The following is a 115,343-nucleotide window of genomic DNA, read 5'->3' as shown; positions in this document are numbered from 1 at the left end:
CGCCGAAGACGCAGCACTGACCTCAACACCTGAGGCCTACCTGAAGTTGCACTTGCTGTCGCATCGTCTGGTCAAGCCACACGGCCTGAGCCTGGCCGGGATTTTCCCTCTGTTGCCTAACGTCGCCTGGACCAGCCAAGGCGCTGTGGACCTGAGCGAACTGGCTGAGCGTCAGCTGGAATCGCGCCTGAAGGGCGAGTTCCTGGAAGTGTTCTCCATCGACAAATTCCCGAAAATGACCGACTACGTCGTGCCGAGCGGTGTGCGCATCGCTGACAGTGCACGCGTACGCCTGGGCGCTTACATCGGCGAAGGCACCACGGTCATGCACGAAGGTTTCGTCAACTTCAACGGCGGCACCGAAGGCCCGGGCATGATCGAAGGTCGCGTCTCGGCTGGCGTATTCGTCGGCAAGGGTTCCGACCTGGGCGGCGGTTGCTCGACCATGGGCACCTTGTCGGGTGGCGGCAACATCGTCATCAAGGTCGGCGAAGGCTGCCTGATTGGCGCCAACGCAGGTATCGGCATTCCATTGGGTGATCGCAACACGGTGGAATCCGGTCTGTACGTCACTGCCGGGACCAAAGTCGCGCTGCTCGACGAGAAAAACGAATTGGTCAAAGTGGTCAAGGCCCGTGACCTGGCCGGTCAACCAGACCTGCTGTTCCGCCGCAACTCGATCACCGGCGCCGTGGAATGCAAAACCCACAAGTCGGCCGTCGAACTGAACGCAACGCTGCACGCTCACAACTGATTGATCCCGCGTCTGCTTTTAGCGCTGCATACGCAGCGTTAAAAGCGGGCTATCGAGCTGAATAACATGCCTCTGCCCTCCCCCTGGCGCGCTGATTTTCCAGCCATCGCCGCACTGCAACGGCAAGGCCAGACCTATCTGGACAATGCCGCAACGACCCAAAAACCCCAAGCGTTGCTCGACGCGCTTAACCACTACTACGTCAATGGCGCGGCCAATGTGCACCGGGCACAGCATCTGCCGGGCGCTAATGCCACCCAGGCGTTCGAGAACAGCCGCAGCAAGATTGCCCACTGGCTGAATGCGGGCGAGTCTGCACAAATTGTTTTCACCCACGGGGCAACATCCGCCCTGAATCTGTTGGCATATGGTCTGGAGCACGAGTGTGTTGCCGGAGACGAGATTGTCATCAGCGCGCTGGAGCATCACGCCAATCTGTTGCCTTGGCAGCAACTGGCTCACCGTCGCGACCTGAAATTGATCATCTTGCCGCTCGACGCCAACGGCCTGATTGACCTTGAGGCCGCCGCCGCACTGATCGGCCCCCGCACCCGTTTGCTGGCAATCAGCCAGTTATCCAACGTGCTGGGCGCCTGGCAGCCGCTGCCTGCGCTGCTGAGCATGGCCAAGTCCCATGGCGCATTGACGGTGGTGGACGGTGCCCAAGGCGTGGTTCATGGTCGGCATGACGTGCACGCGTTGGGCTGCGACTTCTATGTTTTTTCCAGTCATAAACTGTACGGTCCCGAGGGTCTCGGCGTGCTGTATGGCCGCAATGAAGCGCTGGCGCGGCTGCATCATTGGCAGTTCGGTGGAGAGATGGTACTGACCACCGATTATCACACCGCCAAATTTCGTCCCGCGCCCCTGGGCTTCGAAGCCGGCACACCGCCGATTGCCAGCGTGATTGGCCTGGGCGCGACCCTCGATTACCTGGCGAGCCTCGACCACGCGGCCGTGGTTGCGCATGAAGCGGCATTGCATCGGTTGTTGCTGGACGGCTTGAACAGGCGTGAAGGCATTCGCGTGCTGGGTACTCCGCAATTGGCGCTGGTGAGCTTCGTCGTCGAAGGCGTGCATAACGCCGACCTCGCGCACTTGCTGACCGAACAGGGGATCGCCGTTCGCGCCGGGCATCATTGCGCCATGCCGTTACTGAAAAGCCTCGGCCTGCCAGGCGCAATCCGGGTGTCCCTGGCGCTGTACAACGACTCCGACGATCTCGAGCGCTTTTTCAGCGCGCTGGATCAAGCCTTGGAATTGCTGCGATGAGCCTGCCTGTCGACGCACAAACAGCCCTTGAAACCTTCAACCAATCCCACAGCTGGGAACAACGCGCACGCCTGCTGATGCAATGGGGCGAACGCCTGCCGGCCCTGAGTGAAGATGAAAAAACAGAGGCCCATCGGGTGCATGGCTGTGAAAGCCAGGTCTGGTTGCTCGGCAGCGTGACGGACGGCCACTGGCAGTTTCGCGCGGCCAGTGACGCGCGCTTGATTCGGGGGCTGGTGGCGTTGCTGTTGGCGCGAGTCAACGGCCTGTCGGCTGAAGACCTGCAACAGGTGGATCTGCCGGACTGGTTCAATCAGCTGGGCCTGAGCCGACACCTCTCGCCGTCACGCAGCAACGGCTTGAACGCAGTCCTGCAGCGGATGCGTCAACTGGCCTCTGGCAGCGCCTGAACAGGCTTGGCGCGATCCGACGGACGCCTCACGCCCGCGACAATCTTGTCCACCGCCTTGGTCGCCGCGACCATACCGAAGGTCGCGGTCACCATCATTACCGCGCCGAATCCACCCGCGCAGTCCAGCTTGACCCCGTCGCCGACGAAGCTCTTTTGCAGGCAAATGCTCCCGTCCGGCTTGGGATACCGCAGTTGTTCGGTGGAAAACACACACGGCACGCTGTAGTGGCGAGTCACTGTGCGCGAGAACCCGTAGTCGCGACGCAAGGTCGAGCGAACCTTGGAGGCCAGCGGATCGTTGAAGGTACGGTTGAGGTCGCAGACCTGGATCAGCGTCGGGTCAATCTGTCCGCCTGCGCCACCAGTGGTGATGATCTGGATTTTGCGCCGCTTGCACCAGGAGATCAGCGCGGCCTTGGCGTTGACACTGTCGATGCAGTCGAGCACGCAGTCGATATCAGGCGTGATGTATTGGGCCATGGTCTCGCGGGTCACGAAGTCAGCCACGGCATGCACGGTGCAATCGGGATTGATGGCGCGCAGGCGCTCGGCCATGACCTCGACCTTGGCCCGACCGATGGTGCCTTCCAGCGCATGCAACTGACGGTTGCTGTTGCTGACGCAGACGTCATCCAGATCGAACAGGGAGATTTCACCCACGCCGCAACGGGCAATCGCTTCCGCCGCCCACGAGCCAACACCGCCGATCCCGACGACCGCCACATGGGCTGCGCGCAACCGCTCCAGGCCCTCGATGCCATACAAGCGGGCGACGCCAGCAAACCGCGGATCTTCTGTGCTCATGACCATTACCCCAAAAACCGGCGCGCATTATAGGACGCTATGGGGTTCAGAGTCTCTTTATCCGGATGAGCCGCCGTCGCGGGCAAGCACCCGGCGCGCCCCACGCGGCTCCTTGCAGGAGCGCGCTTGCCCGCGATCAAAGCAACGGGATATGCCTGACACGCGACTGTATATTTCCCACAAGGCCCGGTATTTTGGACGACAAGACAAACTCGCAGCGAACTTAGTTGCGTAACCGTTGACCAATAGCCAATCGGCTGGCTGTACAGCCCTATAAAGCCCAGAGTAGGATGCGCGCCGACCGGCGTTCGTCGGCTAATCCCTCGTTCCACCCTTTGGAACCAAAAGCATTTATGTCATCGCGTAGATTTGGACTCAATTTGGTGGTGGTCGTGGCGATTGCCGCGCTATTCACCGGTTTCTGGGCGTTGATCAATCGCCCGGTTACCGCTCCCGACTGGCCCGAGCAGATCTCCGGCTTTTCTTACTCACCTTTCCGCGCGGGACAAAACCCGCAGAAAGACATCTACCCGTCCGACGATGAAATGCGTCAGGACCTGGAGTTGATGAGTAAGCAGACCGACAGTATTCGGACTTACTCTGTCGACGGCTCGCTGGGGGACATCCCAAAGCTCGCCGAAGAATTCGGCTTACGCGTGACCCTGGGTATCTGGATCAGCCCCGACGAAGCGCGCAACGAGCGCGAGATTGTCCGCGCCATCGAACTGGCCAACTCATCGCGGAGCGTGGTTCGCGTGGTGGTGGGTAACGAAGCCCTGTTCCGCCGCGAAATCACGGTCAAACAGCTAAGCGTCCTGCTGGACCGGGTGCGTGCCGCCGTCAAAGTACCGGTGACCACCTCCGAGCAATGGCACATCTGGGAAAAATACCCGGAGCTGGGCAAGCACGTTGACCTGGTCGCTGCGCACATCCTGCCTTATTGGGAGTTCATTCCAGTCGACAAGGCCGGTCAGTTCGTACTCGATCGTGCCCGCGAACTGAAAAAAATGTTCCCGAAAAAACCGCTGTTGCTGTCGGAGGTTGGCTGGCCGAGCAATGGCCGTATGCGTGGCGGTGCTGAGGCAACTCAGGCGGATCAAGCCATTTACCTGCGTACGCTGGTCAATAAACTCAACCGTCAGGGCTACAACTACTTCGTGATCGAGGCCTTCGATCAGCCGTGGAAAGCCAGTGATGAAGGCTCGGTGGGCGCCTACTGGGGCGTGTATAACGCTGCGCGCCAGCAGAAGTTCAACTTTGAAGGGCCGGTTGTCGCGATTCCGCAGTGGCGGGTTCTGGCGATTGGCTCTGTGGTGCTGGCGCTGCTGTCCCTGGCATTGCTCCTGATTGACGGCTCGGCACTGCGCCAGCGGGGTCGCACGTTCCTGACCTTTACCGCGTTCCTGTGTGGTTCGGTGCTGGTCTGGATCGGTTACGACTACAGTCAGCAATACAGCACCTGGTTCAGTCTGACCGTAGGCTTCTTGCTGGCACTCGGCGCCATGGGCGTGTTCATCGTCCTGTTGACCGAGGCTCACGAACTGGCTGAAGCGGTCTGGACCCACAAGCGACGCCGCGAATTCCTGCCCGTGGACACCGATAATGCGTATCGACCGAAAGTCTCGATACACGTGCCCTGCTACAACGAGCCACCGGAGATGGTCAAACAGACCCTGGATGCTCTGGCCGCTCTCGACTATCCGGACTTCGAAGTTCTGATCATCGACAACAACACCAAAGACCCGGCAGTCTGGGAACCGGTCAAGGCCCATTGTGAAATGCTCGGCCCGCGCTTCAAGTTCTTCCATGTCGCGCCACTGGCCGGTTTCAAGGGTGGTGCACTGAACTACCTGATCCCGCACACGGCGCCGGACGCTGAAGTGATTGCAGTGATCGACTCGGATTACTGCGTCGACCGCAACTGGCTCAAACACATGGTCCCGCACTTCGCCGACCCGAAAATCGCCGTGGTGCAGTCGCCGCAGGATTACCGCGACCAGAACGAAAGCACCTTCAAGAAGCTCTGCTACTCCGAATACAAAGGCTTCTTCTATATCGGCATGGTCACCCGTAACGACCGTGACGCGATCATCCAGCACGGCACCATGACCATGACCCGACGTTCGGTGCTCGAAGAACTGGGCTGGGCGGACTGGTGCATCTGTGAAGACGCCGAGTTGGGGCTGCGCATATTCGAAAAAGGCTATTCCGCCGCCTATTCGCACAACAGCTACGGCAAGGGTTTGATGCCGGACACCTTCATCGACTTCAAAAAGCAGCGTTTCCGTTGGGCATATGGCGCGATTCAAATTATCAAGCGTCACACGTCGAGCCTGCTGCGCGGAAAAGACACCGAGCTGACCCGTGGGCAGCGCTATCACTTCCTCGCGGGCTGGTTGCCGTGGGTTGCCGATGGCATGAACATCTTCTTCACCGTCGGCGCATTACTGTGGTCGGCTGCGATGATCATCGTGCCTAACCGTGTCGATCCGCCGTTGTTGATTTTCGCGATCCCGCCATTGGCCCTGTTCGTGTTCAAGGTCGGCAAGATCATCTTCTTGTACCGCCGTGCAGTGGGGGTCAACCTCACGGACGCATTCTTTGCGGCGCTGGCAGGGCTCGCCTTGTCTCACACCATCGCCAAAGCGGTGCTCTACGGCTTCTTCACCACCAGCATCCCATTCTTCCGCACACCGAAGAATGCAGCCAGTCATGGCTTCCTGGTGGCCCTCTCGGAAGCTCGAGAAGAAGTGTTCATCATGTTGCTGCTTTGGGGCGCGGCCGCCGGTATCTGCCTGGTACAGGGCCTGCCGAGCGCCGATATGCGCTTCTGGGTGACCATGCTCCTGGTGCAATCGCTGCCGTATCTGGCGGCGCTGATCATGGCCTTCCTGTCTTCGCTGCCCAAGCCGGTGGCCGTGGCGGAACCCGCGACTGTTTGACCTGTTACTGCATAACGTTAAACGGCGGCCTTTGGGTCGCCGTTTTGCTTTAAGATAAGCGCCTTTTCCGCACACGACAAAATCTGTAGGAGCTGGCTTGCCAGCGATAGGCCGGGGTCGCGTTCGACCGGAACGACCTTCCAGCGGCGGTAAATTCGCTATTTTGCCAGCGCTTCACACCGGATCGCAGGCAAGCCAGCTCCTACAAAACCGTACCGTGCCCTACCCGGAGTCCTTTCATGACGGCCCCAGCCGACCTTTCGCCCACTCTCCAACTCGCCTGCGACCTGATCCGTCGTCCATCGGTCACGCCGATCGACGCCGACTGCCAAGCGATGATGATGCAACGCCTGGGCGATGCCGGTTTCAAACTGGAACCCATGCGTATCGAGGATGTGGATAACTTCTGGGCCACCCATGGCAACCACGAAGGCCCGGTGCTGTGCTTCGCCGGGCACACTGACGTGGTGCCAACCGGCCCGCTTCAAGCCTGGCAGAACGATCCGTTCGACGCATTGATCGATGAGCACGGCATGCTTTGCGGGCGTGGCGCGGCTGACATGAAAGGCAGTCTGGCGGCAATGCTGGTGGCGGCTGAGCGCTTTGTCGGCGATCACCCCAACCATAAAGGCTCGGTGGCGTTCCTGATCACCAGCGACGAAGAAGGCCCTGCACACCACGGCACCAAGGCGGTGATCGAGCGTCTGGCAGCACGTAAAGAGCGCCTGGACTGGTGCATCGTCGGCGAACCGTCGAGCACCACACTGGTAGGCGATATGGTCAAAAACGGCCGTCGCGGTTCATTGGGTGCCAAACTCACCGTGCGCGGGATTCAGGGCCATGTGGCCTACCCGCACCTGGCGAAGAACCCGATCCATCTGGCCGCACCGGCGTTGGCCGAACTGGCCGCAGAGCACTGGGATCACGGCAACGCCTTCTTCCCGCCGACCAGCTTTCAGATCTCCAACCTCAACTCAGGCACCGGCACGACCAACGTCATCCCCGGCGAGTTGTCGGCGATGTTCAACTTCCGCTTCTCCACCGAGTCCACCGTCGAAGCCCTGCAACAGCGGGTCGCCACCATCCTCGACAAGCATGGGCTGGACTGGCATGTGGAATGGGCCTTGTCCGGCCTGCCGTTCCTCACCGAACCCGGCGCTCTATTGGACGCGGTGTCCGCAAGCATCAAGGCCGTCACCGGCCGCGACACCCAGGCATCGACCAGCGGCGGCACCTCGGACGGGCGGTTTATCGCCACGATGGGCACGCAAGTCGTCGAACTGGGCCCGGTCAATGCCACGATCCATCAGGTCAATGAGCGCGTTCTGGCCAGCGACCTCGATCTCCTGACCGAAATCTACTACCAGACTCTGGTCAAATTGCTCGCATGATGCTGACTTGCCCGATTTGCACAGCAGCGCTCAGCGCGGTTGATAACGGCGTGGTGTGCCCCGCTGGTCACCGCTTCGACCGAGCACGCCAGGGCTATTTGAACCTGCTGCCGGTCCAACACAAAAACAGCCGCGACCCTGGTGATAATCAGGCCATGGTCGAAGCCCGACGCGACTTTCTCAATGCAGGCCATTACGCGCCGGTCGCCAAGCGCCTCGCGGAACTGGCAGCCGAACGCGCGCCCGCACGTTGGCTGGACATCGGTTGTGGCGAGGGTTATTACACCGCGCAAATCGCTGCGGCCCTGCCGGATGCGGATGGCTATGCGCTGGATATTTCTCGCGAAGCGATCAAGCGCGCGTGCCGGCGCGATCCAAAAATCACTTGGTTGATCGCCAGCATGGCCCGCGTGCCACTGCCCGACGATAGCTGCCAGTTCCTTGCCAGCGTGTTCAGCCCGCTGGACTGGCACGAAGCCAGACGCCTGCTGAGCCCCGGCGGCGGCTTGATGCGTGTCGGCCCGACCAGCGAACACCTGATGGAACTGCGTGAGCGACTCTATGACGAAGTGCGTGAATACGTCGATGACAAACACTTGATGCAAGTGCCGGCTGATATGCACTTGCAGCACAGCGAGACCTTGCGCTTTACCCTGAGCCTGGTCGACGCTCAAGCCCGTGCCAACCTGCTGGCCATGACGCCCCACGGCTGGCGCGCCAGTGCCGAACGCCGGGCCAATGTCATTGAGCAGCCAGAGCCGTTCGAAGTGACGGTTTCGATGCGTTACGATTATTTCGTGCTTCAATAATCAGCGAATCTACACACCCTGAATCGACGCTGCCTTGCCTGTGCGGGGCAGCCAAATGAATCCGCGAATGGATTTTCAATCAATCACGAGGCATCCATGCGCCAACCCGATATCGAGATTTACCTGAAAGACGCTGACGTCGACTACGTGGCCATCGCTGCCTGGCTCAGCGCTGCGCTGGGCCCTTGCACCGCCTGGGTCAAGAAAGGTCAGACGTACAAATGCACAGCCGGTGACGTGACCGTGACTTGGTTGCCCAAGGCTGTCGGCAAATGGAACAGCTTGTTTCTGGAAAGCGACAAGACCCCATGGGAGGACGACATCGCCTGCGCCCGCGCTGCCTTCGCCGCACTGAACGTTGAAGTTCGCTGCGCACCGGGCACGTGGATCGAAGAAGAGAGCGACGACGCCGCCGACCGCTGGATTCGCATCAGCAGCGACGGCGAAGAAGAGATCGTCTGGCACACGACCTGAGCCTCGACCAGACTCATCTCTGACAGCATTACACGATCATCTGTAGGAGCGCGCTTGCCCGCGATCGGCTGCGAAGCAGTCGTAAATGGGTTGGCGCCGATGTCGCAGGAAGGCCCTTCGGTCCTTATCGCGGGCAAGCCCGCTCCTACAGTTTGCTGCGCGGCGTCGCAGACGGGGCGACATCTCCTCCAAATTTGTGTGCTACCTGCTTATTTCATAGCCCCACGACGTCCTCTGCCTGCCAGCCTTTCTGACCTTCGACCAAGCCATATTCGACCTGCTGGCCCTCCGCCAGTGAACGGTGCCCTTCCCCGCGGATGGCGCGGTAATGCACGAACACGTCCGCGCCATCTCCACGCTGGATGAAGCCATAGCCCTTGGCATCGTTGAACCACTTCACACTGCCTGTTTCACGTGCTGACATTGGATCGTTGCTCCTGTTTTTTATTATTTGACGGCCGAGTATAGGCCAGCATTAAAAACGGCGAAATCCACATAAACGGCGTCGTTTTTTGCCGATCTTCAGCAGATGCGGCACACTGTCTCCCCCGAGCAACTGCTCGTTTCCCCCTTATTCAGCAGAAGCCGTATGACCCGCTCCCCGTTCCGCCGTCTTGTGTTTGGCACCCTGCGCCGACTGATGTACCTCTGGGTTCGCTCGGAAACCATCAATCAGTCGTCCTTCACCCTCAACCTCGACCGCAGCCGCCCGGTGTTCTACGCCCTGCAATCCCCCTCATTAAGCGACCTCGCGGTGATCGATACCGAGTGCCGCAAAGCCGGGCTGCCGCGACCGATTCTGCCGGTAGCCGTGGGAAACCTGCTCGAGCCCGCTGCGTTCTTCTACCTGACCCCAGAGCCCGACTGGCTGGGCCGCCAGGACAAACGCGGCGCGCCCCCAACCCTGGAGCGGCTGGTCAGTGCCATTAGCCAGAACGCCTCCGAAGATGCGCAGATTATTCCGGTCAGCGTGTTCTGGGGTCAGTCGCCAGACAGTGAGTCGAGCCCCTGGAAGCTATTGTTCGCAGACAGTTGGGCGGTGACCGGGCGCTTGCGCCGGTTGGTCAGCATCCTGATTCTGGGCCGCAAGACCCGCGTGCAATTTTCCGCACCGATCCATCTGCGCGAACTGGTCCAAGAGAACAAGGGCCACGAACGCACCCTGCGGATGACCCAGCGCATTCTGCGGGTGCACTTTCGCAACCTGAAAACTGCCGTCATCGGCCCCGACCTGTCGCACCGCCGCAATCTGGTCAAGGGCCTGCTGGACGAGCCGCTGGTCAAGCAAGCCATCCTCGAAGAGGCCGAGCGCGAGAACATCCCCGAGAGCAAAGCCCAGGCAAACGCCCTGCGCTACGGCAATGAAATCGCTTCGGACTACACCTACTCGGCGATCCGCTTTCTCGAAGTGGTGCTGAGCTGGTTCTGGAACAAGATTTACGACGGTATCAAGGTCAGTCATATCGAAGGCGTGCAGGATGTCGCCCAAGGTCACGAAGTGATTTATGTCCCGTGCCATCGCAGCCATATCGATTACCTGCTGCTGTCCTACCTGCTGTTTCGAAATGGCCTGACACCCCCCCACGTCGCCGCAGGCATTAACCTGAACATGCCGGTGATCGGCAGTCTGCTGCGGCGCGGTGGCGCCTTCTTCATGCGCCGCACGTTCAAGGGCAACCCGCTGTACAGCGCAGTCTTCAATGAATACCTGCATACGCTGTTCACCAAGGGCTTCCCCGTCGAGTACTTCGTCGAAGGTGGCCGCTCGCGCACCGGGCGCATGCTGCAACCCAAAACCGGCATGCTGGCGATCACCCTGCGCAGCTTTTTGCGCAACTCACGGATGCCGATCGTTTTCGTTCCGGTGTACATCGGTTACGAGCGCGTGCTCGAAGGCCGCACCTACTTGGGCGAGCTGCGCGGCGCGGCTAAAAAGAAAGAGTCGATCTTCGATATTTTCAAAGTGATTGGCGCCCTCAAGCAACGCTTCGGCCAGGTGTCGGTCAACTTCGGCGAGCCGATCAAACTGGCTGAGTTCCTCGACCACGAGCAACCGAATTGGCGCGAGCAAACGCTGGGGCCGCAGTACCGCCCCGGCTGGCTGAACGAAACCACCCAGCGCCTCGGCGAACGCGTGGCTCAGGGCCTGAATGAAGCCGCGGCGATCAACCCGGTCAATCTGGTGGCGCTGGCCCTACTGTCCACCAATAAGCTGGCGCTCGACGATCAAGCCATGGCGCGGATTCTCGACCTGTACCTGACCCTGCTGCGTCGGGTGCCTTACTCGCCACACACCACGCTGCCTGAAGGTGACGGCAAGGCCTTGATCGATTACGTGAAGGGCATGAACCTGTTGTCCGAGCAAAAGGATGCGTTAGGCAAAATCCTCTACCTGGATGAGCAGAACGCGGTCTTGATGACCTACTACCGCAACAACGTGTTGCACATCGTGGCCCTGCCCTCGCTGCTGGCGAGTTTCTTCCAGAGTTCATCACGGATGAGCCGTGAACAGATCCTGCGCTATGCCCGGGCGCTGTACCCGTACCTGCAATCGGAGCTGTTCATTCGCTGGCCGCTGAACGAGCTGGACGCAGTGATCGACCAGTGGCTCGAGGCCTTCGTCGAGCAAGGCCTGTTGCGCCTTGAAAATGACGTCTACCTGCGCCCGGCCCCGAGTTCGCGTCACTTCGTCCTGCTGACCCTGCTGTCACGGGTCATTGCCCAGACGCTGCAACGCTTCTATATGGCGATTTCGCTGCTGCTCAACAGTGGCCAGAACAGCATCAGCGCCGAAGAACTGGAAGACTTGTGCACGGTCATGGCTCAGCGGTTGTCGATTTTGCATGGCCTCAACGCACCGGAGTTCTTCGACAAAAGCCTGTTCCGCCACTTTATCCAGACCTTGCTCGACCTCGGCGTCCTGCACAAGGACCCTGCGGGCAAGCTCAGCTACCACGAGCTCCTGGGCGAGCTGGCGGAAGGCGCAGCCAAGCGGGTTTTGCCCGCCGAGATCCGTTTGTCGATCCGCCAAGTGGCCCTGCATCGCAGCGAAGATGTAACAGAGGCTGACCCTGCGGGCTAAATCCTTTAGATTCCTGTCGATGGCGTCAGGCTTCTTCTGACGCCACCGATAAGGAGATTCCGATGAAAAACCTGGCACTCATCCTTCTGACCAGCCTGCTCGGCGCGTGCAGTATCTCGCAGCCGTCCTCTCAAGCCAGCCTTGACGGGGAAGTTTTTTACCTGCAACGCATCACCCTGCCACCCACTGCGATCTTGAATGTCAGCCTTCACGACGTGTCCAAGGCCGATGCTCCTGTGGTTGTGCTGGCCAGACAAAGTGGCCCGATCAAAAGCCAGGTGCCTTTGCCTTTCAGCCTGGAATACGATCCAAAACACGTACAGCCGGGCCATCGTTATTCGGTGAGTGCGCGCATTGAAGTGGAGGGCAAACTCTTGTTCATCACTACCGCGCAGTATGTCGTACAGTTGGACGGTCAAGATCAGAAACCGCTGCGAATTCGCCTGGATTCTGTTCAGTGATCCCCTGGCGCGGGCCTGCAAACCCGTGCCACCCTTTTATCAATCCAATCCCTTTGAAAAGGATGCTGCCATGCTCCGCCCTTCCGTTACCTTCGCTGGCCTGTGCGCGGGCCTGTTGCTGTCGACCAGCGTGTTCGCCCTGTCCCTGAGCGATCTGTCACAGTCGGACGCCACTGGCGGCCTCAAGGATGCGCTGACCCAAGGCGCGCAGATTGCCGTCAAGCAACTGGGCACGCCAGGTGGTTTCAGTAATAACAAGGATGTGCGCATAGAACTGCCGGGCAGTCTCGGCAAAGTCGCGAAGAAGATGAAGCAGTTCGGCATGGGCGCGCAGGTCGATCAATTGGAGACCGCCATGAACCAGGCCGCCGAAGCCGCTGTACCGCAAGCCCAGGCGCTGTTGGTCGATGCCGTGAAGAAGATGAGCGTGGACGATGCCAAGAGCATCCTCAGCGGCGGCAATGATTCAGCCACCCAATACCTGAGCAAGACCAGTCGCGAGCAGATCCGCGTCAAATTCCTGCCCATCGTCAAGCAAGCGACCGATAAAGTCGGTGTCGCACAAAAATACAACGCGTTCGCCGGCCAGGCCGCCAGCCTGGGCGTCGTCGACACCAAAGACGCCAACATCGAAGGTTACGTGACCGAACAGGCCCTCAATGGCCTGTTCGAAATGATCGGCAAACAAGAAGCCGCCATCCGCCAAAACCCGGCAGATGCCGCAACCAGCCTGGCGAAAAAGGTGTTTGGCGCGCTGTAATCAACGCGCCTGCAGCTCTACCTTCTTCACCCTGAACCACGCTGCATACAGCGCGGGCAGGAACAAGAGTGTCAGTGCGGTCGCCACGATCAGGCCACCCATGATCGCGACCGCCATCGGGCCGAAAAACACGCTGCGTGACAGCGGGATCATCGCCAGCACGGCCGCCAGTGCCGTGAGGACGATGGGCCGGAAACGCCGTACGGTGGCTTCGATGATCGCTTGCCATTGATCCAGCCCGGCGGCGATGTCCTGTTCGATCTGGTCCACCAGAATCACCGAGTTGCGCATGATCATCCCCGACAAGGCGATGGTGCCGAGCATCGCGACGAAACCGAACGGTTGGTGGAAGACGATCAGAAACAAGGTCACCCCAATCAAACCCAGCGGTGCGGTGAGAAAGACCATGGCGGTGCGCGAGAAACTGCGTAATTGCAGCATCAGCAAGGTCAGGACCACCACAATAAACAACGGCACACCGGCTTTGACCGAGTTCTGTCCCCGCGCAGAATCTTCGACCGTGCCGCCGACTTCCAGCAAATAGCCGTCCGGCAACTCGGCACGTACGCCGTCCAGTGTCGGCAGGATCTGCTGGACCAGGGTCGACGGTTGTTCCTTGCCATAGTTATCGGCGCGGATGGTCACGTTCGGCAGGCGGTTGCGGTGCCAGATGATGCCCTCTTCAAAGCCGTATTCCAGGGTCGCGATCTGCGACAAGGCGACGCTGGTGCCGTTGCTGGTAGGGATCGCCAAGCTCGGCAGCGAGGCGAGGTCCTTGCGCTCATGAGGGGTGCCCCGCAACAGAATCTCGATCAGCTCGTCGTCTTCGCGGTATTGGCTGACGCTGGAACCGGTCAGCGAGCTTTGCAGGAATCGCGACAGATCGGCAGTGCTCACGCCCAGCGCCCGCGCCCGATTCTGATCCACGTTGAGGTTTACAACCTTGCTCGGCTCTTCCCAGTCCAGATGGACGTTCGCCACGTGTGGATTCTCGCCAACCTTGAGCGCGACTTTACGCGCCAGAGCGCGGACTTCCTCGATGTGTTCGCCTGTCACGCGGAACTGCACCGGGTAGCCCACCGGCGGCCCGTTCTCCAGACGAGTCACCCGGGAGCGCAGGGTCGGAAATTGCTCGTTGAGGCTTTTTATCAGCCAGGTGCGCAGGACTTCCCGGTCTTCGATGGTTTTTGCCAACACCACGAATTGGGCGAAACTGGCGGCGGGCAACTGTTGATCCAGCGGCAGGTAGAACCGCGGCGAACCGGTGCCGACGTAGGCCACGTAGTTATCAATGCCCGGATGATCCTTGAGCATCTGCTCCAACCGATTGACCTGCTCAGCTGTGTTGCTCAACGACGCGCCTTCGGCCAGCTTCAAATCGACCATCAGCTCCAGTCGCCCGGACGCCGGGAAAAACTGCTGCGGCACGAAACGGAACATCACCACCGAGAGCACGAACAGGCCAAGGGTGAGTACCAGCACCGTTTTACGCCGCCGTACACACCAACCCACCATGCGCCGCACGCGCTGATAGAAGGGCGTACCGTAAGGGTCGGGTGCCCCCGCGCCATGTTTGGCCGCATGGATTTTCGCCAGATCCGGCAACAGCCGCTCACCCAGATAGGGCACGAACACCACTGCCGCAACCCAGGACGCCAACAACGCGATGGTCACCACCTGGAAGATCGAACGGGTGTATTCACCGGTGCCTGATTGCGCCGTGGCAATCGGCAAGAAACCTGCCGCCGTGATCAGCGTGCCGGTGAGCATCGGAAAAGCGGTGCTGGTCCAGGCGAAACTGGCAGCCTTGAGCCGGTCGTAACCCTGCTCCATCTTGATCGCCATCATCTCGACCGCGATGATCGCGTCATCCACCAACAAGCCCAACGCCAGCACCAGCGCGCCGAGGGAAATCTTGTGCAAGCCAATCCCCAGGTAGTACATGCAGGCGAAGGTCATCGCCAGTACCAACGGAATCGCCAGGGCGACAACCATCCCGGTGCGCATGCCCAGGGAGAAAAAGCTCACCAGCAGCACGATGCCCAGCGCCTCGGCCAGCACCTGCACGAACTCGCCGACCCCGGTTTTCACCGCCGCTGGCTGGTCCGACACTTTGCTCAGCTGCATGCCCGCCGGGAGGTTTTTCTGCACCCGGGCAAATTCAGTCTCAAGGGCACGCCCCAGTACCAGAATGTCGCCACCGTCTTTCATGGCCACGGCCAGACCGATGGCGTCTTCACCCATGTAACGCATGCGCGGCGCAGGTGGGTCGTTGAAGCCGCGAAAAACCTCGGCCACATCACTGATGCGGAATGTACGATCACCCACGCGAATCGGGAAATTCTTGATCTCGTCCACCGACTGGAAGCGACCGGTTACCCGTAACTGAATGCGCTCACTGGGGGTCTCGAAAAAACCCGCTGCCGATACCGCGTTCTGTTCTTCAAGAACTTGCTGCACCGTCTGCAAGCGCAGCCCAAGGGTCGCCAGCTTCACGTTCGACAGCTCGATCCAGATTTTTTCGTCCTGCAACCCCAGCAGTTCGATCTTGCCCACGTCCTTGACCCGCTGCAGCTGTATTTGCACGCGATCGGCGTAATCCTTGAGCACGGCGTAGTCAAAACCTTTGCCCGTCAGCGCATAGATATTGCCGAACGTAGTGCCGAACTCATCGTTGAAAAACGGCCCCTGTATGCCCTGTGGCAAGGTGTGACGGATGTCGCTGATTTTTTTGCGGACCTGATACCAGAGATCGGGAATCTGCGCCGAGTGCATGGAATCACGCGCCATGAACGTCACTTGGGATTCGCCTGACCGTGAGAACGAGACAATGCGCTCGTATTCACCGGTCTCCATCAGCTTCTTCTCAATGCGGTCGGTCACCTGCAGCGCAACTTCCTCCGCACTCGCGCCGGGCCAGTTGGTGCGGATGACCATCGCCTTGAAAGTAAATGGCGGATCTTCACTCTGGCCAAGCTTGGTGTAGGAAACCGCACCCACAATCGCCAGCAGTAACATCAGAAACAGGACAATCTGGCGGTTGCGCAGTGCCCACTCGGAAAGATTGAAACGCATCCGTGCCTACTCCTTCGCCGCCAGTTTCACTTCTCGATTACCGCGATCCACCGGCCGTATTTGCTCGCCCTCGTGCAGCACATGGACACCGGCTGCCACCACCCAATCCGTGGCGTTGAGGCCTTCGAGGACGGGCACGCTGTCCTGACCGTAGGCAGCGATTCGCACCGGAACACGCTTGAGCGTGTTATCGGCATCGACCCGCCACACGTAGTTGACGCCGTTCTCGGCAGTCAACGCTGACAACGGCACCGACAGGGCGACAGTGTGTTCGGTCTGGATAAATACGCGTGCGCTCTGGCCCAGCTCGGCGGGCACTTTGCCCTCGGCAAAAGCGATGCGGGTGGCGAAAGTACGTGACCGCGGATCGGCAGAAGGCGACAACTCACGGATGCGCCCAGGAAAACGCTGACCGGGTTGCGTCCACAACTCGACAGTGACGGCCTGACCGGTCTTGAAACGCCCGAAATTTTGCTCTGGCAGACTGATCAGGACTTCGCGTTCGCCGTCGGCAGCCAGGGTAAACATGGTCTGCCCCGCCGCCACGACTTGCCCGACTTCGACCAGACGCCGGGCGATCACACCGTCTTGCGGCGCGCGCAGCACCGCGTAGCCGGCCTGATTATCAGCGACATTGAATTCGGCCTTGATCTGCTTGAGCCGTGCCTCACCGGCGCGGAACAGATTCTCGGCATTGTCGAACTGAGACCGGCTGACCAGTTGCCGATCCATCAATGTCTTGTAGCGATCACGCTCAGAGCGGACCAGTTGCAGATTGGCTTCAGCGGCGGTCACCTGAGCGCGGGTCGCTTCCAGTTGCAGGCGCACATCCTGCGGGTCCAGCTCGGCGAGCGGCTGATTGGCCTTGACCCTCGCGCCCTCTTCTACCAGACGCTTGGTCACCTTGCCGGCGATACGAAACGCCAATTCCGGCTCGAACCGGGCGCGGACTTCACCGGGATAACTGTCCATCGACTGCGATGAAGGCTGTGGTTGCACGACCATGGCCGGCCGCACGGTGGGCAGGGCAGGTTCTTCATGACCACAGGCAGCCAGTAAAAACACCAGGCTGATTGGCAGGGTAAAGGACAAGGCATCGCGAAACATGGTGATGGACCTTTGGCAAAGGATGCTTTAATTATTGTACTGAAGCGTATAGTAAGAAATACCAAACTCACCAGTCCACTATTAAAACGACGATGCCTGACAATTCATTAACCCGCCCCTCATTAAGCGCTTCAGGCCCTGGCCGCCCGAAGGACCTGGCAAAACGCCAAGCCATCCTCAACGCCGCGAAAAACCTGTTTGTGTGCAACGGTTACGCCGGTACCAGTATGGATGCCGTGGCCGCAGAAGCCGGGGTTTCCAAGCTGACGGTTTACAACCATTTCACCGATAAAGAGACATTGTTTTCCGCCGCAGTGGTGGCGCGCTGTGAGGAGCAACTGCCCGAGCTGTTTTTCGAGATCCCCCACGGCATGCCTGTAGAGGCATTGCTGTCGAAGATTGGTCGGGGCTTTTACGCGCTGATCAACAGTCCTGACTCGTTGGCGCTGCATCGCTTGATGGTCGCACTGGGCAGCCAGGACCCGAAACTGTCGCAGATTTTTTTCGAGGCCGGTCCCCAACGAATTCTGCTGGAGATGGAGCGTTTTCTGACTCAGATCGACAAAGCCGGCAGCCTGAGCATCGACAAACCAAACCTCGCTGCCGAGCACTTTCTGTGCCTGCTCAAGGGCGCCTGCAATTTTCGCCTGCTGATCGGCTGCGGCGACCTGCCGGACGAACACGACGCCGAAGCGCATGTCCAGGAAGTCGTGAGCTTGTTTATGCGGGCTTATCGGCCTTAGGCGTCTACCCTGCACACCGCCCCAGACAGCGTCAGGCCATTCGCAGGCAAGCCCTCCTATGCAACACCTGCGCTCGGCCTTCTGGAAACGGGGCCTTACCGTAATTCGACAGTCAATCCATACAAAAACCAAAGACGAATCAAGATCCCGGTAGGAGTAACCGGGACGCGTAGTCTTGCTCGCGAAGGCCGCTCATCTGACACACCACCACCAATCACGACACACAAATCGCAACTCAGTTTGCTGCGCGACAGTCCTATCAAAAAATCGATAACCATTTGAAATATAAGATTATTTGTAGGAGCCGACTTGTCTGCGAAGACCATTCAGCGCAGGTCCACCTGCCGCACCTCGATCCAACACCCACTAGCAGATGATCATGGCTGCAGGGTTAGACCCAAACCCGCCGGAAGCCCGTGCCGGGCTTATTCGCAGACAAGTCAGCTCCTACCTGGACTCAGTTTGCTGCGCGATAGCGCGGCGGCAAATACGGGGCAAGGTTGCAAAGGCGATATCAGCCCTTCAGCGCCTTCTTCGGGTAGATGTCGTAACGACTGGATTTGCCATCCAGCGCATAACTCGGTTTCGGTCCATCGATGCACGGAGCCTTGCGGGGCCGTTTGACCACGACTCGGTGAGTGGCGAGCGCCAGTGCAGCTTCCAACAGCGCCGGCGCATCCATGTCATCGCCCACCAACGGGCGGAACAGGCGCATTTCTTTTTTCACCAACGCGGTTTTTTCCCGGTGCGGAAACATTGGATCGAGGTAGATCACTTGCGGTGGTTCGCCTTCCCAGGCGCGGATCAAGTCGATGGAGTTACCGGTCAGCAAACGCATCTGGGCGATGATCTGCCCCACTTCACGATCCCGCAGACCACGGGCCAGGCCATCTTCAAGCAAAGCGGCGATGATCGGCTGACGCTCGATCAGGCTCATGTTGCACCCCAGGCTTGCCAGCACGAACGCGTCCTTGCCTAACCCGGCTGTCGCATCCAGCACTCGAGGGCGAACGCCGGGCTGAATGCCGACCGCTTTGGCGATCATTTGCCCACTGCCACCACCGAACAAGCGTCGGTGGGCCACAGCCCCTTCGACAAAGTCCACTCGCACCGGGCCCGAAGAGTCGGCGCCCAATTGCTGTAGCTGTAAGCCGTCGTCCGTCACTTGCAGGGCGAATTCTGCTTCGGCGTCTTCTAACGGCAGGCCGAGACGTTGTGCCCAGTCCAGCGCCTGCGCGTGTCCGTTGCTTGTCAGGGCTTCAACCCGGATGCGGCTGCCCGCGTGTTGCTCACTCATGTGCCCATACGCTCAACTAATTTGTTAATGATCGGCAACATTGGCCGATAACAGGAATATCCGGCATTTTGCCAGAGCCGGACGGTCAACTGAGCGCTATGTCTGATATTCAACCCTCACCGATAGGCTATTTGTCGCACGCAGGCGACTACAGCCTCCGCAATTCCCGAGCCTTGAGCGGCGTTACCCAGCTCTGGCAGGATGCGTTCGCCCGCGCGATGGCCGAGCAAATCGGCGATAACACCGAGTTATCGACTGAGTTCAGCACCCTTGCAGCAAACGCCAGCGGCGAACCGCTGAGTGGCACTGACACCCTTGGGCAGATCGTCGATCAGCGTGACTGCGCGGTTGACGACGTGCAGCGTACGCCCCCTGAACATCTGCACCTGCCCATTGCCGAGTTTGAACTCGACCTGTTGGACAAGCCGGCCGAGCCATTCACTGTCGCTGACATGATCGCGCAACAGCGGCAGCTTAATTTTGAAAGCGGCTGGGTCCGCCCATTGGTGCTCAACCCTCCGCAGCGTGATGAAAACCCTGGCCCCGGCCCGCAACAGCAACCGCTGCACTTGCCCATCGCCGAGCTCGAATGGGACCTGGCAGACAAGCCCGCCCTGCCCCTCGAGCCAGAGACCATCGCCGCTCAGCAACGTCATCTGGATTACGAAAACGGCTGGGCTCGGCCTATTATTCTGCAAAACCTGCGCATGGCTGCGTAAACACCGCGTCGAACACTATGCACTGAACAGGGTATTCAATTGAGCGAACGGCAGCGCCTCTTGGCCATAAGTGAAGGTGCCATGCTGGCTGATTTCTTGAGCCGCGCGATAAAAACCGCCCAAGGCAGCCCTTGCCAAAGATGAGCCGACGCTGATTCGTTTGACTCCGCAAGCGCTCAAGTCAGCGACCGAGAGCGTCACACCGCTCAGCCCCATTATTACGTTAACCGGCCTTGGCGCGACGGCGCGCACTACAGCGATAACTTCGTCGCGCGTACGCAGCCCCGGCGCGAATAGCACGTCCGCACCCGCCTCGGCGTAGGCTTCAATACGGCGCAAGGTGTCCGCGAAGTCCAGACGGCCGTGCAGCAGGTTCTCGGCGCGGGCGGTCAGCATGAAGGGGAACGGTAAGCTGCGCGCTGCGGCAACGGCAGCTTTGACCCGTTCCACTGACAATTCGAAGGCATAGATCGGGTTGTCGGCATGACCACTGGCATCTTCAATCGAGCCGCCAACGATACCTAATGCAGCGGCTTTCAGAATCGTATCAGCGCAGCCTTCCGGGCTGTCAGAGAAGCAGTTTTCCAAGTCTGCGGCCACTGGCAATGCCGTGGCGTTGACGATTGCGGCGACATTATCCAGGGTCTCCTGTCGGCTGACCGCACCTTCTGCGTCGGCACGCCCCAGTGTGAATGCAAGACCCGCACTGGTCGTGGCTAACGCCTCGAAACCCAGCGAAGCGAGTAACTTGGCCGAGCCGGCGTCCCAGGGGTTAGGGATGACAAAAGCCCCCTCTCGCTCATGCAAGGACTTGAAAAGTTGGGCGCGAAGTAACTGCGAATCCATTTGCACACTCCTTGGAGACTGAAGGTTGATAGTCGCAGCTATCGACCTTACAGCAAGCCCAGTTGCTGCGCGACGGGCTCTCTTTGCAACGTCGCCAACGGTGGTAATCCGGGCAGACGAGCCATCAATTGCTGATGAAAACGTCGAGCAAGGTCTGGCGCCTGGAGGTTGTCGGGGGTGTGCAGGAACACATAAGGCGTGCGCCCTTCTTCAATCCAGCTGGCTACTTTCTCTACCCACGGCACAAGAAACGGGTCGTTGGCCTGAAGCAATGGATGGCCGATAAAGCGCACCTGGGGGAACTGTGTCAGGGCGGCAGGGCGTGGTGGGACTTTGGGCTTCTTCGATTGCGCATGCAGCACGGCAGGATCGCTCGACACACAGCTGAACAGCGCCCGAGGATCGAGGCAGATACGCTCCACACCACGGTCCAGCAGTAATCGATTGAGCATCCGTTCTTCATCGCCCTTGGCAAAAAATGCCAGGTGACGGACCTCGACCGCTAGCGGTCGCTCAACAGCATCGATAAAGCTGACCAACTCAGCGAGACGCGTTGGCCCGAAGCTGGCGGGCAACTGCAGCCACAGGGGGGCGACCCTTTGGCCCAGCGGCGCGAGTAACTGGATGAAATCCTCGGCGGCATGCAGCTGTTGACGCAGATCGCCGCAGTGGCTGATGTCGCGATGAAATTTGGCGGTGAAGCGAAAGGTTTCAGGCAGGCTTTGCGCCCAGCGCTGAACAATGACCGGCGAGGGCCGCGCATAAAACGTGGTATTGCCTTCAACGGCGTTGAACACCTGCGCGTACAGAGCCAGAAAATCGTTGGGGCGAGCACTTTCGGGGTACAGCGACTCACGCCAGGCGTTTTCACTCCAGGACGGGCAACCGAGGTAATACGGGAGTGGGTGAGGATTCAAACGTGAAGATCGAGGCCCAACACTTCCAGATCCCAATCGACAAAGCTGGCCGTGGTGAGATAACTGGCCAGCGCATAGGCGACGCGATTGCTGACGGAGCGGGGGAATATCATGTCTTGCTGGCGAGCCGGGACGTTGCTCGTGGCTGAAGCTTGCGCGCGGGACGACTTGGCAGGCACTTTGGACGGAACTTCGATCTCGCTGTCCACTTCCTCGAAGGAACCCTCAACCGTCGCAGTGCCTTTGCGAGGCTTGCGCTTTATGGGGTAGGAGCGTGATGAGGGTCCGTCTATGCGCATTGATGCGTACTCGGCGTTTGATAATGGCAATCTAGCTGCACGAACGATACTTGGCAAATATCCGAACGATTACTAGACCACATAGTGCTCAAAAGGTTCTAAAGCGCCGATAAAGTGTCGCTTTTGTATCAGCTGCGACGACACAGGGATTCAGAGCGGCCGGGCTTTGGGTGTCGCCACTTTGTCACGCAGGTAAACCGGTTGCGCGTCGTCGGCCACAATAGCTTCACCACGTTGCCAGGCGAAGGTGGCCAGCGTCAGCAAATCCTGCGCATGGGGCAGCATTCCCGCATCCTGCTCTGCCGGCTTGACCGCGATCCGGTCAGCATAGCCCCAGCCAGTCCCTGCGCCAAACCAGTCGCCCGTCGAATCGGCAGGTAAACCGGCGTGCTCCGGCGGCAACACGGCTTCGGCGCCCACCAGACGCATTTCACCCGCTGTTTCACGGTAGCAACCCCAATACACTTCATCCATGCGCGCATCGATGGCGGCGGCGACCTGTCGGGCGCCGTGTTCACGGAAAGCGCGTTGCGCCAGTACCGCCAGGTTCGACACCGGCAACACCGGGCGCTCCAGGGCGAACGCCAACCCCTGAACGACACCAATCGCAATCCGCACACCGGTAAACGCGCCAGGACCACGGCCGAAGGCAATGGCGTCGATAGCGGACAGGGCAATCCCCGCCTCGGCCAGCAGATCCTTGATCATCGGCAACAGGCGCTGGGCATGCAGTCGCGGAATCACCTCGTAGTGACTCCACACTTTGCCATCGTGCAGCAAGGCGACAGAGCAAGCTTCAGTGGCGGTATCCAGGGCCAGCAAGGTGGTCATCGGTGTTTCCGTCATGGTGAAAAAGTGCAGCAGTATAAACAACTACGGCCCGCAAGCGGGCCGTAGTTAATCACCAAAAAGCGCTATCAGCTCAAAGCAGCCAGCACCTTGGCGGTAATGCCTTCAACTGAACCAACGCCCTCGATATGGCTGCACTTGGGCTTGCCATTCGCAGTGCTGAGCTTCTGATAGAAGGCCACCAGCGGTTTGGTTTGAGCGTGGTAGACCTCCAGACGATGACGCACGGTCGCTTCGACGTCGTCCTTGCGCTGAATCAGCGGTTCGCCGGTAACGTCGTCCATGCCTTCAACCTTTGGCGGGTTGTAGATCAGGTGGTAAACGCGGCCGGAACCTTCGTGAACACGGCGGCCGGAAATACGCTTGACGATTTCTTCGTCATCGACTGCGATTTCGACCACGTTGTCGATCTCCACGCCAGCTTCTACCAAGGCTTCTGCCTGGGGAATGGTGCGTGGGAAGCCATCGAACAGGACGCCATTGACGCAGTCAGGCTGAGCAATACGGTCCTTGATCAGGCCGATGATCAGGTCATCGGAAACCAGGCCGCCGCTGTCCATGACGCTCTTGGCTTTCAAGCCCAGCTCGGTACCGGCCTTGACTGCCGCGCGCAGCATGTCGCCAGTGGAAATTTGCGGGATACCAAATTTTTCGGTGATGAATTGTGCCTGAGTACCTTTACCGGCCCCGGGAGCTCCCAGCAGAATCACGCGCATCGATGTGCTCCTCAATTTTTATATGGATATCGTCAGACTCGCCTCATGGGGCCAATCTCAAAAAAGGGATTCAGCCGAAGATTGGCTAAAGGCTGATCAAGATACACAGCAGACTATCCCCACACAAGCTACCAAAAGTCGCAGCAACTCGTGGCGTACCGACACCCAAAAGTACACCCGCCAAAAGTTGCGACTGGGTGCAACCTTATAAGGATGCGTCGCCAAAGGTCACTATCTTGCCACTTTATGACAGGCGCCGCCCACCCCGGGCAGCGCCCGACACCCTCAACCTGTGTTGCGCAATCCGGCAGCGATGCCCGCCACAGACACCAGTAACGCTTGTTCCAACGGACTGTCCAAAGTCGCCTCACGCTTGCGCGAACGGGCCAGGAGTTCGGCCTGGAGCAAATGCAGCGGGTCCAGATACGTGTTGCGCAGACTGATGAACTCGAGCGTTTCAGGGCTATGTGCCAGTAGGCGAGATTGGCCTGTGAGCCCCAGAACCGCGGCGCATGCCTGCGACAATAGGTCGCGCAAGTGCGCACCTAAATGTTGCAGACGGGGCTCCACCAGCCGTTCGTCATACATTCGGGCAATGTCGCTGTCGGCTTTGGCCAAAACCATCTCCAACATGTCGATACGGGTGCGGAAAAAAGGCCACTGCTCACGCATCTGAGCCAACAGGTCGCTCTCGCCACGCTCGAGTGCCTTGCCCAGAGCCGCTTCCCAGCCGAGCCAGGCGGGCAGCATCAGGCGGGTCTGGGTCCAGGCGAAGATCCATGGGATCGCACGCAGGCTCTCCACGCCACCTTCGCGGCGCTTGGCTGGACGACTGCCCAACGGTAAGCGGCCTAATTCCTGCTCAGGGGTTGCCTGGCGGAAATACTCAACAAACTCAGGGTTCTCGCGCACCACCGCGCGGTATGCGCTAACGCCGTCGGCCGACAAGTGATCCATCATCTGCCGCCACGCAGGTTCTGGCATGGGCGGTGGTTGCAAGGTCGCTTCGAGCACCGCCGCCAGGTACAGGTTGAGGTTTTGCTCGGCGATGTCCGGCAAGCCGAACTTGAAGCGAATCATCTCGCCCTGCTCAGTGGTGCGGAAACGCCCGGCCACCGACCCCGGCGGTTGCGACAGAATCGCCGCATGCGCAGGACCACCCCCACGCCCGACGGTACCGCCGCGACCATGGAACAACAGCAATTCGACCTGCTGCTCGCGGCAGATCTCCACCAGGCTTTCCTGCGCCCGGTATTGCGCCCAGGCAGCCGCCGTAGTGCCGGCATCCTTGGCCGAGTCGGAATACCCGATCATCACTTCCTGCGGGCCATGCAGGCGCGAGCGATAGCCCGGCAGGCTGAGCAGGTGCTGGATCGCCGGACCCGCGTTATCCAGGTCGGCCAGGGTTTCGAACAACGGCGCCACACGCATCGACCGTTGCAGCCCGGCCTCTTTGAGCAGCAACTGGACCGCCAACACATCGGAGGCCGAGCCCGCCATCGAGATCACGTAGGAGCCCAATGAGGCTGCCGGTGCCGCCGCCACTTCCCGGCACGTGGCAAGGACCTCGGCGGTATCGGCAGCCGGTTTGAAATGACTCGGCAACAAAGGCCGCCGATTGTTCAGCTCGCGCAAGAGGAAGGCGATGCGGGTTTCTTCATCCCACTCCTCGTAACGACCCAGGCCCAGATAGTCGGTGATTTCAGTCATTGCCGCACTGTGGCGACTGGCGTCCTGGCGCACATCTAGACGCACCAGGAACAGACCGAACGTGACGGCGCGCCGCAGGCAGTCCAGCAATGGACCGTCGGCGATCACGCCCATGCCGCACGCGTGCAGCGACTGAAAGCACAGTTGCAGCGGCTCTAGCAGATCACGGTTGTTCTGCAGGATGTTATCGGGCGCCGGCTGCGTAACGACCAGGGAAGATTGCGCCCAGTTACGGGTCGCTCGCAGGCGATCACGCAGTTGCTTGAGCACGGTTCGGTAGGGTTCGGCGCTATCACCCGCCGCCGCACGTAACTCGGCGCTGGCCTGCTGCATAGAGAGTTCAGAGGCCAGTTGTTCGATGTCACGCAGGTAAAGGTCGGCGGCCATCCAGCGCGCCAGCAGCAAGACTTCGCGGGTGACCGCAGCGGTGACATTCGGGTTGCCGTCGCGATCACCCCCCATCCACGAGGCAAAACGGATCGGGGCGGCCTCCAGCGGCAAGTGCAGCCCGGTCGCGGCATGCAAGGCACGATCTGCCTTGCGCAAGTAATGGGGGATGGCATGCCAGAGCGAGTGCTCGATCACCGCAAAACCCCACTTTGCCTCGTCGATGGGGGTCGGACGCGTGCGGCGAATTTCTTCGGTGTACCAGCCTTCGGCGATCAATCGCTGCAAGCGCACAGTGATCTGTTCGCGCTCGGCGGCATTCAGGTCGCGATGATCAAGCGCCGCCAGCTGTTCGGCGATGGCGTCGTACTTTTGAATCAGCGTCCGTCGTGCGACTTCGGTCGGGTGAGCGGTCAACACCAGCTCGATTTCCAGCTTGCCCAACTGTCGAGCCAAGGCCTCGGGGCTATGCCCGGCTTTTTTCAGACGCTCAAGCAATTCAGGCAGTACGCGGGATTCAAAGGGCTGAGGCTGGGAATCATCGCGCCTGTGGATAAGTTGATATTGCTCGGCAATATTGGCCAGGTTCAAAAACTGGTTGAACGCCCTTGCCACCGGCAAAAGCTCATCCTCACTCAGCTCGTCCAGGCTTGAACTCAGTTGCTCGGTGCCCGCCGCCGAATCACGGCGCCCGGCCTTGGCCGCCTTGCGGATACGCTCGATCTTGTCGAGAAATTCAGACCCGTGTTGCTCACGAATGGTGTTGCCCAACAGCTCACCCAACAGGTGAACGTCCTCACGCAAACGTACATCGATATCAGCCATAAGCCCTTCTCTCCAGCGTTTCTGGACCGGTGCCGCTCAGTCATGACAGAAATCAGACTGAACAAGCGCGCAAAAATCTGATCTAGCAAGAGTGCACAGAGCGGCAAGCTCTGACAAGCGCGCAACCGTATGCTGTTGTTCTGTGGCTAACATTCTACGCAGATAGAGCTAATCTCAAGAATGAGCCACACAACGGCTTACTGCCCCGATTGCACCCGCCACAAGTGGGTTAATAACCCTGAGGTCCATATGAAGATCCGTGAGCTCGCACAACACTGGGAACAGAATGCCAAGGGACGCCTGACCAAAACCGGCTATGCGATTCATTTGGACGTCGAATCTGCCGCTCGCCTGGCTGCTATTTCCGAGATGTACCCCAAACGTCTTCCCGAAGAGTTGCTCGGCGAACTGATTGGCGCTGCACTCGAAGAGCTCGAAACCAGCTTCCCCTATGTGAAAGGCAACCATGTCGTGGCCACCGATGAAGAAGGTGATCCACTCTACGAGGACATTGGTCCTACCCCGCGCTTTCTCGCGCTGTCGCGACGTTATCTGCATGATCTGACCGAACAGGCCGACACGCAAAACAACTGATTACAGCGTCGTTCCCAGCCCTCTCTGACCCTCGCATACCGGCTGCCTTTTGCGGTCGGCTTGCCTGCGCGCGCTCCCATGAGTCTCACGCTAGAGCCTCCGCGGATTGGATCCAAAACATCATCCATTTGAAAACCTGACTGAACTATTCAAAAACCAAATAGGTCACAGCAAATAGCCATCACAGGAAAAGCCCTGGTAGCAGTTGGCATGGACACTGTTATTGCACACGCGTCAGGCAAATGACTGTCATGGAAAATCAAGCGTTCTCAGGAGTTACCCAATGGAGTTGAACACCATGAAGATCAGCACTGCCAACACCTCGTTTAGCAACCTGCGCGGGTTGAAACTTGCTGCGCTGGCCCTCGGCAGCAGCTTGGTACTGGCCGGTTGTGCTGGCAACCCACCGACGGAGCAGTACGCCGTGACTCAATCGGCCGTGAACAGCGCCGTAACCGCTGGCGGCCCCGAGTTTGCCGCCGTGGAAATGAAGTCTGCGCAGGACAAGCTCAAGCAAGCAGAAATGGCCATGCACGACAAAAAATACGACGAAGCCAAACGCTTGGCCGAACAGGCTGAATGGGACGCCCGCGTAGCTGAACGCAAGGCTCAAGCGGCTAAAGCCGAAAGAGCGGTCAAGGATGCCCATCAAGGCGTTGATGAATTACGTGAGGAAGGCATGCGTACCTCGCAATAAGCGCGGCCTCGCCCACTCCCTCGTGCATTCGTAATCACGTGCTTCGCAATTGATTTAAAGGACGAAAAAAATGATGCGTAAACAACTGATGATCCCTGCCCTTCTGGCGCTCAGCGTTGGCCTGGCAGCCTGCTCTTCACAGCCAAACGTGAATCTTGAGCAAGCACGGACCAACTTCTCGGCCCTGCAAGCCAACCCGCAAGCCAGCAAAGTGGCTGCGCTGGAAACCAAGGACGCCAGCGATTGGCTGGATAAGGCTGACAAGGCCTACCAGAGCAAGGAAGACCAGAAGAGGGTCGATCAACTGGCTTACCTGACCAATCAACGGGTCGAAGTCGCCAAGCAGACCATTAACCTGCGCACCGCCGAAGGCGATCTGAAAAACGCTGCCGGACAACGTGCCCAAGCGCGCCTGGATGCGCGTGATGCCCAGATCAAGCAGCTGCAAGCCAGCCTGAACGCGAAGCAAACCGAACGCGGGACCGTGGTGACATTCGGCGATGTGCTGTTCGACTTCAACAAGGCCGATTTGAAATCAAGCGGTCTGGTCGACATCAACAAGCTGGCCCAATTCCTTCAGGAAAATCTGGATCGCAAAGTGATTGTCGAAGGCTACACCGACAGCAGCGGTTCGGAGTCGTATAACCAGTCGCTGTCCGAGCGTCGTGCCAATTCGGTAAGGATGGCTCTGGTGAAAATGGGTGTCAGTCCTGAGCGCATCGTCGCCCAGGGGTATGGCAAGGAATACCCGGTTGCCGATAACACCAGCAACTCGGGGCGCGCACAGAACCGCCGTGTGGAAGTCACCATTTCCAACGACAACCAGCCTGTAGCACCGCGTTCTTCGATGCATTAATCGACTGACGTAACCTAAAAAGCCCTGCCTGCGTTCATTCCGCAGGCGGGGCTTTTTTGTGCCTCACCCGATACCGCGGCAAAGCTTGATCTGTACGGGCCGGTCAGGCAGCGGCGTTACGGCTGCAACTGCTGCGGTGTTTCTTCGCCAGCGCAGCGCACAGCTTGCTTCTTACTGTTGATCAGCACACCGCTGAGGCCTTTCTGCTCGGTGTTGAACAGCACCAGAACGCCGTCAATGCACTGCGCCACTTCGGCGGCAGGCTCCAGAGCGATTTTATAATCCTCCCCCGGAATGGTCTTGAGCATAGTGAACTCGCTGAGCAACAGCGCGTCCTCAGGCTTGGCGAAATGCAGGTAGCCGTAGTACCAGAGGACACCGACGGTGCCCAGAATGGTGCAGATACCGGTGACGATCATGGGAATTGCGTTACGTTCTTCGCTCATTGCGGACTCTCTGAATGTTCAATTTCTGAATTCTGTTGTGCACGCAGCGCACCCGAGTGGCTGGGGTAATTCGGAACTTCGGCTAAACGCCGCAGGCCATTGAAGTGCTGCGGATCCTCCAGGTAGCGCACCATCACCTGACGCCACGTAGGGTCAGAGAATGTCTGCACATGCCCGCCACGCGTCAATTGCAGGACACGCGGAGGGGGCGCAGCTTGATACAGACTGATGCCGTTGGAAAGGGGCACCAGCGAATCATCCAGGCTCTGGAAAATCAGCAGCGGCGTTCCGCTCAGCTGTGGCAGGCCCTTGATCGCGCTGTCCGCGTCAGGAATCAGCCACGACAGCGGCGTTTGCAACGGCCAGGTCAACCATGAGGTGCTGAGGGTATACCGGGCAACATCGCGGTAGCTGGCCGGTGCTCCGTCAAGTATCAGCGCCTTGACCCGAGCGCGCTGTTGCGGATGCTCGGCCAGATAATGCACCGCTATCGCACCCCCAAGACTTTGCCCGAGCACCACCAGAGGCTTGCCTTGCACCTCGGGCGCGCTGTTCAACCAGGCAAACGTTGCGTCGACGTCCTGATAGATCCCCGGCAGGCTAGGCTCGCCCTGCGACATGCCATAACCGCGGTAGTCCAGCAACAACACCTGATAGCCCTCCTCTGGCAGCCACCAACTGCCACCCAGGTGCCAGGCCAGATTGCCGCCATTGCCATGCAAGTGCAGCACCGTGCCCTTGACCGGAACCCCGGCCTTGGCCGGCAGCCACCAGCCATGCAATCGGGTACCGTCGGCCGCCGTCAAGGTCACGTCGCGATAGGCCAGATGGGCTTTATCAGGGGTAAACGGCTGGCCCGGCTCGGGGTAGAACAGCAAGGAACTGCAGCCGGTGAGGGTCAGGAGCAATGTGAGGATGCCCAATAACTTCACGCTTCAATTCCCTTTTGATGTGGGTGACTTGCTCGCCATGAGGCCTACAGGATGTTGGAGTAGTCAGCCTCAATCCGGTCCAGGCTCAAATGGTTGAGGAAGTTGGAGAAGCACATCCATGCGGACAAGGCGTTCATGTCCCGAAACTGTTCAGGCAGGTATTTCGGCGGCTCCACCAACCCTTCATCGACCAACTGGCGCAAGGTGCGCATGTCTTCCAGAGTCGTTTTGCCGCAGAACAACAACGGTATCTGCTCAAGCTTGCCTTTGCGCACGGCCAACTGAATGTAGTTGTAAACCATGATGAAGCCCTTGAGGTAGGACAAGTCTTTGGTAAATGGCAGACCATCGGGCACCGAACCACGGAATACGCGACTGGCGTTGCCGTAGCTTTCGGACATGCCAAAGCCTTGCTCACGATAGAACTCGAAAACCTGCAAGAAATCAGCACCTTCCTCGGCCATATGGATGGCACGAGTGCGGTTAGTCAGCTTGCGCAAGCGGCTGGGGTACGAGGCGAAAGCAATCACTTCCATCAGAATCGCCAGACCTTCCTGAGTCACCGTGGACGACGGCGGCCCCTTGGACAGGAACGTGCAGATCGGCTGATTCTGGCCGTTAAGGGTGGTGCCGACATGCACCAGCCCTTCGTGCACTTCCAGCGCCCGCACGTCTCGCTCGTTGAACATGGCGTCGGTGCGAATCTTGATGTAATCGGCACCGGCCGCCGCGTCGGCGACGATGCCATCGGATTCGAACACACGAATGGTCTCCTCCGCCTCACCAAACACCTTGTTCAACCGGGTTTGCAGCATATTCACCGCGTCTTTGGCGGTGAGCGTTTTCGGTTCGTCCTTGAGGTCCCCGCGCCCGGCGATATTGTTCAGGTAATCGGAAAGCATCAGGCCCAGATCAGCGAGTGTCGGATCGCCCGCATGGAAGGCATCCGACGCAGCGCCATAAAGCTCTTGGGAAATCAGGCCGAAATCCGCGGTGCCACGCGCTTCAAGCATGCGGATGACCATCCGGTACTCCTTGCACATGCGCCGCATGATCTGCCCGACCGGGTTGAACTGACCCAACTGCCGGGTGATGTCACGCTCAATGTTCTGGAACTCCAGCTTCACCGCGTTGGAATCGAATGCCAGCGGCCGGTTATCGTAGTAAGCGCGATCCACGGCGGGCATCTTCTTGCCTTTGGCCTCAAGGAAACCCTTGCGAATGCTGTCGTCCCACTTCACTGCATCAAGAACACGAATCGGTGTCTGAGCCACGACAATGCGGTCTGACAAGGCACGAATAATCTGCTGGTAATCGTCCACCCTGAACTCCTTGTTTGGTTAGGCGTGCCGCCCTACTTGGGCAAGCGCTGATACCGCGCCACTTCGAGAAAAACATCGGAGTTGGCCGGATCGTCGAGATAGGCAAACACCTGATCGAGCGGGCTGGTGATCAGCACACCATCGCCCTTCTCGGTTTCCAGCGTTTCGCCAGCCAGGGTTTTCTGTTCGATCAACTGGTTGACCCGATCGACATCGAGGTTGTAGACCACCAATTCATGGTTTTCGGTCAACTCGAAACCTGCAATGACGAAATTAGCGCCGTATTTCTGCGGCAAACCCGCCGACAGGTACCAGCGACTGCCATGCCGAGACACGGTGAATGGGTACTCGTCGCGGTGCTTGCGATCACCCGCGCGGTAGCTGACGGCCTTGTATTGATGGACGCCCGTGCGCGTGACTTCAAGTTCAAGAGGTTCACCCCAGGCGTTTTTGCTGGTCCATTTGCCGAGCATCGCTTTGGGTGCCGCATCGTTGGCGGGAATCGGATCCTTGAAGGTCACCAGGCAGCCGCTCAATAACACGAACGACAAGGCGATGACCACGCGCCAGGCTTTCATCGGGTTCTCCTGAACATACGCATATTCACTCGCAAACAGGTGTCGTGGTCCCCAACACCAAATGCAGGTGGCGGGTGAGGATACCGAGCATTTCTTCGTCTGCGTGAGGCTGCGGGCCGTGGAGCAGGCCCTGATATTCCATCCGGCTGATTATCCCCGTCAACACCTGTGCATCCTGATGCGGCTGCGAAGACCCCATTACCTGGAAGAACTGACCCGTACCTTGCAGCAAAATCTCCTGATGTGCACTGACCAGCAGGGCCAGTCTCGGGTTGAGCAAGGCCTCATGATGGAAGGCGTGTTCGGCGATCAGATGCTCGCGACGCGTCATCAACTGGCGACGCACGTACTCCATGGTCATCAGGGCGATTTCATCGGCCAGGCGGGCTCGAGCGCCAAGGCTGCCATCGCTTCGGGCAACCATTTCACGCAGGATCACTTCGGTGTTTTCCCACAGCTTGGCCATGTAGGCCGCGCTGCGCTCGACGTATTGGGCAAAGGCATCGGTGAGCAGGTCATCGATGTCTTTGAAGTAATAGGTGGTGGCTGACAGGGGCACGCTGGCTTCGGCGGCTACCGCACGATGACGTACGGCTCGCACGCCATCGCGGACGACGATACGCATGACCGCGTCGAGGATATCCTGCCGGCGCTGCTCACTGCCCTGTCGAATGGCCTTGCGACCTTGATACTGAACACTCTGCGCTACGGCTGTGGCAACGCCAGCAGCCCCCTTTTGAGCGATCACACAGTTCACGACAGGTTTTCCTTATTGGTTGTCGCCTGGACGACGCCTTCGCGGACACGTCCGCTCCTACAGAGGTAATGCGGTCTACCGTGGGAGCAGGCTTGCAACTGCGCGTCCCGTTGCGAATGGCTTCACGTGGGTTGTCTGACGAATACAAAAAAGCCGCCCTTGCGAGGCGGCTTCTTCACATTTTTACGCTTGCGGGCGCATGTGCGGGAACAGGATCACGTCGCGAATCGACGGTGCGTCGGTGAGTAGCATCACCAGCCGGTCGATGCCGATACCTTCACCGGCCGTTGGCGGCATGCCGTACTCCAGCGCACGCACGAAGTCTGCATCGTAATGCATGGCCTCATCGTCACCAGAGTCCTTGTCGCGAACCTGAGCCTGGAAGCGCTCGGCCTGGTCTTCCGCGTCGTTCAACTCGGAGTAGGCGTTGGCGATTTCACGGCCACCGATGAACAGTTCGAAGCGGTCGGTGACGTTCGGGTTGTTGTTGTTGCGACGTGCCAGCGGCGACACTTCGAACGGGTATTCGGTGATGAAGGTCGGTTGCTCGAGTTGGTGCTCGACCAGCTCTTCGAAAATCATGGTCTGCAACTTGCCCAGACCTTCGAAACCTTTAACGGCAGCACCGGCTTTCTTGGCGATGGCACGCGCCTTGTCGATGTCTTCAAGGTCGGCCGCAGTGATGTCCGGGTTGTACTTGAGGATCGACGCGAACACGGAGATGCGCTGGAACGGTTCGCCGAAATGGAACACTTTGCCTTGATAAGGCACGTCGGTGCTGTTCAGAACCAGCTGTGCCAGCTCGCGGAACAACTCCTCGGTGAGGTCCATGTTGTCTTCATAATCAGCGTATGCCTGATAGAACTCAAGCATGGTGAACTCAGGGTTGTGCCGAGTCGAAACCCCTTCGTTACGGAAGTTGCGGTTGATCTCGAACACACGTTCGAAGCCACCCACCACCAAACGTTTGAGGAACAGCTCTGGCGCGATACGCAGGAACATGTCCAGGTCGAGTGCATTGTGATGCGTCTCGAAAGGCTTGGCCGCAGCACCACCCGGAATGGTCTGCAACATCGGCGTTTCCACTTCAAGGAAATCGCGCTGCATGAAGAAGCTGCGAATGTGCGCAATGACTTGCGAACGAACGCGGAAGGTGTGGCGGACTTCTTCGTTGACGATCAAGTCAACGTAGCGCTGACGATAGCGGGTTTCGGTATCGGTCAGGCCATGGTGCTTGTCCGGCAGCGGGCGCAGGGACTTGGTCAGCAGGCGCACGTTGGTCATTTCGACGTACAGGTCGCCCTTGCCGGAACGCGCCAGGGTGCCTTCGGCGGCGATGATGTCACCGAGGTCCCAGGTTTTGACCGCTGCCAGGGTTTCTTCGGGCAGCGTTTTACGGTTGACATAGACCTGGATGCGACCGGTCATGTCCTGAATCACCATGAACGAGCCACGGTTGAGCATGAGGCGACCCGCAACCTTGACCGGAATCGCTGCAGCCAACAGCTCTTCCTTGGTCTTGTCGACATACTGCTTCTGCAAATCATTGCAGTAGCTGTCGCGGCGGAAGTCGTTGGGGAAGGCCTGGCCCTTGGCGCGCTCGGCAGCAAGCTTTTCCTTGCGCAGGGCGATCAGGCTGTTTTCTTCCTGTTGCAGGTCTTGCGGGTCGAGTTGTTGGTCGCTCATGTCTTAAATTTTCCATCGCAGGTTCGTTGCCCTCGCCATCAGGACGAGGGACTTGAATCGGGGCAGCTGTATCAGGGCTCGGGATTACAGCCCTTGCTTGAGGCTGGCCACAAGGTACTCATCGATATCGCCGTCGAGCACGTTGACGCAGTCGCTTCTTTCGATACCGGTACGCAGATCCTTGATCCGCGACTGGTCGAGCACATACGAGCGAATCTGATGACCCCAGCCGATATCCGACTTGGTGTCTTCCAGGGCCTGCGAAGCGGCATTGCGCTTCTGCACTTCCTGCTCGTACAAGCGTGCCCGCAACATTTTCATCGCGGTGTCTTTGTTCGCGTGCTGGGAACGTTCGTTCTGGCAGCAGACCACCGTGTTGGACGGTACGTGGGTAATCCGTACTGCCGAGTCGGTGGTGTTAACGTGCTGGCCACCGGCACCGGAGGAGCGGTAGGTGTCGATCCGCAGGTCCGAGGGGTTGATGTCGATTTCGATGTTGTCATCGATTTCCGGCGACACGAACACAGCCGAGAACGAGGTGTGACGACGGTTGCCCGAGTCGAAAGGGCTCTTGCGCACCAGGCGGTGCACGCCGATTTCAGTGCGCAGCCAACCAAAGGCGTATTCACCCTTGATGTGCAGCGTCGCGCCTTTGATCCCGGCGACTTCACCCGCAGACAGTTCCATGATGGTCGCGTCGAAACCGCGTTTATCCGCCCAGCGCAGGTACATGCGCAGCAGGATGTTGGCCCAGTCCTGAGCCTCCGTACCGCCGGAGCCGGCCTGGATATCCAGATAAGCGTTGTTGGCGTCCATCTCGCCGCTGAACATCCGACGGAATTCCAGCTTTTCCAGCGACTCGCGCAGGCGCTCGACTTCAGCGGCCACGTCATCCACGGCAGCCTGATCTTCTTCTTCGGCGGACATCAACAGCAGGTCTTTGGCGTCGACCAGGCCAGAGGACATTTCGTCCAGGGTGTCGACGATCTGCGCCAGCAAGGAGCGCTCGCGGCCCAGGTTCTGTGCGTACTCGGGGTTGTTCCAGACAGCAGGATCTTCAAGCTCGCGATTGACTTCAGTCAGACGCTCATGCTTTTGATCGTAGTCAAAGATACCCCCGAATAGTTTCAGAACGCTCGGACAGGTCCTTGATGCTGTTTAGGATCGGGTTGATTTCCATGGTGGGCAGCACTCGTAGGCGAACTTTTGAAAGCCGACGAGTATAACTCACCGCCGACAGCTAAGGCAGTCCATTGGGCAGGCCTTACGGGAGTTTCTGCGCTGCACGATTCCACGGAGGGTGTTGCAAGGGATCAGCTAACCCCCACCACCACCTGATTGCGTCCATTGTTCTTGGCGGAATATAAACCCTTGTCGGCTTCCATGATCAGTTGGCGACTGCTGGAACCCGCTTGCGGGATCAGGGTGGCCAGGCCGATGCTGATAGTCAGGCTCGCGCCCGGCGCGGGGAAAATGTGCGGGATATTGAGGCCCGCCACGGTCTGGCGCAGCTTTTCGGCCAGCAGCCGCGCACCACCGGGTGAAGTGGTTGGCAGCACCAAGGCAAACTCTTCCCCACCATAACGCGCAGGCAGATCGGAAGATCGACCACAGCTCTCGCGAATCGCACTGGAGACCTTACGCAGAGCTTCGTCACCTTCGAGGTGGCCAAAGTTGTCGTTGAAGGCCTTGAAGTAGTCCACATCGATCATCAATAACGAGATCTGACTTTGTTCACGCAATGCCCGGCGCCACTCCAGCTCCAGGTACTCGTCGAAGTGCCGACGATTGGACAGGCCAGTCAAGCCGTCCGAGTTCATCAAACGCTGCAACACCAGATTGGTGTCGAGCAACTGCTGCTGACTGACGCGCAAGGCCCGATAGGCTTCATCACGCTGCAACAGGGTCATGTACGAGCGTGAGTGGTAACGAATGCGCGCCACCAACTCGTTGGTGTCCGGCAGCTTGACCAGATAATCGTTGGCCCCTGCCGCGAAGGCCGCGCTTTTGATCAGCGGGTCTTCCTTGGTCGAGAGCACGATGATCGGGATGTCGCGGGTCTGCGGGTTGTTGCGGTACTCGCGCACCAGGGTCAGACCGTCGAGGCCCGGCATGACCAGGTCCTGCAAAATCACCGTCGGCCTGATCAAAATAGCCTGGGCAATCGCCTGATGCGGGTCAGCGCAGAAGTGGAAGTCGATGTTCTCTTCGTTGGCCAGCCCACGGCGCACCGCTTCACCAATCATCGCCTGATCGTCGACCAACAGAACCATCGCCGAGTTTTCGTCGGTCTTCTTGAAACCGTCTATCTGCAAATCATGCATGCCGGGGCTCCTGCTTTCTGGCTGGACGTGAACTCACCTGAAAAGTCATTGGCCGAACACCTCTCTCAATCTGGGCGCAATTTTTTCCAGTGGCCGAATTTCGACAGCCGCATCGATCGCGGCAGCCGCCTTGGGCATGCCATACACAGCACTGCTGTGTTGATCTTGAGCGATGGTCAAAAACCCTTGCTGTCGCATCAACTTAAGCCCTTGAGCACCATCGCGCCCCATCCCCGTCAGCAACACACCCACCGCATCTCCACTCCAATAGCTGGCCACACTCTCGAAAAAAACGTCGATCGAGGGCCGATAAATTTCGTTTACGGGTTCCGCGGTGTACGCCAGATTGCCGTTTTTCAATAAGCGAATATGGTGATTGGTGCCCGCCAGCAAGACCGTGCCCCGCTCTGGAGGCTCGCCATCACGGGCCAGACGCACGGGTAAACCAGACGCACTGGCCAGCCACTCAGCCATCCCTGCGGCAAACACCTGATCCACATGCTGAACCAGCACAACAGCCGCAGGGAATGACGCGGGCAGACCCTTGAGGAGAACTTCCAGCGCTGCCGGGCCGCCCGCGGAAGAGCCGATGGCCACCAACCCCTGGCGCTGTACGCTCGCGCGCAAAGGCGTGGCGACCGTGCGCACGCGACTGTCGCGCTGACCGATCAACCAGTCGATATTGAGGATCTTGCGCAACAACGGGGCCGCTGCATCCTTGGGATTTCCTGCACCCAGGGCGGGCGTATCGACCACATCCAGCGCGCCGTACCCCATGGCTTCGAACACCCGATGGACATTCTGCTGTCGGTCCACGGTGACTATCACGATGGCGCACGGTGTCGCGGCCATGATCTGTCGGGTCGCTTCGACGCCATCCATGACCGGCATGATCAAGTCCATCAGGATAAGGTCCGGCGTCAGCTGCGCACAGCGCTCGACGGCTTCGGCGCCATTGGCCGCGACCCAGACCACCTGATGCGCGGGCTCGAAAGCGATGGCCCGGCGCAGGGCCTCCACGGCCATGGGCATATCGTTGACGATAGCGATCTTCATCCCTGCGCACCTCCGATCAACTCCATCACGGCATCGAGCAACGCGTCGTCGTGAAAGCTGGCTTTAGCCAAGTAATAATCCGCACCGGCATCCAGACCTCGACGGCGATCTTCTTCCCGGTCCTTGTACGACACCACCATCACGGGCAGCGATTGCAAACGACTGTCCCGCCGCAACAGGGTGACCAGTTCGATCCCGTCCATGCGCGGCATGTCTATATCGGTGATCAACAAGTCAAAGTCTTCAGCACGCAAGGCATTCCAGCCGTCCATGCCATCCACCGCCACCGCCACTTCATACCCACGATTGAGCAGCAACTTGCGCTCCAGCTCACGCACTGTTAGCGAGTCATCGACCACCAACACCCGCTTGCGCGCCACGGCATCGGCTTGCTGGCTGCTCCGACCAATGCGCTCCAGCCGTCCGGTATTGAGCAGTTTCTCCACCGAACGCAGCATATCTTCCACATCGATGATCAATACCGCCGAGCCATCGTCGAGCAAGGCCCCGGCCGAAATATCCTGAACCTTGCCCAGTCGCGGATCGAGGGGCAGTACCACCAGCGTGCGCTCGCCGATAAAGCGCTCGACCGCCACGCCATACACGGCGTCACGCTCACGAATGATCACGACCTTGAGCACATCACCGACAGGCTGGCTTTGCGGGCGCTGAAGCAACTGGCTGGCGGCCACCAGGCCGACGGGACGCTCGTCGTGCCAGAAATGCTGACGACCTTCCAACTGCACGATTTCGCTGGCCTGCACATCACGCATGCGTTCGATATGCGCCAAGGGGAATGCATAGGCCTCCCCGCCCACGTCGACCACCAGACTGCGGACCACCGACTGGGTCAGTGGCACTGTAAGGTGGAAGCGGCTGCCCTGCCCTGCACCCTGCTCGACTTCGATCGCCCCGCGAAGTTGACGGACCATATGCTGCACTGCGTCCAGGCCAACGCCACGCCCGGACACTTCGGTGACCTTGTCGCGCAGACTGAAGCCGGGCAGGAACAAAAAGCTCAGCAGTTCTTCTTCACTCAGTTGCTCAGCGGTTTCGGCGGGCGACAACTGGCGCTTGATGATGCTGCGACGCAGTTGGTCGAGATCAACACCTGCGCCGTCGTCACTGACTTCCACCACCAACAAACCCGCCTGATGGGAGGCCCTGAGCCGGATCACGCCTTCGGCAGGTTTGCCTGCCAGCAGCCGCCGCTCGGGCAATTCGATACCATGATCCACCGCGTTGCGCAGCAAATGGGTCAAGGGTGCTTCGAGCTTTTCCAGCACGTCACGGTCGACCTGGGTCTTTTCGCCTTCGATTTCCAGACGCACAGGCTTGCCCAACTCACGCCCCAGGTCGCGGACCATGCGCGCCTGACCGACCAGTACATCGGCAAAAGGGCGCATCCGGCAGGCCAGTGCGGTGTCGTACAGCAACTGCGCACGCTGGCTGGCGTGCCAACCGAACTCGTCCAGCTGAGCGGTCTGCTGGGTCAGCATCGCCTGGGCTTCGGACAGCAAACGCCGGACTTCTTCGAGTGTCTCCAGGGCCTCGACGCTTGCACCGGACTCTTTGAGGCTCACGTCCAGACTGTCCAGGGTCCGAGCGCTTTTACTTTGCAGACGCTTGACCCGCTGCATCGTCGCCAGGTACGGCTTGATCCGTTGAGTTTCGACCAGCGATTTACTCGACAAGTCGAGCAAGCTGTTCAGACGATCAGCCGTCACCCGCAAGACGCGCTCACCGCCCTCAGCGATCCGTTGGTTTTGACGGGGCGCCTCAAGGACAGAAACAGGGTCGCTCTCGATGTGCGGCGCCGGGGTGTCGAGGCGCAGTGCAGCGGCCAATAAATCGGCAGTGCTCATTTCCGGCATGGACAGAAGTGATTCAAGCGACGGCTGTACAGGGGTTGTCGACGCCGAATCGCCGGTGGCCGCACCTGGCGCCAGCAACGCGCTCATTTGCAGCACGTACGCGTCGATATCCGCAGGGCTGACGCCTGCACTGCCTGGTGTGGCGATGCGCATCAGCAAGTCGGTGCCGAGCAGCAAGGCATCGATATGCTCGGGCCGCAGGTGCAACCTGAACTCTTGGGCGCTGACCAGACAATCTTCCATTACATGGGCCACGCTGACCCCGGCATCGACCCCGACAATCCGTGCCGCGCCCTTGAGCGAATGGGCCGCGCGCATGCAGGCTTCCAGGTGCTCTGCCTGCGTGGGGTTGCGCTCCAGCGCCAGCAAGCCGGCACTGAGGACCTGGGTTTGTGCTTCGGCTTCCAGCGCGAACAACTCAAACAGCGATGCATCGCGCATTTGTTCTGGGGTCATGTGAGGCTCCGGTTGACCGCCGACAGCAGTTGATCTTCATCGAGCAGACGCAAACTGCGCGCCTTCCACTGCAGAACGCCCCGGGTAAATCTGGCATGGGCCTGATGACCGGCGCCGGATGCCGAGTCCAGTGCACGCTCATCCATGGCATGGATGCCATCGACCTCGTCCACCGGCACCACAACCGGGCCACCCTGTGCGGCGACGATCAGCATGCGCGGCATGATCCGCGCGGACTGTGTCACCGCTGGCGAGCTGTCCAGGCCCAGCAACTCAACCAGCGACAGGCAGGCCACCAGGGCGCCCCGTACATTGGCGACGCCAAGCAACGCTCGCGAGCGCTGATGCGGCAGAGAATGAATGGCCTGCAACGGCGCCACCTCGACCAGGCAACGGGTGGGCAACCCGAGCCATTCTTCGCCCAGGCGAAACACCAGGATCGAGCGGGTCTTGATCTCGCTGTGCGCCTCGATGGTATGGCCCTGCACCCGATGTTCCTGGGCCAGTGAATAGCGATCCAGCAGGCGCGTGGCAGCAGCGGAATACACCGAACAGTTACGGCAATGAATATGCTCGGCCAGCAACGGGCAAGAACGCTCGCCGTGTATACCAATACGGTTCCAGCAATCGTCGATTGCCTGGGCATCTTGCTGGGTCAGGCTTTGTTCGCTCAGCGGGCCGCTCATCGATTACGTCCTTCCTTGCTCAGGCCACGGGCAGCCCGCTCCTGCAAACGGCGGGCACCTGCGGTATCGCCTTGAGAGGCCAGCAGGGTCGCCAACTGCGCCAATGCCTCGGGATGTTGCGGCTGCAGGTACAACGCTTTGCGATACAACCCCTGCGCCTCCGCCGTCTGGCCGCCGAGATCGCTGAGCAGTCCCAGCCAATAAAACACTTGGGCTACCGGCTCATGTAACGTCAGGTAGCGTTCGCAGGCCACGCGCGCTTCGGTACTTTTACCCTCGTTGGCCAGGCTCGCGATGTTTACCAGCAGGCTGGCGGCGTCACTGTCGAGGCCCCCTGCAGGAGCAGGTATAGCCCTGGCGCTTGCACGAACCAGCGGGCTTGGCGCAAATGATCGGGGGCTCGCCCGCAATGGCAGATTGGCCACCGAGCGAGTAAAGGTCGCTGGGGCCAGGGCTGGAAGCGACAGGGACACAAAAGCGGCAGGCGGCACGTCGGCTTTTTCCGCGCAGCGGCTAAAAGCAAACGACTGCGCAATGCCGATTGAACGCATGCCCAAACGCGCCAGCAGACTGCCCTCGGCCGGACCGATAAACAGCACACCTTCTTCGCGAGTCATGCACTTGAGCACTTCGAAAACACGTTGCTGGGTCGCCAGATCGAAATAGATCAACAGATTGCGGCAGAACACGAAGTCATAAGCGGGTTTCGCCGCCAGCAGCGTCGGATCGAGCAAATTACCCGCCTGGAAGTTGACCTGGTTGCACACCCGTTGATTGAGTAAAAAACCATCGACCTCAGCACTGAAGTACCGGTCACGAAAGGTTATCTGCTCGCCGCGAAACGAGTTTTTGCCATAAATCGCCCGCGTTGCCCGTTCGATGGACAAGGGGCTGATATCAATGGCATCGACCTGAAACTGTTGCGGGCAAATCCCGGCATCGAACAGGGCCATGGCAATCGAATAAGGTTCTTCACCCGTGGAACAGGGCAGGCTGAGAATGCGCAGCGGTCGCGAACCCATCAGCTCCGCCAGTCGCGTCTGCGCCAGCTTGCCCAGGGTCGAAAACGATTCCGGGTAACGAAAAAACCAGGTCTCGGGGACAATCACCGCTTCGATCAGCGCTTGCTGCTCGCGGGCCGACGTCTGCAACAACTGCCAATAGCCGTCACTGTCCTGCGCGCTCGATGCGGCGCAACGCTGGCGCACGGCACGCTCGATGATCGCCTCTCCGACCGAGGCAACGTCCAGACCGATGCGGTCCTTGAGGAAGGCGAAGAAACGCGCATCGTTGCTCATGGCGCCTCCTCAAACAGTTCGATACTCAAGGGTTGGGCAGGATAAAGCAGCTCGCGCACCGAATCACTGAGCAGGTCCTGAACCCGAATCCATTGCAACAAACCATGCTCGTCCTCGCGGACAGGGCCGAGGTAGGGCGACAGTCGATTATCCAGACCGTATTCCTTGAACTCGCGAGGCGGGCAACGCAGGGTGTCAGTGGCCTGCTCCAGGATCAGGCCGAGCAGTTGGCCTGATCGGTCAGCGTCCGGTCGATAGTGAACCAGGACCAGACGGGTGCTGGTTCGAGCCTGTGCCGGACGACCAAAGGTGAGCGCACTGAGATCAATCACCGGCACCACCACGCCCCGGTGCGCAAACACCCCGGCCACCCAATGCGGCGCCTGGGGGATGAGCCTGAGATGCAAACGTGGGAGTACTTCGGCGATTTCGACCGCCTCCAGGGCGTAACGCTCGTCACCTATGCGAAACAACAAAAACAGCTTGTTCTGCGGTAACGCCGGGGCGCCACGCTTGGTTGAGTGCTCGATCATCGTCCGGTCTCAGACTTTGAAACGCGAGACGCCGCTGCGCAGCCCCACCGCCACCTGACTCAGTTCATCAATCGCGAAACTGGCCTGACGCAACGACTCCACTGTCTGGCTGCTGGCATCACCCAGTTGCACCAGCGCCTGATTGATCTGTTCGGCACCGGTGGCCTGCGCCTGCATGCCTTCATTGACCATCAGGACTCGCGGCGCCAACGCCTGCACCTGATAGATGATCTGCGAAAGCTGTTCGCCGACCTGGGTCACTTCGAACATGCCACGACGGACTTCTTCGGAGAACTTGTCCATGCCCATCACGCCTGCGGACACGGCCGACTGAATCTCACGAACCATCTGTTCGATGTCGTACGTTGCCACGGCGGTCTGATCGGCCAAACGACGTACTTCAGTCGCAACCACGGCAAAACCGCGCCCATATTCGCCGGCTTTTTCCGCTTCGATGGCCGCGTTGAGCGACAAGAGGTTGGTCTGGTCGGCCACTTTGACGATGGTCACTACCACCTGATTGATGTTGCCGGCCTTCTCATTGAGGATCGCCAACTTGGCGTTGACCAGATCGGCCGCCCCCATCACCTGATGCATGGTCTCTTCCATGCGCGCCAGGCCTTGCTGGCCGGAGCCTGCAAGGATCGAAGCCTGGTCCGCGGCGGAGGTAACCTCGGTCATGGTGCGCACCAGATCACGGGACGTGGCGGCGATTTCCCTGGAGGTCGCGCCGATTTCCGTGGTGGTGGCAGCCGTTTCGGTGGCCGTGGCCTGCTGCTGCCTGGAGGTCGCGGCGATCTCGGTCACCGAGGTGGTGACCTGTACCGACGAGCGCTGAGCCTGTGAAACCAGGCCCGTCAGCTCGGCCATCATGTCGTTGAAGCCGGTTTCGACTGCACCGAACTCATCCTTGCGGTCCAGGTCCAGGCGCTTGCTCAAGTCACCGGTGCGCATGATCTCGAGAATCTGCACGATGCGCTGCATGGGCGCCATGATTGCGCGCATTAACAGCAAGCCACAGCTCGCGGCAGCAGCGAGGGCGATCAGCAGGGAAATACCCATGCTGATTTTCGCGTCAGCCACCGAGACGCTAATTGATTCGGCCGCATGGTCAGCCAGTTTCTTGTTTTCGGTGATCAACGTATTGATCAGATCGCGGCCCAGATTCCAGACAGGAGACAGCTGCGTGTTGAGCGCACTGCGGGCCTTGATAAAATCATTGGCTTGATAAAGCACGAGCACTTCATCGAGGGCTTTCCGATAAACCTCATGTTGCCTCTCAAATGCATCGAACCGGACCTGATCATCTGCGCTGAAAATGGTTTTCTTATAGTTGTTCACTTCGTTTTCGAGGATGGCTTCGTTAGCCTTGAACTGCTCAATTTCAGCCGTCGTAAGCTGCCGACCTTCGTCTTCGCCGAGCAGCTTCAAGGCGACAACGTAACTAGTGCCCCATGCATTGCGGATGGTGGTGCTGTAATAAAGGCCCGGCAGAGCATCAGTGCGGACCTGCTCCTCGCTGGACTGAATAGAAAGCAGTCGGGAGTACGACACGACAACCATCAACAACATGATGGCGATGATCACAGCGAAACTCGCCAGAATCCGTTGGCGCAACGTCCAATTCTTCACAGTCAGCCCTCAAGAGTTCAACACCGGCAGAATCCGCCGAGTTCAAGAAGTGGACCAACAGACGGCCCAAAGCGGGCCGAGTATAGCCCAGCCCCCCCTAAGGCTAATACGGATGTTTCCGACATACTTTCAGCCGGTTACTTACCCGTTATGAGAAGCCTGCCGCACCTGCGCCTCAAGCTCTGCCTTGAGCGCCGGGTCCAGCCGGAGTTGGCGAGCAAGTTCGTCGAGGTAAGCGCGTTCCATGAAGTGTTCCTCATCCACCAGCATCACACTGGCGATGTACATTTCGGCTGCCATTTCCGGCGTGTTCGCCGCTCGGGCGACCTCTGCCGGGTCGAGAGGCTTGTTGAGTTCGGCCTGCAACCAGTGCTGCAGCTCCTGATCGTTGGTCAGCTTGGTGAATTCACCTTCTATTAGCTGACGCTCACGCTCATCGACGTGGCCATCTGCCTTGGCCGCCGCTACCAGCGCCCTGAGAATCGCCTGGCTGTGTTCTTCGACCTGCGGCGCTGGCAGACGGTCGATGGTTTGCGGCTCGGACTGTGGGGCTGAGCCTTGATTGGCTTGCCAATTGCCATAAGCCTTGTAGGCCAGGACGCCCAGCGCCGCGAGACCGCCGTAGGTCAGCGCCTTGCCTCCGACCTTACGTGCGGTTTTATTGCCCATTAGCAACCCCATCGCACCGGCCGCCAATGCGCCGCCGCCCGCACCGGACAGGAGCCCGCCCAAACCTCCACCCGCCCCACCGAGCAAACCGCCTAACCCCCCTAAACCGCCCGCAGCAGGGGCGTTGTTATCGGAATGATTACCCGTCCGTGCGCCAGTTTTGTTCTGCAGCAGGTCCTGCCCGGATTTAAGCAGTTGATCGAGTAAGCCACGCGTGTTCATGGGAAAGCCTCCAGGGACTTGTCAGTCGTTTCGTGGCAAGCAGAGTAGAACGAAGTGTGTCCGGGCAGGTTTGATGAGTGCTTCGAAATGTTGCATGGCCATAGGGGCCGCGTCACTCGCTCAACTATCGATTAAAAAGATATACACTCTGAAACATCTAAAAAACCAATCAAAAACCTCGCCAGAGCAATCCCTCATGATGACGTTGCGCCAGATCCGTCACTTCATCGCGGTCGCGGAAACCGGTTCGATCTCGGCCGCTGCGCAGGCGGTGTACATTTCCCAGTCCACGCTGACGCTGGCGATCCAGCAACTGGAACAGGAAATCGGCGTCACGCTGTTCAACCGCCACGCCAAGGGCATGAGCCTGACGCATCAGGGCCACCAGTTCCTGCGCCAGGCGCACTTGATCCTGGCCACGGTGGACAACGCAAAGCGCAGCCTGCAACAAAGCACCGACCAGGTGGCAGGCCAGTTGATCGTCGGCGTGACCAGCCTGGTGGCGGGCTATTACCTGGCGGACTTGTTGACCCGTTTTCAGCGCGCCTACCCCAACGTCGACATCCGAGTGATGGAAGACGAGCGCCCGTATATCGAGCATTTGCTGGTCAGCGGCGAGATTGATGTCGGGGTGTTGATCCTGTCCAACCTCGAAGACCGCTACGCCCTGCAAACCGAAGTACTCACCCATTCGCCGCACCGGGTCTGGTTGCCTGCGCAGCATCCCCTGCTGGAACACGACAGCATCAACCTGGCAGACATCGCTCGCGAGCCGCTCATTCAGCTCAATGTCGACGAAATGGACATGAATGCCCAGCGCATGTGGTCGCGAGCCGGTCTACAGCCGCACATCACCCTGCGCACAGCCTCGACCGAAGCGGTTCGGAGCCTGGTGGCAGCCGGACTCGGGGTCTCCATCCAGCCAGACATGACCTATCGGCCCTGGTCGCTGGAGGGCGACATCATCGAAGCGCGCCCCTTGGCGGACCTCAGTCAGACCCTGGACGTAGGCCTGGCATGGCGCCGAGGCACGGCCCGGCCCGCGTTGGTCGACCCCTTTTTGAGCGTCGCCCGGGAACAGCCTCATACCGGGCGCAGGCTATCTATTTAATCGAACGCTGGTTTCAGTATTTAGCATTTGTCGACCTCTCGCCCGCGCACTAGTCTCTGTGGCTATAGATGGCCGGGCGCGCCAAGGAGCAAGCCCATGGACCCCACGGCCACACAAAAAAAGAGAGCACCCAACATGCCCGGCGCGCACCCGACCCCATTGTTCACGGCACTGTTAATCGACGGTGAACTGGTCGCAGGCCAAGGTTTCGTCGAGCCGATCCTCAATCCGGCCACTGGCGAAGTGTTGACCCATATCGCTGAAGCCAGCATTGAACAAGTCGAAGCCGCAATCCTCGCCGCTCACAGGGCCTTTGCCAGCTGGTCTCGAACCACACCGCAACAACGCTCGAACATCCTGCTGTCTATTGCCAACGTCATTGAAAAACAAGCCGACCAACTCGCCCGCCTGGAATCGCTGAACTGCGGCAAGCCCCTGCACCTGGCGCGCCAGGATGATTTGAGCGCCACGGTCGACGTGTTCCGTTTTTTTGCCGGTGCCGTGCGCTGCCAGACCGGGCAACTCTCCGGCGAATACCTGCCCGGCTACACCAGCATGGTTCGGCGTGACCCGATCGGCGTAGTGGCGTCCATCGCACCGTGGAATTACCCGATCATGATGGCCGCCTGGAAAATCGCCCCGGCACTGGCGGCGGGTAATACGTTGGTGTTCAAACCGTCCGAACACACACCGCTGTCGATCCTGGCGCTGGCCCCGGCGCTGGCTGAGCTATTGCCACGTGGGGTCATCAATATCATCTGCGGCGGCGGCGAAGGTGTCGGCAGCCATTTGGTCAGCCACCCGAAAGTGCGCATGGTGTCGCTGACCGGCGACATCGTTACTGGACAGAAAATTCTTCAGGCAGCCGCCAAAACCCTCAAACGCACGCACCTGGAACTGGGCGGCAAAGCACCGGTCATCGTCTGCAACGACGCCGACATTCAGGCAGTGGTCGAGGGCGTGCGCACGTATGGCTACTACAACGCAGGCCAGGACTGCACCGCCGCGTGCCGAATCTACGCACAGACAGGCATTCATGATCGCTTGGTGGCCGAACTCGGCGCGGCGGTCAGCAGCCTGCGCTTTGCCGGCAAACGTGACGCCGACAATGAAATCGGTCCGCTGATCAGCACCCGCCAGCGTGATCGGGTCGCCAGCTTCGTCGAGCGCGCATTGGGCCAGCCACACATCGAGCGCGTTACGGGTGCGGCGGTGCATTCCGGGGCAGGCTTCTACTATCAGCCGACCCTGCTCGCCGGCTGTAAACAGACCGACGAGATCGTCCAGCGCGAAGTATTCGGTCCGGTTGTTACCGTGACTCGCTTCGATCAGCTTGAGCAAGCCGTGGACTGGGCCAACGACTCGGAATACGGCCTGGCGTCGTCGATCTGGACCCAAAATCTGGATAAAGCCATGCAAGTGGCCGCGCGCTTGCAGTACGGATGCACCTGGATCAACAGCCATTTCATGCTGGTCAGCGAAATGCCCCACGGCGGCCTCAAGCGCTCGGGTTATGGCAAGGATTTGTCCAGCGACTCGTTGCAGGACTACAGCGTGGTGCGCCACATCATGGCGCGTCACGGGCAAGACTTGAGCTGAGCAACGCTCAAGACGAATGACTGCACTACGCTTTACAGCACTCTAATAATCAGCCCGAAGAGGGCATGCCGTACCCGTTCAAAACTGCCCCGACCATAATTAAAGAAGAGGGAATCCCATGTCAGTGCTCAAGACCGCATTACTCAGCGCGGTAGTCACCGGTATGTTCACCAGCTGCGGTATCTCCGCAGCAGAGATGCTCAAAACCGTCGGCGACGGCGAAGGCCAGCTCGATATTGTTGCGTGGCCGGGCTACATCGAACGGGGTGAAAGCGACAAGGCATACGATTGGGTGACCGGCTTCGAGCAAGAGACCGGCTGTAAGGTCAGCGTCAAAACTGCCGCCACCTCCGATGAGATGGTCAGCTTGATGGCCAAGGGCGGTTATGACCTGGTGACGGCGTCCGGCGATGCTTCGCTGCGACTGATCGTCGGCAAGCGGGTCCAGCCCATCAACACCGCGCTGATTCCGAACTGGAAGAATATCGACCCGCGCCTGGCGAACGGCCCGTGGTACGTGGTCAACAAGCAAACCTACGGCACGCCTTATCAGTGGGGCCCGAACGTGCTGATGTACAACACCAATGTGTTCAAGGTCGCGCCCGTCAGCTGGAGCGTGGTGTTCGAAGCGCAAAACCTGCCAGACGGCAAGCCCAACAAAGGCCGTGTACAGGCTTATGACGGCCCGATCTATATCGCCGATGCCGCGCTGTACCTGAAGTCGACCCAGCCTGAACTGGGGATTAAAAACCCGTACGAGCTTAACGAAACCCAGTACAAGGCAGTCCTCGACCTGCTGCGCAAACAGCAGCCGTTGGTCCACCGTTATTGGCACGACGCCACCGTCCAGATGAGTGACGTCAAGAACGAAGGCGTCGCGGCCTCCAGCTCATGGGGTTACATGGTCAATGGCCTCAAGGCTGACAAACAGCCTGTGGCCTCGACCATTCCAAAAGAAGGCGCTACCGGCTGGGCTGACACCACCATGCTCCACGCCGAGGCCAAGCACCCGAACTGTGCCTACAAGTGGATGGACTGGTCGCTGCAACCCAAAGTCCAGGGCGACGTTGCCGCCTGGTTCGGTTCTTTGCCGGCAGTACCCGCAGCGTGCAAGGCCAGCGAACTGCTGGGTGCCGAAGGGTGCGCGACCAATGGTTTCGACCAGTTCGACAAGATCGCTTTCTGGAAAACCCCACAAGCTGAAGGCGGCAAGTTCGTGCCGTACAGCCGCTGGACCCAGGATTACATCGCGATCATGGGCGGGCGCTGAGTCCGTCTGAAGGAGCTGCGGGTCGAGCGCGACCCCGGCTTATCGCGGGCAAGCCACACTCCTACAAAAATCTGCGCTACCCCTGTAGGAGCGGGCTTGCCCGCGAGCGACTGCAAAGCAGTCGCAAATGATTCACCCGCCTTTTTGGAGCTACACACCATGACGCTTGCAGTCCAATTCACCCACGTTTCCCGTCAGTTCGGCGAAGTGAAGGCCGTTGACCGGGTTTCCATCGATATCCAGGACGGCGAGTTCTTTTCCATGCTGGGCCCGTCGGGCTCGGGCAAAACGACCTGTCTGCGCTTGATTGCCGGTTTTGAGCAGCCGAGCGCAGGTTCAATCCGCATTCATGGCGAAGAGGCGGCGGGCCTGCCGCCTTATCAGCGTGATGTGAACACCGTGTTCCAGGACTATGCGCTGTTCCCGCACATGAACGTGCGAGACAACGTTGCCTATGGTTTGAAGGTCAAGGGCGTCGGCAAAACCGAACGCCTCAACCGTGCCGAAGAAGCCTTGGCCATGGTCGCGCTCAATGGCTACGGCGACCGCAAACCGGTGCAACTCTCCGGCGGCCAGCGTCAACGCGTTGCACTGGCGCGCGCCTTGGTCAATCGGCCCCGCGTGCTGCTGCTCGATGAGCCGCTGGGCGCCCTCGACTTGAAGCTGCGTGAGCAGATGCAAGGCGAGCTGAAGAAGCTCCAGCGCCAACTCGGCATCACCTTTATTTTCGTCACCCATGACCAGACCGAAGCCCTGTCCATGTCAGACCGCGTGGCGGTGTTCAACAAAGGTCGCATCGAGCAGGTCGATACCCCGCGCAATCTGTACATGAAACCGGCCACCACCTTTGTCGCCGAATTCGTTGGCACCTCCAACGTATTGCACGGCGAACTGGCCCTGCAATTGAGCGGCATCGCTCAGCCGTTTTCGATTCGCCCGGAACACATCCGCTTTGCGGAAGGCCAGGCGGGCAGTCACGAGATTCAGGTCAGCGGCCTGCTGCACGACATTCAGTACCAAGGCAGCGCCACCCGCTACGAACTCACCCTCGACAATGGCCAGACCCTGAATGTCAGCCAGGCCAACAACCAGTGGCTGGACACCAGCACGCACTACCAGACCGGTCAGCGAATCACTGCACGCTGGGCCCGTGAAGCGATGATCACGCTGCATGAACCGGCCGTGGGCGAGGGTCTGTAACCATGAGCCAGGCCATCATCCATCCGGCGACGCAGCCCGGACAATCGCCCTTGCGGCGCTTCTCCAACCTGCTCTATCGCCGACCCAATCTCTACCTTGCGCTGCTGCTGATCCCGCCGCTGCTGTGGTTCGGCGCGGTCTATCTCGGTTCGCTGCTGACCCTGTTGTGGCAGGGTTTCTACACCTTCGACGACTTCACCATGGCGGTCACGCCCGAACTGACCCTGGCCAACTTCGCGGCCCTGTTCAGCCCGGCGAATTTCGACATCATCAAGCGCACCTTGGGCATGGCGGTGGCGGTGTCTATTGCCAGCGGCATCGTCGCGTTCCCTATCGCCTATTACATGGCGCGCTATACCACGGGCAAGACCAAGGCCTTTTTCTACATCGCGGTGATGATGCCGATGTGGGCCAGCTACATCGTCAAGGCCTATGCCTGGACCCTGCTGCTGGCCAAAGGCGGCGTGGCGCAGTGGTTCGTTCAGCACATGGGGCTGGAACCCGTGTTGCAGTTCATCCTGGGCATTCCCGGCGTGGGCGGCAGTACCTTGTCGACCTCGCACCTCGGGCGTTTCATGGTCTTCGTCTACATCTGGCTGCCGTTTATGATCCTGCCAATCCAGGCGTCACTGGAGCGCTTGCCACCGTCGCTGTTGCAAGCCTCGGCCGACCTTGGCGCCACGCCACGCCAGACCTTCATGAACGTGACGCTGCCGCTGTCGGTGCCAGGAATCGCTGCCGGTTCAATTTTCACCTTTTCCCTGACCTTGGGCGACTTCATCGTGCCGCAACTGATCGGTCCACCCGGCTACTTCATCGGCAGCATGGTCTACGCCCAACAAGGCGCTATCGGCAATATGCCCATGGCAGCAGCCTTCACTCTAGTGCCCATCGTGCTGATCGCTATTTACCTGTCCATCGTCAAACGACTGGGGGCCTTCGATGCGCTCTAAACCTTCGTTGCAGGGGGAAAAAGCCTCCCTTGGCCTGAAGCTGGCCGCATGGGGCGGGCTGGTGTTCCTGCACTTCCCGATTTTCATCATCTTCATGTACGCCTTCAACACCGAAGACGCCGCCTTCAGCTTCCCACCCCAGGGTTTCACCCTGAAGTGGTTCAGCGTGGCGTTCTCGCGCCCCGACGTGCTGGAGTCGATCAAGCTCTCGCTGGAGATCGCCTGTATCGCCACGTTGATCGCCATGGTCCTCGGCACGCTGGCATCGGCAGCCCTGTACCGACGGGATTTTTTCGGCAAGGACGGTATTTCGCTGATGCTGATTCTGCCCATCGCCCTGCCGGGGATCATCACCGGTATTGCCCTGCTCTCGGCCTTCAAGACCCTGGGTATCGAACCGGGGATGTTCACCATCATCGTCGGCCACGCGACCTTCTGTGTGGTGATCGTCTACAACAACGTTATCGCCCGCTTGCGCCGCACGTCCCACAGCCTGATCGAAGCGTCGATGGACCTGGGTGCCGACGGCTGGCAGACCTTTCGCTACATCATCATGCCCAACCTCGGTTCGGCATTGCTGGCCGGAGGCATGCTGGCGTTCGCCCTGTCGTTCGACGAAATCATCGTGACCACCTTTACCGCCGGCCATGAACGCACGTTGCCAATCTGGCTGCTCAACCAACTCAGTCGCCCACGCGACGTACCGGTGACCAACGTGGTCGCCATGCTGGTGATGCTGGTAACCATGCTGCCGATCCTCGGCGCCTATTACCTGACACGCGGCGGCGAGAGCGTGGCGGGCAGTGGCGGTAAATAACGAACACCCACAATCCCCTGCAGGAGCTGCCGAAGGCTGCGATAAAGCCGGAACGGCCTTCGGCGGCTCCTACCGTTTTTTTGCTCGACGACAATAATTGCCTGAAGAGGAATCAACCATGCAAACAAAACTGTTGATCAATGGCCATCTCGTCGCTGGTGAAGGTCCCACTCAGCCTGTCTTCAACCCTGCCTTGGGCCGGGTGTTGGTCGAAATCAACGAAGCCAGTGAAGCCCAGGTCGACGCCGCAGTGCGGGCTGCCGATGCCGCCTTTGAAAGCTGGTCGCAGACCTCGCCCAAAGATCGCTCGCTGCTGTTGCTCAAACTGGCCGACGCCATTGAAGCCCATGGCGAAGAGTTGGCCAAACTGGAATCGGACAACTGCGGCAAGCCCTACAGCGCCGCACTGAACGATGAAATCCCGGCGATTGCCGACGTATTCCGCTTCTTCGCGGGCGCCAGTCGCTGCATGAGCGGATCAGCGGCCGGTGAATACCTGCCGGGCCACACCTCGATGATCCGTCGTGATCCTATCGGTGTCGTGGCGTCGATTGCGCCCTGGAACTACCCGCTGATGATGGTCGCCTGGAAAATCGCCCCGGCGCTGGCTGCTGGCAATACCGTGGTGCTCAAACCTTCCGAGCAAACGCCACTGACCGCGTTGCGTCTGGTGGAACTGGCGGCCGATATCTTCCCGGCCGGTGTGCTCAATCTGGTCTTCGGCCGTGGGCAGACCGTCGGCAATCCGTTGGTGACCCATCCAAAAGTGCGCATGGTCTCGCTGACCGGCTCTATCGCCACGGGCTCGCACATCATTTCCAGCACCGCCGACAGCGTCAAACGCATGCACATGGAGCTGGGCGGCAAGGCACCCGTGATCATTTTCGATGACGCTGATATCGACGCTGCGGTCGAGGGCATTCGCACGTTCGGTTTCTACAACGCCGGCCAGGATTGCACCGCCGCGTGCCGGATCTACGCACAAAAAGGCATCTACGAAAAATTCGTTACCCGGCTTGGCGAAGCTGTCAGCACCATCAAGTACGGCGTGCAAGACGACCCGGAAACCGAGCTCGGTCCACTGATCACTGCGCAGCATCGCGACCGTGTGGTGGGCTTCGTCGAACGCGCACTCGCTAAATCGCACATGCGCTTGATCACCGGCGGCAAGGTGGTTGAGGGCAACGGCTTCTTCTTTGAACCCACCGTGATTGCCGATGCGAAACAGGATGATGAAATCGTCCGTCGCGAAGTGTTCGGCCCAGTGGTCTCGGTCACCCAGTTCGACGATGAGGCGCAAGTCTTGGGTTGGGCCAACGACTCGGATTACGGCTTGGCCTCATCGGTCTGGACCCAAGACGTCGGACGCGCCCACCGAATGGCTGCGCGCTTGCAGTACGGCTGCACCTGGGTCAACACCCACTTCATGCTGGTCAGTGAAATGCCCCATGGCGGGCAGAAGCTTTCCGGGTATGGCAAAGACATGTCCATGTACGGGCTGGAGGATTACACCACCGTGCGCCATGTGATGTTCAAACACTGAGGGCGCTTCAACTGTAGGCGCTGCCGAAGGCTGCGATAAGGCCGGAACGGCCTTCGGCGATGTCTGATTCACCTGTTTCACCCGCAATCCAGATCAAAACAATAACGACCGAATCGGGTTGTGCAGTGAGTGCACAACCACGGTTTCGGACACACCAAATCTGCCGATTTCCTGGAGAAACACATGAGCGTAACCCCGCTAGCCGCCGCGCTGGACAGCGATGCCGAACAACTCCTCAAGTTGGGGTACACCTCCAACTTCAACCGCACCATGAGCCTGTGGGAGAACTTCGCCCTCGGTTTCACGTACCTGTCGCCCGTGGTGGGCGTCTACACCTTGTTTGGCCTGTGCCTGGCAGCAGGCGGCCCGCCGATGTTCTGGGCTTACCTGTTAGTGGGCATGGGTCAGATGTTGGTGTGCCTGATTTTCGGTGAAGTGGTTTCGCAGTTCCCGATTTCCGGCGGTGTGTACCCATGGGCCCGTCGCTTGGTGGGCAAGCGCTGGGCGTGGATGGTTGGCTGGATCTATGCAATCGCCCTGTGCGTGACCATCGCCGCCGTTGCTGTGGGTGCCGGACCGTATCTGGCCGCCATGCTCGGATTCGAGCCTAGCGCCAACACCAACATTGTCATCGCACTGGTGCTGACCCTGTTTGCCACGCTGGTCAATCTCAGCGGCACCAAAGTGCTTGCGCGCATCGCCATGTTCGGTTTCCTCTGCGAACTGATCGGCGCCGTCATCGTGGGCGTTTATCTGCTGATTTTCGAACGTCATCAGCCGATCAGCGTGCTGTTCAACACCTTCGACATCCGCATCGATGGCTCTTACATGCCGGCGTTCCTGACGGCGTCGCTGGCGGGTATGTTCCTGTACTACGGCTTCGAGGCCTGCGGCGATGTTGCCGAGGAAACGCCTAACCCGAGCAAGATGATCCCGCGCGCCATGCGCATGACCATTTATATCGGTGGCGCAGCAGCGATGTTCGCCTGCCTGGCGCTGATCCTCTCCGTACCGGACATGGCTGCCGTGATCAACGGCACCGACAAGGACCCGGTGACCACCATCCTCACCAACGCCTTTGGCGTCAATGGCTCGAAAGTGGTGATGGCCGTGGTGATGGTGTCCTTCATCTCCTGCGTCATCAGCTTGCAAGCCGCCGCCAGCCGCCTGCTTTATGCCTACGCACGGGATGAAATGATCATCGGCAGCACTGTGCTGAAACGCCTGTCACCCAACACTCAGGTGCCTGTCGCCGCGCTGTTCGTTGCTGGCGTGCTGCCCGCACTGATCATCTGCCTGGGCTTTGTGTTACAGGACGCAGTCGCCACCATCGTCAGCTTCGCCGCCATCGGTATCTACCTGGCGTTCCAGATGATTGTCATGGCCGCCCTCTTCGCCCGCGCACGCGGCTGGAAACCAAGCGGTCAATTCAGCCTCGGTAAATGGGGCCTGCCAATCAACCTTGGCGCGTTGATCTACGGGGTGTTGGCCATCATCAACATGGCCTGGCCTCGTACCCCGGATGCCGCCTGGTACATCAACTACGCCATGGTCCTGACCACCGCCATTGTCATTGGCCTGGGCTTGGTCTACATGTGGCTGGGCAAACCGTACGACCACGGTACGGCGCCCGCTGGGGATGCCTGGAAAGTCAGGAAGTAACCGCTTTTGCTCTGAAAATGCCCACGCTCTGCGTGGGCATTTTGTATGGGCGTCTTCGCGAGCACGTTCGCCCACAGTGGGCGGAGTGCTCGACCTCACTCGCGCAAATCGGACTCATGGATCGGTTGATCACGGTGGGTGGCGCGTTGATATTGTGCGGGCCAGGTGGCTTTGCGTCCGCCCAGGTCATCGTCAGCGTGCAGGGGCCAGTACGGATCACGCAGCAGTTCGCGGGCGAGCAGGATCAAGTCAGCTTGCCCGGTACGCAGGATGTGCTCGGCCTGGGCCGGTTCTGTGATCATGCCGACTGTGCCGGTAGCAATGCCCGACTCCTTGCGCACCCGCTCGGCGAACCGAGTCTGATAACCAGGGCCGACCGGAATTTCCGCATTGGCAGACGTGCCGCCCGACGACACGTCGATCAAGTCCACGCCTATGTTTTTCAAGCGTCGCGCCAGGTCAACGGTTTCGTCCGGATTCCAGCCGTCTTCGACCCAGTCGGTGGCAGAGACACGTACGAACAATGGCAGTTCTTCGGGCCAAATGGCGCGTACGGCCTCGGTGACTTGCAGGGTCAGGCGAATGCGATTTTCAAACGTGCCGCCATATTGATCGCGACGCTGATTGCTCAACGGCGACAGGAATTGATGCAACAGATAGCCGTGAGCGGCGTGAATCTCGACCACTTTGAAACCCGCCGTCAGCGCACGCTGCGCCGCGTCGACGAAGGCCTGAATCACGTCCTGGATCTGGCGCTCATCCAGCTGTGTCGGCGCCGTGTGTTTGGGGTCGAATGCAATAGGCGAAGGCCCGACAGGCGTCCAGCCACCCTCACTTAATGGCACGCTGCCCTGCTTGCCCAACCAGGGACGCCAGGTGCTGGCCTTCCGACCGGCATGCGCCAGCTGGATACCCGCAACCGCACCTTGAGCCGTAATGAAGCGGGTGATGCGTTGCAAAGGTTCGATCTGTTCGTCGTTCCACAACCCCAAATCTTCGGGAGTGATTCGCCCGTCCTGGGTGACGGCGGTGGCCTCGGTAAATACCAGCCCGGCACCGCCGACGGCGCGACTACCGAGATGAACCAGATGCCAGTCGTTGGCCAGGCCATCGACACAGGAGTACTGACACATCGGCGACACCGCGATGCGATTGAGCAGGGTCAGTTGGCGCAGGGTAAAGGGTTCAAGCAGCAGGCTCATGGGGACCTCTCAAATTGACAATCGGGTTCCAGATTCTGTGTGGCATGTTTCTGAACAACAATGCCTACAGCCTAGTCGACAACTCAAGAGAGATGAGGGTTCCTGCAGCAAATCAACGCGCCGCGATATGCGCCACCATCAACTGCACGGTTTCGTTGCCACGAAATTCGTTGAGGTCCAGCTTGTACGCCAGTTCGACCCAGCGAATGGTCGGGTTCGGCCAGATCTCGCGGTCGACGCTGAAGGCGATGCCATCGAGTTTCAGCGAGCCGCACTCGCTTTTCAGCACCATTTTCAGATGACGCTCACCCACGATGCGTTGTTCTACCAACTGAAACACGCCATGGAACAACGGTTCAGGGAAATGCTGACCCCAAGGCCCCGCGTTACGCAGCGCACGGGCCAGTTCCAGATGAAACTCTTCGACGGCCAGCGTGCCATCCGACAGCAAGCGCCCGGTCAGGTCGTCTTCACACAGTTGGCGACGCACTTCCGCATCAAAGGCTTCGGCGAACGCCGGGAAATTTGCTTCAGGCAACGACAAGCCGGCGGCCATCGCATGCCCACCAAACTTGCTGATCAGTTCTGGATGTTTGGCCGCCACAGCGTCCAGCGCATCGCGGATATGAAACCCCGGCACTGAACGCGCCGACCCTTTGAGTACGCCCTCCCCGGCACTGGCGAAGGCGATGGTCGGCCGGTGATAACGCTCTTTCAGACGTGACGCGAGAATCCCGATCACCCCCTGGTGCCAATCCGCCTCGAACAGACACAAGCCGAACGGCATCGACTCCAGTGGCAAGTCCTTGAGCTGGGCCAGCGCTTCACGCTGCATGCCCTGCTCGATGGATTTGCGGTCCTGGTTCAACTCATCGAGTTGCACCGCCATTTCACGAGCCAGGGTTTCGTCTTCACACAGCAGGCATTCGATGCCCAGGCTCATGTCATCCAGACGACCGGCAGCATTCAGACGTGGCCCAATGATAAACCCGAGGTCGGTCGAGGTGATGCGTGCAGGTTCACGGCGTGCGACATCGAGAATCGCCTTGAGCCCCGGTCGTGCCCGACCTGCTCGGATGCGCAGCAAGCCTTGATGGACCAGGATGCGATTGTTGGCATCCAGCGGTACTACGTCGGCGACGCTGCCCAGTGCAACCAGGTCGAGCAGCTCACCGAGGTTCGGTTGCACCCGTTGGTTGGCCTCGAACCAACCGGTATCACGCAACCGTGCGCGCAACGCCATCAACACATAGAAAATCACCCCGACGCCGGCCAGGGCCTTGCTGGGAAATTCGCAACCGGGCTGATTCGGGTTGACGATGGCGTCGGCTGCCGGCAGTTCATGGCCGGGCAAGTGGTGGTCGGTGACCAGTACCTGCAAGCCCGCCGCCTTGGCCGCCGCCACGCCGTCGACGCTGGAAATACCGTTGTCCACGGTGATCAGCAGTTGCGGATCTCTCTGCAAGGCAACGGCGACAATTTCCGGGGTCAGGCCGTAGCCATATTCGAAACGGTTCGGCACCAGATAATCGACATGCGCCGCACCGAGCAGTCGCAACCCCAAGACGCCTACCGTGCTGGCGGTCGCACCATCCGCATCGAAGTCGCCGACGATCAGGATGCGCTGACGCTCGTTCAACGCCGTCACCAACAGGTCCACCGCCGCATCGATTCCCTTGAGCTGCTGATAAGGAATCAGGCGGGCCAGACTTTTGTCCAGCTCGACCTCGGACAGCACGCCGCGCGCCGCATATAGACGCGTCAGCAAAGGCGGCAGGTCGCCGAGAAACGGCAGTGTGTCAGGCAACAGGCGAGGTTCGATGCGCATTCGGTTTCCGCTGGATTTCTTTGATTGGCGAGCTGGCAGAGTAATCAGTGGCGAGGCGTATCAGCCGCGCTCGCCGGTGAGCCATTGCAGCTGAACTTCGTGCTGACCACGGTCGTCGGTCACAAAAATCGTCCCTTCGCTGATCATCACGTCCCACTTGATAACGCGAGGCATGTCCTTGGCCAGGACTTCCAGAATGTCTTGCGGCACGGCAGCGATGTTGACGTTTTTCAGGTTTTTCGCGACCGGTATGACCTTGGTTTCCCAGACACGCAAGCTGCCGTAGGCCAACAGACTGGTGCGCTCGGTACGACGCGAGCACCAGGTCATGCGATCAGCGTCCGGCTGGCCCACTTCGATCCAGTGCAACACGCGACCATCCAGGCTCTTTTCCCAGAGCGCGGGCTCGTCCACGTCCGACAAGCCACGGCCAAACGCCAGGTGCTCGCTGTACCAGAAGGCATAAGCCAGCAAACGCACGGTCATGCGCTCTTCAGTTTCGGAGGGGTGCCGGGCGATCGTCTGTTTGACGCTTTCATAGACGCTACGGTCGAGGTCGGTGAGATTGAGTTCGAATTTGTAGGTCGTGGACGGCTGGGCCATGAACGGGCTTCTAGATGCGGAGAAAGGCGCCAAGTCTAACCGATGCTGACCCATTGAACGACCGAACCGGCCTGATCTGCCCGGCGGTCGGGACAAATAAGCGCCTGATGCCAGACCAAGGTGCCGCCGGGGCAGAATCTGTCGCCAGAATCGAATAGGCTAAGGCCATTCGCTGCCCACAGGATGCCCCATGCCACTCACTGCCAAACCCCTTGCCGGTCTCAAAGTCATTGAACTGGGGACGTTGATCGCCGGCCCTTTCGCCTCGCGCATCTGCGCCGAGTTCGGTGCCGAGGTGATCAAAATCGAATCGCCGGACGGCGGAGATCCCCTGCGCAAGTGGCGCAAGCTGTATGAGGGGACATCCCTGTGGTGGTTTGTTCAGTCGCGCAATAAAAAGTCGCTGACGCTCAATCTCAAGCATCCCGAGGGTTTGGCCATCCTCAAGCAGTTACTGGGCGAGGCCGATATCCTCATCGAGAATTTTCGCCCTGGCGTCCTGGAGAAACTAGGTCTGGGATGGGAGACCTTGCACGCGTTGAACCCGAAACTGGTGATGGTGCGCCTGTCCGGTTTCGGCCAGACGGGACCGATGAAAGATCAGCCAGGGTTCGGCGCGGTCGGGGAATCCATGGGCGGGTTACGCTACATCACTGGTTTCGAGGATCGGCCACCGGTGCGCACCGGGATTTCCATCGGTGACTCGATTGCCGCACTGTGGGGTGTGATCGGGGCGCTGATGGCGTTGCGTCACCGCGAAGTCAATGGCGGCCAGGGCCAAGTGGTGGATGTGGCGTTGTACGAAGCGATTTTCGCGATGATGGAAAGCATGGTCCCGGAGTTCGATGTGTTCGGGTTTATCCGCGAGCGCACCGGCAACATCATGCCCGGCATTACGCCCTCTTCGATCCACACCAGCGCCGATGGCAAGCACATACAGATCGGCGCCAATGGCGATGCGATCTTCAAACGGTTCATGCAGGTCATCGGGCGTGAGGACCTGGCCAATGATCCCGCGCTGGCCAGCAATGACGGGCGGGACAGCCGCCGTGATGAACTGTACGGCGTGATTGATCGCTGGGTCGGCTCGCTGCCGCTGGAAACACTGTTGAGCATGCTGACCGACGCCCAGGTGCCTGCCAGCCGTATTTATTCAGCTGAAGACATGTTCAGTGACCCGCAATTTCTCGCTCGGGAGATGTTTCTCCAGGCCAAATTACCCGATGGAAAATCCTTCAAAATGCCCGGCATTGTCCCCAAACTCTCGGAAACACCGGGGTCTGCAGACTGGGTCGGACCCGAACTGGGAGCCCATAATGCCGAGTTATTGAAGGCCCTGGGTTACGACGCAGACCAGATTGTTCGTTTGCGCGAACAGGGCGCCATCTAAGTGGCGCTATAATTCAGGCACTTCCAGAGGATTAATCAGCGAATGGTCTATCGCCACCTACAGGCCGCCAAACCTTGTCTGACGCTCATGCTGGTTCTGGTAGCGCTCATTGGCGTGCCGCGCACCAGCATGGCAAAAGACACGTTGATCTGGTTGCTACGCGATCTACCGCCCTTGACGATCGCTTCAGGCCCGCAGCAGGGCCAAGGTTCGATTGATCGGCTGATGCCGTTGTTGATCGCCCGCATGCCTGAGTTCGACCACCTGCTATTGCGGGTCAATCGCGCCAGGGGCATGCAAATGCTTAATGAGCCCTCCCTCACCTGCGACCCGACGCTGCTCTGGACTCCAGAGCGAGCGAAAACCATCATTTTCTCGATCCCTACGTATGCAGTGGCCAGCAACGGCATCGTCATTCGTCGGGAAGACGCGAGCCGCTTCAGCCCCTTCCTCGAAAACGGCCAGATCGATCTGGTGGCGTTACTGGCGAGCCAGACGATAAAGCTCGGGGTGGTGGCCGAACGCAGTTATGGCCCGGTGATCGATCAAATTGTTCATGGCGCGTCAGGCGCTGACGTCAGCGAGCATTATGGCAACGATGCGGTCGGCAGCCTGTTACAGATGGAGCGCCGGGGCCGCTTGCACGCCTTTATCAGTTACTGGCCAGAAGCCCGCTATCAGGCACAGCATCAAAGCATCAACCCTGAAGAACTGACGTTTTACCCGGTCAAAGGCACCGCCAAATATCAGTTCGCCCATGTCGGTTGTTCAAATACCGAGCGAGGCCGAGAGGCCATAGAGATTATCAACCGCGAAATGCGCGTGTTGCGCGAAAGCACACTTGTCGATCTCTATGCAGAGTGGCTCGACCCGTCGTCCCGCGTGGAATATCTGAAGGATGCCAAGGCGTTTTTCGATAAGCCCTGAGCCTGCGGAAATGCAGACGTTTGCCAAACTATAGACAAAAGAAACCCCGAGCAGCGGGGTAACTAACTCGGGGTCAAACCGTGGTCCCTCGGGACCAGTACGGCAGGCAACAATCACCGGAGCACAATGCCTGAACCTGCCGTACTTAATATGAGGCCTGAATACGACTAAGGTTCCCCGATCAGTCAAATAAAATCCAGAACCGGTCTAAACGCCTGCGCTTGAGCGTGGCGCATGGCCGCAATCACGCAGGGCTCGATACGCCCCTCGGCCACTAACAGGTCTCGGTGAAAACCGTCGACCACATCTGTCAGTTGGCGCTTGTCGCAAAACTGCGCTACACACAGCGTGCGCTCGATCACAATCGCACCCGCCGGGTTTTTCAGGGTCACCAGACGCTCACCCTGAGCACCCGCAGGGCCCAGCGTTGCCTGGTACGGCGTCAGGGCTTCGCTTAGTAGTAAGCTGATATTTTCCATCTAGATCACCACTCAACAGTTTGAATGCAAAGGTGCTTATCAATGACCCCCGGCTTGAGGAAAAAGTTCGTACGCCGTGAGTCGGGGGATTGCCTGCAATCAGGAACCTTGAGCATGCCTGCTGAACATGACAGATAAAAAACAACCGGGTACACCGCCTCGCGACGGAGAGATCAGCCTGCAATACGCTATCAATACGCACGAAGAGCTGCCGATAACCTTGAAGGCAGGTCAAACCCATCTTGCCCATGCAAACGGAGCCTGACCTTGAGTAAGCCCTCTGATCGAACACTGCGCATCATCCTGGCAGACGATCACCCTATTTTCCTGATAGGGCTGCGGGTTGTGCTCGAACAAGGCGGCGACGCTCAGGTAGTCGCCGAGGCCGGCAGCCCGGTGGGGCTCAATGAAGCGCTGAAAAGCTATGCGTGTGATGTGCTGGTGACCGATTTCATGATGCCGGTCGACCAACAGAACGACGGGCTGCGGTTACTGGGGCGGATTCGCCGCGATCATCCGCAATTGCCCATTGTGGTGGTCACCATGCTCAATAACGCAGGACTGTTTAGCTCGATCCTTGCGTTGGGTGTCAATGCGTTGTTGAGCAAAGCCAGCCTGGCGGGCGAGTTGCCTGCCGCAATCCTGAGTATCCGGCAGAACAAACACTACATTGCGGACTCGGTAAAACAGGCTCTGCTCGAAGCCGGCGATTACGGTTCTGACGCTCTGGTATCCCACGAGCAGCTCTCTCCCAAAGAACAGGAAGTCCTGCGTTTACTGGCGGCCGGGCGCTCGGTGGGGGAAATCGCTGCACAGATTAACCGAAGCAAAAAAACGGTCAGCACTCAAAAAGTCAGCGCCATGCGCAAGCTGGGCCTGGCCAACGACGCGTCCTTATTCATTTACCTGCAAGAGCACGGGCTGACCTGAAGTCGAACCCGTACGCTCCGCCATCCAGCTCAGCAGATCGGTCTCGCTCATGGGGCGAGCAATGAAATAACCCTGCACTGCGGGTTTGCCCAGCGCCTGCAAGGCTTGATAGTCATCAGCGGTTTCCACGCCTTCGACCACCACGTTCATCGCCATCCGCCGCGCCATGATCAATGCACCGGCGACCACCGCCGACTTGCGTGCGTCTTCGGCCATGCCACGCACGAATTCGGAGGGAATCTTTAGCTCGGAGAAGGGCAATTGCAGCAAACGCTCAATATTTGAGGCACCCGTGCCAAAGTCGTCGATGGATAATTTGCACCCTTGCAGGCGCAAGCGCATCAAGCTTTCCAGTTGCCAGGTCGACGTGTTCAGCACCGAGCTCTCGACGACTTCCAGGGTCAGCACCTCTGGAGGCAGACCGAAACGCGCCAGCAGCGCCAGGATTTGCTGGGCAAAATCCACATGTTCGAGCATCACTGGCGCGATATTCACCGCCACGGGCAAAGCTTCCCCGCGTGCCTGCAACACCTCGGAGGACAACTTCAACGCCAGTTCCAGCATGCGCCAGGTCAGCGGCGCAATCAGACCCGCATGCTCCACTGCGGCCATGAACCGGCCCGGCGCCAACAGGCCAAACTGCGGGTGCTGCCAGCGGACCAACGCCTCAACGCCCAGTAATGTCCCCTCCAGGCTGACCTTGGGCTGGTAGTGGGCGATCCACTGTTCAGACACTCGGGTATCGTCAATGCGTTGACCGGGGGCTATCGGATACAGCGCTTCCAGTGACAATGACTCTGACACCTGTAACAACGGCAAGCGCGCGGTATCGTGTTCGATGCCCTCGCTGTAAACCTCCAGCAGTTTACGCAGTGCCGTTGCCGACGCGGGCTTTGCCAGGCTGCCAAGCACCCAGAGCCCCTGCTGTCGAGCCAGATGTGCCGCGCCGTCCAGCACGCTGGTGTCGGTGCTGCTGAGAATGATCACTGCACGGGCCTGCCGGGTCTCGGCCAGATGCCGGATCATTTCGAGCCCGTCCGGGCCGTCCATCTGCAAATCGCAGATGGCAATATCGACGCGGCCCCGATTGGTCAACGATTGTTGCGCCGCTGCGACGCTGTCAGCCGCCAGGACGTTGAAGACTTGATTGGCATTGAGCATCTGGTGCAGCGCCATCAGTTGAAACGGATTGTCTTCAAGGATCAGAACGTTAAGAGAGTTCACAGTCATGCCTCGCGGGCCGGAGCAGTTTTAGCCAAAAGTGATCTGTACTTTAAAGGCCCCCGCATCTGTACCCCATAGGACAAGTCCTAAACAGGCGGCACCGGCAAGTGCTGCTGAATGTCGACGCGCAGCTGCCCGATAGCGTCGTCCAGCTTCTGCCACTCCTCGACCAGCGTTACGCGTGATTGCACGCGCACGCTGGCGTCAAGGCTGGCACAGGCCTTCGCCAATGGCACCGCGTCGACCAGACACGCTGCACCCTTCAAACGGTGCAGCGAAGCGCTCAACGTCTTCCAGTCCTGCGCGCTCACCGCAGGCTGCAAAACGGTCCATTCCTGTTCCAGATTTTTCCACAGTTCCAGAAGCAATAGCTGCATCTGCTCATCGTTGGCCCGGGTCATTTGCCGCAAGGACTGGATATCAAACGATTGTACGGGCGCAATATCGGCGAGCAATTGCGCCAGTTGCTCCAGCGGCACGGGCTTGACCAGCAGCCGGTCCATGCCTGCCTGCTCACAGCGCTGGCGTTCATCACTCATGGCGTTGGCGGTGCAACCGATGACCGGACAAGGCCGCAGTTGCTCCCTGGCTTCGATAAGCCGAATGCTTTCGGTCAGGGCATAACCGCTCATGCCTGGCATATTGCAGTCAGTGATAACCCCGTCGAAGTCGCCCTCACGCCAGAGCGTCAAGGCCGACTCAGCACTGTGGGTGGACACCACTTCATGCCCGAGAAACTCAAGCTGTTGAGTCAGTACCAGGCGATTGGCCGACAGATCATCGACAATCAGCAATTGTAATGAACGGCTGACAGCTCGCGACTGAAGAGGCTTGGAGGCTTTGCTCGGCGCTTGGGCGCGGGCCAGCTCCAGTTCAACCGTGACCTGTGTTCCGACCCCCTGCTCGCTCTCAAGGCTGATCTGGCCGCCCATCAATTCCACCAGTTGCCTGCAAATGCTCAACCCCAGACCGGTGCCGCCATATTCGGCTGCGGTATCGCCACTGGCCTGAGAAAACGGCTGGAACAACAGGCTTTGCTGCTGCGCACTGATGCCGACACCGCTGTCCTTGACGCTGATCCGCAAGCAGGGCCGGTGCTGATCAGCACCCATCGCGCTGACACGCATAAGCACCCCGCCTTCGCGGGTGAATTTCAAGGCGTTGCCGAGTAGGTTGTGCAGCACCTGACGCAGACGCATCGGATCAAGCCAGTATTCACCCTCGGCCGGCTCGGCGAACTCCAGCCGCAGCTCAAGGCCCTTCTCCGACGCTTTGGCCTCGAACAGCTTGCAAATGCCTTCAAAGAACGGGCGCAACGGGGTTGCGGCGAGCGTCAATTGCATACTCCCGGATTCGATCTTGGCCAGGTCCAGGCTGTCGCCGATCAGCGCGATCAATTCCTGTGCGGACTGGTACGCGACGTTTAACCCCTCGGACGGCCGCGTGCCCTGACGTAAAGCCTGTTCGCGCTCAAGCTCGAGCAGACCGATGATGGCGCCCATCGGCGTGCGGATTTCATGGCTCATGGTTGCCAAGAAAGCGCTTTTGGCGACGTTGGCCTGCTCTGCCTCCTGCCGCGCCTGGTTGAGCTGGGCTTCCAGTTGCTTACGTTCGGTGATGTCGATCCAGCCACCCAGCAAGCCCTGCAACTGACCATCGGCCCGGTAAAAAGGCACGGTCCACTGATAGGCCTCAATCAACCGGCCAAAGAGCTCCATCTGCCGGTCAGCGAACACCGGTTGCCGGGTTTCCAGCAGTTTCAAGTAATCGGCGTGCATCTGTTCCGCACTCGGACGAGGGATCAAATCCACATCGATCAAGCGCCGGCCACTCATCTGTTCAAAACTGATCCCGAAGCTTTCCTCATAACTGCGGTTGCACGAAATCAACCGACCATCGAGATCCCGCACATAAATCGGGTTGGGGATACCGTCGAGCAAGGCATGCTTGAAGGCCAACTGATCACTGAGCTGTTCCTCGGCCCTGAGCCGCTGGCGAATCTGCACCTTCAGGCGACTGCTCCAGACCAGTGAGACCAAGCCCAGCATCAATGCGACGGCAAGGGTCCAATAAACCCATGGCGGGATGCGTTGCCAGACCGTGGGCTGAGGGATGACCGCACCCAGCCACTTCAGGCGAATAGCCCGTAATTCACCTACGGGAAATTCTTCAAGGGCCTTGTTCAGGATGCTCAGCAGTTCCGGTTGAGTCTCGACCACCGAGAAACGATCAGGAGACCATTGACCCTCAACGCTGCGACCGACTTTCAGCGCGCCCGGCGGTAACAGATAGGCACCCGCCTCATTCTGGATGGTCGCATCGGCCTGACCGTCTTCGACCAACTGACGGGCTTGCTCGTAAGTCTTGACCAATCGAAGCGTGATGTCTGGATGATTGCGCCGGATAAAGTCTTCCAGCGCATGTTTGGCTGGCAGCGCCAGAACCCGTCCCGACAGATCATTCAGGGTCAGCGGCGATGGGTCCTTGCTGCGCATAACGAAAACCCAGGCATTGCCGCCATACGAGTAGGTGAAGTCGAGGAACTTCTTGCGTTCGGCGTTCTCCCCCAAGGTCGTATTCATATCGGCCTGACCGGTACGCAGCAAATGTAGGGTTTCTTCAGTCGAGGACGATTCCTTGTGCGCGAACTGCAGGCCGGTCATGCGCGAAATACGCGCCAGCACGTCCACATTCAGGCCCACCCATTGGCCGTTCTTGTCCTGGTACAGGTATGGGGGATGTTGGCCAGAAGCCACCGTGACATGAGGATGTTTACGGACCCAGCCTTGCTCGGCGGTCGTCAACTTGATGCGTTGCCGGGCAATGTCCGAGCCCAGACCCGTGGTCCAGCGCACGACGACCTCACGCCTGACCGACGGATCAAGGCTCTTGAGCGCACGGTCAATCACAGCAAGCAGGGTTCCGTCTTCTTTGCGAGTGGCGAACGAGAACCCAACCGGCGGCAGCGCACTTTCGGATTTGATCTGTAACCCCAGATAGGGGCGCAAGGCACTGTAGGAGCGCACGATGACTTCGTTGCCGATAAACGCATCGACTTCGCCCTGGCTCAGGGCCTCAAGAGCACTGTAGAGATTAGGCGCCAGGATAATTTCGCTGTCGGGATAAACCGCATGGACCACCTGCGCATCGGCGTAGCCATCAAGCAATACCACTTTCTTACCCTTCAGCCCAGACGGCAGGGTCACGTCACTCCCGCGTCCGACGATCACCGAGCGGTCGGGCATGTAATCGGCGGAAAACGCCAATTCCTTCACGCCGCGCTCGAAGCCATTGGCACTGGTAAGAATATCGATGGTGCCGTTACGCAGGGCGAGAATGGCCTCTTCGCGTCGAGCGAAACCCACAACCTGCATGGGCACCGACAGTGTGCTGCCGATCAGGCTCAGGTAGTCGGCGCTAATGCCCTGATAGCGATTGCGATCACTGGTGATGTCGATCGGCTCGTAATCGGCAATCGAGATACCCACGCGAAGGGGGCGATGCTGATCGAGCCATTGCTGATCCTGAGGGCCCAGGACCATCGGCGGCAGACTCACAAAGGGCGCCACCAGACTGAAAGGCAAACTTTGCGCAGCGGGCGCGGCCTGACTCAGGAATAACAGCATCCACAGCAGGGCTGTGTGCAGAATGCTTTTGTTTGTGGCACTCATACCGTGCCTGCTGACTTTCTTCACCGCAGTCTTCCCGTCCGTAGGGATCCAAAACCCCCGGAGTGTGGCACGCAAAAACAAAAAAGCCCGCCAAATGGCGGGCCTGATCTTGTTACACGACGATACCGTCAGAGCGGTTTGCCGCGATTACCGTGCTGGCTGACAAAGGCCTGTATGGCTTTAAGGTCATTTGGCAGAACGGTGCACTTCTCTTTTCGCTCAAACAAATCAGCCAAATGTGCAGGCAGCTCAAGGGCTTTTCCTACACCGGCTTTCTCCACTGCATCCGGGAACTTGACCGGATGCGCGGTCCCCAGAATCACCATCGGCGTATCCAGACTGCGACGGCAATCGCGGGCAGCCTTGACCCCAATGGCGGTGTGCGGATCAAGCACTTCGCCCGTCTGCGCGAACACTTCGGCGATGGTCTCGCAGGTCTGTTCATCGCTGACCGCCAGGGAATCGAACAGCTTGCGGGTTTCGGTCCAGCGGTCTTCATCGACGCTAAACGTACCGGTCTGCTTGAAGGTGTCCATCAAGCCAGCGATGGCTGCGCCATTGCGCCCGTGCATATCGAACAGCAAACGCTCGAAGTTCGACGACACCATGATGTCCATGGACGGCGACAAGGTCGCGTGCAGGGTTTCCTTGGAGTACTGATTGCCGCTCATGAAGCGGTGCAGGATGTCATTGCGGTTGGTGGCGACGATCAGCTGGCTGATCGGCAAGCCCATGTTGCGTGCCAGGTAACCGGCGAAAATATCGCCGAAGTTACCGGTTGGAACCGAGAACGCCACCGAACGTGCCGGCCCACCGAGCTGCAGGGCCGCATGAAAGTAGTACACGATCTGGGCCATGATCCGTGCCCAGTTGATCGAGTTGACCGCAACCAGACGCGTGCCCTTGAGGAAGTCCTGATCGGCGAAGCTGTCTTTGACCATCTCCTGGCAGTCATCGAAGTTGCCTTCGACGGCGATGTTGTGGATGTTCTCGCCGAAGATGGTGGTCATCTGCCGACGCTGAACTTCCGAAACACGATTGTTAGGATGCAGGATGAAGATGTCGACGTTGTCGCAACGACGGCAACCTTCGATGGCGGCCGAGCCGGTATCACCGGAGGTCGCGCCCAGAATCACTACGCGCTCGCCACGCTTGGCCAACACATAATCGAGTAAACGTCCGAGCAGTTGCAGAGCGAAGTCCTTGAAGGCCAAGGTCGGACCATGGAACAACTCAAGCACCCACTCATTGCCATTCAATGGGCGCAGCGGGGCAATACCGCTGTGGGCGAAGACGCCCCCCTCTCCCGACGAATAGGTTTCTTCCAGAATCTTTTTGAAATCGGCGTCCGGGATACTGCCGGTAACGAAAGGACGCATGACCCGGAAAGCAAGCTCGTGGTACGGCAGGCCAGCCCATGAAGCGATTTCTTCCTGGGTAAAGCGCGGCAGGTTTTCCGGCACATACAGGCCGCCATCACTGGCAAGGCCAGCGAGCAGCACGTCTTCGAAATTCAGGGCTGGCGCTTGGCCGCGGGTACTGATGTAACGCATGATTATTCCTCTCTAAAACAAGAGCTGCTTGATTCGATAGCCGCGGTTAGTTCAGCTGTTCAACACGAATACGCACTACGCTGCCAACCACATCCTGCAAGGCTTCAAGGGCTGTGATCGCGTCGTTCATACGCTGTTCGAGCACGCTGTGGGTCAGCAGAATCATTGGCACCAGACCGTCGTGCTCTTCGACCTCTTTCTGCATGATCGATTCGATGTTGATCCCGCGCTCGGACAGAATGCTCGCCACTTGCGCCAGAACACCCGGGTGATCCTTGGCCTGAATTCGCAGGTAGTAAGCACTTTCGCAGGCTTCGATCGGCAGAATCGGGTGATCGGACAACGAGTCTGGCTGGAAGGCCAGGTGCGGTACACGGTTCTCTGGATCCGAGGTCATGGCGCGAACCACGTCGACCAGATCGGCAACCACTGAGGAAGCGGTAGGCTCCATGCCTGCACCCGCGCCGTAGAACAGGGTCGAACCCGCGGCATCACCATTGACCATCACCGCGTTCATCACGCCATTGACGTTGGCGATCAGGCGGTCAGACGGGATCAAGGTCGGGTGAACCCGCAGCTCGATGCCCGCAGCCGTGCGACGTGCCACGCCCAGGTGCTTGATGCGGTAGCCCAACGCTTCGGCGTAGTTCACGTCGGCGGTGGTCAGCTTGGTGATGCCTTCGGTGTAGGCCTTGTCGAACTGCAGCGGAATGCCAAAGGCAATCGACGCAAGAATGGTCAGTTTGTGCGCGGCGTCGATACCTTCGACGTCGAAAGTCGGATCGGCTTCGGCATAACCCAGAGCCTGGGCTTCGGCCAGCACGTCAGCAAAGGTGCGGCCCTTTTCGCGCATTTCGGTGAGGATGAAGTTGCCAGTGCCGTTGATGATCCCGGCGACCCAGTTGATGCGGTTGGCCGACAGGCCTTCACGGATCGCCTTGATCACTGGAATGCCACCGGCAACAGCGGCTTCGAACGCAACGATCACGCCCTTCTCGCGGGCTTTGGCGAAGATTTCATTACCGTGCACGGCGATCAGTGCCTTGTTGGCAGTGACGACATGCTTGCCGTTCTCGATGGCCAGCAGGACCAGATCACGGGCAACGGTGTAGCCACCGATCAGCTCGATGACGATATCGATTTCAGGATTGGTCGCGACGGCAAAGACGTCGTGGGTAATGGGGGTACCGGTAATCTGGCAGAGGGGATTTGGCGTACGCATGGCAATTTGCGCTACTTCGATTTCACGGCCGGCGCGGCGGGAAATCTCCTCGGCGTTACGCTGAAGTACGTTGAAGGTACCGCCACCGACAGTACCCAGCCCACAGATGCCTACTTTGACCGGTTTCACTATGAAGTCCCCATAAAACGGCCGACGCGAGGCCGGCCGTGGAAAACAGCCACCTGCTATGAGGTGGCTCGCTGTTTAATAAAGCGACGGTAAACCCGCGGCTCCATGATCGTCAAAAGCTAACCCTGGCGAAGCAGGATTATTGGGTGCTCAATGCCAGCTTGGCCACTTGCTTGGCCGGCTGATAGCCCGGAATCACCTGACCGTCCGCCAGCACGATGGCTGGCGTGCCATTGACACCAATCGATTGGCCTATGGCAAATTGCTTCGACACGGGATTGGCGCATTTCGGTGCTTCGATATTCTTGCCGGTGACCATGCGGTCCATGGCGCCTTTGCGGTCCTTGGAGCACCAGACCGCCTGCAGTTGCTCATCGCCCGGCGAGCCCAGGCCCTGACGCGGGAAGGCAACGTAGCGCACTTCAATCCCCAGACGGTTCAGCTCGGGGACTTCAGCGTGCAGCTTGTGGCAATACGGGCAGGTGGTATCCGTGAACACGGTGATGTGCGATTTGGTTTCGCCGATGGCCGGGTAGACCACCATGTCACCGGCAGGAATGCCGTTGATGGTTTTCGAGATAGCCAGGCGTTCGGTCTTCTCGGTCAGGTTGACCGGTTTACCGTCCTTGATCTGGAACAGATAACCCTGCATCACGAACTGGCCGTCAGCGCTGGCATACAGCACGCGACCGCCCTTGAGTTTGACTTCGTACAAACCGCTCAGCGGGCTGCTGGCAATACTGTCGACTGGCAGCTCGAGCTGCAGCGTTTCAAGGGCCTTGCGGATGGCTTTATCGGCGGCATCATCCGCCTGAGCGAACATACTGAGCGTACTGGCCAGCGCAATAACTGCGGCGGCGAAAATCCGGGTCACGCGCATGGAGACTCCTTGAACGGTGGACAGATGGGCGCTGCTGAAAACGGCGGTCATGGAGGACCGAAGGTGTTTTAGTGCTGCCCAATTTTCGAAACCGGCAAAGCCTATCACATAAGGGCTGTCAGGCCGACTGAGAGTGACGCAGGACACCTCTCGGGCAGGCCTGCACCATCAGCCACGAGGGTGATGCTTTGCATGTATTTCCTGCAATCTTGCGCGCGCTACATGAGTGTATATCTGCGTCGTGGACAAATCACTGTGCCCCAACAGCATCTGCACCACACGCAGGTCAGCACCGTGGTTGAGCAGATGGGTAGCAAAGGCATGGCGCAAGGTATGCGGCGAAAGGGACTTGCCGATTCCGGCGACCTTCGCCTGGTGCTTGATGCGATGCCAGAACGTCTGGCGGGTCATCTGTTCACCGCGCAGACTTGGGAACAGCACATCACTGGGCCGCCCGTTCAGCAGCTCCCACCGGGCATCACGCAGGTAGCGCTCGACCCAGACAATCGCCTCCTCCCCCATGGGCACCAGTCGTTCCTTGCTGCCCTTGCCCATGACCCGCACGACGCCCTGCCGCAAGTTGACTTGTTCAAGGGTCAAACTGATCAGTTCAGTGACGCGCAAGCCGCAGGCGTACAGCACTTCAAGCATCGCCCGATCACGCTGACCGATGGCCTCGCCAAGATCCGGTGCGGCCAACAGCGCTTCAACGTCGGCTTCGGACAATGACTTGGGTAAGGGCCTGCCCAGTTGCGGCATGTCCACTTGCAGGGTCGGGTCTACCTGGATCAGTTTTTCCCGCAGCAAAAACCGATAAAACCCACGCAGGCCTGACAGAAAGCGCGCCGTCGAACGGGGTTTGTACGCTTTGTCCAGGCGCCAGGCCAGGTGATCGAGAATCAGCTCTCGACCCGCGCTACTCAATTCAACGCCTTGCTCCTGCAACCAGCCATTGAATAAGGCCAGATCACTGCGATAAGCCTCACGAGTGTTATCCGACAGGCCTTTCTCCAGCCATAACGCGTCGAGAAAACGGTCAATCAGCGGGTGGTCGATAGCGGGCATGTTATTCAGGACTTCTGCAATAAAGGCGGCGACAGTGTTCCACACCGGGTCATGGCGCGGCGAGCGTTGCCTGAAGGAGATTAAAAATCGGGCAACAAAAAAGCAGCCCTTAGGCTGCTTTTTTTTGCATCGGAAAGACTGAACTTAAGACAGTTTTTCTTTGATGCGAGCTGCTTTACCGGACAGGTCACGCAGGTAGTACAGTTTGGCTTTGCGAACGTCACCGCGACGTTTCACAGCCATGCTGTCGATTTGCGGGCTGTAAGTCTGGAAAGTACGCTCTACGCCAACACCGTTGGAGATTTTACGAACAGTGAAAGCACTGTTCACACCACGGTTACGCTTGGCAATCACAACGCCTTCGAACGCTTGCAGACGCGAACGGTCGCCTTCCTTCACTTTCACCTGAACGACAATAGTGTCGCCCGGGGCAAAGGGAGGGATCTCTTTAGTCATCTGCTCAGCTTCGAGTTGCAGAATGATTTTGTTAGTCATGCTGTGCTCCTAAGGCAGATCATCAGGATCTACCATCGATACGTTAACTATCGTCCCGCTCGCGGAGATACTCCGCCAGCAGCTTCTTCTCTTCTCCAGAAAGCGAGCGGCTTTCCAGAAGATCGGCGCGTCGTTCATAGGTCCGCCCAAGGGACTGCTGTAAACGCCAACGCCGGATGTGCGCGTGATTGCCACTTAGCAACACGTCGGGAACACGCTGATCCGCATACACCTCCGGTCGGGTGTAATGCGGGCAATCCAGCAGACCATCCGTGAAGGAATCTTCCTCCGCGGAGTCCGCATGCCCTAAAGCTCCAGGCAGCAGCCGCGTAACCGCGTCTATCAGGACCATCGCCGGCAGCTCGCCACCGGAAAGTACATAGTCACCAATCGACCACTCTTCATCGACATGAGCTTCAATGAAACGCTCGTCAATGCCTTCATAACGACCTGCGATGAGGATAAATGCCTCCCCTTGCGCCAGTTCGCGTACCGCCGACTGAGTCAGTTGGCGGCCTTGTGGCGACAGGTAAATAACCTTCGCCGCATCCCCTGCTGCCTGCCTGGCCTGAACCAAAGCGTCTTCAAGGGGCTTGATCTTCATCACCATGCCCGGACCACCGCCAAATGGGCGATCGTCCACAGTGTGATGTCGATCTGTGGTGTAGTCCCGCGGATTCCAACAAGTCAGCTGTAAAAGCCCTTGTTTCACCGCACGGCTGGTAATGCCGTAGTCGCTGATGGCGGAAAACATCTCGGGGAACAGACTGATCACTTCTACGCGTAGGCTAGCCATGTCGCTTAGAAGTCCGCATCCCAATCCACCTTCATCTCGCCAGCACCCAGGTCGACTGCCAACACGCATTGCTCTGTATAGGGCAACAAGCGTTCGCGATCATCCAGACTGCCTGCACAAGGCTTGACCACCATTACATCGTTCGAGCCAGTTTCCAGAAGGTGATCGATTTTCCCGAGCAATTGCCCAAGGTGGTCGATGACCTTAAGACCTTCCAGCTGGTACCAGTAGTACTCGCCGTCGGTCAGATCAGGGAACAGGTTGCGCGGCACGCAGACCTCAAAACCGGACAGAAGACGAGCTTCCTCACGATCATCGAGACCTTTGAGCTTTACGACCAGGAACTTGTTTTGCAAGCGTCCGCTGACCAGCTCTACCTGTCGCACATCGCCTTCGCGCCGAAGCGTCCAGGTTTTGTAATCCAACAGGTTTCCAATCGGATCAGTAAAGGAATACACCTTCACTTCGCCGCGAACGCCATGAATAGAATAAATCTTGCCGATAACGATCAAATCTTCGGCTACTGCAGGCGTCGCGTTCATATTGCTCAGGCCGCAGCCTTAGCATTTTCCTTCAACAACTGAGCAACACGCTCAGAAGGTTGTGCACCAACGCTCAACCAGTAAGTCACGCGTTCTTCGTTCACGGACAAACGGACTTCTTGACCACGGGCAACCGGGTTGAAGAAACCAACTTGTTCTTTGTGTGAACCGTCGCGCGGGTTGCGGCTGTCGGTCACGGTGAGGTGGTAAAACGGGCGCTTTTTGGAGCCGCCAAGGGCGAGACGGATGGTTAGCATGTGGACATCGTTCCTGTAGTCGGTGCTGCAAATCTTAAGATGCACAGCGGGCATAGGTGCCCGAAAGGCCGCATATTCTAAGGAATATCCGGACATTTGCAAATGTCTTTTTCCGGCGCCTATCGGCATGCCATCCAGATCTGCTATGGAGCCGCTGCGAACAGCGGCTTATCAACCCTGCAAAAAGCAGGGTTACTGGAGGTCACCCTCCGTGTGGGGATGCGCGAAAAGAGTCTCCCGCGCGACGCAATCACATCTTCGGCATGCCGCCGCCGGGCAACATTCCGCCCATGCCGCGCATCATTTTTGCCATACCGCCTTTGGCGGAGAATTTCTTCATCATCTTCTGCATCTGCTTGTGCTGCTTGATCAGACGCCCGATATCCTGCACCTGAGTACCTGAACCCATGGAGATCCGGCGCTTGCGCGAGCCGCTGATCAGGTCCGGGTCACGGCGTTCGGCCGGGGTCATCGAGTTGATGATGGCTTCCATCTGCTTGAACTGCTTTTCAGCGGCGCTCTGAGCATTGCCCATCTGCGCCAGATTCACCCCACCAATGTTCGGCAGTTTGTCCATGAGCCCGCCGAGGCCGCCCATGCTTTTCATTTGTTGCAACTGATCGCGGAAGTCTTCGAGGTCGAAGCCTTTGCCCTTCTTCAGTTTTTTCGCCAGTTTATCGGCTTTGTCTTTGTCGAGAGTCTGTTCGGCCTGCTCGATCAGGCTGAGTACATCGCCCATACCAAGGATGCGCGAGGCGATCCGGTCCGGGTGGAACGGTTCGAGGGCGTCGCTTTTCTCGCCCATACCGATGAACTTGATCGGTTTGCCAGTGATCGCACGCACCGACAGCGCCGCACCGCCACGAGCATCACCGTCGACTTTGGTGAGGATCACACCGGTCAATGGCAACGCATCGCCAAAGGCCTTGGCGGTGTTGGCAGCATCCTGACCCGTCATGGCGTCAACCACGAACAGCGTCTCAGCCGGCTTGGTTGCCGCGTGCAACGCCTGAATCTCGCCCATCATCTCGACATCGATGTGCAAGCGACCGGCGGTATCGACGATCACCACGTCGATGAATTTGAGCGTGGCCTCTTTAATGGCCGCCAGCGCGATCTCTACCGGCTTCTGGCTGATATCGGACGGAAAGAACGTCACGCCGATGTCGTTGGCCAGGGTTTCCAGCTGCTTGATGGCCGCAGGACGATAAACGTCCACCGAGACCACCATCACGCTTTTCTTTCTGCGCTCTTTGAGAAAGCGCGCCAGCTTGCCGGCGGTGGTGGTTTTACCTGCGCCCTGCAAGCCCGCCATCAAGACGACGGCCGGTGGCGTGACGTTGAGGACCAGATCTTCGTTGGCCGCCCCCATCAACTCTTCGAGCTCGGCCTGGACGATCTTCACGAACGCCTGGCCCGGCGTCAGGCTGCGCGACACCTCGGTACCGACAGCCCGGTCCTTGACCTTATTGACGAAGTCTTTAACCACCGGCAATGCAACGTCGGCTTCAAGCAAAGCCATGCGCACTTCACGCAGGGTATCTTTGATGTTGTCCTCGGTCAGCTTCGCCTTGCCGGTAACATGGCGTAGCGTCTGCGAGAGGCGGTCTGTAAGGTTTTCAAACATGCGCGATCCTTTCAGGCTCTAGTTGAACCCCGGTTGGTGCGGTCCGGCTCGTGGTGGTCTGCTGCTGAAAACAACGGCTAAAAACAGTGTTCGACGAGCCTGCGACTTGAGCAGGTGACGGATTATAGCGAAGACTCTGCTGGACGGACACCTTCGAGTCTGCTTCTGTAGTCTTTCGTGAAATGTCGGTTCTATGCCAAACTCAACGCCTTTCGGGCTTGCCTAACAGGATTTATGCTTCCCTTGTCACCCAGCTTGCTTCCCAGTCTCGCCGCCGCCTGCTTATATGCCGCTGCGACCCTTTATCAAAGCATCCGCCTGCGCCAAGGTGCAAAGGTGGATAAACGTCTACTTTGCCTGCTCGGCGGCTTCGCTGTAATCGCTCACGGGCTCAGTCTTTACACCCAGCTGATTACACCCGTCGGCCTGGGCTTGGACTTTTTCAGTGCCGCGAGCCTGATTGCAGTCGCGGTCATTGCCCTGACCATGCTCGCCTGTGCGCGAATACCGGTGGAGAACCTGTTGGTGCTGCTGCTCCCGCTCGGGCTGGCGACGGTGCTGCTTGCGCAGTTCGCGCCTACCGGCACGGTACAGCCCATTGATGAAGCGCCAGGCATTCTGGCCCACATCCTGCTGTCGATCCTGGCATACGGCATGTTCACCATCGCGGTGTTTCAGGCCTTGCTGGTACTGGTGCAAGATCACCAGCTCAAGCACAAACGCCCGTCCGGACTGATCAAGAACTTCCCGCCACTGCAAACCATGGAAAGCCTGCTGTTCGGTTTCCTCTGGGCCGGATGGGGGCTGCTCTCGCTGTCACTGATCTCGGGCTGGTTGTTTGTCGAAAACCTGTTCGCCCAGCACCTGGTGCACAAAACACTCCTCGCCTGCCTGGCCTGGGTGGTTTTCAGCGTGCTGCTGTGGGGACGTAACCGTCTCGGCTGGCGTGGGCACAAGGCAATTCGCTGGACTCTGGGCGGTTTCTGCCTGCTGATGCTGGCGTATTTCGGCAGCAAGCTGGTACGCGAATTCATTCTGCACATCTGACGGGCGCTGATCATGGATAACCTGCCCATCGGCCCGATGCTTGGTGTATTGGCCCTGCTGATTCTTTGGTCCGGCCTGCTCACTGCGGTCGACGCCGCACACCAGTACCTCAAGGCTGCGCGTCCAAATGGCCGCGCCACTGACACCGCCACGCCAAAGCTGGCGTTTGAGCTGGCCAGCCTGATCCTGAGCAACACCCTGATCAAAGTGCTGATCACCATCATCAGCATGCTGCTGGCGCTGCACTTCTGGAACAACAACGGGCCGACGCTGGCATGGATAGGCGTCAGCAGTGCGTTGTTGATTTTTGCCGAGTTCATCCCTCGCACCCTGGCCGCACGTTACCCTGAAGCCATTTTGATCCTGGGCAACAGCCTCCTGCGCCTGCCCATGACGCTGCTCTTTCCCCTAGCCTGGCTGTTCTCCGCCATCGCCTGCACGCTGCTGCGACCGTTCGGCATTGCCGCCAAGCCGAAAGCCCGTAAAAAAGATACCGACGTACCGCTGGCAGTCTTGCTTCATGACAGCGAGCAGGATCAACGGCCTGGCCGTTCGCATGTGCTATCGGGCATTCACGCGCTGGACAGCATCACCGTGAACGACATTCTGGTGCCGCGTAGCGAAGTCGACGGCATCAATCTGGATGACCCGATCCAGCGCATCATCGAACAACTGATCATCTCCCGCCACACGCGGCTGCCGGTGTATCACAACGATATCAACCAGGTAGAAGGCGTCGTCAATACACGCCAGATCAGCCATTTGCTGCCGCGGGCGCAGCTGACCAAGGACGACTTGGTAGCGGCCTGTTACGAACCCTATTTCGTCCCCGAAAGCACCCCTCTGCAACTGCAACTGCTGAATTTTCACAAGCAACAGCGCCGCCTGGGCGTGGTCGTCGACGAGTACGGCGAAGTGCTTGGCATTGTCAGCCTGGAAGACATCCTCGAAGAAATCGTCGGTGAGTTTGAAAACGAACAAAGCTTCGACAATCCGCATATCCACCCGCAAGCCGACGGCCGCCTGGTGATTGATGGCACTGCGTCTATTCGCGAATTGAATAAAAGTCTCGGCTGGCACCTGCCTTCCGATGGCCCGAAAACCCTCAATGGCCTGGTCACCGAAGCACTGGAAACCATTCCAGACAGCTCGGTGTGCCTGAAGATCGGTCCGTACCGCCTGGAAATTCTCGAAACCGAAGACAATCGGGTCACCCGAGTCCTGATGTGGCAGAACAGCAGCACCCGCGCCGTCGCTTAAGCGCTTGCCGGTCGTGCCGGCTGCTCGCCGCCCAGACCGAAACAAGCGCCACTCGCTGAACCTCGGCGACATCATAAAAACAAAAATCCAACAGGGACATTCGGATGACCAATAGCACCACTGTCGACAACGACGCCGTAGTGACCAAACCGGCCAACTCAGCCCGTCGCGTGGCCGTTGCCAGCTTCATCGGCACCGCCATCGAGTTCTACGATTTTTACGTGTATGCCACGGCGGCCGCTCTGGTCATCGGCCCGGTATTCTTCCCACAGACTTCAGGCACCGCGCAAATGATGTCGGCGTTCCTGACCTTCGGCATCGCCTTTCTTGCGCGGCCGCTGGGCTCGGCTTTGTTCGGCCATTTTGGCGACCGCGTCGGCCGCAAATCGACATTGGTGGCCTCGCTCTTGCTGATGGGCATCTGCACCACCCTGATCGGCGTGCTGCCAGGCTATGCGACGATTGGCGCCTGGGCCCCGATTCTGTTGTGCGTACTGCGCTTCGGCCAAGGGCTGGGGCTAGGCGGCGAATGGGGCTGAGCGGCATTGCTCGCTACCGAAAACGCACCCAAGGGCAAGCGCGCCTGGTTTGGCATGTTCCCGCAGTTGGGCCCATCGATCGGGTTCCTGGCGGCCAACGGCTTGTTCCTGACCCTGGCCATGACGCTGAACGACGAACAGTTCCGCTCCTGGGGCTGGCGCATTCCGTTTTTGCTCAGCGCGCTACTGGTGATGGTTGGCCTGTACGTCCGGCTCAAGCTTGAAGAAACGCCGGTGTTCGCCAAGGCCATCGCACGGCATGAACGGGTCAAGATGCCATTGGTCGAGCTTCTCAGCCAATACTGGCGTCCGATGCTGCTGGGCGCGGCGTCGATGGTGGTCTGCTACGCACTGTTCTACATCTCGACCGTGTTCTCCCTGAGCTATGGCGTAACGACGCTCGGCTACAGCCGCGAAACATTCCTCGGACTGCTGTGCTTCGCCGTGCTGTTCATGGCAGCAGCCACACCATTGGCGGCCTGGGCCAGCGACCGTTTCGGGCGCAAACCGGTGCTGATCATTGGCGGTGTGCTGGCGATCCTGTCCGGCTTCACCATGGAGCCCTTGCTGACTTACGGCACTACGTGGGCCGTTGCGCTGTTCCTGTGCATCGAGTTGTTCTTGATGGGCGTGACCTTCGCGCCGATGGGCGCCCTGCTGCCTGAGCTGTTTCCGACGCGCGTGCGTTATACCGGCGCCTCTGCGGCGTACAACCTGGGCGGTATCGTGGGGGCGTCAGTGGCGCCCTTCTTCGCCCAGAAACTGGTGGCGATGGGCGGCTTGAGCTGGGTCGGCGGGTATGTGTCGGCAGCAGCCTTGCTCAGCTTGATCGCTGTGCTGTGCCTGAAAGAGACGCGGGAAAACGATCTGGACCGAATTGCCTGACGCATCTCGCCAGGCAATTCGCAGCTGCAGTTGCAGTTATAGCTGAACCTTCACCGCTTTGGACGCACGCGTCGCTTTGGCGCGGGCGGCTTCGATGGTCTCGTCGCGAGCCAAGGCTACACCCATGCGCCGCTGACCGTTGACTTCCGGCTTGCCGAACAGGCGCAGCGCGGTGTCGGGTTCGCTCAAGGCAGCACCCAGGTTGGCGAAACTGGTTTGCGTGGATTTGCCTTCCACCAGAATCACTGCCGAAGCCGAGGGTCCGAACTGACGGATCAAGGGGATCGGCAGGCCGAGGATCGCCCGCGCATGCAGCGCGAACTGCGACAGATCCTGAGAGATCAGGGTCACCAGTCCAGTGTCATGCGGACGCGGCGAGACTTCGCTGAACCAGACCTGATCGCCCTTGATGAACAACTCGACGCCAAACAGGCCACGGCCACCCAAGGCCTCGGTCACGGCGCGTGCAACCCGCTCGGACTCAGCCAAAGCAACCGGGCTCATGACCTGCGGCTGCCAGGATTCCTGATAGTCGCCCTTCTCCTGACGATGCCCGACCGGCGCGCAGAAGGTAGTGCCGCCAATATGGCGCACGGTCAGCAGGGTGATTTCATAATCGAAATCGATGAACCCCTCGATGATCACCCGACCTTTACCGGCACGGCCACCTTCCTGCGCGTAATCCCAGGCAGCTTGCACGTCGCCTGTGCTTTTGAGCAGGCTCTGGCCTTTACCCGACGAACTCATCACCGGCTTGACCACGCACGGAAAACCGAGGTTTTCAACCGCCTGACGGTAGTCTTCAAAGGTGTCGGCGAAGTGATACGGCGAAGTCGGCAGATCCAGCTCTTCAGCGGCCAGACGACGAATGCCTTCGCGGTTCATCGTCAACAGAGCAGCCCGGGCAGTCGGGATCACGGTGAAACCTTCGGACTCCAGCTCGACCAGGGTCGCGGTCGCAATGGCTTCGATTTCCGGGACGATGTAATGCGGCTTCTCGGCCTCGATCACTGCGCGCAAGGCTGCGCCATCGAGCATGTTGATCACATGACTACGATGCGCGACCTGCATGGCCGGCGCGTTGGCGTAACGGTCAACAGCGATCACTTCGACGCCCAGGCGTTGCAGTTCGATCACCACTTCCTTGCCAAGCTCGCCGCAACCGCAGAGCAATACGCGCGTCGCGGTAGGCGACAGTGGCGTTCCGATTTGAGTCATCTCAGGTCCTCGTGGAGCAGATCATCGAGTCAGTCCGCCATTGGTGGGCGACTCATGGGGAGAAGAAAGGCGCGCAATTTACCACGAAGCCGATCACTTGGGCCCCGTCCCGAAAAAGCGGGGCGCCAGAATCAAAGGGTGGTTTTCACACCCACCGTCCACAGCATGCCGCTGTCCCGCGCTCGCTCATGGCAGCGCCCAAGCACCACACGGCGCTCTGCGTTATCCATGCGACTCCAACGGGTGATTTCCTCAACGGTGCGCTGGCAGCCCAGGCAGATGTCTGCCTCGTCCAGCGCGCAAATATTCACACACGGCGAAGCAACCGGTCGCTCGACGCTCATCAGTCTTCCTGCGGGGCCAGATCACGCGCATAGCGCTGGGCGTTGTGCACATAATGCGCAGCGCTGGCCTCGAGCATTCTTTTCTGCGCGTCAGTCAGTTCACGTACCACTTTGCCAGGCGAACCCATGACCAGCGAGCCGTCGGGGATTTCCTTGCCCTCGCCAATCAGCGAGTTGGCGCCGATGATGCAATAGTTGCCGATCTTCGCACCGTTAAGGATGACCGAGTTGATGCCGATCAGGCTGCAATCGCCCACGGTGCAGCCGTGGAGCATGACGTTATGGCCGATAGTGACGTTTTTGCCGATGGTCAGGGGCGACCCCATGTCGGTGTGCATCACGGTGCCATCTTGGACGTTACTGTTCTCACCGATATGGATCAGCTCGTTGTCGCCACGCAATACGGCGCCAAACCAAACGCTGGCACCGGCTTCGAGCTTGACCTTGCCAATCAGGGTGGCAGTAGGCGCAACCCAGCTTTGCGGATGAGTCTCGACATGGGAATCCCCCAAGCGATATTTCATAGTGTTTTCCTCATGGCGCGCCGGCCGGGGGTAAGTATCAAATATTGATGAAACGCTCAGGCGGTTTGTGCAGGCTGATGTCGGCGTCGTACAGGACATTGACCAGCTCGACGATCATGATCGCTGTCAGGCCCCAGATCTTGAATTCACCGAAACGATAGCTGGGCACATACCAACTGCGACCCTGGTAATCGATACGGTGAGTGTGCTCACGCGGGTCCTCGCGAAAGAACGCCAGCGGCACGCTGAAGACGGCTGCAATCTCGGCATCGTTTGCCTGGTACTCGACGAAGTCAGGAATGATGCCGACGTAAGGCGTGACCCTGATTCCGTGCAAAGAGATCAACGGACTGAGCGGGCCGATCACCTCGACCAGACCTGGCGGCAGACCGATTTCTTCCTCGGCCTCACGCAAGGCCGTAAAAATCAGGTCCGGGTCTTCAGGATCACGTCGTCCACCAGGGAAGGCGACTTCGCCGCCATGGGTCGACAGCCCGCTGGCGCGCAGGGTCAGAATCAACTCTGGCTCATCACTCCGGGTGATGGGCACTAGGACAGCGGCCTCGGGGAAACGTCGATCCGTTTCCAGAGTACGCGGCGTATGACTGCTTACACGGCGAAGTAGCTCGTCCAGCATGGGAAATCTCGATCTGTTGCCTACCTGGCATAATGCACCAAAGCGGCGATGCGCCCAACCCCTTGTAGGACAACCCGGCAACTGATTGGACCTGCTTGTGCAAGCTCAGCTTGCCGACCCCGGTGCGGCACGCCAAGATAGCGGCTGATTTCAGGAATCGACGTTCAGTATGAAATTCTGCAGCCAGTGCGGCAACCCGGTCGTTCAGCGCATCCCCGAGGGCGATAGCCGCTTACGTTACGTCTGCGAGCGTTGCCAGACCGTCCATTATCAGAACCCTAATATCGTCGCCGGGTGCCTGCCGATCTGGGGCACGCAGGTGCTTCTATGCCGTCGCGCCATCGAGCCGCGCATGGGGTACTGGACCTTACCGGCCGGTTTCATGGAAAACGGGGAAACGGTCGAACAGGCCGCCCGCCGCGAAACGGTGGAAGAAGCCTGCGCCACGCTGCGCAACCTGAGCCTGTACATGCTGGTCGATGTGCCGCACATCAGTCAGGTTCACGTGTTTTATCGCGCCGAGCTGGTAGATCTGGAATTTGCTGCCGGGGTCGAGAGCCTGGAGGTCCGGCTTTTCGACGAGGCAGACATTCCATGGTCAGAGCTGGCTTTCATGACGGTAAAGCGTACCTTAGAATGCTTCTTTGCCGACCGGATCCAGCAGGTTTACCCAGTGCGAACTGAGTCCCTGACACCGTCGCAGCAGATAAAAAAGACCTAGTTACTCCGCCGGTAGCGCGTGTAGCGCTACCCATACATTGCTCAGGGATACCGTTTCGATGCGTTGGTTGCTTGCCCTTTTGTGTAGTTGCGTCGTTCCGCTGTCTCAAGCTGCATTCACCGAAACCAGACTGCCCAAGGGCAGTGAACAGAAGTTCATCGGTGGAACAGTCATCAACACGCAGAGCATCGCTGCTAAAAGCATCGATAAAGTACTGATCCTGAAGTCTGCACATCAACTGCAGTTGATCAGCGAAGGCGAGCCACTCAAGACCTACCGCATCTCGCTGGGCAAAGTACCCAAGGGGCAAAAGCTTCGAGAAGGCGACAAGCGCACCCCGGAAGGTCTCTACTGGCTGGACTGGCGCAAGGTCAGCGACAGTTACAACCTGTCGATGCATATCTCCTACCCGAATATCAGCGACTCGGCGCGCGCCCGACGCGAAGGCGTCAACCCGGGCAGCATGATCATGATCCACGGTACGCCGGTCAACGATGATTACCCGGAGTGGTATTTCCAGACCCTGGACTGGACCGACGGCTGCATCGCCATGAGAAACACCGACATGCGCGAGCTCTGGGACCTGGTCAAAGACGGCACCATGGTCGAAATCCGTCCCTGATCATTTTTGATCGACACCGTTTCCACTCTGGTCCCACCCGACTCAGCACCCCCGCCATCCTGCGATAAGGCCGGAAAGGCCTTCCTGCGCGCCCAGATCAGCCACCACCCGGCCTTTGCGACCGTTTCAATGCCCCGCCGATTATCTGGGTCTGGAAGCGTGTGGGCGCTTGCAAACCGGGAGCAGGGCTGATTGCGTGATGGTTGATCGTTCCCGGAGTTTGCGTGCTGCTACCTGAGCAACGTCACCCGCACCCACTCTGCGAGAACAGCGCCATGCATCGCAATAAGGAGCAATACCATGCACCAGCACCTGATCGAAGGCTTACAGAGGCTGGGCCGCGCCTTGATGCTGCCCATCGCCATCTTGCCGATTGCCGGCCTGCTGCTGCGCCTGGGTGATACCGACCTGCTGAACATCGCGATCATGCACGCAGCGGGCAGCACGATTTTCGCCAATCTGGCGCTCATCTTCGCCATTGGCATCGCCGTCGGTTTCGCCCGCGACAACAACGGCACCGCTGGGCTGGCGGGCGCTATCGGCTATCTGGTGATGATCTCCACGCTCCAGGTGCTTGATCCAAAGATCGACATGGGCGTGCTAGCGGGGATCATCAGCGGCCTGATGGGCGGCGCGCTGTACAACCGATTCAGTGACATCAAACTCCCTGAGTACCTGGCTTTTTTTGCTGGACGACGGTTTGTGCCCATCGCCACCGGGCTGATAGCGGTCGGTCTGGGGCTGATATTTGGCCTGATTTGGCCGCCCTTGCAGGACGGCATCAACAGCCTCGGCAAGCTGATGTTGGAAAGCGGCGGCGTCGGCGCGTTTGCCTTTGGTGTGCTGAACCGTCTCCTGGTCGTCACCGGCCTGCATCACATCCTGAACAATCTGGTGTGGTTCGTGTTTGGCACCTTTACCGACCCGGACACAGGGCGCAGGGTGACAGGTGATCTGGCGCGCTATTTCGCTGGCGACCCCGACGCCGGGCAGTTCATGGCCGGCATGTTTCCCATGATGATGTTCGGCCTGCCTGCGGCGTGCCTGGCAATGTACCGCAACGCCCTCGCCAGCCAACGCAAATTGATTGGTGGGGTTCTACTGTGCATGGCGCTGACCTCGTTTTTGACCGGGGTTACCGAACCCGTGGAGTTCACCTTCATGTTTCTCGCACCCTTGCTGTACCTGATCCATGCAGTGCTGACAGGCCTGTCGATGGCGCTGACGAACCTGCTCGACATTCACCTGGGCTTTACCTTCTCTGGCGGCGCGATCGATATGGTGCTGGGCTGGGGTGAGTCCACCAACGGCTGGATGATTTTCCCGCTGGGACTGGCCTATGCCGTCGTGTACTACGTGGCATTCGACTACTGCATCCGACACTTCCACCTGAAAACACCGGGCCGCGAACAGTCACCGAGCAACGAAACCGGCGCGGTACCTGAAAACTGCAGGGGCGTGGCGCTGGATGGCCAAGGCTTGAGTAAACTTGAAGGGGGTGTTTGACATGTACTGATCGGCAGCCGTGCTCAAGGGTTGAGCGAGGCGTTGCGGCCGATGCGGGGGAAAGGGTTAGGCTTTGCCCTCCATCGCAGCCCAGTCAGTGCCTGCGGCCTGTCGGCCAGAGGCAACATAACTCAGGTGCAGCGGATTCAGAAATCCGCCAGCTTCCATACTTCGTAAGCTGGCGTTTCATAGGGATGGCTCTGCTTTAGAGCCATCACTGCCTGAGCGATCAAATCGTCAGCCACTACCAGCTCCACCTTCCATTCCTCCACCTGCTCGATCTCGCCCGCCTGCCCGATGAACGGCTGACTGCCGTCCAACGGGCGAAACTGGCCTTGACCCAGCACCTGCCATGAGCAGTTGTCGTAAGCCCCGATTCGCCCGGCACCTGCGGCGAATACGGCACTCTTGACCACCTCTACATGGCTCGGTGGAACGAAAAAGCTGAGCTTGTACATGGCTCGACCTTTGTCTATCAGTTCACCCATACCCGCGCATTACGGAACATGCGCATCCAGGCACCGTCTTCATCCCACTCTTCCGGACACCAGGAGTTCTGCACGGCACGGAACACACGCTCAGGGTGCGGCATCATGATGGTGACACGGCCGTCACGGCTGGTGAGACCCGTAATCCCGCGCGGCGAACCGTTCGGGTTGGCAGGGTAAGTTTCGGTGACCTTGCCATGGTTGTCGACAAACCGCATCGCTACGCATCCGGACACATCAGCTTCAAGCAACGCGTCTTCGTTGCGGAATTCAGCCAGACCCTCACCGTGAGCAATGGCGATCGGCATACGCGAACCGGCCATACCCTGGAGGAAGATCGACGCTGATTCCTGAACCTGAACCATCGCTACCCGTGCTTCGAACTGCTCGGAGCGGTTGCGCACGAAGTGAGGCCAGAACTCGCTGCCTGGAACCAGTTCGCGAAGGTTGGACAACATCTGGCAACCGTTACACACGCCAAGGGTGAAGCTGTCCTGACGCTCGAAGAAGCTCTGGAAAGCATCCCGCGCGCGACTGTTGAACAGGGCCGACTTGGCCCAGCCTTCGCCCGCGCCGAGCACGTCGCCGTAGGAGAAACCACCGCAGGCCACCAGACCTTTGAACTCATTCAGATCGACGCTACCGGCGAGAATATCGCTCATGTGCACGTCGATGGCGTTGAAGCCGGCGCGATCGAACGCCGCCGCCATCTCGACCTGACCGTTGACGCCCTGCTCACGCAGGACCGCCACTTGCGGACGAATGCCTTTCTTGATGTACGGCGCGCTGATGTTTTCGTTCACGTCGAAGCCCAGCTTGACGCTCAGGCCAGGGTTGTCTTCTTCGAGCAGTACATCGAACTCTTGTTCGGCGCATTCGACGTTGTCACGCAGACGCTGGATTTGATAACTGGTTTCGGCCCACTGACGTTGCAGCGAACGACGTTGACCGGCAAACACCGAATCACCGTTGAAGCTGATCGCCACTTCATCGTTGTTCACCGGCTGACCGATGACCGCGACGCAATCCTGAAGCCCGGCCGCGCTGAACTGTGCAAGCACCTCCGGCGTATCATCCTGGTGAACCTGAATCACTGCGCCCAGCTCTTCGTTGAACAGGATGGCTGCCAGCTCGGCGGAGGTTTCTGCCAGGCTGTCTAAGTACAGGTTCAAACCGCAGTGGCCGGCGAAGGCCATTTCGAGAGCGGTGACCAACAGGCCACCGTCGGAACGGTCGTGATAAGCCAGCAAGAGGCCGTCAGCATTCAGGCCCTGGATCACGGCGAAGAACGCCTTGAGGTCTTCAGCATCGTCCACGTCGGGTGCAACACGACCCAGCTTGCCGTGAACCTGGGCGAGAATCGAGGCGCCCATGCGGTTCTGACCACGGCCCAGATCGATCAGGATCAGGTCGGTTTCGCCCTTGTCCATGCGCAGCTCTGGCGTCAGGGTCTGGCGGATGTCGACCACCGGGGCAAAGCCGGTCACGATCAACGACAGCGGCGACGTCACGCTCTTCTCGGTACCTTCATCGCGCCACTGGGTTTTCATGGACATCGAGTCCTTGCCCACCGGGATGGTGATACCCAGTTCAGGGCACAGCTCCATGCCGACCGCTTTCACGGTGTCATACAAACGTGCGTCTTCACCGGGGTGACCGGCAGCGGACATCCAGTTGGCCGACAGTTTGATGTCGGAAATTTTCGCAATACGCGAAGCAACGATGTTGGTCAGGGTTTCGCCAATCGCCATGCGCCCGGACGCCGGAGCATCCAGCAGTGCCAGCGGCGTACGCTCGCCCATGGCCATGGCTTCACCGGTGTTCACATCGAAGCTGGTGGCCGTCACGGCACAGTCGGCCACGGGCACTTGCCACGGACCCACCATTTGATCACGAGCAACCAGACCGGTGATGGTCCGGTCACCGATGGTGATCAGGAAGCTTTTGCTGGCGACGGCCGGGTGATGCAGAACGCGCTGCACACACTCGTCGATCTCCAGGGTGCTCGGGTCGAAATCATCGCCCAGTTCGCTTTCGCGAGTCGCCGAACGGTGCATGCGCGGCGCCTTGCCCAGCAGCACTTCCAGCGGCATGTCCACCGGGCTGTTGCCGAAGTGGCTGTCGGTCACCGTCAGTTGCGGCTCGGCAGTGGCTTCACCGACGACGGCAAACGGGCAACGCTCACGTTCGCAAATGGCTTTGAAGCGCTCGAAATCTGCAGCGCCAACCGCCATCACATAACGTTCTTGTGATTCGTTGCTCCAGATTTCCAGCGGGGCCATGCCCGGCTCGTCATTTGGAATGTTGCGCAGCTCGAAACGACCGCCACGCCCGCCATCGTTGACCAGTTCCGGGAAGGCGTTGGACAGACCGCCCGCGCCGACGTCATGGATGAAGCTGATCGGGTTTTGATCGCCCAACTGCCAGCAACGGTCGATCACTTCCTGACAGCGACGCTCCATTTCAGGGTTTTCACGCTGAACCGAAGCAAAATCCAGATCCGCCGAGCTGGTGCCGGTCGCCATCGACGACGCGGCACCGCCACCCAGACCGATCAACATGGCCGGACCGCCGAGCACGATCAGCTTGGAGCCGACAGTGATCTCGGCTTTCTGCACGTGTTCGTCACGGATGTTGCCCATACCGCCAGCCAGCATGATCGGCTTGTGGTAACCACGGACTTCATCACCGTGCGGGGTGCTGATCGATTGTTCGAAGGTGCGGAAGTAACCGGTCAGGGCCGGACGTCCAAATTCGTTGTTGAACGCCGCGCCGCCCAGCGGGCCTTCAAGCATGATGTCCAGCGCCGTCACGATGCGCTCGGGTTTGCCGTACGGCACTTCCCACGGCTGTTCAAAACCGGGAATCAGCAGGTTCGACACGGTAAAACCGGTCAGGCCGGCTTTTGGCTTGGCGCCGCGACCGGTTGCACCTTCGTCACGAATCTCGCCGCCGGAGCCGGTAGAGGCGCCCGGGAACGGAGCAATCGCGGTTGGGTGGTTGTGGGTCTCGACCTTCATCAAGATGTGCACCGGCTCCTGCACCGCGCCGTACTGACGGGTTTCAGGGTTCGGGAAGAAACGACCCGCCACCGGGCCTTCGATGACCGCGGCGTTGTCCTTATAGGCAGAGAGGACACCTTCGCCATGCATCTGGAAGGTGTTCTTGATCATGCCGAACAGGCTTTTTTCCTGGTTCTGGCCGTCGATATCCCAGCTGGCATTGAAGATTTTGTGGCGGCAATGCTCAGAGTTGGCCTGGGCGAACATCATCAGTTCGATGTCGTGAGGATTGCGCCCCAGTGCCTCGAAGCTGGTCACCAAGTAATCGATTTCATCATCGGCCAGGGCCAGGCCCAGCTCGACGTTGGCTTTTTCCAGCGCGACGCGACCGCCACCCAGAACATCGATGGCCGTCAGCGGCTTGGGTTCGGCATGGCGGAACAGACCGGCGGCCTGTTCCAGCGTGCCCAACACCAGCTGCGTCATGCGGTCATGCAGAGCGTCAGCAATCAGCTCGGCTTCGACGTCGCTGAACTGGCCTTCTACATAGAAAGCGATACCGCGCTCAAGGCGCTGAATTTTTGCCAGACCGCAGTTGCGGGCAATATCGCTGGCCTTGCTCGACCAGGGTGAAATAGTGCCAAAACGCGGCAACACCAGGAACAGTCGACCGGCCGGCTCTTGAACCGGCACACTCGGGCCGTATTTCAGAAGGCGGGCAAGGACCTGCTGTTCTTCATCGGTCAGAACGCCAGTGACCTCAGCGAAGTGGGCGAATTCAGCGTACAAGCCACTGACAGCTGAAACTTTTTGTTTCAGTTGCTCAAGTAATTTGCTGTGGCGGAAGGCAGAAAGGGCAGGAGCACCGCGCAGGATCAACATCTTCGGGACAGCCTCGGGAAGGGGTGTGCTTTGAGGCCGTACATTCTAGCCTAAACCGCCCCTTTCAGCACCCAGAACGGTGGTTTCCAGCATCGCCTAATATCGGCGACCCTGGAATCGCTCCGCTCTATCAGACAAGGCCCTCACTGTCGAGATATGGCGGTCGGGGTCCTTTGCGTATACTGCACCCATGTTTTCCCAATCCGCTTTCCGCCCGCGCTGTGCCAAATGGCTCATCGCAACCGGACTCTTCCTAATGCTCGGCGCCTGTGTTGATAAACCCAACACACTGGAGCGAGTCAAGGAGGACGGCATTCTGCGCGTGGTCACTCGTAACAGTCCGGCCACTTATTTCCAGGATCGCAACGGTGAAACCGGTTTCGAATACGAGCTGGTCAAGCGCTTCGCCGAGGATCTCGGGGTCGAACTGAAGATCGAAACCGCCGACAACCTTGATGTTTTATTCGACCAGTTGCAGAAGCCCGGAGGCCCGGTGCTGGCCGCTGCGGGCCTGGTTGCTACCGACACACGCAAGCTGCAAGCCCGTTTTTCCCATCCGTACCTGCAAGTCACCCCTCAGATCATCTACCGCAACGGCCAGTCGCGCCCCACCGATGCCGGCGATTTGATCGGAAAAAAGATCATGGTACTCAAGGGCAGCAGCCATGCCGAACAACTGGCCGCACTGAAGCTGAAAACGCCGGCGCTTGAGTACGAAGAGTCCGACGCGGTGGAAGTGGTCGACCTGTTGCGCATGGTGGATGAGGGCCAGATTGACCTGACCTTGGTCGACTCCAATGAATTGGCGATGAATCAGGTGTACTTCCCGAACGTGCGCGTTGCCTTCGACCTGGGCGATAGCCGTGATCAGCGCTGGGCCGTCGCACTGGGCGAAGACAACAGTCTGCTGAACGAGATCAACAATTTCCTCGACAAGGTCGAGAAGAACGGCACGCTACAGCGCTTGAAAGATCGCTATTACGGGCATGTCGACGTCCTTGGCTATGTGGGGGCCTACACCTTCGCCCAGCACCTTCAGCAGCGTTTGCCACACTATGAAAAGCATTTCCGTTCGGCAGGCAAGGAAGAGCAGGTGGATTGGCGATTACTGGCCGCCATCGGTTATCAGGAATCGTTATGGCAGCCCGGCGTCACGTCAAAAACCGGCGTACGGGGTTTGATGATGCTGACTCAAAACACGGCGCAGGCCATGGGCGTGTCCAACCGACTGGACGCCAAGCAGAGCATCGACGGGGGCTCAAAGTACTTTGCCTACATGAAGGATCAGCTGGACGACAAGATTCAAGAGCCTGATCGTACGTGGTTAGCGCTTGCTGCCTACAACGTCGGTAGCGGTCATCTGGATGATGCGCGCAAATTGGCCGAGAACGAGGGCCTGAATCCAAATAAATGGCTGGACGTGAAAAAAATGTTGCCGCGTCTGGCGCAAAAAAAATGGTTCAGCAAAACCCGCTACGGTTATGCCCGAGGCGGCGAACCCGTGCACTTTGTCGCCAACATCCGTCGTTATTACGACATCCTCACGTGGGTCACCCAGCCGCAGCTTGAAGGCAGCCAGGTCGCAGATGGCAATCTGCATGTACCGGGCGTGGACAAGACCAAACCGACTGAAGACAACCCTGCACTTTAAGCGTCTGCCCTGATCTATCGCGCCAGAGAACTCAAGCCTTCGCCCGGCGCATCTTGAAGAACTCACTCAACATCGTCCCGCACTCCTCCGCCAGCACGCCCCCTTCGAACAGCACCCTATGATTGAGGAAGGCCTGACTGAAGAACTGCCCCTGACTCTGGACAATACCGGCCTTGGGCTCAAGCGCACCGTAAACCACGCGAGCGATGCGTGAATGCACAATCAACCCGGCGCACATGCTGCACGGTTCGAGGGTGACGTAGAGGGTGCTACCCGGTAACCGATAATTACTGAGCACCTGAGCGGCGGCGCGAATGGCGACCATCTCGGCGTGGGCGCTGGGGTCGCTGCCGCTGATAGGGCAATTGAACCCGCGACCAATAATTTCGCCGTTCTGCACCACTATCGCGCCCACCGGCACTTCACCCAAGGCTGCGCCCTGCGTGGCCAGCGCCATTGCCTCACGCATGAAATGTTGATCCTGACTGCGATCAATAATCTGCGGCTGCCTCATCAGGACACCTCTATTGCGGCCATTAGCCCGGTTTCCATGTGGTCGATCACATGGCAGTGGAACATCCACACGCCCGGATTATCGGCTACCAGCGCGACACGTGCCCGCTCGTTTTTGCCGAGCAGGTAGGTGTCGGTGAAGTACGGAATGATCGTCCTGCGGTTCGACCCGATGACCTTGAAGCTCATACCGTGCAAGTGAATCGGGTGCTGATACTGGGTCATGTTCTTCAACTCGAAGATGTAGCTTTTACCCTTTTGCAGCTTGGCGATGGGCCGGTCGGCGCAGGTCTTGTCGGTGATGTCCCACGCCTTGCCATTGATCTGCCACAAGCTCGGTGGCGCACCATTGTCGACGTTCACCGACACGGAACCCACCCATTCAAAATTGAAGTTGAGCTTCTCGGCGTTGGCCATGTCTGGTTCGGAAACCGGATTGGCCGGCAGCGCCGGTGGCCATTTGCCGACCGCGTCGCTGCTGGCAACCGAACGAAAGGTTCCCAGGCGTACAGGGCCATTGCGCAACGAAATCTCTTCGCCCGCTGCGGGCGCCTTGATCGCCAGACAAATGCGCATACCCGGCCCCAGCCAATATTCCTTACCCAGCGGCCGTGGCTTGACCGGGTTGCCGTCCAGCGCGTAGATCTGCGCCTCGACACCGGGCATGTTCAGGCGATAGGTCAGGGTATTGTCGAGATTGAGTAGCCTGACCCGGACAATCTGCCCGGCAGGCAAGTCAATGACGGCTTGCGGCACGCCATTGATAGTCGATAAGCGCCCCGCCGTACCGCCGCGCGCGGCTTCACGAGGCACGCTGAAGGCAGTGAATGCGCCCTCTTCGTCAACGTGCCAGCTTTTCAGGCTCAGGGTCCGCTCATGCAGGAAACCGGTCGGCTCACGCTCTTCAACGATCAGCGGCCCAACCAACCCGCGACCCAGCTCTTCGCTGCTGTTCACATGCGGGTGATACCAGTAGCTGCCGGCGTCCGGCACGCGAAACGTGTAATCGAAATACTCGCCCGGCAACACAGGCAGCTGCGAAACGTACGGCACGCCGTCCATTTCCAGCGGCAAACGAATTCCGTGCCAGTGGATCGTGGTCGGCACCGGCAGCTTGTTGATGAACCGTACTCGCAACCACTCGCCCTGACGCACCCGCAACTCAGTGCCCGGCGCGGAGCCACCGAATGCCCAGGCCGGGGTCTGATGGCCAGACACCAGCTCCAGATCCAATGGCGCGGCAATCAGCTCGTAGTCGTGCCCCGCGTCGGAATCCCTGCGCCCCAGCCAATAGCGCGAAGCGCCACCTGCGCCTAAACCAACCACGGCAAGACCGGCTAAACCTCCGAGTATTTGTCGACGGGTAAAGGACATAAGCGCAAGCACCTCAAAAAGAAAACAGAGCGGAGCCGGAGGACCCGCACACACCTGAGAACAGATGCCAGGGGCGAATACGATACACCTGCATTTGAAAAAAAATAAGGGCAGCCTGGGCTGCCCTCATAGATTGAATCATTTCAGCGCTGCGAAGCTGCAAGCGCGATCAAATCATTCCCACTCAATGGTCGCTGGCGGCTTGCTCGATACGTCGTAGGTGACGCGGGAGATGCCTTCGATTTCATTGATGATGCGGCCGCTGACGGTTTCCAGCAGTTCGTAAGGCAGGTGTGCCCAACGCGCGGTCATGAAGTCGACGGTTTCCACCGCACGCAGGGCGACAACCCAAGCGTAACGACGGGCATCGCCCACCACACCGACCGATTTCACCGGCTGGAACACCACGAATGCCTGGCTGACCTTGTGGTACCAGTCAGCCTTGCGCAGCTCTTCGATGAAGATGTGGTCAGCGCGACGCAACAGGTCGGCGTATTCCTTTTTCACTTCACCGAGAATCCGCACACCGAGGCCTGGGCCCGGGAATGGGTGACGGTAAACCATGTCGTACGGCAGGCCGAGTTCGAGACCCAGGCGACGGACTTCATCCTTGAACAGTTCGCGCAACGGCTCGACCAGTTTCAGGTTCATCTCGTCCGGCAAGCCACCCACGTTGTGGTGCGACTTGATCACATGAGCCTTGCCGCTTTTCGCGCCAGCCGACTCGATCACGTCCGGGTAGATGGTGCCCTGGGCCAGGTACTTGATGTTGTCCAGCTTGCAGGATTCGGCATCGAACACATCGATGAAGGTGCGACCGATGATTTTGCGTTTCTTCTCTGGATCGCTTTCGCCCGCCAGATTGTCGAGGAACTGATCTGCGGCGTTGGCGCGGATCACTTTGACACCCATGTTCTCGGCGAACATGGCCATCACTTGCTCGCCTTCGTGCAGACGCAGCAGGCCGTTGTCGACGAAGACGCAGGTCAGTTGATCGCCAATGGCTTTGTGCAGCAATGCCGCAACCACCGAAGAATCGACACCGCCGGACAGACCGAGCAGCACGTTATCGGTGCCAACCAGGGCACGGACATGCGCGATGGCGTCTTCAGCAATGTGCGACGGCGTCCACAAAGCTTCGCAGCCGCAAATGTCGAGAATGAAGCGCGACAGGATGCGACCGCCCTGCTTGGTGTGGGTCACTTCCGGGTGGAACTGCACGCCGTAGTAACCGCGCGCGTCGTCGGCCATGCCGGCGATCGCACAGCTCGGGGTGCTGGCCAGTACGTGAAAGCCTTCCGGGATTTCAGTCACTTTGTCGCCGTGGCTCATCCACACGTCAAGGCCGAAAAGACCGTCTGCATCAACGTGGTCTTCAATACCTTCGAGAAGGCGGCTCTTGCCCACCACATCGACGCGGGCATAACCGAATTCGCGCAGCTCGGAACCTTCGACGCGACCACCCAGCTGTTCAGCCATGGTCTGCATGCCGTAGCAAATCCCGAAGACCGGCACGTTCAGGTCAAACACGGCCTTTGGCGCGCGCGGGCTATCGGCTTCGTGTACGGACTCAGGGCCACCGGCGAGAATGATCCCGCGTGGGTTGAATGCGCGAATCGCTTCGTCGTCCATGTCGAACGGATGCAGCTCGCAATACACGCCGATCTCACGCACGCGGCGGGCGATCAGTTGGGTGTACTGGGAACCGAAGTCGAGGATCAGGATGCGGTGGGCGTGAATGTCGAGGGCCATGACTCATTCTCTCGGTGGAATTCGGAAACAACACGGGGCTGCTAGCAGCCCCGATTATTTAGATGACACTGGATAGCGCTTTTAACCTACGCGGTAGTTCGGCGCTTCTTTGGTGATCTGCACGTCGTGGACATGGGACTCAGCCATGCCGGCACCGGTGATACGCACGAATTCTGGCTTGGTGCGCATCTCTTCGATCGTGGCGCTGCCGGTGTAACCCATGGATGAACGCAGGCCGCCCATCAATTGGTGAACGATAGCGCTCAGCGAGCCTTTGTAAGCGACCCGGCCTTCGATGCCTTCCGGCACCAGCTTCTCGGCACCCTCGGAAGAGTCCTGGAAGTAACGGTCAGAAGAGCCCTGCGCCTGAGACATCGCACCCAGCGAACCCATACCGCGGTAAGCCTTGTAGGAGCGACCCTGGAACAGTTCGATTTCACCTGGCGCCTCTTCGGTACCGGCAAACATCGAGCCCATCATCACGCAGGAAGCACCGGCTACGATGGCTTTGGACAGGTCACCCGAATAACGGATGCCGCCATCGGCGATCAACGGAACGCCCGTGCCTTCAAGGGCAGCGGCGACGTTGGCGATGGCACTGATTTGCGGCACGCCGACACCGGCAACGATGCGCGTGGTGCAGATGGAGCCAGGACCGATACCGACCTTGACCGCATCGGCGCCAGCTTCTGCCAACGCCTTGGCAGCAGCGCCGGTGGCGATGTTGCCGCCGATGACCTGCACTTCAGGGAAATTCTGTTTGACCCAACGGACGCGATCGATCACGCCTTTGGAGTGGCCGTGAGCGGTGTCAACCACCACCACGTCAACGCCGGCGGAGACCAGGGCTGCAACGCGTTCGGCAGTGTCCTTGCCGGTACCGACCGCAGCGCCGACACGCAGACGACCTTGATCGTCCTTGCTCGCCAATGGGTAGGCCTTGGCTTTTTCGATGTCCTTGACGGTCATCATGCCCTTGAGCGCGAACTTGTCGTCGACGATCAGGACTTTTTCCAGACGATGCCTGTGCAGCAGCTCACGCACTTCGTTCTTGTCGGCGCCTTCACGAACAGTGACGAGACGCTCTTTAGGCGTCATCACTTCACGGACAGGAACATCCAGACGGTTTTCGAAGCGCACGTCTCGAGACGTCACGATGCCGACCAGGTCGCCATTGTGCATCACCGGTACGCCGGAAATATTATGCAGATGCGTCAGTTCGAACAGATCACGTACCGTGGCATCCGCCTCGATGGTGATAGGGTCCTTGACTACACCGGCTTCGAACTTCTTGACCTTACGCACTTCGGCAGCTTGCTGCTCGATGGTCATGTTCTTGTGGATAATGCCGATACCACCTTCCTGAGCCATGGCAATTGCCAGACGGGCTTCAGTCACGGTATCCATTGCGGCAGAGACCAGCGGAATATTAAGCTCGATGCCACGTGTCAAACGTGTCTTCAAACTAACTTCGTTGGGAAGCACCTCGGAATAACCGGGCACTAGGAGAATGTCGTCGAAGGTTAGAGCTTCTTGGCTGATACGCAGCATCGCGGGGGCTCCCGAGCGGGAAATTGGAAGCGCGCCATTATACCCATACCGACCTGCCTGCTCAATGTAAACCTCAGCCTATTATCAATCAGTGTCCAAATGTACTTTGACGAACGAAACCGGACGATCCAGACGCTCGGCGAATTCATCGAGAAAGCTCTGCTTGAACGAGGCGTCCAGCCAGTTATTGAAGATGAAACCCAGGTTGGAAAAACCGCAGGCTTGCAGGAACAGAAAGCCATTGATGTCGTCTTCATGCCCGCATTCCGGGCAGATGAAGTTATCGGTGTGACCCGGCATCCAGTCTTCCAGGCTGTCGAACAGTGCTTCACCCACTTCTTTTCTGCACTCAGGGCAGCCGGCTTCTTCGGCGAAATCGGTCAGCGGGGTAAAGATGCAGCGCTTGGTGACGATCTCCAGGCCGTTGATCGCTTGCCCGAATGGCAAGGCCTCAGGGTTCTCGACGACATCACGGGCACCGGGCGCAACGGCATAGGCCATCTTGCTGAAACTGCGGCCGCAGGTGGTCAATTCTTGCTCGATGATGTTCTTGTTCATCAGCCAGCGCAGGATCAGCCGGGCTCGGGCCTCGTGAGCCGGAAAGTCGGAAATCTGCGGGACGATGATGCTCTGGGTATTCATGGATGACGCCTATTGCTGCTACTTAATAAGGCAGCTTAATCCCCCCCTCTTGCAGGTCAAGTGCTCGCTCATGTGGAGAGGTAGCGACCGATCAACGCAATACCACTCGCCAGCACCAGCCACGTGACCAGACGCACAAAGGCCTCACGCGACAGTTTCATGATCAGTGAGCGGCCGATCCATGAACCCACGACCATCGCCGGAAACAAACACGCGGCCAGCATCAGCAACGGCATTTCGGCGTATACCCCCGCCAGCAGAAACAGGCTCAACCGGACGATGGTGCTGCAACTGATCAAAGCGGCCTGGGTCGCCCGAGCCTGCACCTTGGAAGGCAAACGGCTGTTAAGGTAAATCGCGTAAAGAAAACCACCACTGCCAAATAACGCACCGAACAGGCCGCCAATGGTGCCCATCGGTATCGCCCAGCCTGCCGCGAGCTGTGTCGGACGGATTTTTACCCCCAGGCTATAAAGCGCATAAGCAGTGATGAACACCCCCATCAGCAACAGCAATACATCGGACTTGAGGTTGAGCAAAAACACCACACCCACGGTGCAACCTACTGCCATGCAAGGCAGCAGGCGCAGAAGCTCGGCCTTGACCACCGATCGGCGCGAAGGCAGCAGATTGCCGAACGCGGCGATGAAATCCAGCAATACCAACAACGGGATGATCCGCGACAACGCCATGAAATTGATCAACACCGGCCCGGCGATCAACGCAGTACCAAATCCGGCGATGCCAAATACGATGTATGCGCCTATCACGCCCAGTTCGATCAGCACCCAGTCGAGGGGCGTGAACGCCAGTTGATTGAACAGTCCGGTTAAATCGGCAACGGTCATCGACATCCATCCATGAAATGATCCGTGCCGACTGTAACCAGCCCGCAGTACATTCGACCAGATAAAACCACCGCTACCTATCCTATATAAAGGCATGCCTTTATCATGCTCGCCATGATCAAAGAACCCTTCGCAAGACTCGGCCTCGACCGGGAAGTCCTCACCGTCAGCCAGCTCAACGGCCGCGCACGCGTGCTGCTGGAGGATGTGTTCAGTAATATCTGGGTTGAAGGCGAAATATCCAATCTGTCCCGCCCGGCTTCCGGCCATGTGTATTTCACCCTCAAGGACAGTGGCGCCCAAGTACGTTGCGCACTGTTCCGACAAAGCGCCGCACGGGTTCGTCAGGTGTTGAAAGACGGTCTGGCAGTGAAAGTGCGCGGCAAGGTTTCGCTGTTCGAAGGCCGTGGCGATTATCAACTCATCCTCGACACCGTCGAGCCGGCCGGTGAGGGTGCCCTGCGCCTGGCCTTCGATGCACTGAAAGACAAACTCAGCGCCGAAGGCCTGTTCAGCACCGAACGCAAAGTGCCCCTGCCGGCGCATCCACGACGCATCGGTATCATCAGCTCGCCTACGGGCGCGGTGATTCGCGACATCATCAGCGTGTTCCGCCGCCGTGCGCCGCAGGTCCAACTGACGTTGATCCCTACCGCAGTGCAAGGTCGTGATGCTATCGCGCAAATTGTCCGCGCCTTGAAACTGGCCGACTCTCGAGGGTTTGACGCCTTGATCCTGGCCCGTGGCGGCGGGTCGCTGGAAGACTTGTGGTGCTTCAACGAAGAAGCGGTCGCCCGGGCAATCGATGCCTGCGTGACGCCAATTGTCAGCGCCGTCGGGCATGAGACTGACGTCTCGATCAGCGATTTCGTGGCCGACGTACGTGCGCCGACGCCATCGGCTGCGGCAGAGTTGCTCGCACCGGACGCCAGCGACCTGCAGCGTCGGGTCGATAACCTGAAGCGACGGTTAGTCACCCGCATCCAGGATCGCTTGATGCGCGAGCGCCTGCGCCTGGAAGGCATTTCTCGACGCTTGCGTCACCCTGGCGAGCGCCTGCGCCAGCAAGCACAACGTCTGGACGATCTGGACATGCGCCTGCGTCGCGCCTTCGAGCAGCACACACAAAAACGCGCTGCACGCCTGGCCCACCTGCAAGCCCGCCTCGCCGCCCAGCATCCGGGTCGCACCCTCGCGCTGTTGAGACAACGGCTGGACAGTTTGTCCCAACGCTTGCCTCGAGCGATTCGCGAGATCCTCAAGACCCGACGTTTGCAGCTGCAAAGCCACATGCAGACGCTGCACGTGGTCAGCCCACTGGCAACGCTGAGCCGTGGCTACAGCATCCTGCTCGATGAACGTGGTCATGCGATTCGCAGTGCGGCACAAACCCATAACGGCCAGCGCTTGAAAGCCCGGCTTGGCGAAGGTGAATTGCAGGTGCGCGTCGAAGACAACCATCTGGCGCCTGTCACCCTCTCTCTTCTGGATTGATCTATTGATGCTGCGTTTTATTGCGCCACTTTTTGCACTGTGTCTTGCCCTGCCCGCCCATGCCAGCAACGACAGTTACATCGCCCGCCTGCTGAACAAGCCGGTACCGGGTGGTGTTGCGGTCGTCGATCTGGGTGCCAGCGCTCAGGCGCCGCAAGCCAGTTATCAAGGCAGGCCGGTGTTGGTGGTCAAAGAACAGGATGCGCGCTGGCTGGCGATTGTGGGTGTGCCGTTGACGATCAAGCCCGGCAGCCAACAGATCACCGCCAAAACCGCGAATGGCACACGCACCCTGAACTTCACCGTCGCCAGCAAGCAATACCCCGAACAACGCATCACCCTGAAAAACCAGCGTCAGGTCAATCCCAACCCCGCCGACCTGAAACGTATTGATGGCGAACTGGCCGAGCAGATTAGCGCTTACCGCAGCTTCACACCGGGGACGCCGAGCAACCTGCTGCTGGACAAGCCAGTGAGCGGTCCCCTTTCGAGCAAGTTCGGCGTTCGCCGCTTCTTTAATGGCGAGGAACGCAACCCCCACGCGGGTCTGGATTTCGCTGTACCGGCGGGCACCCCGATCAAATCACCAGCCGCTGGCAAGGTGATCCTTATCGGCAATTACTTCTTTAACGGCAATACCGTGTTCGTCGACCACGGCCAGGGCTTCATCAGCATGTTCTGCCACATGTCGAAAATCGACGTGAAGGTTGGACAGACAGTCACCCGTGGCGGCGTGGTGGGCAGAGTCGGCTCAACCGGCCGCGCTACCGGGCCGCATATGCATTGGAACGTCAGCCTGAACGATGCCCGGGTTGATCCAGCAATTTTTATCGGTGCATTTCAGCCCTGAGTTGCGCCCCCGTGGAAGACCGCGCAATTTGCGCGGCCTTTTACTTATGATTCAGCCATAAAAACCCGGTAAAACGCTAAATCAGATGATTTATCTCAATTTTTATCGAGTGCTTGCCAACTTTCACCCCAATGGTTACGGTTGACGGCATGAAAACCTCACACACCCTCATTCTATTGCGCCAACATCGCTGCCTTTGCCTGGTCAGTGCACGACTGCCAAGCTAGATTGCGGTGCCTCGCCCCTTTCTTTCGTTTCAACGGTAGGCCGCCTCTATCCGGCCAGCACAACAAGGATTTCTCCCATGGCAATGCTCAACGATCCCTCGACCAAGTACCGCGCGTTTCCAACTATTGACCTGCCTGACCGTACCTGGCCTTCAAAGACCATCACGACAGCGCCGATCTGGTGCAGCTCTGACCTTCGCGACGGCAACCAATCGCTGATCGAGCCGATGGATGCGGTCAAGAAACTGCGTTTCTGGAAGACCCTGGTCAGCGTCGGCGTCAAAGAAATCGAAGCGTCGTTCCCGGCCGCCTCGCAAACCGACTTTGACTTCGTCCGTACCCTGATTGAAGGCAACCACATCCCGGACGACACCACCATTCAGGTGCTGACCCAGGGTCGTGAGGACTTGATCGCGCGCACGTTCGAATCCCTGCGCGGGGCAAAGAAAGCCATTGTTCACCTGTATAACGCCACCTCGCCTTCGTTCCGCCGCATTGTCTTCAACCAGGACAAAGCAGGCGTGAAAGAGATCGCAGTCAGCGCCGCCAAGCTGTTCGTCAAGTTCGCAGCCCAGCAGCCTGAAACCCAGTGGACGTTCGAATATTCGCCGGAGACTTTCAGCGCGACCGAACTCGAGTTCGCCAAGGAAGTGTGCGACGCAGTGATCGAGGTCTGGAACCCGACACCTCAGAACAAAGTCATCCTCAACCTGCCAGCAACCGTTGAAGTGGCTACGCCAAACATATACGCCGACCAGATCGAGTGGTTTGGCCGCAATATCAATCGCCGCGACAGCGTGCTGATCAGCCTGCACACCCACAACGACCGCGGTACCGGGGTTGCGGCCACTGAGCTGGGCTTGATGGCTGGCGCCGATCGCGTTGAAGGTTGCCTGTTCGGTAACGGTGAGCGCACCGGTAACGTCGATCTGGTGACTGTGGCACTCAACCTCTACACTCAGGGCATCAACCCTCAGCTGGACTTCTCCGACATCGACGGCGTGCGCAAAGTCGTCGAGGAGTGCAACCAGATTCCGGTTCACCCACGCCATCCGTACGTGGGCGATCTGGTGCATACCGCGTTCTCTGGCTCGCACCAGGATGCCATCCGCAAAGGTTTCAGCCAGCAAAAGCCAGATGCGTTGTGGGAAGTGCCTTACCTGCCAATCGACCCGGCCGATATCGGTCGCAGCTACGAGGCGGTGATTCGGGTCAACAGCCAATCCGGCAAAGGCGGCATCGCTTACTTGCTGGAACAGGAATATGGCATCTGCCTGCCACGCCGGATGCAGATCGAGTTCAGCCAGGTGGTTCAGGGTGAAACCGATCGCCTGGGCCTGGAAATGAGCGCGCAGCAGATTTACAACTTGCTGCACCGCGAATACCTGCAAGCCAACGTGCCGTACGCCCTGCTCAGCCATAAGCTGCAGGAAGAAAACGGCAACAGCTCAGTGGATGCCGAAGTCCATTGCGATGGCGAGACCCAGCACTGGCGTGGCAAGGGCAAAGGCGCCCTGGAAGCGCTGGCTGCCAGCCTGCCGGACTCCGTGGAAATCATGGACTACAGCGAACACGCCATTGGCGCCGGGACCACGGCCAAGGCAGCTGCTTACATCGAGCTACGAGTGAACGGTGATCGTGCGGTCCACGGTGTTGGCATTGATGAGAACATCACCACTGCCAGCTTCCGCGCACTGTTCAGTGCACTGAATCGCTCACTGAGTCAGGCTCAAGCCAAAGCCGCTTGATCTGAACGACTGAAACAAAAAACGGCCCCGAAGCGAACGCTTCGGGGCCGTTTTTGTATTTGCTTCACGCATGTCGCAGACAAGTCAGCGCCTACGGGGGTTAGCGATTGGTTGGAAATCGCATAATCAATGCAACTCGAAAGCGTCAGCATCCAGATTCGCCGGGAAGCGTTTGCGGTAGGCCGCCAGGTCGGCAGCGCTCAGGCAAACCTGAAACACCCCATCGGCCTCACCGGCGCTTAACAGGCTTTCACCCTGGAAGTCGAAAACATGGCTGTCACCCGTGTAGGTAAAGCCCTTACCGTCAGTGCCGACTCGATTGACTGCGGCGACGTAGCAGAGGTTTTCGATGGCGCGAGCGGGGAGCAGACGATTCCAGTGCAATCGTCGTGCGCCGGGCCAGTTGGCGACATACAGCAGCAGGTCAGTGTCTTGCGCATCACGGCTCCAGACCGGGAAACGCAGGTCGTAGCAAATCAGTGGCCGAATCCGCCAGCCTTTCAATTCGAACTGAACCTGACGCTCACCCGGTGTGAAGTGCTTGTGCTCCCCCGCCATGCGAAACAGATGACGCTTGTCGTAATGCAACAGCTCACCGTCGGGGCGTGCCCATAGCAGGCGGTTGCGATGGCTGCCGTCAGCAGCCTGAACGATCAGGCTGCCCGTCACGACCGCATCCAGTCGTTTGGCCTGGGCCAGCATCCACTTGGCGGTGGGGCCATTTTCCGGCTCGGACAGAGTTTCGGACTGCATTGAGAAGCCGGTGGTGAACATCTCTGGCAGGATAATCAGATCTGCACCCCGAGCCTGATCCAGCATCAGCTCGAAATGCTCATAGTTGGCCTCGCGGTCGTGCCACACCAGAGTGGTCTGGACCAACGCTATATTGAGGTTGGGCAGTTCGCTTAAATCGCGCATAGTTTTTCCGCTGCCTGACGCAACGTCTCCTCGCGTTTGGCAAAGCACAAACGAATCAGGCGTTGCCCTGATGGTGGGCTTTGGTAGAAGACCGAGATCGGAATAGAAGCCACCCCATGCTCGCGGGTCATCCACAGCGACATATCGACGTCATTCAAATCCGGACGAATGTTCGAGTAATCCACCAGCTGAAAATAGGTGCCCGCTACGCGGCTGAAGTTGAAGCGTGAGGGTTCGAGCAGGTCGCAGAACAGATCGCGCTTGGCCTGATAGAACGCGGGCAGTTCTTCGACATGCTCGGGGTGCTCAGCCATGAAGTCAGCCAAGGCGTATTGCAGCGGCGTTACGCCACAGAAGCTCACGTACTGGTGGATCTTGCGCAACTCGGCAGTCAAGGCCGGAGGCGCGACCACGTAACCGGTTTTCCAGCCGGTGACGTGATAAGTCTTGCCGAACGAACTGACCACGAACGCTCGCTGGTACAGCTCTTCATGGGCCAGCACGCTGGCGTGCGGCACACCGTCAAACACCAGGTGCTCGTACACTTCGTCGCTGACCAGATAAATGTCGCGATTGGCGATCAACGCCGCCAACTGATCGAGCTCAGCGCGGGTGATCAACGCGCCGCTCGGGTTGTGCGGGCTGTTGAGGATGATCATGCGCGTACGCGGGGTCAGGGCTTCGCCAAGCTTCTGCCAATCAATGGCGAAATTGTCCAAACCAAGCTGCACATGCACGCAGCGACCGCCCGCCAGCTCGACCGAAGGTTCATAGCTGTCGTAGCACGGGTCGAACACGATCACTTCGTCGCCGGGCTGAATCACCGTCTGGATCGCGCAAAAAATGGCCTGGGTCGCGCCGGGGGTGATGGTGACTTCTGTGTCGGCATCCACCTGACGGCCATAGCTACGGGCAATTTTGGCCGCCACTTGCTGGCGCAGGGCAGGCAAGCCGGTCATCGGCGCGTATTGGTTGTGGCCATCAGCGATGTGCCGGCCCACAGCATCACGTAGCGCTTGCGGGCCGTCGAAATCCGGGAAACCCTGGGACAGGTTGATTGCCCCGGTCTGCGCGGCGAGCTGGGACATCACGGTAAAAATGGTCGTGCCGACATTCGGCAGCTTACTGATGATCATGGGCCATTCCCTTGCTTACACCCGGCTCTACGGCGGCACGGGAAACAAACAGGATAGCCCATACCACGCGCATAAAAAAAGGCGCCATTGGCGCCCTTTTCAAGAATATCCGTTACCGGATCAACGCTTATCTTTGCGTTTTTTGTCAGCTTTCTTGTGGTGCGACATCATTCGACGCTTCTTGTTGACCTGACGGTCTGTCAGCGTGTTCTTGTTGCCTTCGTACGGGTTCTCACCGCCTTTGAACTCGATCCGGATTGGCGTACCGACCAGCTTCAACACGCGGCGGTAGGTGTTTTCCAGATAACGGACATAAGACTTGGGTACTTTCTCGACCTGGTTGCCGTGAATCACGATCAACGGTGGGTTAGCACCGCCCAAGTGAGCATAGCGAAGCTTGATGCGGCGGCTGCCAACCATTGGCGGTGCGTGCTCGCTGACCGCGTCTTCAAGGATCTGAGTCAGGCGGTTAGTCGGCCAGCGGGTGACCGCGGACTTGAACGAGTTCTGAACCGATTGGTAGAGGTTACCCACACCCGTGCCGTGCAAGGCCGAGATGAAGTGAATATCGGCAAAGTCGACGAAGAACAAGCGACGTTGCAGCTCGATCTTCACGAACTCGCGCTCGCTCGGATCCATGCCATCCCACTTGTTCAATGCGATAACCAGCGCACGACCGGATTCCAGGACAAAGCCCAACAGGTTGAGGTCGTGATCGACCACGCCTTCGCGGGCGTCCATCACGAAGATCACCACGTTGGCGTCTTTGATCGCCTGCAGGGTTTTCACCACCGAGAACTTTTCGACTTCCTCGTGGACCTTGCCGCGCTTGCGCACACCTGCGGTGTCGATCAGCGTGTACTTCTCGTCGTTACGCTCGAAGGGAATGTAGATGCTGTCACGGGTGGTGCCTGGCTCGTCATAGACGATAACCCGGTCTTCACCGAGCATGCGGTTGACCAACGTCGATTTACCGACGTTTGGACGGCCGATGATCGCGATCTTGATCCCGTCTTTTTCGCTAGGACCTGGAATGCGCTTGGCTTCCTGGCCTTCGGCGACATCTTCGGCCTCAATCTCTTCTTCAGGGTCTTTCGGGAATTCGCTCAGGGCGATTTCCAGCATCTGAGTGATGCCGCGACCGTGAGCACCGGCCACCGGGATCGCATCACCCATGCCCAACGGGCTGAATTCAGCGCGTGCCATTTCAGGATCGATGTTGTCGACCTTGTTGGCTACCACGTAGGAACGCTTGCCACGCTTGCGCAAGTGCTCGCCGATCATTTGGTCAGCAGCGGTGAAACCGGCGCGGGCGTCTACCAGGAACAACACGACATCGGCTTCTTCGATGGCCAGCAGCGACTGCTCGGCCATCTTTTCGTCCATGCCGTGTTCATCACCAGAGATACCGCCGGTGTCGATCAGAATGTAGGAACGCCCTTGCCACTTTGCCTCACCGTACTGGCGATCACGGGTCAGACCGGACAGATCGCCGACAATAGCGTCGCGAGTCCTGGTCAGGCGGTTGAATAAGGTGGACTTGCCGACGTTCGGTCGACCCACCAGGGCGATTACGGGAACCATGCGGCTCTCCACTTCGTTATTTCAGAAAATACAAAAGCCGCTGCATGGCAGCGGCCGGAGTTCGGAGCGGCACCAGAAGTGCCGCAGGCCTTGCCGGAGCAAGGCTGCAAGAGGCCCTATGCTTCAAACATAGACAGCGGCCTTATGCATAGACAACCATTACTTGATCTTCAGGGCTTCCAGCTTGCCGCTGTTGCCAAACACATAAATCGTGTCGCCAACGACCAACGGACGGGCCCGCAGGCCATCGCCGTCAATTTTCTCACGGCCAACGAAACGACCATCGACCTGGCTCAGCAGGTGCAGATAGCCTTCCATATCGCCGACCGCTACGTAGCTGGAAAACACTTCCGGCGCACCCAGCTGGCGACGAGCCAACGCATCGTTGCTCCAAAGCGCTGTCGAGGAGCGCTCATCGACGCCTTCGACAGTGCCACTGGCCAGACTCACGTAGACGCTGCCAAAACCTTGGGCGACACCGGCATAGCTTGACGCATCACGCTGCCAAAGCACACGACCGCTCTCTACATCCAGACCGGCGACACGACCCTGGTAGGTGGCGACATACAGCGTACTGCCGGACAACAGCAGACCACCGTCGATATCGACAACACGATCCAGTTCCGAGCGACCTTGTGGAATAGCAACGCGTTGCTCCCAGATCGGCACGCCGTTCGAGGTATCCAATGCAACGACCTTACCCGTCGACAGACCCGCCACCGCAAGGTGATTGGTAACGATCGGCGCGCCAGTACCGCGCAATGTCAGGACTGCAGGGGTGCTTTCATAGATCCAGCGCTGGTTGCCGGTGGCAGCATCGAAGCCGATCACTCGGTCATCCTGCGTCTGAACCACGACCACGTCACCGTTGGTCGCAGGTGCTGCCAGCACTTCACTGGTCACGCGAGCGCGCCATTTTTCTTCGCCAGTGGCAGCGTCCAGTACGACGACCGCGCCTTTGAGCGTACCGAGCATCACCAGACCAGAGCCTACGCCAACGGCACCGGAAACAGGCAGTTCAAGGTCTTTCTTCCAGATTACGTCACCAGTCGTGCGATCCAGAGACATCACAATACCGGTGACGTCCGCAGCGAAGATATGTTCACCTTCAACAGCGGGAACCAACATGTTGTAGTTCTTGCCCTGGCCATCACCGATGGAGCGACTCCATTGCTTTTGCAGAACCACTTCTTCTTTGAAGTCGGTCAGCTCGGCCGGTGGTAATTCCTTTTTGCTGTTGCTACTGCAACCCGCGGCCAATATGGCCAGGGCCAGCAATGCTGCATGTTTCCAACGCATCACGTCACGCATCCCCTTTCGCCAGGTCGTCGAGTTTCATTTGTAGGCCACCCACTGCCGCTTCTTCAGACAGCGCGGATTTGGCTTTTTGATAGGCCGCATGCGCCTCGTCGGCACGGCCCAGCTGCACCAGCAGGTCGCCCTTGAGTTCTTCACGGCTGGCCAGGAATGCTTTGTCGGCATCACCGTCGAGCAGTTTCAGTGCTTCGTCAGTCTTGTTCTGAGCAGCCAACACCCGAGCCAGACGTTGACGCGCGATTTCACCCAACGTGTCGTTGAACGGCTTGGCGGTAATGGCCTTGAGTTCAGCGGCAGCATCATCGAGCTTGCCGGTATCGACCGCTACTTTAGCCACGAACAGGCTGCCGTATTGGGCGTAAGCCGAGCCACCGAATTCGCTTTTCAACTTGCCGGCGATATCCGCGACCCGTGCCGTGTCAGGCTGACCGCTCGGGGTCAGGGCCGTTTCCAGCAATTGCTGATAGAGCATCGAGGCGCCTTGCGACTGATTGCCCTGATATCTGTGCCAGGCTTGCCAGCCAAATACCACGATCAACGCCAGCAAACCGCCAGTAACCAGGGGTTTGCCGTTGCGTTGCCACCAGTCCTTCATCACGGCCAGTTCTTCATCTTCGGTACGCGACACCCCAATACTCCTATTCGCTAAAACGGCTGTTTATCAGCTTCAACCCTGCACAACGCAGGCGGCCAGGTGCTCAGACAGAGCATCCCAGGCAATATTTTGTTGTTCGCCCTGGCCACGCAGGGGTTTGAAACCTACCACTTGCTGGGCCAGTTCATCGTCGCCCAGGATCAGCGCGTACAGTGCACCGCTCTTGTCGGCTTTTTTGAACTGGCTTTTAAAACTGCCAGCGCCGGCATTGACCTGCAAACGCAGGTTCGGCAACTGGTCACGCAAACGTTCGGTCAGGGTCAATGCAGCCAGTTCGGCGGCTTCACCGAAGGCACACAGATAGACGTCGACCTGACGCGAGATTTCTTCCGGGATCTGCTCCAGGGTTTCCAGCAGCAGGACCAGACGCTCGATGCCCATGGCGAAACCGACGCCGCTCGTAGGCTTGCCGCCCATTTGCTCGACCAGGCCGTCATAACGACCACCGGCACACACGGTGCCTTGGGCGCCCAACTGATCGGTGACCCATTCGAAAACGGTTTTGCTGTAGTAGTCGAGCCCGCGCACCAGCTTGGGATTGATCACATACGGAATACCGGCTGCGTCCAGACGTGCCTTGAGGCCGTCGAAGTGGATGCGCGACTCGTCGTCGAGGTAATCCGCCAGCTTCGGCGCGTCCACCAGAACGGCCTGGGTTTCAGGGCTCTTGGTGTCGAGAACACGAAGCGGGTTGGTTTTCAGACGACGCTGGCTGTCTTCGTCGAGCTCGCTCAGGCGTGCCGACAGAAATTCGACCAGCGCCTCGCGATAACGCCCGCGCGCTTCGCTGGTGCCCAGGCTGTTGAGTTCAAGTTTGACCGCGCCGCGAATGCCCAGCAGACCCCATAGACGCCAGGTCAGAACAATCAGCTCGGCGTCGATGTCTGGACCATCAAGATTGAAGACTTCCACACCAATCTGATGAAACTGGCGATAACGGCCTTTTTGTGGCCGCTCGTGGCGGAACATAGGGCCGATGTACCAAAGCTTCTGAACCTGGCCGCCACCGGTAATACCGTGCTCGAGCACTGCACGCACACACGCGGCGGTGCCTTCAGGGCGCAAGGTCAGAGAGTCACCGTTACGATCGGCGAAGGTGTACATCTCTTTTTCGACGATGTCGGTCACTTCACCGATAGAGCGCTTGAACAGCTCGGTGAACTCGACGATTGGCATACGGATCTGGCGATAACCGTAGTTATCCAGCAGACGCGACACCGTGCCCTCGAAATAGCGCCACAGGGGCGTCTGGTCGGGCAGAATGTCGTTCATGCCACGAATGGCTTGCAGAGACTTACTCACGAAAAATCCTTAGCGAAATCTGTATTGGCCTATCAACCGCGCGCGATGAGCGCTGCGTCGGCTTCGACCTTTTCGGCCGCTCTCTGACGGATCAAGCGTTCAAGCTCATCCACCAGATTGTCATTGGTCAGCTTCTGCGCTGGCTTGCCGTCGATGTAAATCAGGTTAGGCGTCCCCCCAGTGAGGCCGATATGCGCCTCCTTGGCTTCGCCTGGACCATTGACCACACAACCGATCACCGCGACATCCAGCGGTACCAACAAGTCTTCAAGGCGCACTTCCAGTTCGTTCATGGTCTTGACCACATCGAAGTTCTGCCGGGAACAGCTCGGGCAGGCAATGAAGTTAATGCCACGGGAACGAAGGTGCAGCGATTTGAGAATGTCGTAACCGACTTTCACCTCTTCGACCGGGTCAGCGGCCAACGAGATGCGGATAGTATCGCCAATCCCCTCGGCAAGCAGCATACCGAGGCCAACAGCTGATTTTACTGTGCCAGAACGCAGGCCACCGGCTTCGGTAATACCCAGGTGCAACGGCTGAATGATTTGCTTGGCGAGTAAGCGGTAGGCTTCCACCGCCATGAACACATCGCTGGCTTTGACACTGACCTTGAAATCCTGGAAATCCAGACGATCAAGATGCTCGACATGCCGCAACGCAGACTCGACCAGCGCGGCCGGTGTCGGCTCGCCATATTTCTTCTGCAGGTCTTTTTCCAGCGAACCGGCGTTGACCCCGATACGGATCGAAATCCCACGGTCACGGGCGGCACTCACCACCGCGCGCACGCGGTCTTCGCGGCCGATGTTGCCCGGATTGATCCGCAGGCAGTCAACACCCAGCTCGGCGACGCGCAAGGCGATTTTGTAGTCGAAGTGGATGTCGGCAACCAAGGGGACCTTGACCAATTGCTTGATCCGGCCAAACGCCTCGGCAGCATCCATGTCCGGGACCGAAATCCGCACGATATCGACGCCAGCTGCTTCCAGACGATTGATCTGCGCAACCGTGGCCGCGACATCGTTGGTGTCGCTGTTGGTCATGCTCTGCACCGCGATGGGCGCATCACCACCCACAGGGACGGAGCCGACCCAGATTTTACGAGATTCGCGACGCTTGATCGGTGATTCGCCGTGCATGACTTATTGCCCTAGCTTCAGGCGAGCGGTTTCGCCACTGGTAAAAGGTGCCATGTCTACAGGCTGGCCGTTATAGCTCACTTGAACACCGCGAGCAAAGCCCAGCCGTAAAGTGAGCGGCGGCTTGCCGGTGACATCCAGGTTCTCGCCCTTGCGCTTCACTCCGCTGAGTAACACTTTGCCATTGGCATCGGTCACTTGCGTCCAGCAATCGGAGACGTATTGCAGCTTGATGTGGCCAGCACCCGCTACCGCAGCCGCAGCCGCAGCCGCAGGGTCCGCCTGTGGCGCAACAGCTGTCGTTACAACGGTCGATGGCGCCACTGGCGTCATCGGAGTTGTGCGCACCGGTGCCGCAGCCGGTGTAACCGGAGCGCTGATCGAAGGCGTTCCAACAGCTGGAGCGGACGGAGCAACAGGCTTCGTCGCTGCCGTTTCAGCTGCAGGCTCACCCGCCGCGAGCGGCAAAGGCGCCCCTTGAGAATCGGTCACGGCTTGATCTTCAGGCTCATCCAGCGGATGAATCTGGGTCGTGCCATCAGCACTTTCGACTTCGACGTGCTCAAGGCTGATCCCGGTCGACTCCTTGCCGCGCATCGACGTCTGATCCTGCCACCAGAAGAAACCGGCACCGACCAGAACCACCAGCAACAGCAAGCTGACAATACGCAAAATATTGTGCGACAACCGCACCGGCTCTTCAATGCGACCCAGGCTGTGCACATTACTGCCATGGGCATCGGTGCCGGTGTATTGATCGAACTGCTGAACCAACGCGCTTTGATCGAGCCCGAGGAGTTTCGCGTAGGCACGGATGTAGCCACGGGCGAAGGTATGCCCAGGCAGCTTTTCAAAATCACCAGTCTCAAGGTTGCCCAAGGACGCGACAGTGAGGTTCAGCCTCGAGGCCACATCAGGCAGCGACCAGTTTTTGCTCTCTCGGCCCTGACGCAAGGTCTCGCCAGGGTTCACGCGAGTGGCTGCTACAACTTCGGGATGCGCCGCTTTCATCATTGCTCCGACAGGTATTGCTGATATTCCGGGCTACCGGGATAGAGTCTTTTTAGTTGCAGGCCAAAACTGGCTGCTTTGTCGCGATCATCGTAGATTTTTGCCAACCGCGTACCGAGCAATAGACTACGTGCATTTTGATCGCTCAGTTGGCTAAAACGGTCGTAATACTCACGCGAGGGCACATAATGCCTGTCTTCGAACGACAACTCAGCCATTTCCAGCAATGCGCGTGGCTGTTGGCGATCCAGACGCAAGGCTTTGGTGAAGTAGCCGGTGGCTTCGTCACGCTGATTGAGCCTCAGCGCGGTCATCCCCAAACTCTCGAAAACCCGTGAGCGTTCCGGGTAGAGGGTGTCAGCGGCGGCCTGTTGAAAACGCTCGTAAGCGTCCTTGTAGCGCTTTTGCTCGTACAGGAAACTGCCGTAATTATTCAGGATTCGCGCATCGTTGGAACGCGCAGAAAGTGCCTTGAGGTATTGCTTGTCCGCCAGCTCCGGCTCCATTTCAGCCTGGAAGATCAACGCCAACGCAGCATTGGCGTCGGGATCGGAGCTGTCCAGGTCGAGGGCTTTTTTCAACGGAACCTTGGCGCGCTCGGTGGAACCCTGCTGCAGATAGCCAATACCCAGTTGCACATACGCGGCGCGCGCCTGGTCACGACCCTTGCTGGTGCTCATCGGATCGACACTGCCCGACGAAACGCAGCCAGCCAGCACGTTGACGAAACACAGCAATAGCGCGGCGCGCAGGGTCATAGAGGTCCTCTCAGTCAGGTTCGAGTCACAGCGCTTTGGGCCAGATCGGCCTCGGCACTCAACTCGCGCACAGCAATATAACGCTCACTGCGTCGTGTGCGATCCAGAACCTGGCCAACCAACTGACCGCATGCTGCATCGATATCTTCGCCGCGCGTGGTGCGCACAGTGACGTTGTAGCCGGCCTGATGCAACTGATCCTGAAAACGACGTATCGCGTTATTGCTTGGACGCTCGTAACCCGAGTGAGGGAACGGGTTGAACGGGATCAGGTTGATCTTGCAAGGTGTGTCCTTGAGCAGCTCAGCCATTTCGACCGCGTGCTCGACCTTGTCGTTGATGTCCTTGAGCAACGTGTACTCAACGGTCAGTACGCGCTTTTCGCCCAGGGTCGACATATAACGCTGGCAGGATTCGAGCAGGACCTTGAGCGGGTACTTCTTGTTGATCGGTACCAACTGGTTGCGCAGTGCATCGTTGGGTGCATGCAGCGACAATGCCAGTGAGACGTCGATGTGCTTGGACAGCTCGTCGATCATCGGTACCACGCCCGAGGTAGACAACGTCACCCGGCGTTTGGAAATGCCGTAGCCCAGGTCATCCATCATCAGATGCATGGCAGCCACGACGTTATCGAAGTTCAGCAGCGGCTCACCCATGCCCATCATCACCACGTTGGTGATAGCACGGTCGACGGTTGCCGGGACGCTGCCAAAGGATTTGTTGGCAATCCACACCTGACCGATCACTTCGGCGGCGGTGAGGTTGCTATTGAAGCCTTGTTTGCCGGTGGAGCAGAAACTGCAATCCAGGGCACAACCCGCCTGGGACGAAACGCACAACGTGCCGCGTTTGCCTTGGGGGATGTAAACGGTCTCGACACAGCTGCCGGACGCCACACGCACTACCCATTTACGGGTGCCATCGGTGGAGATGTCCTCGCTGACGACTTCAGGACCGCGAATTTCAGCGCAGACCTTGAGCTTTTCGCGCAAGGCCTTGCTGACATTCGTCATGGCGTCGAAATCATCGACGCCAAGGTGGTGAATCCATTTCATCACCTGACCGGCACGGAAACGCTTCTCCCCGATCGAGTCGAAGAACTTCTCCATTTCCGGTTGAGTCAGACCCAACAGGTTTGTTTTGCCAGTCGATGTTGTCATGTTTTCACCCTCACTCAATGGCCTTAGGCCTTACGAGCGGTTACTTCGGTAGCGGCGAAGAAGTAAGCGATTTCACGTGCAGCAGCAGCTTCGGAATCGGAACCGTGTACAGCGTTGGCGTCGATGGAATCAGCGAAATCAGCACGGATGGTGCCAGCAGCTGCTTCTTTAGGGTTGGTAGCGCCCATCAGTTCGCGGTTTTTAGCGATGGCGTTTTCGCCTTCCAGAACCTGAACCACAACCGGGCCAGAGATCATGAACGCAACCAGGTCGCCGAAGAAACCACGAGCGCTGTGCTCAGCGTAGAAACCTTCAGCTTCAGCCTTGGACAGCTGCTTCATTTTCGAAGCAACGACTTGCAGGCCGGCTTTTTCAAAACGAGTGACGATCTCGCCGATTACGTTTTTTGCAACGGCGTCAGGCTTGATGATGGAGAAAGTACGTTGAACAGCCATGGTGTAACTCCAGAAACGGTAATTTTCGAAAAATTAAACCCGCGAATTATACGCGGGTTCTTTGGTATTGCCTAACCTGCAGCGCGGCTCAGTCGAGCTCTTCGATCCAGAGGGCCTGAATGGCCTCCAGAACTTTTTCGCCGCTGCGATCCGGCGCATCGTCGAACTCGGGCAATTCCATCACCCATTTACGCAGATCGACGAAGTTGAGCGATCTTGGATCAACATCCGGCTTGCTTTCAGCCAGCTGGATCGCGATTTCCTGCACATCAACCCATTTCAGACTCATAAGAGCTCCTTGAATCAGTGCGGCGCTTCAGCCGCATGGTTGATTGTGTATTTAGGTATTTCGATGGTCAGGTCTTCATTGCCGACAATAGCCTGGCAGGACAAGCGCGATTGCGCCTCCAGCCCCCAGGCCTTGTCGAGCAAATCCTCCTCCAGCTCGTCAGCCTCATTCAGCGAGTCAAAACCCTCGCGAATGATGCAGTGACACGTGGTACAGGCGCAGACGCCGCCGCAGGCGCTCTCGATCTCGATATGGTTATCATGAGCCACGTCGAGAATGGAGGTACCGGGCGCGACCTCTACAACCAGACCTTCCGGGCACAGCACGGCATGTGGCAGAAAAATGATCTGCGGCATCAGTTATCCCTCAATTTCATTCAGATTGCGTCCCGCCAGCGCGGCTTTCACCGTCGAATCCAGGCGTCGGGCAGCAAACGCATCGGTCACCTGCGACAGACGCTTGGTCTGCAGCTCGATGGCAGGACCATCAGTGCCCTGCATCAATTCACTCAATTCTTTCATTTGCAGCTCGATCACCATCCGTTCTTCAGCGTCGAGCAAGCGCTCACCGTCCACATCCAGCGCACCCTGCACCGCTTCGAGCAGACGCTGGGCATCGACTTGCTGTTCGCGCAATACACGCGCAACCTTGTCATCACTGGCGTGCTGGAACGAGTCCTTGAGCATGCGGGCAATTTCGCCGTCGGTCAGGCCATAGGATGGCTTGACCTGGATGCTCGACTCGATGCCCGAACCCAGTTCACGGGCCGCAACGTTGAGCAAGCCATCCGCATCGACCTGGAACGTGACGCGAATTTTCGCGGCACCAGCAACCATTGGAGGAATGCCTCGCAGCTCGAACCGAGCCAGGGAGCGGCAATCGCTGATCAGTTCCCGCTCGCCCTGCAGCACATGAATCATCATGGCTGACTGGCCGTCTTTATAGGTGGTGAAATCCTGAGCACGAGCAACGGGAATGGTGGTGTTTCGCGGAATCACCTTCTCCATCAACCCGCCCATGGTTTCCAGCCCCAAGGACAGCGGA

At 59.0% G+C, this 115,343-nt stretch carries 101 protein-coding genes and 2 pseudogenes (2 of these 103 cut by a window edge); 36 read left to right on the top strand and 67 right to left on the bottom strand.

What is annotated here, in order from left to right:
* The 3 genes from dapD to K0F75_RS07495 all read left to right on the top strand — a co-directional run.
* On the top strand, positions 1–754 hold the 3' portion of the coding sequence (gene dapD / locus K0F75_RS07505) for a 2,3,4,5-tetrahydropyridine-2,6-dicarboxylate N-succinyltransferase (RefSeq protein WP_219061217.1). Its footprint begins 281 nt before the window's first position; only the last 754 of its 1,035 coding nucleotides appear in the window; its start codon lies off the left edge, out of view; its stop codon occupies positions 752–754.
* A 66-nt stretch (positions 755–820) separates the two neighbouring features.
* Complete coding sequence (locus K0F75_RS07500) at positions 821–2,026, top strand: aminotransferase class V-fold PLP-dependent enzyme (protein ID WP_219061216.1); 1,206 nt, start codon at positions 821–823, stop codon at positions 2,024–2,026.
* On the top strand, positions 2,023–2,436 hold the full coding sequence (locus tag K0F75_RS07495) for a SufE family protein (protein ID WP_219061215.1): 414 nt from the start codon (positions 2,023–2,025) through the stop codon (positions 2,434–2,436). The genes K0F75_RS07500 and K0F75_RS07495 overlap by 4 nt, the downstream gene beginning before the upstream one ends.
* Here the strand turns inward: K0F75_RS07495 and tcdA are convergent.
* Complete coding sequence (gene tcdA, locus K0F75_RS07490; RefSeq protein WP_219061214.1) at positions 2,412–3,242, bottom strand: tRNA cyclic N6-threonylcarbamoyladenosine(37) synthase TcdA; 831 nt, start codon at positions 3,240–3,242, stop codon at positions 2,412–2,414. The two genes, K0F75_RS07495 and tcdA, sit on opposite strands and share 25 nt — an antisense overlap.
* Before the next feature lie 353 nt (positions 3,243–3,595).
* Between tcdA and K0F75_RS07485 the strand changes: the two genes are divergently transcribed.
* The 4 genes from K0F75_RS07485 (at position 3,596) to K0F75_RS07470 (ending at position 8,858) form a co-directional block, all read left to right on the top strand.
* A complete protein-coding gene (locus K0F75_RS07485) occupies positions 3,596–6,184 on the top strand; it encodes a glycosyltransferase (protein ID WP_219061213.1) in 2,589 nt (862 codons plus the stop codon).
* A gap of 239 nt (positions 6,185–6,423) precedes the next feature.
* Positions 6,424–7,575 carry a succinyl-diaminopimelate desuccinylase gene (gene dapE / locus K0F75_RS07480; RefSeq protein WP_219061212.1) on the top strand — a complete coding sequence of 384 codons (1,152 nt, stop codon included), beginning with the start codon at positions 6,424–6,426 and terminating at the stop codon, positions 7,573–7,575.
* A complete protein-coding gene (locus K0F75_RS07475) occupies positions 7,575–8,384 on the top strand; it encodes a putative RNA methyltransferase (protein WP_219061323.1) in 810 nt (269 codons plus the stop codon). Before dapE ends, K0F75_RS07475 begins: the two co-directional genes overlap by 1 nt.
* A gap of 96 nt (positions 8,385–8,480) precedes the next feature.
* A complete protein-coding gene (locus K0F75_RS07470) occupies positions 8,481–8,858 on the top strand; it encodes a hypothetical protein (RefSeq protein ID WP_219061211.1) in 378 nt (125 codons plus the stop codon).
* A gap of 214 nt (positions 8,859–9,072) precedes the next feature.
* Here the strand turns inward: K0F75_RS07470 and K0F75_RS07465 are convergent, their stop codons facing one another.
* Positions 9,073–9,282 (bottom strand): cold-shock protein, encoded by a 210-nt coding sequence (locus K0F75_RS07465; RefSeq protein ID WP_219061210.1) that lies wholly within the window; start codon positions 9,280–9,282, stop codon positions 9,073–9,075.
* 165 nt (positions 9,283–9,447) lie between these two features.
* On the opposite strand from K0F75_RS07465, the gene plsB reads away from it, so the two are divergent.
* The 3 genes from plsB to K0F75_RS07450 all read left to right on the top strand — a co-directional run bounded on the left by plsB (position 9,448) and on the right by K0F75_RS07450 (position 13,161).
* Entirely contained in the window at positions 9,448–11,940 is a 2,493-nt protein-coding gene (plsB, locus tag K0F75_RS07460; RefSeq protein ID WP_219061209.1) for a glycerol-3-phosphate 1-O-acyltransferase PlsB, read from the top strand.
* A 62-nt stretch (positions 11,941–12,002) separates the two neighbouring features.
* Positions 12,003–12,401, top strand: a complete 399-nt coding sequence (locus K0F75_RS07455; protein ID WP_219061208.1) for a YbaY family lipoprotein — start codon at positions 12,003–12,005, stop codon at positions 12,399–12,401.
* Between the two features lie 70 nt (positions 12,402–12,471).
* On the top strand, positions 12,472–13,161 hold the full coding sequence (locus K0F75_RS07450; RefSeq protein ID WP_219061207.1) for a DUF4197 domain-containing protein: 690 nt from the start codon (positions 12,472–12,474) through the stop codon (positions 13,159–13,161).
* Here K0F75_RS07450 and K0F75_RS07445 read toward each other — a convergent pair whose 3' ends face one another.
* Positions 13,162–16,236 (bottom strand): efflux RND transporter permease subunit, encoded by a 3,075-nt coding sequence (locus K0F75_RS07445; protein ID WP_219061206.1) that lies wholly within the window; start codon positions 16,234–16,236, stop codon positions 13,162–13,164. It lies immediately after the preceding gene.
* Between the two features lie 6 nt (positions 16,237–16,242).
* Positions 16,243–17,343: an efflux RND transporter periplasmic adaptor subunit gene (locus K0F75_RS07440; protein WP_219061205.1), complete on the bottom strand. Its 1,101-nt coding sequence runs from the start codon at positions 17,341–17,343 to the stop codon at positions 16,243–16,245.
* 92 nt (positions 17,344–17,435) lie between these two features.
* On the opposite strand from K0F75_RS07440, the gene K0F75_RS07435 reads away from it, so the two are divergent.
* Complete coding sequence (locus tag K0F75_RS07435; protein WP_219061204.1) at positions 17,436–18,086, top strand: TetR/AcrR family transcriptional regulator; 651 nt, start codon at positions 17,436–17,438, stop codon at positions 18,084–18,086.
* A gap of 514 nt (positions 18,087–18,600) precedes the next feature.
* On the opposite strand, the gene K0F75_RS07430 is transcribed toward K0F75_RS07435, so the two are convergent.
* Entirely contained in the window at positions 18,601–19,383 is a 783-nt protein-coding gene (locus tag K0F75_RS07430; RefSeq protein WP_219061203.1) for a class I SAM-dependent methyltransferase, read from the bottom strand.
* 98 nt (positions 19,384–19,481) lie between these two features.
* Here K0F75_RS07430 and K0F75_RS07425 point away from each other — a divergent pair, with 98 nt between their 5' ends.
* Positions 19,482–20,102: an energy transducer TonB gene (locus K0F75_RS07425; protein WP_219061202.1), complete on the top strand. Its 621-nt coding sequence runs from the start codon at positions 19,482–19,484 to the stop codon at positions 20,100–20,102.
* Positions 20,103–20,117: 15 nt separating this feature from the next.
* Here K0F75_RS07425 and K0F75_RS07420 read toward each other — a convergent pair whose 3' ends face one another.
* The 6 genes from K0F75_RS07420 to ppc all read right to left on the bottom strand — a co-directional run bounded on the left by K0F75_RS07420 (position 20,118) and on the right by ppc (position 26,651).
* Complete coding sequence (locus K0F75_RS07420; RefSeq protein WP_219061201.1) at positions 20,118–20,948, bottom strand: oxaloacetate decarboxylase; 831 nt, start codon at positions 20,946–20,948, stop codon at positions 20,118–20,120.
* Positions 20,949–20,995: 47 nt separating this feature from the next.
* Positions 20,996–21,865, bottom strand: coding sequence for a DUF72 domain-containing protein (locus K0F75_RS07415; RefSeq protein ID WP_219061200.1), 870 nt, complete (start codon positions 21,863–21,865; stop codon positions 20,996–20,998).
* Positions 21,862–22,164, bottom strand: a complete 303-nt coding sequence (locus tag K0F75_RS07410; protein WP_219061199.1) for a hypothetical protein — start codon at positions 22,162–22,164, stop codon at positions 21,862–21,864. Before K0F75_RS07410 ends, K0F75_RS07415 begins: the two co-directional genes overlap by 4 nt.
* Before the next feature lie 150 nt (positions 22,165–22,314).
* The gene (gene tsaB / locus K0F75_RS07405; RefSeq protein WP_219061198.1) at positions 22,315–22,995 is read right to left on the bottom strand and encodes a tRNA (adenosine(37)-N6)-threonylcarbamoyltransferase complex dimerization subunit type 1 TsaB; all 681 of its coding nucleotides are present in this window, start codon (positions 22,993–22,995) and stop codon (positions 22,315–22,317) included.
* 86 nt (positions 22,996–23,081) lie between these two features.
* Positions 23,082–23,729, bottom strand: coding sequence for an adenylate kinase (gene adk, locus K0F75_RS07400; RefSeq protein WP_219061197.1), 648 nt, complete (start codon positions 23,727–23,729; stop codon positions 23,082–23,084).
* A 285-nt stretch (positions 23,730–24,014) separates the two neighbouring features.
* Positions 24,015–26,651 carry a phosphoenolpyruvate carboxylase gene (gene ppc, locus K0F75_RS07395; protein ID WP_219061196.1) on the bottom strand — a complete coding sequence of 879 codons (2,637 nt, stop codon included), beginning with the start codon at positions 26,649–26,651 and terminating at the stop codon, positions 24,015–24,017.
* A 249-nt stretch (positions 26,652–26,900) separates the two neighbouring features.
* Between ppc and K0F75_RS07390 the strand changes: the two genes are divergently transcribed.
* The 3 genes from K0F75_RS07390 (at position 26,901) to K0F75_RS07380 (ending at position 28,798) form a co-directional block, all read left to right on the top strand.
* Positions 26,901–27,245, top strand: coding sequence for a pilin assembly protein (locus tag K0F75_RS07390; protein ID WP_219061195.1), 345 nt, complete (start codon positions 26,901–26,903; stop codon positions 27,243–27,245).
* 283 nt (positions 27,246–27,528) lie between these two features.
* Positions 27,529–27,942: a DUF4398 domain-containing protein gene (locus tag K0F75_RS07385; protein ID WP_219061194.1), complete on the top strand. Its 414-nt coding sequence runs from the start codon at positions 27,529–27,531 to the stop codon at positions 27,940–27,942.
* Between the two features lie 73 nt (positions 27,943–28,015).
* On the top strand, positions 28,016–28,798 hold the full coding sequence (locus K0F75_RS07380; protein ID WP_219061322.1) for an OmpA family protein: 783 nt from the start codon (positions 28,016–28,018) through the stop codon (positions 28,796–28,798).
* 116 nt (positions 28,799–28,914) lie between these two features.
* Here the strand turns inward: K0F75_RS07380 and K0F75_RS07375 are convergent, their stop codons facing one another.
* From K0F75_RS07375 to K0F75_RS07305, 15 genes are all read right to left on the bottom strand, one after another.
* The gene (locus K0F75_RS07375) at positions 28,915–29,244 is read right to left on the bottom strand and encodes a hypothetical protein (RefSeq protein ID WP_219061193.1); all 330 of its coding nucleotides are present in this window, start codon (positions 29,242–29,244) and stop codon (positions 28,915–28,917) included.
* A complete protein-coding gene (locus tag K0F75_RS07370; RefSeq protein WP_219061192.1) occupies positions 29,241–30,176 on the bottom strand; it encodes an alpha/beta hydrolase in 936 nt (311 codons plus the stop codon). Before K0F75_RS07370 ends, K0F75_RS07375 begins: the two co-directional genes overlap by 4 nt.
* A 44-nt stretch (positions 30,177–30,220) precedes the next feature.
* Positions 30,221–31,498 (bottom strand): flavohemoglobin expression-modulating QEGLA motif protein, encoded by a 1,278-nt coding sequence (locus tag K0F75_RS07365; protein ID WP_219061191.1) that lies wholly within the window; start codon positions 31,496–31,498, stop codon positions 30,221–30,223.
* 32 nt (positions 31,499–31,530) lie between these two features.
* On the bottom strand, positions 31,531–32,076 hold the full coding sequence (locus K0F75_RS07360; protein ID WP_219061190.1) for a hypothetical protein: 546 nt from the start codon (positions 32,074–32,076) through the stop codon (positions 31,531–31,533).
* Between the two features lie 25 nt (positions 32,077–32,101).
* Positions 32,102–32,833 carry a TetR/AcrR family transcriptional regulator gene (locus tag K0F75_RS07355; protein WP_219061189.1) on the bottom strand — a complete coding sequence of 244 codons (732 nt, stop codon included), beginning with the start codon at positions 32,831–32,833 and terminating at the stop codon, positions 32,102–32,104.
* A gap of 183 nt (positions 32,834–33,016) precedes the next feature.
* Positions 33,017–34,519 carry a lysine--tRNA ligase gene (gene lysS / locus K0F75_RS07350; RefSeq protein ID WP_219061188.1) on the bottom strand — a complete coding sequence of 501 codons (1,503 nt, stop codon included), beginning with the start codon at positions 34,517–34,519 and terminating at the stop codon, positions 33,017–33,019.
* Positions 34,520–34,603: 84 nt separating this feature from the next.
* Positions 34,604–35,699, bottom strand: a protein-coding gene (gene prfB / locus K0F75_RS07345) for a peptide chain release factor 2 (protein WP_219061187.1) whose coding sequence is annotated in 2 segments (ribosomal slippage) — positions 34,604–35,626 and positions 35,628–35,699 — 1,095 coding nt in all. Because the reading frame shifts where the segments join, the coding sequence is not laid out codon by codon here.
* A 133-nt stretch (positions 35,700–35,832) separates the two neighbouring features.
* Positions 35,833–36,843, bottom strand: a complete 1,011-nt coding sequence (locus K0F75_RS07340) for a PleD family two-component system response regulator (RefSeq protein WP_219061186.1) — start codon at positions 36,841–36,843, stop codon at positions 35,833–35,835.
* Positions 36,844–36,888: 45 nt separating this feature from the next.
* The gene (locus K0F75_RS07335) at positions 36,889–37,899 is read right to left on the bottom strand and encodes a chemotaxis response regulator protein-glutamate methylesterase (RefSeq protein ID WP_219061185.1); all 1,011 of its coding nucleotides are present in this window, start codon (positions 37,897–37,899) and stop codon (positions 36,889–36,891) included.
* Positions 37,896–40,229 (bottom strand): hybrid sensor histidine kinase/response regulator, encoded by a 2,334-nt coding sequence (locus K0F75_RS07330; protein ID WP_219061184.1) that lies wholly within the window; start codon positions 40,227–40,229, stop codon positions 37,896–37,898. Before K0F75_RS07330 ends, K0F75_RS07335 begins: the two co-directional genes overlap by 4 nt.
* Positions 40,226–40,915 (bottom strand): chemotaxis protein CheW, encoded by a 690-nt coding sequence (locus K0F75_RS07325; RefSeq protein WP_219061183.1) that lies wholly within the window; start codon positions 40,913–40,915, stop codon positions 40,226–40,228. Before K0F75_RS07325 ends, K0F75_RS07330 begins: the two co-directional genes overlap by 4 nt.
* Entirely contained in the window at positions 40,912–42,213 is a 1,302-nt protein-coding gene (locus K0F75_RS07320; RefSeq protein WP_219061182.1) for a protein-glutamate O-methyltransferase CheR, read from the bottom strand. Before K0F75_RS07320 ends, K0F75_RS07325 begins: the two co-directional genes overlap by 4 nt.
* A complete protein-coding gene (locus K0F75_RS07315) occupies positions 42,210–42,746 on the bottom strand; it encodes a chemotaxis protein CheW (RefSeq protein ID WP_219061181.1) in 537 nt (178 codons plus the stop codon). The genes K0F75_RS07320 and K0F75_RS07315 overlap by 4 nt, the downstream gene beginning before the upstream one ends.
* 9 nt (positions 42,747–42,755) lie before the next feature.
* On the bottom strand, positions 42,756–44,378 hold the full coding sequence (locus K0F75_RS07310) for a methyl-accepting chemotaxis protein (RefSeq protein ID WP_219061180.1): 1,623 nt from the start codon (positions 44,376–44,378) through the stop codon (positions 42,756–42,758).
* A gap of 141 nt (positions 44,379–44,519) precedes the next feature.
* Positions 44,520–45,269 (bottom strand): tellurite resistance TerB family protein, encoded by a 750-nt coding sequence (locus K0F75_RS07305; RefSeq protein WP_219061179.1) that lies wholly within the window; start codon positions 45,267–45,269, stop codon positions 44,520–44,522.
* Positions 45,270–45,465: 196 nt separating this feature from the next.
* Between K0F75_RS07305 and K0F75_RS07300 the strand changes: the two genes are divergently transcribed.
* The 8 genes from K0F75_RS07300 (at position 45,466) to K0F75_RS07265 (ending at position 55,424) form a co-directional block, all read left to right on the top strand.
* On the top strand, positions 45,466–46,380 hold the full coding sequence (locus tag K0F75_RS07300) for a LysR family transcriptional regulator (RefSeq protein ID WP_219061178.1): 915 nt from the start codon (positions 45,466–45,468) through the stop codon (positions 46,378–46,380).
* A gap of 135 nt (positions 46,381–46,515) precedes the next feature.
* On the top strand, positions 46,516–47,979 hold the full coding sequence (locus K0F75_RS07295) for a gamma-aminobutyraldehyde dehydrogenase (protein ID WP_219061321.1): 1,464 nt from the start codon (positions 46,516–46,518) through the stop codon (positions 47,977–47,979).
* Between the two features lie 118 nt (positions 47,980–48,097).
* Positions 48,098–49,249 carry a putative ABC transporter substrate-binding protein YdcS gene (gene ydcS, locus K0F75_RS07290; protein ID WP_219061177.1) on the top strand — a complete coding sequence of 384 codons (1,152 nt, stop codon included), beginning with the start codon at positions 48,098–48,100 and terminating at the stop codon, positions 49,247–49,249.
* Between the two features lie 159 nt (positions 49,250–49,408).
* Positions 49,409–50,449, top strand: coding sequence for an ABC transporter ATP-binding protein (locus tag K0F75_RS07285; protein ID WP_219061176.1), 1,041 nt, complete (start codon positions 49,409–49,411; stop codon positions 50,447–50,449).
* Positions 50,450–50,451: 2 nt separating this feature from the next.
* Positions 50,452–51,402: an ABC transporter permease gene (locus K0F75_RS07280; RefSeq protein WP_219061175.1), complete on the top strand. Its 951-nt coding sequence runs from the start codon at positions 50,452–50,454 to the stop codon at positions 51,400–51,402.
* Between the two features lie 7 nt (positions 51,403–51,409).
* On the top strand, positions 51,410–52,219 hold the full coding sequence (locus K0F75_RS07275; protein ID WP_374028615.1) for an ABC transporter permease: 810 nt from the start codon (positions 51,410–51,412) through the stop codon (positions 52,217–52,219).
* A gap of 118 nt (positions 52,220–52,337) precedes the next feature.
* Positions 52,338–53,762, top strand: a complete 1,425-nt coding sequence (locus tag K0F75_RS07270; RefSeq protein ID WP_219061173.1) for a gamma-aminobutyraldehyde dehydrogenase — start codon at positions 52,338–52,340, stop codon at positions 53,760–53,762.
* 183 nt (positions 53,763–53,945) lie between these two features.
* A complete protein-coding gene (locus K0F75_RS07265) occupies positions 53,946–55,424 on the top strand; it encodes an APC family permease (RefSeq protein WP_219061172.1) in 1,479 nt (492 codons plus the stop codon).
* A 95-nt stretch (positions 55,425–55,519) separates the two neighbouring features.
* Here the strand turns inward: K0F75_RS07265 and K0F75_RS07260 are convergent, their stop codons facing one another.
* The 3 genes from K0F75_RS07260 to K0F75_RS07250 form a co-directional block, all read right to left on the bottom strand.
* Positions 55,520–56,626, bottom strand: coding sequence for an NADH:flavin oxidoreductase/NADH oxidase (locus K0F75_RS07260; protein WP_219061171.1), 1,107 nt, complete (start codon positions 56,624–56,626; stop codon positions 55,520–55,522).
* Positions 56,627–56,738: 112 nt separating this feature from the next.
* Complete coding sequence (recJ, locus tag K0F75_RS07255; RefSeq protein WP_219061170.1) at positions 56,739–58,454, bottom strand: single-stranded-DNA-specific exonuclease RecJ; 1,716 nt, start codon at positions 58,452–58,454, stop codon at positions 56,739–56,741.
* A 60-nt stretch (positions 58,455–58,514) separates the two neighbouring features.
* Complete coding sequence (locus K0F75_RS07250) at positions 58,515–59,057, bottom strand: YaeQ family protein (protein WP_219061169.1); 543 nt, start codon at positions 59,055–59,057, stop codon at positions 58,515–58,517.
* 190 nt (positions 59,058–59,247) lie between these two features.
* On the opposite strand from K0F75_RS07250, the gene K0F75_RS07245 reads away from it, so the two are divergent.
* Positions 59,248–60,447 carry a CaiB/BaiF CoA-transferase family protein gene (locus K0F75_RS07245; RefSeq protein ID WP_219061168.1) on the top strand — a complete coding sequence of 400 codons (1,200 nt, stop codon included), beginning with the start codon at positions 59,248–59,250 and terminating at the stop codon, positions 60,445–60,447.
* Positions 60,448–60,537: 90 nt separating this feature from the next.
* Complete coding sequence (locus tag K0F75_RS07240; RefSeq protein ID WP_219061320.1) at positions 60,538–61,374, top strand: TIGR02285 family protein; 837 nt, start codon at positions 60,538–60,540, stop codon at positions 61,372–61,374.
* Positions 61,375–61,559: 185 nt separating this feature from the next.
* On the opposite strand, the gene K0F75_RS07235 is transcribed toward K0F75_RS07240, so the two are convergent.
* Positions 61,560–61,853 (bottom strand): DUF3509 domain-containing protein, encoded by a 294-nt coding sequence (locus tag K0F75_RS07235; RefSeq protein ID WP_219061167.1) that lies wholly within the window; start codon positions 61,851–61,853, stop codon positions 61,560–61,562.
* Positions 61,854–62,120: 267 nt separating this feature from the next.
* Here K0F75_RS07235 and K0F75_RS07230 point away from each other — a divergent pair, with 267 nt between their 5' ends.
* Positions 62,121–62,783, top strand: coding sequence for a response regulator transcription factor (locus K0F75_RS07230; RefSeq protein WP_219061166.1), 663 nt, complete (start codon positions 62,121–62,123; stop codon positions 62,781–62,783).
* On the opposite strand, the gene K0F75_RS07225 is transcribed toward K0F75_RS07230, so the two are convergent.
* From K0F75_RS07225 to ffh, 11 genes are all read right to left on the bottom strand, one after another.
* The gene (locus tag K0F75_RS07225) at positions 62,748–64,007 is read right to left on the bottom strand and encodes an EAL domain-containing protein (RefSeq protein ID WP_219061319.1); all 1,260 of its coding nucleotides are present in this window, start codon (positions 64,005–64,007) and stop codon (positions 62,748–62,750) included. The genes K0F75_RS07230 and K0F75_RS07225 overlap by 36 nt on opposite strands.
* Before the next feature lie 86 nt (positions 64,008–64,093).
* Positions 64,094–67,642, bottom strand: coding sequence for a transporter substrate-binding domain-containing protein (locus tag K0F75_RS07220; protein ID WP_219061318.1), 3,549 nt, complete (start codon positions 67,640–67,642; stop codon positions 64,094–64,096).
* Between the two features lie 164 nt (positions 67,643–67,806).
* The gene (gene thrC / locus K0F75_RS07215) at positions 67,807–69,231 is read right to left on the bottom strand and encodes a threonine synthase (protein WP_219061165.1); all 1,425 of its coding nucleotides are present in this window, start codon (positions 69,229–69,231) and stop codon (positions 67,807–67,809) included.
* A gap of 46 nt (positions 69,232–69,277) precedes the next feature.
* Complete coding sequence (locus K0F75_RS07210; RefSeq protein WP_219061164.1) at positions 69,278–70,582, bottom strand: homoserine dehydrogenase; 1,305 nt, start codon at positions 70,580–70,582, stop codon at positions 69,278–69,280.
* A gap of 139 nt (positions 70,583–70,721) precedes the next feature.
* Entirely contained in the window at positions 70,722–71,462 is a 741-nt protein-coding gene (locus K0F75_RS07205; protein WP_219061163.1) for a DsbC family protein, read from the bottom strand.
* A 168-nt stretch (positions 71,463–71,630) separates the two neighbouring features.
* On the bottom strand, positions 71,631–72,527 hold the full coding sequence (gene xerD, locus K0F75_RS07200; protein ID WP_219061162.1) for a site-specific tyrosine recombinase XerD: 897 nt from the start codon (positions 72,525–72,527) through the stop codon (positions 71,631–71,633).
* Between the two features lie 144 nt (positions 72,528–72,671).
* Positions 72,672–73,022, bottom strand: a complete 351-nt coding sequence (gene rplS / locus K0F75_RS07195) for a 50S ribosomal protein L19 (protein WP_219061161.1) — start codon at positions 73,020–73,022, stop codon at positions 72,672–72,674.
* A gap of 43 nt (positions 73,023–73,065) precedes the next feature.
* Complete coding sequence (gene trmD / locus K0F75_RS07190) at positions 73,066–73,818, bottom strand: tRNA (guanosine(37)-N1)-methyltransferase TrmD (protein ID WP_219061160.1); 753 nt, start codon at positions 73,816–73,818, stop codon at positions 73,066–73,068.
* A 5-nt stretch (positions 73,819–73,823) separates the two neighbouring features.
* Positions 73,824–74,360, bottom strand: coding sequence for a ribosome maturation factor RimM (rimM, locus tag K0F75_RS07185; RefSeq protein ID WP_219061159.1), 537 nt, complete (start codon positions 74,358–74,360; stop codon positions 73,824–73,826).
* A 5-nt stretch (positions 74,361–74,365) separates the two neighbouring features.
* Positions 74,366–74,617, bottom strand: coding sequence for a 30S ribosomal protein S16 (rpsP, locus tag K0F75_RS07180; RefSeq protein ID WP_219061317.1), 252 nt, complete (start codon positions 74,615–74,617; stop codon positions 74,366–74,368).
* A 250-nt stretch (positions 74,618–74,867) separates the two neighbouring features.
* Entirely contained in the window at positions 74,868–76,244 is a 1,377-nt protein-coding gene (gene ffh, locus K0F75_RS07175; protein ID WP_219061158.1) for a signal recognition particle protein, read from the bottom strand.
* A gap of 234 nt (positions 76,245–76,478) precedes the next feature.
* Here ffh and K0F75_RS07170 point away from each other — a divergent pair, with 234 nt between their 5' ends.
* The 3 genes and pseudogenes from K0F75_RS07170 (at position 76,479) to K0F75_RS07160 (ending at position 79,975) form a co-directional block, all read left to right on the top strand.
* Positions 76,479–77,291 carry an inner membrane protein YpjD gene (locus tag K0F75_RS07170; RefSeq protein ID WP_219061157.1) on the top strand — a complete coding sequence of 271 codons (813 nt, stop codon included), beginning with the start codon at positions 76,479–76,481 and terminating at the stop codon, positions 77,289–77,291.
* A gap of 12 nt (positions 77,292–77,303) precedes the next feature.
* The gene (locus K0F75_RS07165; protein ID WP_219061156.1) at positions 77,304–78,551 is read left to right on the top strand and encodes an HlyC/CorC family transporter; all 1,248 of its coding nucleotides are present in this window, start codon (positions 77,304–77,306) and stop codon (positions 78,549–78,551) included.
* A 104-nt stretch (positions 78,552–78,655) separates the two neighbouring features.
* Positions 78,656–79,975, top strand: a pseudogene (locus tag K0F75_RS07160) (MFS transporter).
* Between the two features lie 36 nt (positions 79,976–80,011).
* Here the strand turns inward: K0F75_RS07160 and purT are convergent.
* The 4 genes from purT to K0F75_RS07140 form a co-directional block, all read right to left on the bottom strand.
* Positions 80,012–81,193: a formate-dependent phosphoribosylglycinamide formyltransferase gene (gene purT / locus K0F75_RS07155; protein WP_219061155.1), complete on the bottom strand. Its 1,182-nt coding sequence runs from the start codon at positions 81,191–81,193 to the stop codon at positions 80,012–80,014.
* 131 nt (positions 81,194–81,324) lie between these two features.
* Positions 81,325–81,540, bottom strand: a complete 216-nt coding sequence (locus K0F75_RS07150; protein ID WP_219061316.1) for a DUF1289 domain-containing protein — start codon at positions 81,538–81,540, stop codon at positions 81,325–81,327.
* Positions 81,537–82,061: a gamma carbonic anhydrase family protein gene (locus tag K0F75_RS07145; RefSeq protein WP_219061154.1), complete on the bottom strand. Its 525-nt coding sequence runs from the start codon at positions 82,059–82,061 to the stop codon at positions 81,537–81,539. The genes K0F75_RS07150 and K0F75_RS07145 overlap by 4 nt, the downstream gene beginning before the upstream one ends.
* Before the next feature lie 37 nt (positions 82,062–82,098).
* Positions 82,099–82,698, bottom strand: a complete 600-nt coding sequence (locus tag K0F75_RS07140) for a CoA pyrophosphatase (RefSeq protein ID WP_219061153.1) — start codon at positions 82,696–82,698, stop codon at positions 82,099–82,101.
* A gap of 169 nt (positions 82,699–82,867) precedes the next feature.
* Between K0F75_RS07140 and K0F75_RS07135 the strand changes: the two genes are divergently transcribed.
* The 3 genes and pseudogenes from K0F75_RS07135 to K0F75_RS07125 form a co-directional block, all read left to right on the top strand.
* On the top strand, positions 82,868–83,419 hold the full coding sequence (locus K0F75_RS07135; RefSeq protein ID WP_219061152.1) for an NUDIX hydrolase: 552 nt from the start codon (positions 82,868–82,870) through the stop codon (positions 83,417–83,419).
* Positions 83,420–83,477: 58 nt separating this feature from the next.
* Entirely contained in the window at positions 83,478–84,041 is a 564-nt protein-coding gene (locus K0F75_RS07130) for a murein L,D-transpeptidase family protein (RefSeq protein WP_219061151.1), read from the top strand.
* Positions 84,042–84,341: 300 nt separating this feature from the next.
* A pseudogene (locus K0F75_RS07125) lies at positions 84,342–85,475 on the top strand (PTS transporter subunit EIIC); the annotation flags it as partial.
* A gap of 218 nt (positions 85,476–85,693) precedes the next feature.
* Here K0F75_RS07125 and K0F75_RS07120 read toward each other — a convergent pair.
* A complete protein-coding gene (locus tag K0F75_RS07120; RefSeq protein ID WP_219061315.1) occupies positions 85,694–86,005 on the bottom strand; it encodes a YqfO family protein in 312 nt (103 codons plus the stop codon).
* Positions 86,006–86,022: 17 nt separating this feature from the next.
* Positions 86,023–89,919: a phosphoribosylformylglycinamidine synthase gene (gene purL, locus K0F75_RS07115; RefSeq protein WP_219061150.1), complete on the bottom strand. Its 3,897-nt coding sequence runs from the start codon at positions 89,917–89,919 to the stop codon at positions 86,023–86,025.
* Positions 89,920–90,109: 190 nt separating this feature from the next.
* Here purL and mltF point away from each other — a divergent pair, with 190 nt between their 5' ends.
* Positions 90,110–91,570, top strand: coding sequence for a membrane-bound lytic murein transglycosylase MltF (gene mltF, locus K0F75_RS07110; RefSeq protein WP_219061149.1), 1,461 nt, complete (start codon positions 90,110–90,112; stop codon positions 91,568–91,570).
* 31 nt (positions 91,571–91,601) lie between these two features.
* Here the strand turns inward: mltF and tadA are convergent, their stop codons facing one another.
* The 6 genes from tadA to K0F75_RS07080 all read right to left on the bottom strand — a co-directional run bounded on the left by tadA (position 91,602) and on the right by K0F75_RS07080 (position 98,256).
* A complete protein-coding gene (tadA, locus tag K0F75_RS07105; protein ID WP_219061148.1) occupies positions 91,602–92,084 on the bottom strand; it encodes a tRNA adenosine(34) deaminase TadA in 483 nt (160 codons plus the stop codon).
* Positions 92,084–93,457 (bottom strand): multicopper oxidase family protein, encoded by a 1,374-nt coding sequence (locus tag K0F75_RS07100; RefSeq protein WP_219061147.1) that lies wholly within the window; start codon positions 93,455–93,457, stop codon positions 92,084–92,086. The genes tadA and K0F75_RS07100 overlap by 1 nt, the downstream gene beginning before the upstream one ends.
* Before the next feature lie 174 nt (positions 93,458–93,631).
* Positions 93,632–95,209 carry a glutamine-hydrolyzing GMP synthase gene (guaA, locus tag K0F75_RS07095; RefSeq protein ID WP_219061146.1) on the bottom strand — a complete coding sequence of 526 codons (1,578 nt, stop codon included), beginning with the start codon at positions 95,207–95,209 and terminating at the stop codon, positions 93,632–93,634.
* Between the two features lie 81 nt (positions 95,210–95,290).
* Entirely contained in the window at positions 95,291–96,760 is a 1,470-nt protein-coding gene (gene guaB, locus K0F75_RS07090; protein ID WP_219061145.1) for an IMP dehydrogenase, read from the bottom strand.
* Between the two features lie 84 nt (positions 96,761–96,844).
* Positions 96,845–97,402: a sugar ABC transporter ATPase gene (locus K0F75_RS07085; protein WP_219061144.1), complete on the bottom strand. Its 558-nt coding sequence runs from the start codon at positions 97,400–97,402 to the stop codon at positions 96,845–96,847.
* 68 nt (positions 97,403–97,470) lie between these two features.
* Positions 97,471–98,256, bottom strand: coding sequence for a sulfite exporter TauE/SafE family protein (locus tag K0F75_RS07080; RefSeq protein WP_219061143.1), 786 nt, complete (start codon positions 98,254–98,256; stop codon positions 97,471–97,473).
* 108 nt (positions 98,257–98,364) lie between these two features.
* On the opposite strand from K0F75_RS07080, the gene xseA reads away from it, so the two are divergent.
* The 3 genes from xseA (at position 98,365) to leuA (ending at position 102,569) form a co-directional block, all read left to right on the top strand.
* A complete protein-coding gene (gene xseA / locus K0F75_RS07075; protein WP_219061314.1) occupies positions 98,365–99,744 on the top strand; it encodes an exodeoxyribonuclease VII large subunit in 1,380 nt (459 codons plus the stop codon).
* Between the two features lie 7 nt (positions 99,745–99,751).
* Positions 99,752–100,594 (top strand): peptidoglycan DD-metalloendopeptidase family protein, encoded by an 843-nt coding sequence (locus tag K0F75_RS07070; protein WP_219061142.1) that lies wholly within the window; start codon positions 99,752–99,754, stop codon positions 100,592–100,594.
* Positions 100,595–100,898: 304 nt separating this feature from the next.
* Positions 100,899–102,569: a 2-isopropylmalate synthase gene (gene leuA, locus K0F75_RS07065; protein ID WP_219061141.1), complete on the top strand. Its 1,671-nt coding sequence runs from the start codon at positions 100,899–100,901 to the stop codon at positions 102,567–102,569.
* A 126-nt stretch (positions 102,570–102,695) separates the two neighbouring features.
* On the opposite strand, the gene K0F75_RS07060 is transcribed toward leuA, so the two are convergent.
* The 14 genes from K0F75_RS07060 to hscA form a co-directional block, all read right to left on the bottom strand.
* Positions 102,696–103,487 (bottom strand): amidohydrolase, encoded by a 792-nt coding sequence (locus tag K0F75_RS07060; protein WP_219061140.1) that lies wholly within the window; start codon positions 103,485–103,487, stop codon positions 102,696–102,698.
* Entirely contained in the window at positions 103,475–104,623 is a 1,149-nt protein-coding gene (locus K0F75_RS07055; RefSeq protein WP_219061139.1) for a pyridoxal phosphate-dependent aminotransferase, read from the bottom strand. Before K0F75_RS07055 ends, K0F75_RS07060 begins: the two co-directional genes overlap by 13 nt.
* Positions 104,624–104,743: 120 nt before the next feature.
* Positions 104,744–106,207: a ribosome biogenesis GTPase Der gene (der, locus tag K0F75_RS07050; protein WP_219061138.1), complete on the bottom strand. Its 1,464-nt coding sequence runs from the start codon at positions 106,205–106,207 to the stop codon at positions 104,744–104,746.
* 159 nt (positions 106,208–106,366) lie between these two features.
* Entirely contained in the window at positions 106,367–107,518 is a 1,152-nt protein-coding gene (gene bamB / locus K0F75_RS07045) for an outer membrane protein assembly factor BamB (protein ID WP_219061137.1), read from the bottom strand.
* Positions 107,511–108,119, bottom strand: a complete 609-nt coding sequence (locus K0F75_RS07040; RefSeq protein WP_219061313.1) for a tetratricopeptide repeat protein — start codon at positions 108,117–108,119, stop codon at positions 107,511–107,513. Before K0F75_RS07040 ends, bamB begins: the two co-directional genes overlap by 8 nt.
* A gap of 72 nt (positions 108,120–108,191) precedes the next feature.
* A complete protein-coding gene (gene hisS, locus K0F75_RS07035) occupies positions 108,192–109,481 on the bottom strand; it encodes a histidine--tRNA ligase (protein WP_219061136.1) in 1,290 nt (429 codons plus the stop codon).
* Between the two features lie 32 nt (positions 109,482–109,513).
* A complete protein-coding gene (ispG, locus tag K0F75_RS07030) occupies positions 109,514–110,623 on the bottom strand; it encodes a flavodoxin-dependent (E)-4-hydroxy-3-methylbut-2-enyl-diphosphate synthase (RefSeq protein WP_219061135.1) in 1,110 nt (369 codons plus the stop codon).
* 3 nt (positions 110,624–110,626) lie between these two features.
* Positions 110,627–111,634, bottom strand: coding sequence for a RodZ family helix-turn-helix domain-containing protein (locus tag K0F75_RS07025; protein WP_219061134.1), 1,008 nt, complete (start codon positions 111,632–111,634; stop codon positions 110,627–110,629).
* Positions 111,634–112,392 carry a type IV pilus biogenesis/stability protein PilW gene (gene pilW / locus K0F75_RS07020; RefSeq protein ID WP_219061133.1) on the bottom strand — a complete coding sequence of 253 codons (759 nt, stop codon included), beginning with the start codon at positions 112,390–112,392 and terminating at the stop codon, positions 111,634–111,636. The genes K0F75_RS07025 and pilW overlap by 1 nt, the downstream gene beginning before the upstream one ends.
* Before the next feature lie 14 nt (positions 112,393–112,406).
* Positions 112,407–113,555, bottom strand: coding sequence for a 23S rRNA (adenine(2503)-C(2))-methyltransferase RlmN (rlmN, locus tag K0F75_RS07015; protein ID WP_219061132.1), 1,149 nt, complete (start codon positions 113,553–113,555; stop codon positions 112,407–112,409).
* Positions 113,556–113,578: 23 nt separating this feature from the next.
* Positions 113,579–114,010, bottom strand: a complete 432-nt coding sequence (gene ndk, locus K0F75_RS07010; RefSeq protein ID WP_219061131.1) for a nucleoside-diphosphate kinase — start codon at positions 114,008–114,010, stop codon at positions 113,579–113,581.
* A gap of 88 nt (positions 114,011–114,098) precedes the next feature.
* On the bottom strand, positions 114,099–114,299 hold the full coding sequence (gene iscX / locus K0F75_RS07005) for a Fe-S cluster assembly protein IscX (protein ID WP_219061130.1): 201 nt from the start codon (positions 114,297–114,299) through the stop codon (positions 114,099–114,101).
* A gap of 14 nt (positions 114,300–114,313) precedes the next feature.
* Positions 114,314–114,655 carry an ISC system 2Fe-2S type ferredoxin gene (gene fdx, locus K0F75_RS07000; RefSeq protein WP_219061129.1) on the bottom strand — a complete coding sequence of 114 codons (342 nt, stop codon included), beginning with the start codon at positions 114,653–114,655 and terminating at the stop codon, positions 114,314–114,316.
* Between the two features lie 3 nt (positions 114,656–114,658).
* Positions 114,659–115,343 carry the end of a Fe-S protein assembly chaperone HscA gene (gene hscA / locus K0F75_RS06995; protein ID WP_219061128.1) on the bottom strand. Its footprint extends 1,178 nt past the window's final position, so only the last 685 of its 1,863 coding nucleotides appear in the window; the start codon falls outside the window, past its right edge; its stop codon occupies positions 114,659–114,661.

This window comes from Pseudomonas sp. UMAB-08, assembly GCF_900095225.1.
GTDB lineage: Bacteria > Pseudomonadota > Gammaproteobacteria > Pseudomonadales > Pseudomonadaceae > Aquipseudomonas.
The sequence above is the reverse complement of the archived record's forward strand: the minus strand, read 5'-3'. Positions and strand labels throughout refer to the sequence as shown.

Excerpts from the sequence above, each read along its gene's own strand:
- K0F75_RS07430 (WP_219061203.1), bottom strand. The coding sequence starts at position 19,383 with ATGAGTGAGCAACACGCGGGCAGCCGCATCCGGGTTGAAGCCCTGACA.
- ydcS (WP_219061177.1), top strand. The coding sequence starts at position 48,098 with ATGTCAGTGCTCAAGACCGCATTACTCAGCGCGGTAGTCACCGGTATG.
- bamB (WP_219061137.1), bottom strand. The coding sequence starts at position 107,518 with ATGCGTGACGTGATGCGTTGGAAACATGCAGCATTGCTGGCCCTGGCC.
- recJ (WP_219061170.1), bottom strand. The coding sequence starts at position 58,454 with ATGCGCATCGAACCTCGCCTGTTGCCTGACACACTGCCGTTTCTCGGC.
- tcdA (WP_219061214.1), bottom strand. The coding sequence starts at position 3,242 with ATGAGCACAGAAGATCCGCGGTTTGCTGGCGTCGCCCGCTTGTATGGC.
- K0F75_RS07470 (WP_219061211.1), top strand. The coding sequence starts at position 8,481 with ATGCGCCAACCCGATATCGAGATTTACCTGAAAGACGCTGACGTCGAC.
- ffh (WP_219061158.1), bottom strand. The coding sequence starts at position 76,244 with ATGTTTGAAAACCTTACAGACCGCCTCTCGCAGACGCTACGCCATGTT.
- K0F75_RS07320 (WP_219061182.1), bottom strand. The coding sequence starts at position 42,213 with ATGAGCAACGATGCGCGTTTCTTCGCCTTCCTCAAGGACCGCATCGGT.
- K0F75_RS07135 (WP_219061152.1), top strand. The coding sequence starts at position 82,868 with ATGAAATTCTGCAGCCAGTGCGGCAACCCGGTCGTTCAGCGCATCCCC.
- xerD (WP_219061162.1), bottom strand. The coding sequence starts at position 72,527 with ATGCCCGCTATCGACCACCCGCTGATTGACCGTTTTCTCGACGCGTTA.
- K0F75_RS07260 (WP_219061171.1), bottom strand. The coding sequence starts at position 56,626 with ATGAGCCTGCTGCTTGAACCCTTTACCCTGCGCCAACTGACCCTGCTC.
- K0F75_RS07385 (WP_219061194.1), top strand. The coding sequence starts at position 27,529 with ATGGAGTTGAACACCATGAAGATCAGCACTGCCAACACCTCGTTTAGC.
- K0F75_RS07055 (WP_219061139.1), bottom strand. The coding sequence starts at position 104,623 with ATGATCATCAGTAAGCTGCCGAATGTCGGCACGACCATTTTTACCGTG.
- mltF (WP_219061149.1), top strand. The coding sequence starts at position 90,110 with ATGTTTTCCCAATCCGCTTTCCGCCCGCGCTGTGCCAAATGGCTCATC.
- K0F75_RS07085 (WP_219061144.1), bottom strand. The coding sequence starts at position 97,402 with ATGAATACCCAGAGCATCATCGTCCCGCAGATTTCCGACTTTCCGGCT.
- pilW (WP_219061133.1), bottom strand. The coding sequence starts at position 112,392 with ATGACCCTGCGCGCCGCGCTATTGCTGTGTTTCGTCAACGTGCTGGCT.
- K0F75_RS07305 (WP_219061179.1), bottom strand. The coding sequence starts at position 45,269 with ATGAACACGCGTGGCTTACTCGATCAACTGCTTAAATCCGGGCAGGAC.
- K0F75_RS07360 (WP_219061190.1), bottom strand. The coding sequence starts at position 32,076 with ATGAAAGCCTGGCGCGTGGTCATCGCCTTGTCGTTCGTGTTATTGAGC.
- K0F75_RS07340 (WP_219061186.1), bottom strand. The coding sequence starts at position 36,843 with ATGCATGATTTGCAGATAGACGGTTTCAAGAAGACCGACGAAAACTCG.
- adk (WP_219061197.1), bottom strand. The coding sequence starts at position 23,729 with ATGCGCGTGATTCTGCTGGGAGCTCCCGGGGCCGGTAAAGGTACTCAG.
- K0F75_RS07495 (WP_219061215.1), top strand. The coding sequence starts at position 2,023 with ATGAGCCTGCCTGTCGACGCACAAACAGCCCTTGAAACCTTCAACCAA.
- lysS (WP_219061188.1), bottom strand. The coding sequence starts at position 34,519 with ATGAGCGACCAACAACTCGACCCGCAAGACCTGCAACAGGAAGAAAAC.
- tsaB (WP_219061198.1), bottom strand. The coding sequence starts at position 22,995 with ATGACCACCTTGCTGGCCCTGGATACCGCCACTGAAGCTTGCTCTGTC.
- K0F75_RS07425 (WP_219061202.1), top strand. The coding sequence starts at position 19,482 with ATGTCTGATATTCAACCCTCACCGATAGGCTATTTGTCGCACGCAGGC.
- guaA (WP_219061146.1), bottom strand. The coding sequence starts at position 95,209 with ATGGCCCTCGACATTCACGCCCACCGCATCCTGATCCTCGACTTCGGT.
- K0F75_RS07475 (WP_219061323.1), top strand. The coding sequence starts at position 7,575 with ATGCTGACTTGCCCGATTTGCACAGCAGCGCTCAGCGCGGTTGATAAC.
- K0F75_RS07265 (WP_219061172.1), top strand. The coding sequence starts at position 53,946 with ATGAGCGTAACCCCGCTAGCCGCCGCGCTGGACAGCGATGCCGAACAA.
- xseA (WP_219061314.1), top strand. The coding sequence starts at position 98,365 with ATGATCAAAGAACCCTTCGCAAGACTCGGCCTCGACCGGGAAGTCCTC.
- K0F75_RS07375 (WP_219061193.1), bottom strand. The coding sequence starts at position 29,244 with ATGAGCGAAGAACGTAACGCAATTCCCATGATCGTCACCGGTATCTGC.
- K0F75_RS07100 (WP_219061147.1), bottom strand. The coding sequence starts at position 93,457 with ATGTCCTTTACCCGTCGACAAATACTCGGAGGTTTAGCCGGTCTTGCC.
- K0F75_RS07380 (WP_219061322.1), top strand. The coding sequence starts at position 28,016 with ATGCGTAAACAACTGATGATCCCTGCCCTTCTGGCGCTCAGCGTTGGC.
- K0F75_RS07465 (WP_219061210.1), bottom strand. The coding sequence starts at position 9,282 with ATGTCAGCACGTGAAACAGGCAGTGTGAAGTGGTTCAACGATGCCAAG.
- K0F75_RS07250 (WP_219061169.1), bottom strand. The coding sequence starts at position 59,057 with ATGGCCCAGCCGTCCACGACCTACAAATTCGAACTCAATCTCACCGAC.
- K0F75_RS07435 (WP_219061204.1), top strand. The coding sequence starts at position 17,436 with ATGCCTGACAATTCATTAACCCGCCCCTCATTAAGCGCTTCAGGCCCT.
- K0F75_RS07325 (WP_219061183.1), bottom strand. The coding sequence starts at position 40,915 with ATGAGCGGCCCGCTGAGCGAACAAAGCCTGACCCAGCAAGATGCCCAG.
- K0F75_RS07165 (WP_219061156.1), top strand. The coding sequence starts at position 77,304 with ATGGATAACCTGCCCATCGGCCCGATGCTTGGTGTATTGGCCCTGCTG.
- K0F75_RS07145 (WP_219061154.1), bottom strand. The coding sequence starts at position 82,061 with ATGAAATATCGCTTGGGGGATTCCCATGTCGAGACTCATCCGCAAAGC.
- K0F75_RS07285 (WP_219061176.1), top strand. The coding sequence starts at position 49,409 with ATGACGCTTGCAGTCCAATTCACCCACGTTTCCCGTCAGTTCGGCGAA.
- K0F75_RS07025 (WP_219061134.1), bottom strand. The coding sequence starts at position 111,634 with ATGAAAGCGGCGCATCCCGAAGTTGTAGCAGCCACTCGCGTGAACCCT.
- trmD (WP_219061160.1), bottom strand. The coding sequence starts at position 73,818 with ATGGCTAGCCTACGCGTAGAAGTGATCAGTCTGTTCCCCGAGATGTTT.
- K0F75_RS07485 (WP_219061213.1), top strand. The coding sequence starts at position 3,596 with ATGTCATCGCGTAGATTTGGACTCAATTTGGTGGTGGTCGTGGCGATT.
- K0F75_RS07450 (WP_219061207.1), top strand. The coding sequence starts at position 12,472 with ATGCTCCGCCCTTCCGTTACCTTCGCTGGCCTGTGCGCGGGCCTGTTG.
- ppc (WP_219061196.1), bottom strand. The coding sequence starts at position 26,651 with ATGGCTGATATCGATGTACGTTTGCGTGAGGACGTTCACCTGTTGGGT.
- plsB (WP_219061209.1), top strand. The coding sequence starts at position 9,448 with ATGACCCGCTCCCCGTTCCGCCGTCTTGTGTTTGGCACCCTGCGCCGA.
- purT (WP_219061155.1), bottom strand. The coding sequence starts at position 81,193 with ATGACTCAAATCGGAACGCCACTGTCGCCTACCGCGACGCGCGTATTG.
- K0F75_RS07270 (WP_219061173.1), top strand. The coding sequence starts at position 52,338 with ATGCAAACAAAACTGTTGATCAATGGCCATCTCGTCGCTGGTGAAGGT.
- K0F75_RS07500 (WP_219061216.1), top strand. The coding sequence starts at position 821 with ATGCCTCTGCCCTCCCCCTGGCGCGCTGATTTTCCAGCCATCGCCGCA.
- K0F75_RS07455 (WP_219061208.1), top strand. The coding sequence starts at position 12,003 with ATGAAAAACCTGGCACTCATCCTTCTGACCAGCCTGCTCGGCGCGTGC.
- der (WP_219061138.1), bottom strand. The coding sequence starts at position 106,207 with ATGGTTCCCGTAATCGCCCTGGTGGGTCGACCGAACGTCGGCAAGTCC.
- thrC (WP_219061165.1), bottom strand. The coding sequence starts at position 69,231 with ATGCGTTACATCAGTACCCGCGGCCAAGCGCCAGCCCTGAATTTCGAA.
- rimM (WP_219061159.1), bottom strand. The coding sequence starts at position 74,360 with ATGAACGCGACGCCTGCAGTAGCCGAAGATTTGATCGTTATCGGCAAG.
- K0F75_RS07040 (WP_219061313.1), bottom strand. The coding sequence starts at position 108,119 with ATGAAGGACTGGTGGCAACGCAACGGCAAACCCCTGGTTACTGGCGGT.
- tadA (WP_219061148.1), bottom strand. The coding sequence starts at position 92,084 with ATGAGGCAGCCGCAGATTATTGATCGCAGTCAGGATCAACATTTCATG.
- K0F75_RS07295 (WP_219061321.1), top strand. The coding sequence starts at position 46,516 with ATGCCCGGCGCGCACCCGACCCCATTGTTCACGGCACTGTTAATCGAC.
- K0F75_RS07335 (WP_219061185.1), bottom strand. The coding sequence starts at position 37,899 with ATGAAGATCGCTATCGTCAACGATATGCCCATGGCCGTGGAGGCCCTG.
- K0F75_RS07070 (WP_219061142.1), top strand. The coding sequence starts at position 99,752 with ATGCTGCGTTTTATTGCGCCACTTTTTGCACTGTGTCTTGCCCTGCCC.
- K0F75_RS07235 (WP_219061167.1), bottom strand. The coding sequence starts at position 61,853 with ATGGAAAATATCAGCTTACTACTAAGCGAAGCCCTGACGCCGTACCAG.
- K0F75_RS07205 (WP_219061163.1), bottom strand. The coding sequence starts at position 71,462 with ATGCGCGTGACCCGGATTTTCGCCGCCGCAGTTATTGCGCTGGCCAGT.
- iscX (WP_219061130.1), bottom strand. The coding sequence starts at position 114,299 with ATGAGTCTGAAATGGGTTGATGTGCAGGAAATCGCGATCCAGCTGGCT.
- rplS (WP_219061161.1), bottom strand. The coding sequence starts at position 73,022 with ATGACTAACAAAATCATTCTGCAACTCGAAGCTGAGCAGATGACTAAA.
- K0F75_RS07130 (WP_219061151.1), top strand. The coding sequence starts at position 83,478 with ATGCGTTGGTTGCTTGCCCTTTTGTGTAGTTGCGTCGTTCCGCTGTCT.
- K0F75_RS07330 (WP_219061184.1), bottom strand. The coding sequence starts at position 40,229 with ATGACCCCAGAACAAATGCGCGATGCATCGCTGTTTGAGTTGTTCGCG.
- K0F75_RS07170 (WP_219061157.1), top strand. The coding sequence starts at position 76,479 with ATGCTTCCCTTGTCACCCAGCTTGCTTCCCAGTCTCGCCGCCGCCTGC.
- dapE (WP_219061212.1), top strand. The coding sequence starts at position 6,424 with ATGACGGCCCCAGCCGACCTTTCGCCCACTCTCCAACTCGCCTGCGAC.
- K0F75_RS07390 (WP_219061195.1), top strand. The coding sequence starts at position 26,901 with ATGAAGATCCGTGAGCTCGCACAACACTGGGAACAGAATGCCAAGGGA.
- K0F75_RS07140 (WP_219061153.1), bottom strand. The coding sequence starts at position 82,698 with ATGCTGGACGAGCTACTTCGCCGTGTAAGCAGTCATACGCCGCGTACT.
- rlmN (WP_219061132.1), bottom strand. The coding sequence starts at position 113,555 with ATGACAACATCGACTGGCAAAACAAACCTGTTGGGTCTGACTCAACCG.
- fdx (WP_219061129.1), bottom strand. The coding sequence starts at position 114,655 with ATGCCGCAGATCATTTTTCTGCCACATGCCGTGCTGTGCCCGGAAGGT.
- ndk (WP_219061131.1), bottom strand. The coding sequence starts at position 114,010 with ATGGCTGTTCAACGTACTTTCTCCATCATCAAGCCTGACGCCGTTGCA.
- K0F75_RS07410 (WP_219061199.1), bottom strand. The coding sequence starts at position 22,164 with ATGCGCATAGACGGACCCTCATCACGCTCCTACCCCATAAAGCGCAAG.
- ispG (WP_219061135.1), bottom strand. The coding sequence starts at position 110,623 with ATGCACGGCGAATCACCGATCAAGCGTCGCGAATCTCGTAAAATCTGG.
- rpsP (WP_219061317.1), bottom strand. The coding sequence starts at position 74,617 with ATGCTAACCATCCGTCTCGCCCTTGGCGGCTCCAAAAAGCGCCCGTTT.
- K0F75_RS07300 (WP_219061178.1), top strand. The coding sequence starts at position 45,466 with ATGATGACGTTGCGCCAGATCCGTCACTTCATCGCGGTCGCGGAAACC.
- guaB (WP_219061145.1), bottom strand. The coding sequence starts at position 96,760 with ATGCTGCGTATCAGCCAAGAAGCTCTAACCTTCGACGACATTCTCCTA.
- K0F75_RS07445 (WP_219061206.1), bottom strand. The coding sequence starts at position 16,236 with ATGCGTTTCAATCTTTCCGAGTGGGCACTGCGCAACCGCCAGATTGTC.
- leuA (WP_219061141.1), top strand. The coding sequence starts at position 100,899 with ATGGCAATGCTCAACGATCCCTCGACCAAGTACCGCGCGTTTCCAACT.
- K0F75_RS07280 (WP_219061175.1), top strand. The coding sequence starts at position 50,452 with ATGAGCCAGGCCATCATCCATCCGGCGACGCAGCCCGGACAATCGCCC.
- K0F75_RS07120 (WP_219061315.1), bottom strand. The coding sequence starts at position 86,005 with ATGTACAAGCTCAGCTTTTTCGTTCCACCGAGCCATGTAGAGGTGGTC.
- K0F75_RS07315 (WP_219061181.1), bottom strand. The coding sequence starts at position 42,746 with ATGATCGAGCACTCAACCAAGCGTGGCGCCCCGGCGTTACCGCAGAAC.
- K0F75_RS07420 (WP_219061201.1), bottom strand. The coding sequence starts at position 20,948 with ATGGATTCGCAGTTACTTCGCGCCCAACTTTTCAAGTCCTTGCATGAG.
- K0F75_RS07440 (WP_219061205.1), bottom strand. The coding sequence starts at position 17,343 with ATGTTTCGCGATGCCTTGTCCTTTACCCTGCCAATCAGCCTGGTGTTT.
- K0F75_RS07245 (WP_219061168.1), top strand. The coding sequence starts at position 59,248 with ATGCCACTCACTGCCAAACCCCTTGCCGGTCTCAAAGTCATTGAACTG.
- K0F75_RS07060 (WP_219061140.1), bottom strand. The coding sequence starts at position 103,487 with ATGCGCGATTTAAGCGAACTGCCCAACCTCAATATAGCGTTGGTCCAG.
- K0F75_RS07080 (WP_219061143.1), bottom strand. The coding sequence starts at position 98,256 with ATGTCGATGACCGTTGCCGATTTAACCGGACTGTTCAATCAACTGGCG.
- purL (WP_219061150.1), bottom strand. The coding sequence starts at position 89,919 with ATGTTGATCCTGCGCGGTGCTCCTGCCCTTTCTGCCTTCCGCCACAGC.